Genomic DNA, 113,597 nt, shown 5'->3' with positions numbered 1-113,597 from the left:
CTGCGCCTGCCGGATGCCCGGCAGCGGATCCGCGCCTACCGCGCGGAGACCGGGCGACGCATCGCGGTGCTCGACGACGACCCGACGGGCTCGCAGTCCGTTCACGGCGTCTCCGTCGTCACCGCCCTCGACGCAGGCGAGTACGAGGCGGCCCTGGCAGAGCCCGAATCCACCTGCTTCATCCTCACCAACACCCGCAGCCTGGACGAGGCGGACGCCGTCGCCCTCAACCAGACGGCCGGCCGTGCGCTGTTCGAACTCGAGCAGCGCCTGGGCGCCCCGCTGGATCTGGTCAGCCGCAGCGACTCGACCCTGCGTGGCCACGTGCTCGCCGAGATCCGGGCGTTGGACGCCGTCCGCCGCGAGGTGACCGGCCGCGGGTACGACGGCGTCCTGCTGACGCCCGCCTTCTTCGAGGCCGGGCGCTTCACCGCCGGGGACGTGCACTGGGCGATGGTGGGCGGCGAGGCCGTGCCTGCAGGCGAGACCGAGTTCGCCAAGGACGCGACCTTCGGATACTCCTCCTCCGACCTGAAGGACTTCGTCGCGGAGAAAAGCGGCGGAACCATCCCCGCCGCGGACGTGCTCAGCATCGGGCTGGGGGACATCCGCACCGGGGGAGAGGAGCGGGTCGCCGAGATCCTGCGCTCAGCCCGGGACCTGCAGGTCATCGTCGTGAATGCGACGGAGTTCGCGGACCTGGAGGTGGTGGTGCTGGGCCTGCAGCAGGCGCAGCGCGAAGGCAAGCTGTTCCTGCACCGTACCGGACCGTCGTTCGTCCGTGCGCTGGCGGGGATCGAGCCGCGGCCGGTGCTGGCGGCGTCGGACATCTGGCCGGGCGGCCGGCCTGCCGGCCACGGACTGGCTGTCGTCGGCTCCCACGTGGGGCAGACCGGCCGCCAGGTCGCGGCGGCGCAGGCACGCGGCGGCGTCACCGAGGTGGAGCTCTCGGTCGCGGAGCTGATCAATGGCGCGACGCGGGAGCGGCACATCGCCGAGACCACCGCGAAGGTCATTGACGCCCTCGCCGGCGCCGACGTCCTGCTGTACACCTCCCGCGCACTGGTGAAGGGCGAGGACGCGGCCCGCAGCCTGGAAATCGCGCGGGCGGTCTCTGCCGCGGTGATCGACGTGGTCCGCGGCGCGTTGGCGGGCCGCCCGGCCTGGGTGATCGCCAAGGGCGGGATCACGTCGCACGACGTCGCCGTCCGCGGCCTCGGCATCCGCCGGGCGACAGTCCTGGGCCAGCTTTTCCCGGGCATGGTTTCCGTGCTCCGGCCGGATGAGGCTGCCGAGGGCGTGGTGGGCATCCCCTACGTGGTCTTCGCCGGCAACGTCGGGGATGAGAATGCCCTCGCTGACACCATTGAACTGTTCCGCGGCCGCAAGGACTCCGCGGCCCCAGCTGGAAAGGAAACTGCCTCATGACCAAGGTTGGATGGATCGGACTCGGGGCGATGGGCGGCCCGATGGCCGTCGTACTCGCCGGCGCCGGGCACCAGATCAGCGCGTTCGACGTCGCCGAGGGCAGGGCGGAATCGCTTGCCCGGGACGGGCTCAGGCCCGCGGCGACGGCCAAGGAAGCCGTGGCGGAGGCCGACGTCGTCGCCCTCATGGTCGCGACGCCCGCGCAGGCCGATGCCGTGCTCTTCGGCCCGGACGAACTGGCCGCGTCCCTGCGGCCGGGGACCGTCGTGCTGCTGATGGCGACAGTAGGACCCGCCGCGGTGGTGTCCCTGGCCCAGCGGCTGGAGGCATTCGACGTCGAGGTGGTGGACGCGCCGGTCTCCGGCGGCACAGCCCGGGCCGCCACCGGCGACCTGCTCATGATGGTCAGCGGGTCCGAGCGCGCACTGGGCGTCGCCCGTCCGCTGCTGGACGCGATGGCCGGCTCGGCGCCGGTCGTCGGCCCGAACGTGGGCGACGGGCAGAAGGTGAAGCTGGTCAACCAGCTGCTCTGCGGCGTGCACATCGCGGTGGCGGGGGAGGCCCTGGCTTTCGCCGAGGCGCTGGGCCTGGAGGCCAAGGCCACTTGGGAGGTGCTGCGCTCAGGGGCGGCGGCGTCGTTCATGCTCGACGATCGCGGAGCCCGCATGGTGGACGAAACCAACACCGAGGTCCGCAGCGCCCTGGACATCTTCGTCAAGGACATGGGCCTGGTGGTGGAAGCCGCACGGGAGAACACCTACCCGGCGCCGCTGGCCGCCGCCGCCGAGCAGCTCTACCTGAACGGTCGCCGCGCCGGGTTCGGCCGCCGCGACGATTCCTCCGTGATCGAGGTGCTGCGCGGGCACCTCTCCTGACGGTTGCCGCCGGCTGAAAGGCCAGTTGTGGCGGGCTCGCTTCGCGTTAGCCCGCCACAACTGGCCTTTCGCGCGTCCGGGGAAGCCCGGGACGCAAAAGATTCACCCAAACCCTTCTCAGCAATTCGTAGATCCTATAGGGTCTTCGATTATCGGGTGGTCAACGGTGACCATCCAGTCGAAGACACAGAGGGGTGTGTTGTGGCAACAGAAACGGTACAAGCGGGACCGAGGGAATCCACCGGCCGGCGGATCATCAAGAACCTGCGCTGGTGGATCCTCGGCTGGGCGCTGCTTGCGGGCATCGTCAACTACATGGACCGCAGTGCGATCGCGATCGCGGCTCCGGAGATGATCAAGCAACTGGCGCTGACCAAGACGGACATCGGCCTGCTGGGGACAGTGTTCTCCTGGGTCTACGCGTTCAGCCAGCTGCCCGCCGGGTGGCTGATCGACAAGCTCGGTGCACGCCGGATGTACTTCCTGGCCATCGGGCTTTGGAGCGTCTCCACCGCGCTGATGGCGATCGGCACCACAATGTGGCAGTTCATCACCTTCCGGGCGCTGCTCGGCATCACCGAAGCGCCCAACAGCCCGGCGTCGGCCAAGGTCACGGCCGAGTGGTTCCCGCGGGCCGAGCGCGCGCAGGCCACGGCGGTCTGGGACAGCGGCTCCAAGTGGGGACCGGCCATCGCGCCGCCGATCCTGACCGCCATCCTGCTCGCCTTCGGCTGGCAGGCCATCTTCGTCTTCCTCGGCGTGCTCGGCGTCCTGCTCGCCATCGGCTTCTTTGTCTTCTACCGCTCGCCGGAGGAGCACCGCCGGCTGGGACAGCAGGAGTTCGAAATGATCCAGCGAGACCGGGCCGGGACCTCGGTCTCGGGCGTGAACACGTCCTGGGGCGGTCTCTTCAAGCACCGTCAGGTCTGGGGGCTGATGGCCGGGTTCTTCTGCGTCATCTGGATCTGGAACCTCTTCATCGTCTTCCTGCCGCTGTATCTGCAGCAGGCACGCGGCGTCAGCATTGCCAACACCGGGTTCCTGGCGGCCGTGCCGTATCTCGTCGCCGCGGTGATGGGCATCACCGGCGGCTACATCATCACCCGGTACTCGCGCCGGCCCGGCACCAGCCCGCTGGCCGCGAAGCGCCACGTGATGGTGATCGCCTCGATCGCCTCCGGCGTCCTGGTCTGCCTGGTGCCTTTCATTGCCGACCTGACCCTCTCGATGGTGGTCCTGAGCGTGGCAATGGGCTGCATTGCCACGATGACCTCGGCAGCCTGGGCGATGCCGGGCGACATCGTTGACACCAAGCAGGTCGCCAGCGTCGGCGCCATCATGAACTTCGGCGGCTACTTCGGCGGGGCCTTCTCGCCGCTGATCGCGGGCATGATTGCTGACGCGACGGGCTCCTACACGCCTTCCTTCGTCCTCGGCGGCGTGATCGCGGCTCTGGCCGCCGTCGCCTACGTGGCCCTCGTGCGCCGCCCGATCGGTGCAGGCCGCACGGAGGAGGTCATCGGAGCATGAGCACGCCGGCACCGTTCCGCGTCGCCATCACCGCCGACGCCGTCCGCGCGGACGGCAGCTCGATCCACGGGGACCTCGGCCTGGGACGGCTGAGCGAGGCAGGCATCGACTGGCATGTCCTGCCAAGCTACGAGGACCCGATTCCCGCGGAGCACCTCGAAGGGGTGGATGCCGTGCTCTCGCTCGGCCACATCCACTTCGGCGAGGAGACGCTTGCCGCGGCGCCGGATCTTCGGCTGGTGGCCCGGTTCGGTGCCGGCTACGACACGATCGACCTCGACGCGTGCACCCGCGCCGGCGTCCTCGTCACCAACACGCCGGCGGCGGTGCGCAAACCGCTCGCCGCTGCCGGCCTGACCCTCATGCTGGCGCTCGCCCACCAGCTCTTCGCCAAGGACCGGCTGACCCGGACGTCCCGCTGGGGGGAGCGGGAGCACTTCCGTGGCGCCTCGCTGGACGGCGCCACGCTCGGCATCGTCGGATTCGGCAGCGTGGGGGCCGAGCTGGCCCGGATGGCGGCGCCGCTGGGTTTGCGCGTGCTCGGGAACAACCGCAGCGGCGCGCATCCCCAGGCCCGCGAGCTGGGGGTGGAGCTGACCGGCCTCAACGAGCTGTTGGCAGCATCGGACTACGTGGTGCTGTGCGCGGCGCTGACCCCGGAAACTGAGAAGCTCATTGGCCGCCGGGAACTGGCCCTCATGAAGCCGTCCGCCTTCCTCGTCAACATCGGCCGCGGCCCCCTGGTGGACACCGATGCACTGCGCACCGCCCTGCGGCAGGGGCGGATCGCCGGTGCGGGCCTGGACGTGTTCGACCCGGAGCCGCTCCTGCCCGACGACGAACTGCTCTCCATGGAGAATGTGGTGCTCTCGCCGCACTCGCTCTGCTGGACGGCTGACTTCACGCGGGACGTGTCGGCCAGCGCCATCGAGGCGATCCTCGACGTCGCCGCCGGGCGCCGGCCCCGCAACCTGCTCAACCCGGCGGCGTTCGGCGTCCGCGGGGCGGAGACAGCCGGGGCCGCCGCTGCCGCCGCGCGGCTATAGGATTCCTACATGGCAATCAAGGATCAGGCCTCCCGCGGCATCAGCAGGCAGGTCCTCGCCGACCACGTGTACGAAGAACTCCTCGCGGCCCTGATGGACGGCCGGCTCGAGGCCGGCACGCCCGTCAGCATCGACGGGATGGCCCGCGAGCTGGAAGTGTCCCCGACGCCGGTGCGCGAGGCCCTCGCGCGCCTGGAGTCCACCGGAATGGTCCGCCGGACCGCGCTGCGCGGCTACCGGGTGGCCCCGCTGTTCACCCCGGACGAGCTCGCGGACCTGATGGACGCCCGGCTGGTGATCGAACCGGCCAACGCCTTCATGGCCTGCAGCCACGCCGATCCCAAGCTCACCGCCGAGCTCGCCAAGGCCATCGAGGACCTCAGATCCGCCCCGCGCGGTCCCTCCTTCTCCGAGTTCCGTGCCTACTGGGAGGCCGACGAACGGTTCCACCGGCTGATTGCCGAAAATGCGGACAACCAGTTCCTGCTCTCGGCCTACAACGCCCTGGGCGGACAGGTCCAGCGGTTCCGCTTCTTCGGCGGCCTCGGCGTGACGGACGCGGACTTCGCGATCGCGGAGCACACCGAGATTCTCAAGGCCTTCGAAGCCGGCGACGCGGAACTGGCGAGGGAGAAGATGATCGAGCACATCGAGGGCGTGAAGCAGCGCTCGCAGCACGACAGCGAGGTCCGCAGCTAGGTCCGCTGGCGGGTCGCAGGGGCTGAGCGGCGTTCGCCCCGCGCGAGCGGCCAGCTGCGGTGGCCCCGCCGGGCGCGGGGCCGCCACAAGTGGCCGTTCGGCAGCCACCCTCTTGACAACCAGCCCTTCAAGCGTAGATCCTATAGGAAATGTGATTGAAGATTTGGAGTGACAATGTCGTACACCGCCGATAACTGGCCCATCACCGCCGCGCTGCTGCAGTTCCCCGGCACGCGTCCGGACGGGACCTCGGTCCAGGACGCCGACGCCGGCGAATGGCAGCAGGTCTTCCAGGAAGTGGCTGACGCCGGCTTCGCGAATGCCGACCTGACGGACAGCTGGGTCCGCCCCGGCGATCTGTCCCCCGCCCGCCTCGACGAGCTGAAGGCCGCCGCCGCAGCCGCCGGCATCGGCCTGCCGGCGATTTCAGCGATCCGCCGCAGCGTGATCGAGGAAGGGAACTGGCAGGAGAACCTTGCCTACACGCACCGCACCCTCGAGGCCGCAGCGCAGCTCGGCTGCGAGGTCGTCTCCATCGGTCTGCACCAGGCCCTGACCCCCGAGCAGCAGCAGCAGGTCTGGTTCTGGACCGTCGAGGGCCACAAGGACCCGGTCGGCGACAAGGAAACCTGGAACAACGCCGTCACCCGCATCCGCGAGGTCGGCCGGCACGCAGCCGAGCTCGGCCTGCTCGTGTCCCTCGAGATGTACGAGGACACCTACATCGGGACCGCCGACTCCTCGGTCCGGATGGTCCAGGACATCGACCTGCCCAACGTCGGCCTGAACCCGGACCTGGGCAACCTGATCCGCCTGCACCGGCCGATCGAGGACTGGCGCGAGATGGTCCACAAGACCCTGCCGTACTCCAACTACTGGCACGTGAAGAACTACATCCGCGACGAGGACCGGGCCCGCGGCCAGTACGTCGCCATGCCGGCCCCGATGGAATCCGGCCTGATCAACTACCGCGAGGCGTTCCAGTTCGCCCTCTCCGTCGGGTTCCAGGGCATCCTGTGCACCGAACACTACGGCGGCGACGGACTCAGCGTGACAGCGTCCAACCAGGAATACCTGCGCCGGCACGTGCTGCCCAAGCGCGAGGGCTATGCCCTGGGCACCAGCCAGGTCGCCCAGGGGCGGCAGAAGCCGGCGGTCCCCGCAGCGGCCAACTAATCCTGCCGCACCCCCGATCCCTACGGTTCAACGAGGAATCATGACCAAGATATTTGATGACCCTGCAGCGTTCGCCGACGAAGCACTCGACGGTTTCGTCGCCGCCAACCGCCAGTATGTGGCCCGTGTCGACGGCGGAGTGGTCCGCTCCACCGAGACGCCCGCCGGCCAGGTCGCCCTGGTGATTGGCGGCGGCTCGGGCCACTACCCGGCCTTCGCCGGGCTGGTGGGGTCCGGGCTTGCAGCGGGCAGTGCCTGCGGCAACATGTTCGCCTCGCCGTCCGCGGGCCAGGTCTACCGCGTCGCCAAAGCCTCCTCGGCCGGCGGCGGCGTGCTGCTCAGCTACGGCAACTATGCCGGGGACGTGCTGCACTTCGGCCAGGCGCAGGAGAAGCTCAACGCCGAAGGCATCCCGACCCGGACCGTCCTGGTCACCGACGACATCGCCAGCGCCCCGCTCGAGGAAATCGAGAAGCGCCGCGGCATCGCCGGGGACCTGACGGTGTTCAAGGTCGCCGGAGCGGCAGCCGACGCCGGGCTGGACCTGGACGAGGTGGAGCGCTTGGCGATCAAGGCCAACCACCACACCCGCTCGCTGGGCGTCGCCTTCGCCGGCTGCACCCTCCCGGGCGCCGGGGAACCGCTCTTCACCGTCCCCGAAGGCATGATGTCGGTCGGGCTCGGAATCCACGGCGAACCGGGAATCTCCGAGCAGCCGCTCCCCACCGCCAGCGAACTCGCGCAACTGCTCGTCGGCGGCCTGCTCAAGGACAAGCCCGACGCCGCCGGCACCCGCGTCGTGCCGATCCTCAACGGCCTCGGCACCGTCAAGTACGACGAACTGTTCCTGCTCTTCGGCAAGATCGAGAAGCTCCTCGCCGATGCCGGCCTTGAGATCATCGAGCCCGAGTGCGGCGAGCTGGTCACGAGCCTGGACATGTCCGGACTGTCCCTGACGTTGTTCTGGCTGGACGAGGAACTCGAGCGCTTCTGGGCAGCCCCGGCCGACACGCCGGCCTTCCGCAAGGGCAACCTCGCCACCCGCCCGGCCCGCAACCTCTCGGAGCTGACCGAGCAGGAGAGCGCGCCGGTCCTGGCGGCCAGCGCCGCTTCCACCGGCCTCGCGGGCACGGCGGTCGGGGCGCTGAAGGTGGCGCAGGCCGTCGTCGTCGAACACGAAGAAGCGCTCGGCAAGCTCGACGCCATCGCGGGCGACGGCGACCACGGCATCGGCATGCGCCGCGGAGTGGACGCCGCCGTCGCCGCTGCCGAGAAGAGCCACGCAGCCGGAGCAGGACTCGAGGAAGTGCTCGCCGCGGCAGGCGAACAGTGGGCCGAGCGGGCCGGCGGAACCTCCGGGGCCCTCTGGGGCGCCGCCGTCACCGCCGTCGGGCGCACCCTCGGCAACAAGGAGAGCTACACCGGGGCGGACGCCGCCGCAGCGGTGGAAGCGCTCCGCGACGCCATCATCGGACTGGGCAAGGCCGAAGCCGGAGACAAGACGATGGTCGACGCCCTGCTGCCCTTCACCGCGGAATTCACCGGCGCCCTCGACAGCGGGGCGAGCGTGGCCGAGAGCCTGCGCGCTGCGGCGGCGGCGGCTGCGACGGCCGCTGAGGCGACGGCGGAGCTGAGCCCGAAGAAGGGCCGGGCCCGGCCGCTGGCCGAGAAGAGCCTTGGCCACCCGGATCCCGGCGCTGTGTCCTTCGGCCTGATCGCCGACGGCGTGGCGGCCTACGTTGAGACTTTTGCCAACACATCAGGAGAACGATCATGAGCAACACCCCCCAGCAGGGCTGGCGCATCGTCGTCGGCAACGACGAAGCCGGCGTGGAGTACAAGAACGCGCTGCGCGAGCTGCTCGAGGCGGACCCGCGCGTCGCCTCGGTCGAGGACGTCGGCGTCGGCCCGGATGACACCACTGCCTACCCGCACCTGGCCGTCGCCGCTGCCCGCAAGGTCGCAGCCGGCGAGGCGGACCGCGCCCTGCTGATCTGCGGCACCGGCCTGGGCGTAGCCATCTCGGCCAACAAGGTGCCCGGCATCCGCGCCGTGACGGCGCATGACAGCTACTCGGTGGAGCGCTCCGTGCTCTCCAACAACGCGCAGGTGCTCACGATGGGCCAGCGCGTCATCGGCCTGGAACTGGCCAAGAAGCTCGTCAAGGAGTGGCTCGACTACCGCTTCGACGAGACCAGCGCCTCCGCCGCCAAGGTGGACGCCATCTGCTCCTACGAGGGAGCCCTGGAAGGAACTGAAAGCAAATGACCCACCGCAACATCGCCGTCGTCGGCTCCGGCTACATGGGCGGCGGCATCGCCCAGGTCCTCGCCCTCGCGGGCGCCCGTGTGGCCCTGGCCGATGTCTCCGCAGAGATCGCCCAGAGCAACTACGACCGGCTGCTGAAGGAATCCGACGACTTCGTCGCCGCCGGCCTGTTCCCGGCCGACGCCACCGACCGGCTGAAGGAAAACCTGTGGCCGGCCAAGGACATTGAGGAAGCCGTCGTCGACGCGGAATACATCGAAGAGGCCGTTCCCGAGGTCCTGGAGATCAAGCACGCCACGCTGTCCCGGATCAGCGCCGCCGCCCGCCCGGACGCCATCATCGGTTCGAACACCTCCACGATCTCCATCGCGAAGCTGGCCGAAGCCGTCAGCAACCCGGAGCGGTTCCTCGGCGTGCACTTCTCCAACCCTGCGCCCTTCATTCCGGGCGTGGAAGTCATCCCCCACGAGGGCACGTCGGAACAGACCATCGAGGCGGCGCGCGCCGTCGTCGGCGAGACCGGCAAGGAAACCGCCACCGTCAAGGACGTGACCGGATTCGTGCTGAACCGCCTGCAGTACGCGCTCTTCCACGAAGCCGCCCAGGTGGTCGAGGAAGGGATCGCCACCGCCGAGGACGTGGACACCCTGGTGCGCACCACGTTCGGCTTCCGGCTGCCGTTCTTCGGCCCGTTCGCGATCGCCGACATGGCCGGGCTGGATGTGTACGCGTTCTGCTACAAGTCCCTGCAGACCGGCTTCCCGGAGCGCTTCGCCACCCCGGCGATCCTGCAGGAGAAGGTCGACGCCGGCCAGCTCGGCACCAAGACCGGCTCCGGCTTCCTCAACGTCCCGGCGGACCGCACCCCCGAGCTCGTCGCGTACCGGAACAAGGCGTACGTGGCCATGCAGAAGCTGCTCGAGGACCTCGGGCCCGCCCCGATCCAGTAGCACCGGACAGCAACCTCCCGAAGGAATCACCATGACTGCATTTCCCTCCGAGCGCACCGCCATCGTCACCGGCGCCGTCTCCGAGCGCGGCATCGGCCGCGCCACCGCCGACTTCCTTGCCGAGCGCGGCTGGAACATCGGCGTCATCGACCTCGACGACGCGGCCAGCAAGGCTGTCGCCAAGGAAATCGCCGGCAGGCACGGGGTCAAGGCCCACGGCGTGGGCGCCAACGTCGCCAGCGAAGAGTCCGTGCGCGCCGCGATCGACGAACTCGAAGCCGAACTGCCCCAGATCGTCGCGCTGGCGAACGTGGCAGGCGTCAGCTCCCCGGTGCCCTACCTGGAGCTCGAGCCGGCCGAGTGGGACCGCGTGCTGAACATCAACCTGAACGGGGTGCACTACGCCACCCGCCGCGTCGCCGAGACGATGGTCAAGCACCGCATCGGGCGGATCGTGAACATCTCCTCGGTCTCCGCGCAGCGTGGCGGCGGCACGTTCAGCAAGACACCGTACTCGGTGGCGAAGGCCGGCGTGATCGGCCTGACCCGTGCCACGGCCCGTGAGCTGGGCGAGTACGACATCACTGTCAACGCGATCTCGCCCGGGCCCATCGACACGGACATCATGGGCGGCACGCTCAGCGAGGAGCGCAAGGACGAGCTGGTCAAGGACCTGGTCGTGAACCGAGTGGGCAGCACCCGCGACATCGCCGCCGCGATCCACTTCCTGATCAGCGAGGACGCCGGCTACATCTCCGGCCAGACGCTCAACGTCGACGGCGGCCTGTACATGCACTGACGGCGGCCGCGACGGCGCCATCCCTGCTCCGCGGGCCCCACGGTCCGCGGAGCACCGCACCCATCGAAGGAGCCCGCTGTGGCCGGATTGACCCCCAGGTCCGGGAAATGGACCAGGGAAAGGATCATCTACCTCACCGTAGGCGTAATCATCTGTCTCGTCGGCGCAGGCCTGATGCTGTTCGGCTGAGCCGGCGGGACATCCGAAGGTTCCCGGCACCGTTGGCGGGCACCGGCTTTGCCCGTGCGCCGTCGGCGGCGTGCGGACCACTCTGATGCCATTGGGCATCCCTTCATGAAACTCCCAAGGAGGCGAGTTCGTGTCTGTTGTAACCCCTCAGGAACTGCTGGCAACACCGGTTCTGAAGTCAGCCATCTCCAAGGCCTCGCGCAGGCTCTTGCCGATGCTGGTCATCCTCTACGTCGTGGCATTCCTCGACCGCACGAACGTGGGCTTTGCCGAAAGCGCGCTGCACACGGACCGCGGTATCTCCGCAGGTGCGTTCGCCCTCGGCGCGGGCATCTTCTTCATCGGGTACGCCCTGTTCGAGATCCCCAGCAACCTGGCGCTCAAGAAGGTCGGAGCCAAGGTGTGGCTCGCGCGCATCGCCATCACCTGGGGCATTGTCGAGGCCTGCTTCGCCTTCATCGGCGGCGACACGTCCTTCGTGTTCATGCGCTTCCTGCTCGGGGTGACCGAAGCGGGGCTCTTTCCCGGCGTGATCATGTTCCTCGCCGAATGGTTCCCCAACAAGGTCCGCGTGCAGATGTTCGCGATCTTCTACCTCGCCCAGCCGTTCTCCCAGCTGATCGGGGCCCCGATCTCGGGCTGGCTCATCAACGTCGGTGACGCCGGCTCCGCCTTCCGCGGATGGCAGGTCATGTTCTTCGTTGAGGGCATGATGGCGGTCGTCGCCGGCATCGTCGCACTGTTCGTCCTGATCAACAGCCCGCAACAGGCCAAGTTCCTCTCCGTCGAGGAGAAGGCTGCCCTGACCCAGGTCATGGAAATCGAAGACGTCGCGCGCGTTGAGTCCGGCCCCACCGGCGTGTTCTCCGCGATGCGCAACGGCAAGGTCTGGTACTTCACGGTGATCTACTTCTGCCTGCAGATCGCGGTCTACGGTGTCACGTTCTACCTGCCGCAGCAGGTGGCACAGCTGACCGGCCAGAAGGTCGGGCTCGTCGTGGGCCTGTTGGCGGCCATCCCGTGGCTCGTGGGCCTGTTCGTCTGCTACTACGTCGGCAAGGCGGCCTCCACCGTCGTCCGCCGCCGGATCTGGGGCACCTGGCTGTTCGTCTCCACGGGCCTGTGCATCTTCGGCTCCGCGTGGGCCGGCACGAACCACCTGCCGGCGCTGGGAATCATCTTCATCACCCTCGCGGTATCCAGCTTCCTGGCGATTGGCCCGATCTCCTGGTCCTACCCGACGGCGTTCCTCACCGGCAGCGCCGCCGCAGCCGGCATCGGCCTGATCAACTCGCTGGGCAACCTGGGTGGTTTCGTGGCACCGCTGCTGCGGACCTGGGTGAATGACCTCAGCGGGTCGGCGACCAGCACCGCGGGCATCTATGCGCTCGGCGTGCTGCCGTTCCTTGCCGCGGTCATGATGGCCGGGACCAAGGCGTTCACGAACAAGGCGGACGCCCTGCTGGACGACTAGTCTGGATCCGACCCGCTGCTGCCGGTCCCGCGCTCCGCGGGGGACCGGCGCAGCCCAGGCACGGGTGCCGCTGCAGTGAAGACTGCGGCGGCACCCCCGCTTGTGCAATTGACCCGCAAACCGAGAATCAGCAGGACCACGAATGAACGCGCCCACCCCCGCCCCGACGGCACCCGGCACCGTCTTCATCGGTGTCAGCACCAAGATGTACCTGGGCTACCAGGCGAGCCTGCGCTGGCTCTCGCAGGTGCGCGCCGTCGTCGACGCCCGCCCCGCACTGGGGGAGGAGAGCCCCGTGCAGGTCTTCGTGATCCCGTCCTTCCCGGTGCTCGAGGCGGCCGGGAGGATCCTGGAAGGTTCACCGGTGACCCTCGGCGCCCAGAACTGTTCGTGGGCGGACGGCCCGTTCACCGGGGAAGTGAGCCCGGGGATGCTCGCCGAACTGGGGGTGTCGCTGGTCGAGATCGGGCATGCGGAGCGCCGCCGGTTCTTCGGGGAGGACGACCTTGTCGTCGCGCGCAAGGTCCGGGCCGCCGTCAACGCCGGTCTCACCCCGCTGCTGTGCATCGGGGAGACGAGCACGCTGGGCCATGAAGCCGCGGCGGCCTTCTGCCTGGAGCAGGTGCGCACGGCCACGGGCGGTGACGATTCCCTGCTGCCGCGGCTCGTGCTCGCCTACGAGCCGGTCTGGGCGATCGGCGCGGCGGAACCGGCCGCCCCGGACTATGTCAACGCCGTGACCGCGCTGCTGCGGGAGGAACTCGGGTCCGCCTGCCCGATCATCTATGGCGGCAGCGCGGGGCCCGGACTGCTCCCGCGGCTGCCGGAAGCGGACGGACTGTTCCTGGGCCGGTTCGCGCACGACGCCGGGAACCTGGGTGTCGTGCTGGACGAGGCCGTCGCCCGGGCCAAGGTCCTGCGGCCGTAGCCCGGGGGCGCTTCGCGTCGCCACACCCCCCGCCGCCCCCGTTACCTTTTTCGTAGCCCGTTTCTGTTGCAGGATGTGGGTGTGCTGGCCTGCCGGCCCCGGCATGATTGCCGCCCCCAGTCGTCAATGATCCGGGGGGTGTTGTCACCGGGGTCCGGTAGGTGCCGGAGAGACCGCTAATAGAGGCAGGACAGTTTGGGATCGTCGTGCGTAACGTGGATGCCGGGCTCTGACACCGCGGACAGTCCAGCACTGGTATCAACTGCTGCGACTGGGAGGTACAGGTGATCGGAAACCACGAAAGCACTGATGTCTTCGTCGGCTTGGATGTCGGCAAGGGCGAACACCACGCCGTTGCAGTGGACCGGGCCGGGAAGAAGCTCTTCGACAAGGCCTTGCCTAACGACGAGGCCAGGCTGCGCGAGATCCTCGACTCTTTGAACAAGCATGGCACCATCCTGCTCGTCGTTGACCAGCCGGCCACGATCGGTGCACTCCCCGTCGCCGTTGCCCAAGCCGCCGGCGTCACGGTCGGATACCTGCCCGGACTGGCGATGCGCCGGATCGCCGACCTGCACCCGGGCGAGGCGAAAACCGATGCCCGGGACGCGTTCATCATCGCCGAAGCGGCCCGGACCATGCCCCACACGCTGCGCTCCATCCAGATCGCCGACGAACAACTCGCCGAGCTGACCATGCTCTGCGGCTTCGACGACGACTTGGCCAAACAGGCCACCGCAACCTCGAACCGGATCCGCGGCCTGCTCACCCAGATCCACCCGGCACTGGAGCGTGTCCTTGGCCCGCGACTGGACCACCCGGCAGTGTTGGATCTGCTGCGGACCTGGCCGACCCCCGAAGCCTTGCGCCACGCGGGCCGGCGCCGCATCGAAACCCGGCTGACAAAACTTGCACCCCGGATGGGTAAGCGCCTTGCCGGGGAGATCATCGAAGCCCTGGACCAGCAAACAGTCACCGTCGTAGGGACCAACGCGGCCACGATCGTGCTGCCCCAACTGGCCCGGATGCTCGCCGACATCCGCGAGTCCCGGGACACCGTCTTCACCCAGGTCGAAGCCCTCGTGGAGGCCCACCCTCTTCACCCGGTCCTGACGTCTCTGCCGGCGGTCGGCGTCAGGACCGCAGCACGGATCCTCACCGAGATCGTCGGCAAAGACTTCGCCTCTGCAGGGCACCTGGCCTCCTACGCAGGCCTGGCACCGGTGACCTGGCGATCAGGGTCCTCCATCCGCGGTGACCACCCATCCCGGAAAGGAAACAAGATTCTCAAGCGAGCCCTGTTCCTCTCCGCGTTCGCCGCCTTGAAGGATCCTCTGTCGAGGGCCTACTACGACAGGAAACGAACCGAGGGCAAACGCCACAACCAGGCTCTCATCGCACTCGCCCGTCGCCGATGCGACACCCTCTACGCCATGCTCAGAGACGGCACCTTATACGAACCACGACAACCTTCAGCCGCTTGACGAAAACCATAGAGGCACCCCCCCCGCCGAGAGGCCAGTAGCGGCGGGCTTTCCTCACGGAAGCCCGCCGCTGCTGGCCTCTCGTGCGTCCGCATGCTCCGCCGCCCGCACCGGAGCGGCCGCAGCTGCCGCCCGCGGCACCGGGACGCCAGAAGGGGCTTGTCCACGCATGTCCGATTTGATAGTATGTCAGGACAAACCACCGAAGGATGAACTCATGCCCCTGGTTCGAATTGATGTCAACGCCGGACGCACCCCTGCACAGCTGGAGTGCATCAGCGAGGGCATCCACAGCGCCATTCTGGAGGTCTACGGCATTCCGCAGCGCGACCTGTTCCATATCATCACCGAGCATGCGCCCGGGCAGCTGCTGGCCCAGGATGCCGGGCTCGGATTCGAGCGGTCCTCCGGCGTGGTCATGATCCAGATCTTCACGCAGGCCGGCCGGTCGCAGGAGGCCAAAACCGAACTGTTCGAGCGGATCGCCGGCCGGCTTGCCGAGGCGGGCGTCGAGGGCTCGGATGTGTTTATCGGCTACGTCGAAAACGGGGCAGGGGACTGGTCCTTTGGCTTTGGCCGGGCCCAGTATGTCACAGGCGAGCTGGCTGTTCCCGCGGCGTGATCCCGCCCGCCGGCGGCAACGCCGGCACCGACCGTCCGGTCAATGTCAGCATGTGCTTACAAAACTTTGACAGGACATGGTTCTTGAGGCAAAGTAATGCATGTGGGCGGGCTCACACCGGCACATGACGACCAGATTTCCCGCTCCGGACGGCCCAGCGCCGGCACGGGCGGGCAATGAAAAAGGAAGGTCAAGGATGACCGCTTCACACGATCTGCTGACCATCGGGCGCATCAGTGTCGACATCTACCCGAACGACATCGGGGTCGACCTGGAGGACGTCACCACCTTCGGCAAGTACCTCGGAGGCTCACCGTCCAACGTTGCCGTGGCTGCTGCACGGCACGGCCGGCGCACGGCCGTGATCACCCGCACCGGAGATGACCCGTTCGGCAACTACCTGCACCGCGAGCTGCGCAAGTTCGGCGTGGATGACCAGTTCGTCTCACCCGTCAAGGAATGGCCGACGCCGGTGACCTTCTGTGCGATCAAGCCGCCGCATGACTTCCCTCTCTACTTCTACCGCACGCCCACGGCGCCGGACCTGCAGATCCAGCCGGAGGAGCTGGACCGGGCCGCGATCAAGGACGCGACCATCTTCTGGTTCACCGTGACCGGCCTCTGCCAGGAACCCAGCCGCTCGGCGCACCACGCGGCACTCGAGGCCCGTCCCCGCACCGAGCTCGGCGCGGGCCAGCACACCATCGTGGATCTGGACTACCGCCCGATGTTCTGGGAGACCGAGGAAGGCGCGCGGGCCGAGGTGCAGAGCATCCTCCCGCACGTGACGGTCGCGATCGGCAACGACAAGGAGTGCGCCGTCGCCGTGGGCGAGGGCACGCCGGACGAGCAGGCGGACCGGCTGCTCGCCGCGGGAGTGAAGATCGCCGTCGTCAAGCTTGGCCACGAGGGGGTCATGGCCAAGACCGCCACCGAACGTGTGGTGTCCGCGCCGGTGACGGTGGAGACCGTCAACGGCCTGGGTGCCGGCGACTCGTTCGGCGGAGCCTTCGTGCACGGCCTGCTCTCGGGCTGGCCGCTGCAGCAGGTGCTGGACTACGCCAACGCCGCGGGGGCCATCGTCGCCTCCCGCCTCTCCTGCGCCGATGCGATGCCGACGCCCGACGAGGTCAAGAGCCTGCTCGCCGAACGCGGAAGGACCGTTCCCCATGACTGAACTGCAGACCGAGGCCCCCCTGGACGTCGATCCGGCGGACCCGCGCCGCTACGAGCCTCTGAGTACCATGCGACTGGAGGACCCGGCCGCCGTGGCCCGCGCGGCGCAGAACCGCCGCCGCCATCCCGGCGTGAAGGCCGCCCGGCAGAACTTCATTGTCGCCGCCGACCACCCGGCCCGCGGCGCGCTCGCTGCCGGCGGGGACCCGACGGCGATGGCGGACCGGCGGGACCTGCTCGACCGGCTGCGGACCGCCCTTGCGAACCCCGCCGTCGACGGCATCCTCGCCTCCCCGGACGTGCTCGATGACCTGCTGCTGCTCGGCGCACTCGACGGCAAGCTGATCTTCGGTTCGATGAACCGCGGAGGCCTGGCCGGCTCCGTACACGAGTTCGATGACCGCTTCACCGGCCACACCGCCGCGGCGCTGCAGGCGCTCGGCGCCGACGGCGGGAAGATGCTCACCCGCATCTGCCTCGGCGACCCGGCGACGGCGGCCACACTGGAAGCGACTGCGCACGCCATCGACAGCCTCGCCAAGCGCGGCCTGGTGGCCATGGTCGAGCCGTTCCTCTCCGTCTGGGAGAACGGCAAGGTCCGCAACGACTTGAGCACGGACGCGGTGATCAAGTCCGTGGCCATCGCCTCCGGCCTGGGCTCCACCAGCGCCTACACCTGGATGAAGCTGCCGGTGGTCAAGGACATGGAACGCGTGCTGGCGGCAACCACCATGCCCACCGTGTTGCTGGGCGGAGACCCGGACAGCTCGCAGGATGAGATGTTCGCCAGCTGGCAGTCGGCCCTGGCCCTGCCCGGCGTCCGCGGCCTCACCGTCGGACGCACCCTGTTGTACCCCAAGGACGGCGACGTGGCTGCGGCCGTAGCCACCGCCGCCACCCTGTTGAAGAGCAACGTCGCTCAGGAAGCATCGGAGTAAGCCCCATGGCACCAGCAATCCGCCGGATGACCGTCGCACAGGCCGTCGTCGAGTTCCTCGCCAACCAGTACACCGTCGACGGCGACTACCGGGAACGGCTGATCCCGGCCATGTTCGGCATCTTCGGCCACGGCAACGTCGCCGGCGTCGGGCAGGCCCTGAAGCAGTACCAGAGCACCGACCCGTCGCTGATGCCCTACTACCAGGGCCGCAACGAGCAGGCCCAGGCACACCAGGCGGTCGGCTACGCCCGGCACACCCGCCGCCGGGCCACCTACGCCGTCACGACGTCGATCGGCCCGGGCTCGACGAACCTGCTCACCGGCGCCGCGCTGGCCACCACCAACCGGCTGCCTGCGCTGCTCTTCCCCAGCGACACCTTCGCCACCCGCGCGGCGGACCCCGTCCTGCAGCAGCTGGAACGCCCGGACGCCTACGACGTGACCGTCAACGACGCCTTCCGGCCGCTCTCGCGGTTCTTCGACAGGGTTTCCCGGCCCGAGCAGCTCTACTCGGCGCTGCTGAACGGCCTCCGCGTGCTCACCGACCCGGCGGAGACCGGCGCCGTCACCATCTCGCTGCCGCAGGACGTGCAGGCCGAAGCCATGGACGTTCCGGCGGAGTTCCTGACCCCGCGCGAGTGGCGGATCCGCCGGCCGGAGCCCGAAGACGAGGACATCCGCCGGGCCGCGCAGGCGATCCGGGCCGCCAGGCGCCCGCTGATCATCGCCGGAGGCGGTGTGCTCTACGCGTTCGCCGAGGCAGAGCTCGCAGCGTTCGCCGAGGCCACCGGCATCCCGGTCGGCAACACCCAGGCGGGCGTCGGAGTGCTGCCGTGGGACCACCCGTTCTCCCTCGGCGCCATCGGTTCCACCGGCACGACGGCGGCCAACGCGCTCGCCGCGGAGGCGGACCTGATCATCGGCATCGGCACGCGCTACGAGGACTTCACGACGGCGTCCCGCACGGCCTTCCAGAACCCGGACGTGAAGTTCGTGAACATCAACGTCGCGGCCCTGGACGCCTACAAGCACGGATCGTCGCTGCCGATCGTCGCCGACGCCCGCAAGGCCTTGGTCAAACTGGCCCAGGCGCTCGGCGGCTACCGTGCCGGCGCGGACCTTGAGCAGGCCGTCGAGGCCGAGAAGCGGCGCTGGAACGCGATCGTCGACGATGCTTTCGACACCCGCCACACCCCGCTGCCCTCGCAGAACGAAATCATCGGCGCAACCAACCGGTCCATGGATGCGAAGGACGTCGTGGTCTGCGCCGCCGGTTCGCTGCCCGGGGACCTGCACAAAATGTGGCGGGTCCGGGACCCGTTCGGCTACCACGTCGAATATGCCTACTCCTGCATGGGCTACGAGATCCCCGGCGGGCTGGGCGTCAAGCGCGCCGTGCTGCACGCCGGGGAGGAGCGCGACGTCGTCGTCATGGTCGGTGACGGCTCCTACCTGATGATGCACACTGAGCTGGTGACTGCCGTCGCCGAACGCATCAAGCTGGTCGTCGTCCTGATCCAGAACCACGGCTATGCCTCCATTGGCGCCCTCTCCGAGTCCCTCGGCTCGCAGCGCTTCGGCACCAAGTACCGGCAGTTGGACGAGGACCGGCACAGCTTCGACGACGGCGAGACGCTGCCGATCGACCTGGCCACCAACGCCGAGAGCCTCGGCGTGAAGGTGATCCGGATCGAGCCCGGCACCGGAGCCATCGCCGGCCTCGAGGCGGCCCTGAAGGAAGCGAAGGCGGCCCCTGAAGGCAGCGGCCCGATCCTGATCCACATCGAATCCGATCCGCTGCTGGACGCGCCCGGCTCCGAATCCTGGTGGGACGTGCCCGTCTCCCAGGTTTCCGAACTGGACTCCACCAGGACGGCGTTTGCCACCTACACCGACCACAAGAGCCGGCAACGGCCCCTGCTGGGCTAGGTCTTCCGCCGGTCCCGCACGGCCGGCAACACCACGATCAACCACCGCGATCAAAAGGAAATTCGGCAATGACCACCACCGCAACCGCGACCACCACCATCAACCACTTCCTCAACGGCGAGGAGACCGCGGGCAAGGGCGACCGCACCCAGCAGGTCTTCAACCCGGCGACCGGCGCCGTCAGCGGCGAGCTGCGGCTGGCGAACCGCGAGGACCTCGAAACCGCCGTCGCCGCCGCCCGCAAGGCCGCCAATGTCTGGAACGACATCTCGCTCGCCAAGCGCACCGCCGTCCTCTTCAAGTTCCGTGAGCTCGTTGCGGCGCACGTGGATGAGCTGGCCGCCCTGATCACCGCCGAGCACGGCAAGGTCCTCTCGGACGCGAAGGGTGAAATCGGCCGCGGCCTCGAGGTCGTCGAGTTTGCGTGCGGCATCCCGCAGCTGCTCAAGGGCGACTATTCGGACCAGGCCTCCACCGGCATTGACGTCTTCTCCTTCCGCCAGCCGCTCGGCGTGGTCGCCGGCATCACGCCGTTCAACTTCCCGGTGATGGTGCCGCTGTGGATGGCGCCCATGGCCATCGCCACCGGCAACGCCTTCATCCTCAAGCCCTCGGAGCGGGACCCGTCCGCCTCGATCCTGCTGGCCAAGCTGTGGAAGCAGGCAGGCCTTCCGGACGGCGTCTTCCAGGTGCTGCACGGGGACAAGGAGACCGTGGACGGGCTGCTGACCCACCCGGACATCGACGGCATTTCCTTCGTCGGCTCAACCCCGATCGCCAAATACGTCCACGAGACGGCCACCGCCCACGGCAAGCGGGTCCAGGCCCTCGGCGGCGCCAAGAACCACGCGATCATCCTGCCGGACGCGGACCTGGACAACGCCGCGGACCACCTCGCCGCCGCCGCCTTCGGATCCGCCGGCGAACGCTGCATGGCCATCTCGGTCGCGGTCGCCGTCGGCGAGGCCGCGGATGAACTGGTGAAGAAGGTGCAGCAGCGCGCCGAAGCGGTCAAGGTCGCCAACGGCACCGAGGCGGACGCCGAAATGGGCCCGGTGATCACCCCGGCGTCGAAGTCCCGGATCGTGAAGATCGTCAGCGAGGCGGCCGACGCCGGTGCCGCGCTCGTCGTCGACGGCCGCGACCTGGTCGTGGAGGGCCACGAGGACGGCTTCTGGGTCGGGCCGACCGTGATCGACCACGTCAGGACCGAGATGAGCGCCTACTCCGAGGAGATCTTCGGACCCGTGCTCGCCGTCGTCCGCGTCGCGGACCTGGACGAGGGGATCAAGCTGATCAACGCCAACCCGTACGGCAACGGCACCGCCATCTTCACCTCCTCGGGTGCGGCGGCCCGGAAGTTCCAGCGCTCCGTGACGGTGGGGATGATCGGCGTCAACGTGCCGATCCCGGTTCCCGTGGCCTACCACTCGTTCGGCGGGTGGAAGTCCTCGCTGTTCGGCGACAAGCACATCTACGGTGAGGAAGGCGTCTCCTTCTACACCCGCGGCAAGGTCGTCACCTCCCGCTGGCCCGAACCGACCCACGCGTCCGGCGCCTCGTACAACTTCCCGTCCAACTAGCCCCGGTCCCTTCCCCGCGAACGGCCGCCAACGGCGACCTGGAGCGCCGCGACGCCGCCACAACTGGCCGTTCGCGGGGAAAGGACGACGACGAATGAGAGCCAACGCTGTCATGACCGACGTAGAAAACAAGCTGATCATCGGCACAGCTCCCGACTCGTGGGGCGTCTGGTTCGCGGATGATCCCAAGCAGACCCCGTGGGAACGCTTCCTCGACGAGGTCGCCGAGTCCGGCTACAAGTGGATCGAACTCGGCCCCTACGGCTACCTGCCGACCGACCCGTCCCGGCTGGCCGAGGAACTCAAGCAGCGCGACCTCAAGGTCACCGCCGGCACCGTCTTTACGGCTTTCCACCGGGGGATCGACGAGTGGGAGACCGCCTGGGAGCCGGCCCGCAAGGTCGCCGAACTCACCGCGGCGATGGGCGGCGAGCACATCGTCGTCATCCCGGCGATGTGGCGCGACGACGTCACCGGCGAAGCCGTGGAGAGCGGCGAGCTCACCGGCGCCCAGTGGGGTGACCTGTTCGCCGGGCACAACCGGCTGGGCAAGGTGCTGCTGGAGGAGTACGGGCTGCACCAGCAGTTCCATTCGCATGCAGACTCACACGTCGGGGCCCAGCGCGACATCGAACACCTGCTGGCCGAGACGGACCCGGCGTTCCTCAACCTGTGCCTGGACACCGGCCACGCCGAGTACTGCGGTGCTTCCAGCCTGGACCTGATCCGCAAGTTCCCCGAGCGCATCGGCTACCTGCACCTGAAGCAGATCAACCCCGAGGTGCTCAGGAAAGTCAACGAGGAGAACATGACCTGGGCGGCGGCGAACCTGGCCGGCGTCATGACGGAGCCGCCGAACGGGCTGCCGGACCTGCGTGCGGTGATCAAAGCCGTCGAGGCGCTGAACCGGCCGGTCTTCGGCATCGTGGAGCAGGACATGTACCCGGTGGCGTTCGACGTTCCGATGCCGATCGCCAAACGGACCGTGAACTACCTGCTCTCCTGCGGCTCGCGGACGCGCGTTTCCTAGATGCCGGAGGGAAGGGGCGGTTCCTGCCCATAGATGCCCGCCGACCCCGGGAACCGTCCCTTCCCTCCGGCGTCCCTTCCCTCCGGCGCCCCTTCCCTCCGGCGCCACAGCCGCCGACCCACCAACCCGGAATTCCTGACCCAGAAAGAGGACCCCATGTCTGACTCCCTTCGCGTCGCAGTCATCGGCGCCGGACGGATGGGCGCGGACCACGTCCAGCGCCTCCACACCCGCATCCATGGAGCCGAGGTGGGCGCCGTCGTCGACGTCGACCTTGCCCGCGCGCAGGCCGCCATCGCCGGAATCGAGGACGCCGTCGCCCTCACCAGCGCTGACGAGGCGCTCGCCCGCGACGACATCAACGCGGTCCTGATCGCAACGCCGGGGTTCCTGCACGAGGACATCCTCTACAAGGCGCTCGAGAAGGACCTGCCAATCCTGTGCGAAAAGCCGCTCACCCCGGACGCCGCCTCGGCCTGGAAGGTCGTCGAAGCCGAGCAGAAGCTGGGCCACAAGCGCATTCAGGTGGGCTTCATGCGCCGGTACGACGCCGACTACGCCAGGCTCGGCGCGCTGATCTCCGGCGGCGACATGGGGGAGCTGCTGATGCTGCACTGCGCCCACCGCAACCCGGACACGCCTCCCGGCTTCACCAACGAGATGCTGATCACCGACTCGGTGGTGCACGAGTTCGACGTAATCCGCTTCCTCACCGGTGAGGAGATCACCACGGTGCAGGTCCGCCTCGGCAAGGCCACCAGGAACGCCCCCGAAGGCCAGCACGACCCGCAGCACGTGCTGATCGAGACGGCCTCAGGGATCCTGGCCGACGTGGAGATCTACGTGAACGCGCAGTTCGGCTACGAAGTGGCCACGCAGGCGTCCTTCGAAGAGGGCATCGTGAACATCGGCGGTGACTCGGGCCCGTACATCCGGCGCGCCGGCCGCTGGGGAGGGGAGGTTACCCCCGGCTTCATCGAGCGCTTCGGCACCGCCTACGACGTCGAGGTCCAGGCCTGGGCCGACGCCGCCCGCAAGGGCGAAATCGGCGGCCCCACCGCCTGGGACGGCTACGCGACCGCCGCCTGCTGCGAAGCCGGCGTCGAAGCGCAGAAATCCGGCGAGAAGGTCAAAGTCCAGCTGAACGCCAAGCCGGCCCTCTACACCTGACCTTTCCCCGACCGGTTGTCGCCCGCCAGGGAGGATACCGTTATGGTCTCGAGCGTCTTCGCCGAAAACGAGACCGCGGAGGACACCTCCCGCTACCAGCTCGAGACATCAACCGGCATATCGAGAAGGCAGGCGCATGACGGAACCGACAGCGAAACCGGCGAAACAGGGGAAGCACGCCCGCGCACTGCGCACCGTCACCCTCGTGTCCACCTTCGGCGGCCTGCTGTTCGGTTACGACACCGGCGTCATCAACGGCGCGCTGCCGTACATGCAGCACGACCTGGGCCTCACCCCGCTGACGGAGGCTCTGGTCACGTCGTCCCTGCTGTTCGGCGCCGCGATCGGCGCCTTCAGCGGGGGCCGGCTGGCGGACCGCAACGGCCGGCGGAAGATGCTCCTCGCGCTGGCTGTGATCTTCCTCGCCGGCACCCTTGGCTGCACCCTGGCGCCGGGGACGGCGGTGATGGTCGCGGCGCGCTTCGTTCTCGGCCTGGCGGTCGGCGGAGCGTCAGTGATCGTTCCGGTGTACCTGGCCGAGATGTCACCGACCGCGCGCCGCGGCCGTATCGTCACCCAGAACGAGCTGATGATCGTCTCCGGCCAGCTGATGGCTTTCGTGTTCAACGCGATCATCGGCAACACCTGGGGAGAGAGCGCCGGAGTGTGGCGGTGGATGCTGGTGATCGCCACACTTCCCGCCATCGCGCTCTGGTTCGGCATGCTGGCGATGCCTGAGTCCCCGCGCTGGCTCGCCTCGATGGGCAGTTTCGGCGAGACGCTGGCGGTGCTGCAGAAAGTCCGCTCCCAGGAGGACGCCCGCAAGGAATTCGACGAGGTCAAGGCGCTCGCCGTCGAGGATTACAAGGCCCGGATGGGTTCCTGGCGGGACCTGCGGACCCCGTGGCTGCGACGCGTCTTCGTCGTCGGCCTCGGCCTCGCCGTCGTGCAGCAGATCACCGGCGTGAATTCGATCATGTATTACGGCACGCAGATCCTCACCCAGGCCGGATTCGGCACCGGGACCGCGCTGGTGGCCAACATCGCCAACGGCGTCATCTCCGTGCTGGCAACCTTCGTGGGCATCTGGCTGCTCGGCAGGGTCGGCCGCCGGCCGATGCTGATCACCGGCCAGATCGGCACGACGTCGGCGCTGCTGCTGATAGGTCTCTTCTCGCTCATCCTGCCCGAAGGCACAGCGCGCGGCTTTGTGATCCTGTCGCTCACGGTGACCTTCCTGGCGTTCCAGCAGGGAGTGATTTCGCCGGTCACGTGGCTGATGCTCTCGGAGATCTTCCCGCTGAAGCTGCGCGGGCTGGGCATGGGCATCTCCGCTTTTGTGCTGTGGATCGTGAACTTCCTCGTCGGCTTCAGCTTCCCGCAGCTGCTCGCCGCGACAGGCATCTCCAACACCTTCTTCGTGTTCGTGGTCCTCGGCGTGCTGGCCATCCTGTTCGTGCGCAGGTACGTGCCCGAGACGCGCGGTCTGAGCCTGGAGGAGCTGGAGGGGCATTTCAAGCAGGTACCCGTCGGGACGCGCCAGCCGGAGCCTGCGGACGCGCGCTGAACCACGCGGCGCGGCTGCGCGAAAGGCCAGTGGTGGCGGGCTCCCCGGTCGCGAGCCCGCCACCACTGGCCTTTCGCCTGCCCTGAGCGTGCTTAGTGCATGTGGCTTCCGCCGTTGATGTCGATCGTCGTGCCGGTGAGGTACGAGGCGGCGTCGGAGGACAGGAAGGTGATGACCGAGGCGATTTCCTCCGTTGTGGCGGTGCGTCCGAGCGGGATGCCGGCCGCGATCGCCGCTTCCTGCTCGTCGGTGCTGCCCACCCGGATGTTCGTGTCGACGGCGCCGGGGGTGACGGCGTTGATGGTCACGCCGCTGTCACCCAGTTCCCGGGCCAGTGCCTTGGTGAAGCCGAGGATGGCTGCCTTGGCGGCCGAATAGGGCACTTTGCCAAAGACGCCGCCGCCGCGCTGGGCCGAGACGGAGGACATGGTCACGATCCGGCCCCAGCCGCTCTCGATCATTGCCGGCAGGAACGCCTTTGTCACCAGGTAGGTGCCGGTCGCGTTCACGGCCATCACCTTGTTCCAGAGTTCGAGGCTGGTCTCGAGGAACGGGACGGGGGAGGTGATTCCGGCAATGTTGGCCAAGGCGCCGACAGCGGGCAGGTTCCCCGCCGTGACCTCGGCGCCGACGGCTTCTGCTGCGCGCGCCACCGATTGCTCGTCGGTGACGTCGACCTCGAAGCCGAACGCGGGGACGGTGAATTCGTTCCCGATCTCGGCAGCCACCTTGGCCGACTTCTCGCCGTCGAGGTCGAGGATGACGACGGCCCACCCCTCGGTGGCGTAGCGGCGGGCAGTGGCGACGCCGATGCCTCGCTCGGAGGTGGCTCCGGTGATGACGGCGGTGCGCTGGGGGACTGGCATGGGGTTCTCCTTGCGGGATTGGGGGACGGGTTAGATGAAGTCGGTAACGAAACTGGCCGCTTTGGCCGCCGCCGCGGGGCGTTCCTCGTGGCTGAGGTCGCGGGTCTCGAGTTCCATGGAAAAGTGACCCGCGTAGCCGGCGTCAGCCAGCGCGCGCAGGCCTGCCGGGAAGTCCACAGCGCCGTTGCCGATGCTGAGGTTGATGTTCCCGGGCACGGCGTCGCGCAGATGGACGTGGCGGATGTTGCTGCCAATCAGGCGAACGAAGTCCCGCGGGTCGGCCCCGGAGGCCACAATGTGGCTGAAGTCCATCACGTGGCCAACACCGGTGCCGGCCAGACGGTCCGCCAGCATGGCGGCACGTTCAAGGTTCCAGCAGAGCCGGTGGAAGTGCAGGGACTCGGTCCAAAGCTGCACCCCGAAGGCCTCGCCCCGCTGGGCGGCTGCAGCGAGCTGGCCGGCCACCGCATCGAGGTCGGCGCCGAGCGGGCCGGCCGGATCGCGGGCCAGCGCTCCGCAGGGCAGGACCAGGGCGCGGGCTCCGACAGCGGCCGCCAGTTCAAGCAAGCGGTCCAGGTGGGCGCTCCGGGCAGCGGAGCCGGCCGGATCCAGTGGGAGATTCAGGTCGCCAACGTCGCCGTTGACGGACCGCACGGTCAGGCCCGAGGCGCGGACGACGGCGGCCACCTCCCGCACCGCGGCTGCATCCAGCACGAAAGGCACGTGGTCGCAGACACCGGGGAGTGCCCCGAGGTCGATCTCGGCGAAGGTTAGGTCCTCGATGGTCCTCAGTGCGGTCGGCAGGTCTTGGTGGCGGAAGCTGATGGAAGAGCATCCAAGCCGGGGGTGGAACATCGTCGTCGGTCCTCGTCCGGTGGAAAATATGTGAGGGGCACCACGTTACAAACGTCGACTGTCAACAGTCAACCAGTTTTACCGTTTTTGTTGACTGTTGACATTGCTGAGTGGTTTCCATCACACTGTTTGGCACAGCCTGTTGACTGTCAACAGTGAGACGGCCCGTCCGCCGTCCGACACCTGCTTGAAAGGGATTCATCATGAGCAATGAGGCTCTTCAGCTCCGCGGCCCTGTGCACGGAACTCCGGATGCTCGCCGAGTGGCCATCGGTTCCAGCGTCGGCGCTGTCATCGAAACTTACGACTTCATTGGATTCGGTACCGCCGCGGCTCTCTACTTCGGGCACGCCTTCTTTCCCGGCAGCGATCCGGTCACCGGCACCCTCGCTTCCTTCGCGACGCTGGGCGTGGGATTCGCGGCCAGGCCTTTGGGCGGCATCATCGGCGGCCACCTCGGCGACAAAGTGGGGCGCAAGCCGGTGCTGGTCGCATCGCTGATCCTGATGGGGCTGGCAACCTTCGCCATCGGCCTGCTGCCCACCTACGCGGCCGTCGGCCTGCTGGCTCCCGCGCTTCTGGTCACCGTGCGCATCGTGCAGGGCCTGGCCTTCGGCGCAGAGTGGGGCGGCGCCATTCTGATGAGCTACGAACACGCTCCTTGGAAGGCCAAGGGCAAGTTCACCGGCATTGTCCAGGCCGGCTTCCCGGTCGGGCTGCTGCTGGCCAACCTCGTCTTCCTTTTCAGCGTGCAGCTCGGCAACGAGTGGGCCTGGCGCATTCCGTTCCTCGCCAGCATCCTGCTCGTGATTGTCGGCCTGATCATCCGCTCCAAGGTCCCCGAGTCCCCCGTCTTCGAAGAGGTCAAGGAACGAGGGACCATTTCCGAGGCCCCGATCGCCGCCGTCATCCGCAGCGACTGGCGCAACATCGTGCGCGGCATCGGCCTGCGCATCGCTGAAACCGCCGGTTACGCCGTGTCCATCACCTACATGATTTCCTACCTGAACAGCACCCACCTCGCTGACAAGACGCAGACCCTGGTGGCACTGTGCATCGCCTCGGCCATCGGCATCGTCGCCACCACGTCGTGGGGTGCACTGACCGACCGGATCGGCCGACGGCCCGTCTACATCTGGTCCTGCGCCTTTGCGGCGCTGTTCGCCGTGCCGATGTTCCTGCTGGTCAACACGGGCCTGTTCTTCTTCATCATTGCCACCATCGTGATCTCGTACGCCGTGTGCCAGAACTCGCTGGCCGGCGCCCAGGGAGCATGGTTCCCTGAGCTCTTCCGCGCCAACACCCGGGCGTCCGGCGCCTCGCTGGCCTACCAGATCTCCGCAATGGTCTCCGGGTTCACCCCGTTCATCACCACCTTGCTGTTCATCGCGCTGGGATGGATGGGGCCGGCGCTGCTCTTTGCGGCCTACGCGCTCATCGGCCTCTGGGCCGCCCTCGCGACGAAGGAAACCTGGGGACCGGCCGAACGCCGGCTGGCGCACGAAGCCACCGCTTCCGCCCCGGTCGATATCCCGGCCTGAGCCCCCGCCAACAGCACGCAAACGCACACCAATTGGAGAAAACGTTGACGACGACGACTACAGAACAGACCCCGGTCCGGGGCGGCAGCTTCGAGGAGCGGCGCCGCAGGGTGGAGGCAGCCGCCTACCGCATCCGCCACTCCGCACTGAACATGGGAGAGGTACAGGGCCAGGGCTATGTCGGCCAGGCCCTGGGCGCCGCGGACATGTTTGCCGCCGTGTACGCCGACCAGTTGACCTACCGGCCGGAGGATCCTCACTGGGAGGGCCGGGACAGGTTCCTGCTGTCGACCGGGCACTACGCCATCGGGCACTACGCCGCCCTCGCCGAGGCGGGCATCATTCCCGAAGCGGAGCTGGAAACCTACGGGTCGGACGATTCACGGCTGCCGATGTCGGGGATGTCGACCTACACCCCGGGGATGGAAATCTCCGGCGGCTCGCTGGGCCACGGGCTGACCATCGCCGTAGGCATGGCACTGGGCCTGCGGCACCGCAACTCTGCGTCGCGCGTCATCAACTTTCTCTCCGACGGCGAGCTCGACGAAGGTTCCACCTGGGAAGCGGCGATGGGCGCGCACCACCACCAGCTGGGCAACCTGACCGCACTCGTGGACATCAACGCGCTGCAGGCCGACGGGCGCACCGACAGCGTGCTGCGGACCGAGCCGGTGGCGGACAAGTGGGCCGCCTGCGGCTGGCACGTTCAACGGGTGGAGGGGAACGACGTGGGCGCGCTCCTGAGCGCCTTCGACGCCGTCGCCGCCGAGGCGGGCTTGGAAGGACGGCCCGCCGTCATCCTGTGCGATACCCGGATCGGCCGCGGTGTCCCGCTGCTCGAAACGCGGGAGAAGGCCCACTTCATGCGGATTGAAGAGCACGAATGGCAGATCTGCCGGGAGCAGCTGACCAACGGATACGAAGGAGAAGGCAAATGACCGCCGCACCGACCACGCCCCGGCTGAAGACCTCGGCCATGATCGCGTCGTTCGCTGACCCGGGCCAGAAAACGACGCCGGCACCCTTTGGACACGCCCTGGTCAAGGCCGCCCGGGAGAACGAGAACATCGTCGGGCTCACGGCGGACCTGGGCAAGTACACCGACATGCATGTCTTCGCCCAGGCCTTCCCCGAGCGGTTCTTCCAGATGGGAATGGCCGAGCAGCTGCTGTTCGGTGCTGCGGCCGGAATGGCGGAGACCGGGCTCGTGCCGTTTGCTTCCACCTACTCGGTCTTCGCGGCGCGGCGCGCCTACGACTTCCTCTGCCTCGACATCGCGGAACCGAACCTGAACGTCAACATCGTCGGCGGCCTGCCTGGCCTCACCACAGGGTACGGACCCAGCCACCAGGCCACCGAGGACATGGCCATCTTCCGCGGCATGCCCAACCTGACCATCGTGGACCCCTGCGATTCGGTCGACATCGAGCAGGCTGTTCCCCAGCTGGCCGCCAGCGACGGGCCGACCTACCTGCGCCTCCTGCGGGGGAACGTGCCGACGGTTCTCGACGAGTACGACTACAGCTTCGAGCTGGGCAAGGCCAAGGTCCTGCGCGGGGGTGCCGACGTCGTCTTCGTCTCCAGCGGCCTGATGACCATGCGGGCCCTCGACGCGGCCAAGGAACTCGCCAGGCACTCAGTGGACGTTGCCGTTGTGCACACCCCCACGATCAAGCCGTTCGACGCCGCGACAGTGCTGGGCGAGGTGGACACCGACCGGCTCGTCATCACCCTGGAGAACCACACGGAGGTGGGCGGTCTTTTCGAGACCGTCGCCTCGGCCGTGGTCCGCGCGGGCCTCGGGAAGCGGATCGTGCCGATCGCCTTGCCCGATGCCTTCCTCGATGCCGGAGCGCTGCCGACCCTACACGAGCGGTACGGGCTTTCGACGGCCCGCATCGTGGCGCGGACGCTCGCCGAACTCGGTTGATTCCGCGGGGGAGAGGGTAGCATCAGTGTCGACAGACCAACTGTTGACAGTCGCGCAGATTCCAAGGACAGCACCCATGGCCGCTGAAACTCTCTCCCTCGCCGGACTCGAGAAGACGAGCCTGCGCCAGCAGGCCCTGGCCGCCCTGCGGCGCGCCATCACCACGGGCGAGCTGGCGCCGGGAACCCACCTGGTCGAAACCGAGCTGTCCGAAAGCCTGCAGATCAGCCGCGGAACCCTGCGCGAAGCGATGCGGCAGCTCCAGCAGGAGGGGCTGATCGCTGCGGGCCCGCGCGGGCGGCTGTCGGTGCGGCATCTGGATGCCAAGGAGATCAGGGACATTTTCGCTGTCCGTGCCGCGCTGGAGTCATTGGCCGCCGCGCAGCTCTGCGAGCTCGCGGACCGGGCCGGCGTTATCGCGGCCCTGCACGGCGCGATCGCCGCGATGGACGACGCCGAACGGGACGGCCTCGAGCCCCGGATCGAAGCGGACCTGAATTTCCACCGCACCTTGTGCCGCCTGACCGGCAACGAGACTTTGCTGCACTCGTGGCAGTCGCTGGAGGGGAACATCAGGATGTCCATTATGTTCGCCGGACTGGAACGGGCAGTGCGCAACATGGACGTGAAGCGGCACGCGGACATCGTGGATGCGATTGAGACCGGGGACAAGGCCAAGGCAGCCGAGACGATCAGGGCCCACATGAGCGGCGCCGCGCAGAACCTCGTGGGCTGAGCCATTCTGCCGACGGTGCTTAGCCGGCGGCCCGCTTCCAGAGCGCCTTGAGCGATGCGGCGACCCGGTCCGGCTCAACCCGGTGCGGCGGGTCGAAATGGTGCCGCTCTTCGAACACCTCCAGCTGGAAGTCGGGGAAGACTTCGATCAGGACCTCCGCGATCGCGGCGTAGTCATGCGGATTGCTCAGGCCGCCGAGGGCGAAATACACCGGGCGGTCGTAGGCGGCGAGGGCACTGCGGTTCAGGTCGTAGGTCTTGAACGTGTTCAGCAAGGCGAGGATGCCGGCGGGCCGTTTATCCATCCAGGCCGGCGGCTCCGTGGATTCGGCCGCCGTCCCGACCGGGGCCACCTTCACACCTTCCTTGACGCCGAGCCTGATGAAGTTCTTCATGAACTCATCCCGGGGTGCCGACTGAAGCTGGTCGTATTCGCGCCACAGGTGCCGGTGCTCCGGGGTCCAGTCCCAGCTTCCAGCCCACGCGGGCTCCAGCAGGGCCAGGCTCAGGACCCGGTCGGGGTGCTTGGCGGTGAAGGCCAAGGCCGACGCTCCGCCGCCGGAGTACCCGACCAGGTGGAAGGAGTCCCACCCTCTTTCGTCCGCGAACCGTCGCAGTCCCTCAACCTCGGTGTCCAGGGTGTAGTCCTCCGGAGGTTCCGGGCCGGCGTAGACCTCAAGGTCCTTGAGGGCCGCATCAATGTGCGGCCCGAGGGACTTCACCAGCTCCGAGTACGCGAGGTCCGCCGGAAGCACGCTTCCGGGCAGCAGGACCGCCCTTGTCCGCTCCATTGCTTAATCGTAGGGGCGAACAGGACAAAAAGCGCCGCCGCTTCAACCCGCTTCTGGTCCGACTCAGGAGGCTGCAAGGACATGCGCGAACGGCCGCCAACGGCGGGCTCAGGGCGCGCGAAGCGGCCGCTGCTGGCCGTTCGGCGGGGAGGGCGCGGATACTGCCGGACCGGGGGAGAGCCGGGAACAGGTCCGGCCCCGAGCCGCGTGAGCAGCCGGGGCCGGAAAGGCGGGAGGGGTCCTAGGCGCCGAACGGGAGGCGCGGGTCCACGTCCTGGCCCTCCCAGGTCCGCCGGATCCAGCCATGGTGCGGGTCGTCGCTGATCAGCCAGTCCCGGACCGGTCCCGGGCCCGCCATCACGTTCAGGTAGTAGAGGTCGTAGCCCGGGGCGGCCATGGCGGGGCCGTGCCAGCCGTACGGTACGAGCACGACGTCGCCGGTGCGGACCTCCGCGGCGACGTCGATCGGCCGCTCATCTGAGGCGTACACGCGCTGATAGCCGACGGCGTCGGCATCGTCGGGCGCCGGGGAGCCCTCGGCGACACGCGTCTCGAAGTAGTAAATCTCCTCGAGCGCGGTTTCGCCCTCCTGCTCCACGTCGTGCTTGTGCGGCGGGTAGGAGGACCAGTTTCCGGCGGGGGTCAGTACCTCGCAGACGATGAACCGGTCCGCCTCCAGGGCGGCGGGCGTGCCGAAGTTGTGCACCTGCCGAGAGCAGTTGCCGGCCCCGCGCAGCTCGACCGGCGTTTCCGCGGCCGGGATGAGCCGGGTCGGGTAGGAGGCGGAGGCCGGCGCCGTCGCAATGGCAACCCGGCCGCCGTCATCGGAGGAAACCGTCAGTTCGGTGCGGACGCCGGTGTACAGCACGTCGGCGGGGCCGGCGAAGACGGATGCGCGCCCGTGCAGCGCGTAATCAGCGCCGCCCACGGTCGCGTCGAAGGACCCGTTGAGCGGCACCACGATCCGTTCCTCCTCGGCGGCCGGCAGCGTGACACTCTGCCCCGGCCCGAGCGTGGCCACTTTGATGCCGGTATGCTTCCAGCCCTCAACGGCGGTCGCGGAATCCGCGGTGCCGAGCGAGACGTCCCACGGTCCGTCGCTTGCCGTGCCGAGGGGGTAGACCCAGTTGGCCATGGAGGTGCCTTTCCGTTGCAGAGGCTCCAGCGCGAGGCGTCAGCGCTGGACCAAGGTCATTTCGAAGGAGTAGGAGTCCGCCCGGTAGACGTGGTGGCCCGTCTCCACCATCCGGCCGGTGTCGTCGACGGCGGTGCGTTCCATGGTCACCAGCGCCGCCCCTACCGGGGTCTCCAGCAGCGGGGCTTGGTATTCGTTGGCGACCACGGCGCCGATGCGCTGGTTCGCGAGCCGGAAGTTCACTCCGCCGGAGCGGAGGATGTCGTACATGCCGCGGGTGCGCAGGGCCGATTCGGTGATCTCAGTGATGTCGTCGCGGACCCAGTTCTCCATCAGGGCCAGCGGCTTGCCGTCCACCTTGCGCAGCCGCACGAAGTGGTAGACGCTCGCCCCTGCGGGCAGGTTCAACGCCTCACGGGTCGATGCGTCCGCTTCCCGGTGAGCGAAGCTGAGCACCTCCGTGGTGGGCTTGCTGCCCCGGCTGGCGAGGTCGTCGAACAGGGACGAGAGCTCGAGTGAGCGGCGCACCTGGCTGGCGACCACCTGGGTTCCCACCCCGCGCTTGCGGACCAGCAGCCCGGCGCGCACGAGCTCGTCCATGGCTTTGCGCATAGTCGGCCGGGAGAGGTTCAGCTTGGCGGCCAGATCAATCTCGTTGTCCAGCCGGCTGCCCGGCGCAAGGGTTCCATTATGGATGGCCGCTTCGATGCCCTGGACAACCTGGTGGTACAGCGGCACCGGTGATGATCGGTCGATGCTCAAATTCAACTGGGATGCCACTGAGCTCTCCCTTGTGCTCGGCCGCCGCAGCGGCGGGACCCTGATATGTCCGCTTGTTAGGACATATCAGGATGATAGCAGGACCGGACGGTGTCCCCAAGGGACGCCAGGCTCCGCACGGCACGCGCCCGGCGGTCCTCCGCGGAGCGTGGCGCCGGCGTCGCCCCTAACCGAGCGTTGCGCCGAACAGCAGCCCGAGCAGGTAGGTTGCCGCGGCGGCTCCGAAGCCGATCCCCAGCTGCCGCAGCGCGCGCCTGAGCGGGCCGGCCCCGGAGAGCAGGCCGACGACGGCGCCGGTGCCCAGCAGCGCCAGGCCCACCAGCGCGGCGCTGACCAGGAGCGCCGTCACGCCGGCCAACCCGAACAGGTAGGGCAGCACCGGCACCAGGGCGCCGGAGGCGAAGAAACAGAAGCTCGAGAGCGCAGCGTTCCAGCCCGTGCCGACTGCCTCATGCTGGTCCACCTGGTGCTCGGCTTCGGGCTGCAGGGACAGGCTCGGGTCGCAGTCGCACGAGTGGATGCCGAGCCGTTCCGCGGCGCGGTGTTCGGCGTCGGCCAGGGACATGCCGCGGGCCCGGTAGACCAGGACGAGTTCGTTGGCGTCGATGTTCAGCACCGGCGCCGCTTCGAGTGTGACCTGGGTCGGACGGGAGGCATTGAGCAGTTCCCGCTGGGAACGGACCGAGACGTACTCACCGGCGCCCATCGAGAGGGCGCCGGCGAGCAGTCCGGCGATGCCGCTGAGCAGCACCACATGGGTTCCGACGCCGCTGGCCGCCATGCCCATGACAAGGGACAGGTTGCTGACCAGGCCGTCGTTGGCGCCGAAGACCGCTGCGCGGAAGGTTCCCGAGAGCCGGTTGCGGCCGCGCGTGGCCAGCCCGCGGACGACCTCCTCGTGGATCAGTTCGTCTGCCGCCATCGTTGGCGTGGCATCGGCGTCATCGGAATAGGGGGAGCGGCCCTCGGCGCGCTGGGCAAGTGCGAGCACGAAGACGGAGCCGAACCGGCGGGCCAGCAGGCCCAGGAAGCGGTTGCGGAACGACGCCCGCACGGGCTTGCCGGCCTGGTCCCCAAGAAGCGTCCGCCAGTGCTGCTCGTGGCGGCCTTCGGCCTCGGCGAGAGCGAGAAGGATCTCGCGTTCTTCGCCGCTGCGGCGCCTGGCCAGATCGCGGTACACGGCGGCCTCGGCCTGTTCATCGGCAAGATACTGGCGCCAGCGGCGCAGATCGCTCTTGCTGGGGCCCGAGGCAGCCGGGTTCTGGCGGGGGGTGCTCACAGGATCTCCTGGGTAGTGCGGATGAGTCGGACACCTTTGGCCGCCCCCACCCTACGCGGAATCGCCGCCGAATTTGCGACGGTCCTCCTGCCCTGAAAGTTTCGGCCTACCTAAGAATCCGCCCCGCGGTAACGCTGCCGGCAACGCCGGCACGCGTCGGCAGCCGGTTAGGAGTCGCGGTCCTGCTCGGCCCGGAGCCGCACCGCTCCCACGATCCTGCGCAGGCTCATTGCCACCGACGCCGTCGCGTTCACCGAGGATTCCAGCGACGCCGTCTTGTGGAGTGCCTCGCTCAACTCGTTCACTGCTTCCTGGGCCTTTTCAATCAGTCCCTCCAGCGCCTCCGGGTTGTCCCAGTTGCGGAGCAGCTCCGCATTCGAACTGAGCGCCGCGGAGAGCTCATCCGTCAGTTCCGGCGGCACGGTTGCGCCGGTGTTCTTGCCCCAGATGGCACTGGAGAGGACATCGGTGATGTCCCGCACATGGAATGTCACGCGCTCGATGGCCCGCAGGTCACGGACGTCGGCCTGGAGATCGCGCGGATGCCGGCGGCGGCGCGGGTTGGCCTTCGCGCTTAGTTCGGCCTGGTGCACCGCCTGGCGCACCTCGGAGGCGGTCTGGGAGAGCAGATCGCTCCGGCTGGCCCAGTCCTCGTGGTCCGGAGGCCAGGATTCGGTCATGGCGGCTGCGATGTCGTCGAGCTGGTTCGACAGCGCCTCGCGCTGGCGGCCGGTCGCGTCGCTCACGGCCTGGAAGTGCAGCGGCGGCAGGATCAGCCAGTTCACGGCGAAGCCGATGCCGACGCCTACCGCCATCTGCAGCACATAGGCTGCCGAAAAGCTGTCCGCGCGGTTCCCTCCGATCACCAGCACGAACAGGGCCGCCATCGGCACCCAGTCACTGGCGGCGCCCATCCGTGGGAGGCCGCCGATCAGGACGCCGATGCCGACGACGGCGGCGACCGCCAGGGCGCTCGCTCCGGTGAAGCTCGCTACCGTGAAGGCGACACCGATGCCAAGGATGAGCCCCAGGAGGCTTTGCATCCCGCGCTTGGCCGAGTCCGCGACGGTCGGATACATGCTGACCAGGGCGCCCAGCGGCGCGTAATAGGGATAGTGTGCTGCCGGCCCGGGCATCAGCGGCGCTATGAGCCAGGCGAGACCGGCCGCGAGCGCCGTCTTGGCGGCGAGCTCGAGCCGGATCTTGGCGAACACGGCGCGGACGCTGTTCCGGGCTGCCGAAGCTGCCCGGCCGGTGGAGAGGGTGGAAAGGGTGGAACGGGAAGAGCGGGCAGCCCTACTGCTGGTGGCCATGCAGACAAGTGTCCCATTCCATCCTGTGCGGGACCTATCCGAGGCCCGGCGCTCCCGCGAAGCCCTAGGATGTAGCACAGACGCCGGGCGCCGCCCGGCTGGCCGGTTGATCGGGAGGAACGTGGGATGAAGGCACTGCCGGTCGAGCCGAGCAACGCGCCGGTCGCCATCGGGTCGCGGATCCGCGCCGCCCGGCAGTCGCAACGGCTGACCATTGAGCAGGTGGCCGATGCCACCGGACTGACCAAGGGTTTCCTCAGCCGCGTTGAGCGGGACCTGACGTCGCCCAGCGTGGCGTCGCTGGTCACGCTCTGCCAGGTGCTGTCGATCTCGGTCGGCGACCTGTTCGCGGCCGCGGAGATTCACCTCACGAAGGCGGGGGAGGGCCCGCGCATCTCCCTCGGCGGCGAAGGCATTGTTGAGCGCCTCGTTACGGCACGGTCCGAACGGCGGCTGCAGATCCTTGAGGCGACCATCGCTCCGCATGGCAAGGGTGAGTCGGAGATGTACGCGGTGGACTGCGACGTCGACGTGCTGCACATTGTCCGCGGCAGGCTGCGGCTGATCCTTACGAACGCCGAGTACGAGCTTGCCGCCGGGGACACGCTCTCCTTTCCCGGGCGCGAACCGCACACCTGGGTGAACCCCACCGACGAGGAAGTCACTGTGCTCTGGGTCCTCGTGCCGGCGGCCTCCGGCTAGTCCTGCTCAGGGGCCGAGACCGCCTCCAGCGGCTGCCAGGTGGTCCGCCGACCGCTATTGCCGTGACTGGGTGAGCTTGAAGACGGCGCCGGTGGGATCCGCCAAGGTGGCCATCCGGCCGAACGGCGTGTCTTCGGCTGCCTGCAGCACCCGGGCGCCGAGGGAGGTTGCGGTGCCAATGGTGGCGTCGGCGTTCTCCACCGCGAAGTAGACCTGCCAGTTGGCAGGGACGCCCTCGGGCAGGAAGCCCGACGCGTCCATGATTCCGGCCGTCGCTGCCTCCCCGGACCCGAGTGTGGTGTAGCGGAACTCCGGGGTGTCGCTCATGACGCTCGTCTGCCAGCCGAACACGTCCTGGTAGAAGCGCACGCTCGGCTCGTAGTCGCGGGTGAGGAGTTCGAACCAGGCGGGGGAGCCGGGCTCCGCCGCGATCTGGAAGCCCGTGTGGGCGCCGAACTGCCACGCTCCGACCGCCGCCCCGCCGGCGTCGCCGAACATTGCCATGTGCCCCTGCTCGGGGACTTCCAACGGGCCCATGAACACCTGGCCCCCATGCGTGACGGCCGCGTTCGCGGTGGAGGCGATGTCCTCGACCCGCAGGTAGGTGGTCCACACATCCGGATAGCCGGACTGCGGTTCGTTCTTCATGATGCCGGCCACGGGGGCGCCGTTCTTGAAGGCCATGATGTAGCCCCCGTATTTCTCCTCGTCGCCCGTTTCGTAGGTCCAACCGAAGAGGCTGGCGTAGAACTCCTTGGCCCGGTCCGGGTCCGCGGTCATGAGATCGATCCAGCAAGGTGCGCCGGGCGTGATGTCAGGCTTGGGCATGGGATGCTCCTGTCACTCTGAAGGGAAAGGAAAGGGGTGGTGCCTGCGTCTCAGACTCTAGGCGCGCGGCACCCACTCAACAACCCTTTATTGGACGCGCCACCCCAGGGCGCCGAGGAAGCGGCGGGCGCCAACGACCGCCCGCGGGCGTACACTGCCGCCATGGTTGACGGCGCGCGCGGCCGCGGCCGAATGGTCTGGCGGTTTCTGCTCCTGCTGGTCCCTGCCATGCTTGCCGCGGCCTGCACCCCGGCCCCGCCCACAGCGCCGACGACGACGGCCCCCGGCCCTGCGCCGGCCCTGACCGCCGCCGTCGAGCAATTCCGGGACACCTACACCAAGCGGATTATCGAACTACAGCTCACCAACACCGCCGCCTCACCGCTGGCCGTGCTCGCCGCGTCGCTGGAGGCGGACAGCAACGACGGCACCATGACGTGGCCGCCGGATCCCGGAGGCGCCGAGATCCCGCCGGGCCAGACCCTGAGCCTTCCGCTGGCACTGTCCGCCAGCCGCTGCGCTTCCACGACGACGGCCGCGACCGCGCAAGTGCGGATTCGCGACGGGGCGCGCCAGCAGACACTGCTGTTGCCGGCCGCGGACCCGCACAATGTGCTGGACCGCAACCGGAGCGAAGACTGCGTCGCCCGTGCGGTCGCGGCGGTGGCCGCCGTGGCCTTCACCGATGAGCTCACCGTCTCAGCGGACGGCGGCTCCGCCAGGCTTCACCTTGGCATCCGACCCGCCGGGGGAGACGGGTCGTTCACCGTCACGCACATTGCGTCCACGCCGCTGCTCTCACCTGCCGGTATGTGGCCGGTGGGGTGGAGCGTCGCCGGCAGCAGCCCGCCGCGCACCCTTGACCTGGGGATTGTGCCTGCCCGCTGCGACGCGCACGCCCTGGCGGAGGACAAGGTCGGGACCGTCTTCCGGTTCACCGTGCGGGCCGGCAGCACTCAGGGCGTGATGCTGGTTCCGGCGTCACCGCTGCTGAAGACGCGCCTTTATGGCTTCGTGGCCGCCGCCTGCCGCCGCGGCTGAGCCGGAGAGGGCTGCCCAGGGCCCGAAGGTCCCAAGGCCCCAAGGTTCGGGGCGGGGGCGGGGGCGGTCAGCCGACGTGCACCCACGGCCTTTGGGTGACGTCCGGCTCGGCTTCGCGCAGCACTTCGCGGGTAACCGGGGCGACCTCGCCCTCCCCGAAGAAGAGGAACTTCAGCAGGTTGGTGATCGGGTTGCCCTCCGTCCAGCGGAAGTAGATGTGCGGCATGAGCCCGGTGACGTCGCGGATGTGCAGCAGCACCGAGGCGATCGTGTTCGGCACCACGGGCCCGTGGACCTCGAGGATCCGGTGCCCGTACCGGGTGAGGCCATGGATCTCCAGGTCGCTCTCGAAGTCAGACGAGTCGTCCACCACCACTTCGAGGAACATCACCTGCTCGTCCACGGGCAGGTGGCTCACCTCGATGGCGGAGGCTAGCTTGTCGCTGTAGGCCTGCGCCGTCATCCGCAGCGGCTCGTGGGCAATGATCTGGATCGGCCCGCTCTCGTTGGCGGCGACGAACTCCAGGGCCGTCTCGTCCATCCGGATCCGGGTGGCGCGCAGTTCAAAGGACCGGCGGACCCGGGAGAGGAAGGAGATCAGGATGATGCCGACGATGAAGATGGCCGCAATCCGGATGCCCTCGGGCCGTTCGATGATGTTTGCGATGGTCGTGTACACGAACACGAGCGCAATGGCCCCGAAGCCCAGCGTCCTGCCGGATTGCCGCCGTCGCCGGGCGGAAAGGGTGACGGCGACCGCCGCGGAGGTCATGAGTACCAGCACGCCGGTGGCGTAGGCGCCGCCCTGCGCGTCCACCGAGGCGTTGAAGATGACGGTGATCAGGAGGCCGATGACGGTGAAGACAAGCACCAGCGGGCGGATGGCCTTGGTCCATTGCGGGGCCATGCCGTACCGCGGCAGGTAGCGGGGTACCAGGTTCAGCAGTCCGGCCATCGCGGAGGCGCCGGCGAACCACAGGATGGCGATGGTGCTCAGGTCGTACACGGTGCCGAAGCCCAGGCCAAGATACTGGTGCGCAAGATAGGCCAGCGCACGGCCGTTGGCTTGCCCGCCGGGCTCGAATTCCTGCTGCGGAATCAGCACCACGGTGGTGAAGCTCGAGGTGATCAGGAAGCTGCTCATGATCACCGCCGCCGTCGTCAGCAGCCGGCGCGTGCCGTGGATGCGGCCCAGCGGCCGTTCCTCGGTATCGTCCGCACGGCCTCGGATCTGCGGCATCACTGCGACGCCGGTCTCGAAGCCGGACAGGCCCAGGGCCAGCTTCGGGAACACGAGCAGCGCGATGCCCACCACCATGAGCGGGTTGCCGTGGGAGGTGGTCAGCGCCTGCCACCAGTTGCCGACGGCGACGGGGTGGCTGAATGCCTCGACGATGGTTGCGGACACGACGATCACGTTCAGACCCAGATACAGCACCACCAGGACGACGGCGACGCCGATCGCCTCCTTGAACCCGCGCAGGAACACGGCGGCCAGCAGAGCGAGCAGCACCAGCGTGACGGTCACGTTCTGGCCCTGCAGCCAGCCCGGCGCCAGCGGGTTCTCGATCAGGTGCGCGGTGGCGTCCGCTGCCGAGAGCGTCATGGTGATCATGAAGTCGGTCGCGGCGAAGCCCAGCAGCGCCAGCACGAAAAGCTTGCCGCCCCACCGGGGCATCAGGCGTTCGAGCATGGCAATGGAGCCTTCTCCGCGGTGGCTCTCGCCGGCCACCCGGCGGTACACCGGCAGCGCCCCGATCAGGGTGACGGCGACCAGGACGAGCGTGGCCAGCGGTGACACGACGCCGGCTGCCAGGGCGGCGATCGCCGGCTGGTAGCCGAGGGTGGAGAAGTAGTCCACACCGGTCAGGCACATGACCTGCCCCCATGCGTGCTTCTTCTCATGGCTGGCGCGCTCGCCGTGCGGGCCCTGGTGCGAGCCGACGTTCTCCTGCAGGCCCTCCAAAAGCCAGCTGCGGAAGGACGCCATGCCCGGTTTCTTGCCCGACGTCGGTTCGGCCGGGGGTCTGCTGAGGGTTGTCACGATCGCCTTTCCGAGCGGCCCGGAACGGCCGCTTTGAGTGCGACGCTAGCACCGCGCGGCGCGGCACCCACGGCCCGTTTATGCAACCTTTACGCCGCTGTGGCACACCTCTCAGACACCCTGCGCGAAGACCGGAAAGAAACACTTGATGCATACCAGGCAACTTGGCGGTAGGATGACGAAAGCATTGAACCACGTATGGAGAGGGCGCTCATGGAAGAGCTTCGGCTGTCAGCCAACGGAAATCTCGGCCCGATCGACTCGGCGCGGATCCCCCGGTACGCGGGTGCGGCGACGTTCGCTCGGCTGCCGCGGCTGGACCAAGTGGACCGGGCCGACGTCGCCGTCGTCGGTGTCCCTTTCGATTCGGGCGTCTCCTACCGTCCGGGGGCGCGCTTCGGCGCCAACCACGTCCGCGAAGCCTCCCGCCTGCTGCGCCCCTACAATCCGGCGCTCGACCTCTCGCCCTTCGAGCTCGTCCAGGTGGCCGACGCGGGGGACATGGCTGTGAACCCCTTCAACATCAACGAAGCCCTCGAAACAATCCAGCAGAACGCGCTGGACCTCACCGCTGGCGGTGCCCGGCTGGTCACGCTCGGCGGGGACCACACCATCGCCCTGCCGCTGCTGCGCGCCGCCGCCCAACGCGCCGGAGGGCCCGTGGCAATGCTGCACTTCGACGCGCACCTGGACACCTGGGACACCTACTTCGGGGCCGAATACACCCACGGCACCCCCTTCCGGCGAGCAGTGGAGGAGGGCATCCTCGACACCGAGGCAATCTCACATGTCGGCACCCGCGGCCCCCTGTACGGCCACAAGGACCTTGAGGACGACCGGCGGTTCGGTTTCGGCATCGTCACCTCCGCGGACGTCTTCCGCCAGGGTGTCGACGAGGTGGTGGCCAAGCTGCGCGACCGGATCGGCAACAGACCGCTGTACGTGTCGGTGGACATCGACGTGCTCGACCCGGCCCATGCCCCGGGAACCGGCACCCCCGAAGCCGGCGGTGTCACCAGCCGCGAACTGCTGGAGATCCTGCGCGGCTTGCGCGGGCTGAACCTCATCGGGGCCGACGTCGTCGAGGTCGCCCCCGCCTACGACCATGCTGAGCTCACCGGCGTGGCCGCCTCGCACGTCGCCTACGACCTGGTCACACTGCTCGCCGACGGCGCCCGCCCGGAGGTCGCTGCGCGATGACCGAGCGTCTGCCTGACGGGGTCCGCAACGGCGGGGATCTCGTCGTCGAGACCCTGGAGGCGCTGGGGGCCAAGACCGTTTTCGGCATCCCCGGCCAGCACGCCCTCGGCCTCTTCGACGCGATGGGCCGGGGAAACCTCAAGTTCGTGTCCTCCCGGGTGGAAAACAACTCCGCCTTTGAAGCCGACGGCTACTCCCGGGCGACCGGCGAGGTCGGCGTGCTGTTCCTCTCGACCGGCCCCGGGGCCCTCACCTCGCTCGCCGGGCTGCAGGAAGCCTACGCGACCGGGGTGCCGATGATCGTCGTCGCCAGCCAGATTCCGCTCGAGGGTCTGGGGGCGCGGCGCAAGGGCATGCTGCACCAGCTCGATGACCAGAAGGCGTCGGCGGCGAACGTAACCAAGAGCCAGCGTCTGATCCAGCATGCCTCCGGCATCCCGTCGGCGATCCAGGACGCCTGGACCGAGGCCATCTCCTCGCCGCAGGGACCTGTCTGGATCGAGATCCCGCAGAACGTGCTGCTGGCCCCGATTATGGTGCCGCCCGTCGAGGATGCGCTGGCCCAGGCCTTCGACAACCCGCCGCGGACGGAGCTGGTCAAGGAAGCAGCCCGCTGGCTGAGCGCCGCCGAACGCCCGGCCATCATTGCCGGCGGAGGCACCCGGCGCGGGAAGGCGGAGGCTTCGCTGCTCTCGATCGCCGAGAAGCTGCGCGCTCCGGTGGTCTGCACCCCCGGCGGCAACGGCGCCTTCCCCTGGACGCACGAGCTCTCGCTGCAGTCCTGGATGGAGGACCGCTATGTGACCGACCTGCTTGAGAACGCCGACGTGCTCGTCGTGGTCGGCTCCTCCCTGGGCGAGGTCACGAGCAATTACTTCACCATGGAGCCGCGCGGACGCATCATCCAGATCGACGCCGAACCCCGCGTCCTCGAGTCGAACCGGCCTGGGCTGGGCATCCGGGCCGACGCCGGGCAGGCGCTCAGGGCGATCGATGACGCGCTCAGCCCCCGCGTGCCGGACGGGAAGGCGGAGCTGCTGGTGAAGGAAACCCTCGCCAAGGTGCAGCAGCGCCTGGACGGGCAGGGCCTGGAGCTGGAGCGCCGGTTCCTGGCGGACATCCGCGACGCGGTGCCGGACGAGATGCAGACGTTCTGGGACATGACGATCTCCGCGTACTGGGCCTGGAGCTGCTGGGACTCCCGGCAGGGCGCGTTCCACTCCGCGCAGGGCGCCGGTGGCCTGGGCTTTGGCTTTCCGGGGGCGATCGGCGGCGCCGTCGGCCTGGCAACTGCCGGACGCCCGGCCCGGGTGCTTGCCGTGTCCGGGGACGGTTCGGCGATGTACTCCATTGCCGAGCTGGCGACGGCCAAGCAGCACAACGTGCCGGTCACCTGGCTGATCGTCGATGACGGCGGCTACGGGATTCTCCGCGAATACATGGTCGGGGCTTTTGGCAAGGCCACGGCCACCGAGCTGGCGCGTCCGGACTTCGTCCGGCTGGCCGAGTCCTTCGGGGTCCCGGCGCGGCGCGCGAAACCTGAGGAAGTCGGCGAGGCGCTTCGCGAGAGCTTCGCAGTGGACGGACCCAACGTCGTCGTCGTCGAAACCCTGCTGCGGATGTTCGCCCCGACGCACCTCTGACGCCCTCCCTCGGCCGAACGGCCAGTTGCGGCGGCTTCTCGACGCTCGAAGCCGCCGCAACTGGCCGCTCGCGCGTCCGCGCCCTCAGGGGGTCAGGAGCCCAGCGCCGCGGGGTCCATGTAGATGACTTCCCACAGGTGCCCGTCCGGGTCCTGGAAGCTGCCGCCGTACATGCCGGGCTGCTCGCTGGCCGGGTTCGATTCTGCCCCGCCGGCTGCCAGAGCCTTCGCCACCATTTCGTCGACCTCTTCGCGACTGTCCGCGGACAGGGCGAGGATCACCTCGGTCCCGTTCGCTGCTTCCGCCACCGGTTTCCGGGTGAACGTCTGGAAGAAGTCCCGCACCAGCAGCATGACGAAGATGCCGTCGCCGACGATCATGCAGGTGGCCTTCTCGTTGGTGAAGGCCGGGTTGAACTCGAAGCCCAACTGGGTGAAGAAGGTAATGGACGCGTCCAGGTCCTTCACGGGCAGGTTCACAAAGATTTCGCGTGACATGGGGACAAGCTAACAGTCCCCGCAGGGCCTGTCACCGAAGCGCGGGGCCGGCAGTGAACTCCGTCACTTAGTTTCCCAAAGCAAGTAAATAGTGATATCGTTGCCTGAGGCAAACAAGCAATGTGGAAAGAAGCACCATGTCAGTCCGCAAACAGACCGCCGCGGTCCTCGTGGATCGGATTTTCGCTTTGCAGCGCGTCCTGCGCTGCGTGACAACAGCCAACCTCAGAGCATCGGACCCAGGGGTCGCCCTGCAGGGCGTCCTGCGGATCATCGGAGACGCGGGGGAGTGCCGGGCCACCGAGCTCGCCTCCCGGCTCGGGGTCGGCGCTTCGGTACTGAGCCGGCATATCGCCGAACTCGAGGAACTTGACCTCGTGGTCCGCAGGCCCGATCCCGCAGACCGGAGGGCGCACCTGATCAGCCTCTCGGACCAGGGTGCGCAGCAGGTGCTCGCCACCGAACAGCGCAGGTCCGAACTGCTCCAGCAGGCGCTTGAAGGCTGGAGCGAGGAAGAGGCCGACGCCGCGGCGCTGGTCATCGAGCGGCTGTCCCGCACGATGAACAGCGCTTTCCGGGCGAAGGCGGCCGGAGCGCCCCACGAACACACGCACGACACCCTAGTAGGAGCAAACTAATGGCCAGCCACGCAGCAACCGGCACTGCGCCGCGGCCGCACGAACCGAGTGCGGAACCGCAGCAGATGACTCACCGGCAAATCATGGAGGCGCTGACGGGTCTCCTTGCCGCCTTCTTCACCGCAATCCTCAGCAGCACCATCGTCGCGAACGCCCTGCCGACCATCATGTCGGACCTGAAGGGCACCCAGACGGACTACGCCTGGGTCATCACCGCGGCGCTGCTGGCGAACGCCGCAACCACCCCGATCTGGGGCAAGCTCGCGGACCTGTTCAACAAGAAGCTGCTCGTCCAGCTGAGCATCATCGTCTTCGTCGCCGGCTCCGTGATGGCAGGCCTGTCCGAGAGCATCCCGTTCCTGCTCACGGCTCGCGTCATCCAGGGCATCGCGATGGGCGGCCTCACTGCGCTGGCCCAGGCGATCATCGGCACCATGATCCCGCCGCGCGAGCGCGGCCGCTACTCGGGTTACATGGGCGCCGTGATGGCGGTCGGTACCGCCGGCGGCCCGCTGCTGGGCGGCTTCATCGTGGACAGTGCACTGGGCTGGCGCTGGACCTTCTACGTCTGCGTGCCGCTCGCCGTCGTCGCCCTGATCCTGCTGCAGAAGACGCTCAAGATCCAGCATGTCCGCCGGCCCGCCAGCATCGACTGGCTCGGCTCCCTGCTGCTCACTTCCGGCGTCAGCCTGCTGCTGATCTGGGTTTCCTTCGCCGGCCAGGCCAACTACTACGACTGGTGGTCCTGGCAGAGCGCCGTGATGGTCGGCGGCGGCGTCGTCCTGCTCGCCGCGATGGTCTTCGTGGAGTCCAAGGTCAAGGCCCCCATCATCCCGCTGAAGATCATCTCGCAGCGCACCACCGCGCTCGCCATCCTGGCCTCCGTCGCCGTCGGTGTCGCGATGTTCGGCTCCTCGACCTTCCTGGGCCAGTACTACCAGGTGGCCCGCGGTGCCACGCCGACCGAGGCCGGCCTGCTGACCCTGCCGATGATCGTTGGCAACCTGCTTGGCTCGGTCGTTTCCGGCCAGCTCATCAGCCGGTACGGAAAGTGGAAGCGGTTCCTGATCTTCGGTTCGGTGCTGCTGATCGGCGGCCTCGGCCTCGCCGGCACGATGGACCACCAGACGGACCTGACCCTGGTCGGCGTGTACTTCTTCATCCTCGGCCTCGGCCTGGGCATGATGCTGCAGAACCTGGTTCTCGCCGTGCAGAACACGGTGAAGGCCTCCGACATCGGTTCCGCCAGCGCCTCTGTAGCGTTCTTCCGCTCCTTCGGTGGCGCGATCGGCGTCGCGGTTCTGGGTGCCGTGCTGGGCAACCGGGTCACCGACCTGGCGACTGCCGGCTTTGCGAAAGCCCACATCCGGGTTCCGGCCGGTTCGAGTGCCGGTGCGTCGCTGGACCTCACGGACCTGCCGCAGCCGATCCGCGACATCATGCGCGCCGCCTACGGTGACGCCACCGCCCTGATCTTCACGATTTCCGCCATCATCGGCGTGGTCGCGCTGCTCTCCGTCCTGGCCATCAAGGAAGTGGCCCTGCGCCGCACCGTGGAAATGAAGGAAGCTCCGAAGGAAATTTCCCCGGAGGATGACATCGACCGCGAGTTCGCCGAGGTGCTCAGCCGCGAATCGCACGTCGAGCCGGCTCCTGTGGTGGGCGCTCCGCATGCCGTGGAGCCCGCACCGTCCTTCGGTGGCGTGCAGAAGCGCTCTTCGGTGCTCGCCGCGGCAGAGGCGGCCGCCGACGCCGAGCGGCCCCACGTTGAGCGGGACGCGGAGCGGTTGACTCGGCCGCAGCCGCTGTCCGACCGACGCAGGGACGTGGTCGAACTGATCCAGGCTACCCAGCACACCCTCGCCCAGCAGCAGCTGCAGCTCAGCCGGGCGCTGGCGGCGGTCCAGGAACAAGCCGAGCGCCAGAACGACATCGCCGCCCGGCAGGCAGAGACTGCCGCGGAACTGAAGGCGCTGAAGGAGAAGCTGGCGAAGGAACGCGAGATGCAGGAGGCCGCGGCGCACTACCTCGCCACGCACAGCCTGCGCAGCCACCGCCAGGACGACGTGTCCGGCAGTGATGCTTTCGGCCCCGACGCCGCGCTCTAGACAAAACAAGGAACCGGCAGCAGGATACCGTCCGCAAGGGCAGGGTCCTGCTGTCGGATCGTTTAACGGCTGGAAGCCGAAGGCGGGGCCGGCGGCCGGGAGTCAGTCCGCGGCGAGGGCCAGGACGACGCTGGCGATGCGTTCGGCGTCCGCTACCGAGAGCTTGTCAGGAAGAGCGAGCTCGGCCGTGACGGTCTCCGAGAGCCGGATGGTGTGGACCAGCACAGGTCCCGAGCTGGGCTGGGGGACGGGGACCGCCGGGCGCTCGCGCCGGCGCCGGCGTTCCACGGCCGGAGCCGCGGGCGAGGGCGTGCCGGGCGCATCAGGCGCTCCGGCGGAACGGCGGGGCTCCCGCTGGCGGACCTGCTTCCGGGTGGGGCCATGATCTGAGACATCGGGGCTCTGGGGAAGGTCCATGGGAAGCAATCTTAGAGCAGTCAGCTCAAGGGCTTTAATCCGCGTGAAACGGAAAAGCGCTCCGCGGGACGTTCCGCGGAGCGCTTTCGTGCGGCTTCTGCCACTGGGTGGAAGCGGCCTCAGGCGAAGGACTCCGAAGCGGAGTCCAGGGCGGCGGTTTCCTCCGCGGTGAGGTCCAGTTCGACGGCGGCGAAGAGGTCCGCCAGCTGCTCCACCCGGCTCACGCTGGCCAGCGGCGCAGCAACGGTGGGCTTGCTCCGGAGCCACGCGAGCGCCGTCGTCGTCAACGATGCCCCGCGGGCTTCGGCGACCGAGGAAAGCACGTCGATGACGCGGAGTCCGGCGTCGTTGAGGTAGTTGCCGGCGGCGCCGCTGCGGGCGGCCCCTTCAAGGTCGGCGGCGGTGCGGTACTTGCCGGTCAGGAAGCCGCTGGCGAGGGAGAAGTACGGGAAAACACTGAGCTTGTGGTCCTCCGCCACCGGAGCGAGCGTCTGCTCAAAGTTCCGGCGTTCCACAAGGTTGTAGTGCGGCTGCAGGGCCACCGGTGCTGCGAAACCGTTGCGCTCGACAATCGACATCCACTCATTGATCCGCTCCGCGGTGTAGTTCGAGATGCCGATGTAACGGACCTTGCCTTGCTGGACGAGGGAGTCCAGGGCGGCAATCGTTTCGATCAGGGGAGTCTCCGCGTCGTCGAAGTGCGCGTAGTAGAGGTCGATGTGGTCCGTGCGGAGGCGTTCGAGCGAGGCATCGGCGGCCTGGGCGATGTTCCGGGCGGAGAGGCCCCGGTAGTCCGGGTGCGTGCTGACCTTGGTGGCGATGACGACGTCGTCGCGGTTGCCGCGGGAGGTGGTCCACTCGCCGATGATCGTTTCCGACTCGCCGCCCTTGTGGCCGGGAGCCCATGCCGAGTAGCCGTCGGCGGTGTCGATGAAGTTGCCGCCGCGGGCGGTGAAGGCATCCAGCACACTCTCGCTGGTGGCCTGGTCCGAGGTCCAGCCGAAGGTGTTGCCGCCGAGGGCGAGCGGGAAAATGGTGAGGTCGGAGGTTCCAATAACGGTCATGCCGTTCCCTTCAAAGGATGGTCTGCTTTCACAGGGGCTAACTCGGCGCGGGCGGCTATTGTTCCGGAGCAGGAGGCACGACGTCGGCCGCGGAGTGCGCGCGGGCGTCGCCGAGGAACGTCCGGACTTCCGCCATGAGCGCCTCCTCGTTCCGCAGTTCGCATTCCCAAAGCGTGAGGACGCTCCACCCGCCGTCCTCCAGTTTCCGGCGCTGGTCGGCGTCCCGGGCGGCGGTGCGTTCGCGCTTTTGGAGCCAGAAGTCGGCGTTTGTCTGCGGGTGGTGCTGGCCGGCCTTGCAGTCGTGAAGGTGCCAGAAGCAGCCGTTGACGAAGATCACCTTGTGGCGGCCGGCGAACACCAGGTCAGGCCGGCCGGGGAGCTTCTTGTCGTGCAGCCGGTACCGGTAGCCGGCGGCGTGGATCAGCCGGCGGACGAGCAGTTCGGGTTTGGTGTTCTTGCCGCGGATCCTGGACATGTTGCGGCTGCGCGCCTCGGGGGTGAGGGAGTCAGCCATGGTTTAAGCGTAGCTTTGCCGAGGCGTGGCCTGCGGGGGCAGGGCGGTTTGCGGGTGTTGATAACCCTGTTGCTGGGAGTTTGCTTGGGTTACGCTGACAGCCATCTATCGTTCGGGGGATGAGCGAAACAGGGGGAAATCGTGGCATCTTCACGATGGTTTTTCTTCGGATGGCCCGCGCTGTTGCGCGCGGGCGCCGTCTCGGCGGGGGTCCTGTTGCTGGCGGGATGCTCCGGGGCGCCAGCCGCGGAGCCAAGTCCGCCCGGTCCATCCGCAAGTTCCCCCGCGTCATCGAGCCCGTCGCCGACGCCGACGGCGGCTGCGTCGCCGAAGTACCGTCCCGCAGACGCCAAGGGGCCCGCACAGAACGTGCCCCTGCCGGTGAAGCCGCCGCTCGCTGATGAGAAGAGCAAACAAGGGCTGGAAGCGTTCGCCCGGTACTGGTACAGCGTGTTCGGATATGCCTACGAATCGGGGGACTTCGTACCTTTGGCCGATATAACTGGCGCAAACTGCGCGCCCTGTAACCGTGCAAAGTCGGTTGTCGAAAGTTGGTATAGCAAGGGAGGGTGGACGGCCGGAGGCAGGTTCGACGTGGCCGGTGCGCAGAGCCGATTCGCTGAGACTTCTGCCGGGGGCTATCAGGTGATTGTTCAAACCAGACAGCATGCGCTTTTGTATTACCGGCACAACGGAACTCTGGACGAGAGCAATCCTCAGAGCGAATACATCACGGACATCATGGTCGCCCAATATTCAACTGGGCGATGGCACGCCGAGCTCGTGGAACACGTCCGCGGTGGATGATGAACAGATCCTCTCAAGGTTTGCGCGGTTTCTTCTGTCTGGTGTTACTCATTTTCTCAATGGTTTTGGGCACGCCCATCGCCGCAGCGGACGGGAGCAAGGGAAGTTGGAGCTCGCATGGTGCGGAGGTGGAAACCTGGGTACAAGATCCAACCAGTGGGTTGTGGGGAAGTTCGCCAGCAGCCGGCGCTGAAGATCCGGACAACTACAAGTTTGAATTGTTGTGTCTGGTAAAGCTCAATGATTTCGACAAGGCATGCCTAGCTAAATACGACTGCCCGGCAGCGGAGAATGGCCGACCTGTGCAATGGTTCCGGTCTCCCAAGGCTTTCGATCCTCCGAGTTGGCTGCCTCTCGGCGGAACCTCTTGCGTATATTCAGCAAAACCTCGAGACGTCATGGCAGAAATCGCTGCGGTCATCGAACACGCCTTTCGAGAGCTGCCTCTTCGACCCGGGCGCCTCAGCGCCCAGCCCAGCCCTCACACCCTCAGGGGAGCACAAACGAACTTTTTCATCGACGCAGTCACCCAAGACTTTGACATCCAACTGCTGGGGCAGAAGGTTCATGTTCATGCGGTTCCGGTGGAGTACAAATGGAACTACGGAGACGGCTCTTCTCTTGGCCCAGTTGCCTCTTCCGGAGGGTCACTCCCGCAGAACCGCTGGGGTGAGAAAACAAACACTAGTCACGCATACGGCGCCACGGGCGATTTCTCGGTTACTGCCACGACCTATTTCCAAGGCACATACTCTGTCAACGGTGGCCCTGAGCTGCCTATCCCGGGGACGGGGGAATTTTCCACCCCTCCCGTATCAATCAGCGTGTGGCGGTCGGTCACCCGTAACTATGCGGACAACTGTCTCCAGAACCCGCACGGCGCGGGCTGTTAGGCGGCCGTCCTTCGTGCCTGCGGCAACCCGCTAGCTGCCCCCGCCCATGTACACCACGACGAGCGCGGTGGAGACGGCAGCGGCAACCGCTTCAACCGCAGCTCTGGCCGAAGGGGACTGCCACGGACCTGCGACGATCTGGTTCACCCGTCCCTTCGGGGCGTCCGGAATGATTTTGCGCAGAAGGTCGCCGGCCTCCGCAAGTGCTATGAGGGCGGTCGTCCTGTCGTCGGGCCCCGGCGCGGCGCCCCCGGTCTCAGTTCCCGCCAATGCCCGCTGCAGGCGGCTGCGGATCTCGGCGTCGGCGTCGTGCTCCGATTCGGGGAACCGGTGGACGTGAATGAAACCGAGCACGGTTGAATCGGTCTCCTTGAGGATCCCCTTGTGCACGAGCCTGCGGCAGAGGTCCTCAGCCTGGCTCCGGTTCTGGAAGTGCTCCACCCACCACTGCGCGCGGCGGGGCTTGTGCTCGTCGGAAATGCGCAGCAAGTGGGTGGGATACGCGGTGTCCGAGGCGGTACCACTGGCCTGCACGTGGTCGTCGTGGATCTCGATGGCACCTTCCAGTGCGAGCTCCACCAGTACGGCGCCGGCCAGGATCAGGTGCAGAGTCTGAGCATCAATGCGCTTCTTCCCTGTCTCCCGGTGCAGGGAAAGGAGCATCAGTTCCTCGGGCAGGGTGAGCTGACCAGTTGCCATGATTCAGCTTAGAACCTGCAAAAGCCGGCAGGAATAGGCCGAAAGCCCGCCGTCGTGAAAGCCCGCCCTCGCGGGAGCCGCCCTTAGAAGTACCTGGGCTTCGGCTGCTTGTTCGGCGGCGGATCAAGCTGGTCCTGGATGATCGTCAGGCCTGTCTGGTACTCCGGCGAGTGGTACTCGGGACTGGCATGCCCCACGCCTTGGAGATCGTATTCGTAGAACGGGTTCTTCGGCAGCAGGCGGTGCCAGCCGCGCTTGGCCGAAGCCGCATCAACAATCGGGTCCTGCTCGTCGTACAGCAGGCCGATGCCCGTCGCCGGGGAAATGTTGCCGTGGTACTGCCGGGGGAACGCCTCCAGGAACTTCCCCTGCGAGGTGCGCAGCAGCACGCTGTTGTTGCTGCCATCGAGGGAACGTTCGATGCCTTGGGTCACGGCCTCGTACATGCCCCGTCCGTTCGGGTTCTGAACCCCGTCCATCGCGCCCACGGCCATCCGCCCCAGCACTCCGACGTACGGGCCCAGGTAGCCTGCCACGTCAATGAGCTGTTTATTCGCGTCCAACACGTCAAAGGAGCTGCTCGGGCTGGAGCCCATCACGATCATCCGCACCCGGTACCCGGCGTCCTCGAGCATCGGTGCGAGCACCGTCGCGACCATGCCGCCGAAGCTGTCCCCGTAGAGGTAGATGTCGCCGATCCGCCTCTTGTTCGCGTCGTTGTAGATGGCGACGAAGAGCTTGTCGATATCGATGCCCTCGTTGGAATACCCCACGTAGGACGCGGGGGCCCGCTCGTTCATGGCCGGTTGCAGGCCCTTGAGCTTGGCACGTACCGCCCGGTTGGGAACCTGGTAGCCGCCCAGGAGGTACCAGGCGGAGCTGGGGAAGCGCAGTGCCGCGAAGCGGTTCTCGTCGTTATCCGGGGTGATCACCTCGAACGAGGTGTTCTCCGTGATGATGTACTCGAGCGAAAGGTTGGTGCCGAAGAACGCCATCGCCAGCGTTGCCGCACTGCCCGCGATGAAGCGCCGTCGGCTGATATCCGGGACCGGTCCTGCTGTTTTCCGCGCCTTCCGGTAGGACCGCCCGCGCTGCTGGAACATTGTTCTTTGAGCATCCCGCTGTCGGGGCTGCTGGTCAATGGCGGCCGGCACGCAGGTGTTCCCTTTCGGCCCGGTGCCGCCGCTCGAACTCCGGGTCCGTGAGCACGGGCGAGCTGCGCGGCGCGGTTTCGGAGCTTCCGGACGCGCACAGGCCGATGAACGCCCCGAGCTCTTCGAGCCCCTCGGGGCGGGTGGGCAGGTACGCCGTCAGCTCGGGGGAGCGCACGACGACGGCGCACCACTGGGCGCGGGAGACGGCCACGTTGACTCTGTTGCGGGAAATCAGGAACTCCATTCCGCGCGGCACCTCCCCGGGAGCCGACGCGGCAAGGGACACGATCACCACGGGTGCCTCCTGGCCTTGGAACTTGTCCACCGTCCCCACCGGCACCTTGTCCCAGCCGGCGTCGGCCAGCGCACGCCGGATCAGCTGCACCTGCGCGTTGTACGCCGCGACCACGAGGATGTCCCCCTGTTCCAGCGGCCGAGGTCCAGCGTCGGGGCCCGGCGTCCAGGGCAGCTCAATCAGCTTCTGCACTTCACGGACGACGGCGCGCGCTTCCTCCGGCGAGGACGTCGCGTTGCCGCGGTGCTCCACCCACAGGCAGTGCACGCCGGGGGCCACGCCGGACAGACGGCGCTCCGCGGTGCAGGGGTCGGCGCTCAGCCGGTCATCGTAGGACAGGTGCGAGACCGCGGCGGCGAGCACCGGGTGCATGCGCCAGGTGGTGGCCAGGAAGTAGCCGAGGTCGGCAGGCAGGGTGTTGTGCCCCTGCGAGAGCCAGCCCAAAGCGGAGGTGTCCACGGGTTCCGGGTGCGTGCCCTGCGTGACCTGGGGGAGTTGCTGCGGGTCCCCCAGCAGCAGCAGCCGCTTAGCTGCCCGGGAGACCGCGACGGTGTTGGCGAGCGAGTACTGGCCGGCTTCGTCGATCACCAGCAGGTCGAGTTCCGCGTCGCCGAAGCGCTTCGCGTTGGCAAAGTCCCAGGCTGTGCCCCCCACCACACCCGCCCCCTCGTCGAGGAAGGCGCGGAGGGCGGCGTCGTTCTTCAGCCAGGTCCACGGGACGTCGGCCGGGGTGGAGCCGTTGGAAGGCTTCTTCCCCACCCGGTGCGCGGGAACCCCCGCCTTGCCGGTGAGGGCCGAAAACATGTTCTCGATCACGGCGTGCGACTGGGCGACCACGCCGACCTTCCAGCCGCGCCCGACGAGGTCGGCGATGACGTGCGAGCCCACATGCGTCTTCCCCGATCCGGGAGGCCCCTGCACGGCCAGGTAGGAGCTGTCGAGGTCCGCCACCGCCGCGGTGATGGAGGGGATGTAGGCGCCGTCCTCCGCCACCGGGAGGGCATCCAGCGAACGCAGCCGGGGCGCGCGCCGCCGGAGGATGTCCAGCGCCGGGTTGTCAGGAAGAGCGGGGAGCCCGTCGCCCACGCTCCGGGCAAGGGCGGCAATCGACTCCCGCTGAGCGTTCGTGGGGATCGGGCTGTTGGGCGTCAACGCCATTGGCGTCGCCGCGAACGGCTCGCATCCCTTGGGCAAGCGCTCCCGAAGGACGACGACGTCTTTGCCGTCCTCGACGCCCACCTCGAGGATGTCCGCGCCGAAGAAGCCGTCCCGCCGGGTGCGTCCGTCATTGGGCCGCGGCGGCTCGGCGGGGAGCTGCGCGTCGTACATCGAGAAGACCTGCAGCCCAGGCTTGACCTCGGACCCGTCCGCCCAGGAACCGGCCAGCCTCACGGTTCGTGCGAGGCTTTTCTTCCCGGTCGGGACGGACCAGTTCTCCACCACTCGCGCACTGTCCGCCACGAAAACGTCCCGGGTGTCCTGCCATTCGCCGACGTCGGCGCTGAGCCGGTCGAAGTGCGCCCACCAAAACTGCTTCTCCTCGCGCCGGTGGTGCCCGGTCGCGGCGGCCAGCAGGGCGAGCGCTTCGTCGTCGGCTCCCAGCGGCCGGTGCGCCGCGGCCGCCTCCTCCCGGGCATGGCTGACGCGCTCCAGCAGAACGGCCTCGGCAGGCCCGGGCTCATCCGGCGCGGTTTCCGGCACGGGTGTTCCGGTTTCAGCGGCCGCAGGCGTCACTTCGTGCGGGAGGATGTCGCGCTCGCGGGCGTGCCGCACCAGCCAGTCCCGCAGCTTGAGCGTGGAGAGGCAGTCGTAGGTGTTGTAGTCCTCGATGCTGGCGAGCACCTCCGCCGCCTCCTCGGTGCGCTCGGCGTCCCGCGCTTCGCAGTAGAGGGCGTAGGCGACCACCGAGGCGCCGGCATCCTTGACGTCCCCGGTGCGCAGGTGCGGGCCCATGTACAGCGGTTCAAGCGACTTGATGCTGTAGGAGTGCGCCGAGATGCGCACGCTGTGCCGGACCACGTTGTAAAGGTCCACCAGCACGCCGTCGCGCAGCAGGCCGTCCACCGCATCCTCGCCCGTGCCGTGGCGCAAGGACAGCCGCCGGAGGGCGGCCTTTTCGTAGTTGGCGTAGTGGTAGATGTGCATGTCCGGGTAGCGGGAGCGGCGCTCCGCCACGTACGCGAGGAAGTCGAGCAGCGCCTGGCGTTCCTCGGCACGGTTGTGCGCCCAGAATGCCCTGAATTCGGGGGCGTGCCCCGGCGACGCAGGCGCTTCCATCACTCCGAACAGATACTCCAGCCCCCAGTCGGCGGAGCCGGATTCGGTCCACAGGGGGTCCCCTTCGAAGTCGAAGAAGATGTCGCCCGGGCTCGACGGCGGCAGGGTGGCAAGCGTGTTCTCCGCCAGGAAGCTGAAGGCGACGCCCCCGGCCGACCCGTCCGCGGGGCCCGTTCCGGTCTGCATCCGCGCCTGCTCCCTCAGCCGTACCAGGGATCCCGCACTCGGCTGCGGCAGTTCCAGCGATGCGAGCGCCTCGATCGTCGGAACGCCCTGGGTGATGAGTTTCTTGCGCCGCGACAGGCTCATTCCTGCCACCATCAGCAGGTCGCGGGTCTTCTGCACCTGTTCCTTGCAGACGTCACAGCGGCCGCATGCCGTGTACCGGGGATCGCCCCATTCGACCGCGAGCGGCTGCCGGCGGTGGGCATCGAGGATGGTCAGCAGCCGCTGCCTCCGCTCCCGGTAAACGGGCAGGATGTCCGCGAGCCGGTGGGTGGTGCTGCTGCCGTCCCCAAGGATCAGGTGCACCGTGGGCGCCGTCGGGATGCCCGCCTGCTGCAACTGGTCTCCGTACGCGGCGAGCTGCAGCAGCGCTGTGACCTTGGCATGCCGGGCGAGCTTGGTGTCGTACACCGCGTACCGTGCCCCGCCGTCGTCGGCGGTCTTGACGAGGAAGTCCGACCGCCCGTGAAAGCTGCCGTCAAAGAAGGAGCCCTGGAAGACGACGTCGGCGCCCGCACGCAGGGCAGTCAGGGTCTGCCCGTGCTTGGCGGAAAGCGCAGCCCGGGTCATGGCAGCTGCTGGCTCGATTTCGTACACGCCCCGGCCGGCCGCGGGATCCCACCGCCCGTACTCGGCGACGAAACCTTCCAGCACACGGAGTTCGTGCGCGTCGCCGAGCCGGGCGGTCCGCTCGAGCATCTTGTCCTCGACGGCGGGAAGCTTCTCTCCACGGCCGAGCTTGTCATCCAGGGTGCGCAGCACGGCGTATTCGCAGACGGCCGCGGCGACCAGGTCGCTGGCGGAGAAGACCAGATCGGGGTGAGCCCCCGGGGTCTCCGAGGTGAGCAGAAACATCGTGCCTCCTGCCGCTTGGCTCAGCTGTCGGCTGCGGGACGGCTGTACAGCGAATCTATCAGCAGGGCCCGACAGGTTCACAGGAGGCGGGAGTGAGCGCAAAGCCCCGCGTATTGCGCACCAGTAAGCATGCTGACTATTCTGGGGTGATCTAAGTCCGCAATGAGGCAACACGCAACAGGAGGAACCATGGCAGGCAATTTGTTGGCACGGTCAATGCACGACTTGAGCGCGGCCGCGTGGTTCGGCGGCTCCCTGATGGGAGCGGTTGGGCTCAACGGCGCCGCAGCGGCCGCTAAGGACCCGAAGGAGCGCACGAGGCTCTCGACCCTGGGCTGGGCCAAGTGGGCTCCCGTTCAGACGGCGGCTTTCGCAGTCCACGCGGTGGGCGGCATCGGTCTGATTCTCGGCAACAAGGGCAGGCTCGCCTCCCAGGGCGGCGCGCAGGCGAACACGATCATCAAGAGCGCAGTGACGCTCGCTGGTATGGCCCTGACGCTCTACTCCGGCATGCTGGGCAAGAAGGTTGGCAAGCTGGCCGACGAGGGCGCCGAGGGCGCGACCGAGCCGAAGTCGGGCGCATCGGCCGAGCTGCAGGCAGCGCAGAAGCAGCTCAAGATGCTCCAGTGGGCGCTTCCGGCGGTCAGCGGGCTCGTTATCGTGCTCGGTGCCCAGCAAGGGGAGCAGCAGCGCCCGACGAACATTCTCGACAGTATCCGCAAGCGATAGGAGCACCGATGGGCAGGCATAGCGCAGACACCGAACCGGACGCCAGGTCCGGCGCCGCCGGCAGCGAGGTTGTAAGCGGTGCCGCCAACGACGCCGCCGACGGGGATCCGATCATCGCGCAGGCGGTCGACCAGGACACCGCCGCAGCACAGGTCCCCGATCTCCAGGGGGCTGAAAGCAGCGCCCCGGCGGCCGCGCCGGGTGGGGCGGCCGGGCCCGCCGAGGAGCTGGACAAGAAGACGCCGGACGACCGCGGATTGACCACCAACACGGACTCCAGCGAGTAGCGCTTTCGGCAACGAAAGAGCGGCCGGGCGTCTGCCCGGCCGCTCTTTCGCCTGCCGATCTTTTCCTGTGCCGTGTCAGCGGGCCACGCGGGCGAGCAACGGCGGGAGCACCGCCGCCGCCACGCAAAACACGGGGACTGCGAGCAGCCAGGCCGATCTGATCCGGCGGGCGCGGCGCACTGCCGCGTGCAGGGCCCGGAACTGCGGTGCGACGGCTGTCCCCGCGGCTTTCGCCGGGGCGGAGATGCGCCAGGTTTCCGGCCGTTCCGCCACCGAGGCAATCCTCCGCACCTGCTCGGGGGAGAGCAGCGGATCGCGCCGTTTGAGCCAGCGCAGCAGCCCGTCGGCGGTCACCACCGCCACCTCCTGCGTGCACTCGCGCACGCTTAGCTTCCCGGAGCCAAGGACAAGCACCAGTACCCCCTTGACCGGCACGGACTGTCCGGCCGCGTCCGAGAGCAGGCGGGACGCCCGCTTCGCTTCGTACGCGGCGTTGCGCAGATGCGGCTGCTTCTTGCCGGCGACCATGAGCGTGCGGTTGACGACCCACACGTACTGCCCGGAATGGTTCTTGGTGTTGAGGGTGTACACCCCGGACGGCCCGATCAGCACGTGATCGATGTCGGCCGTTCCCGCACCCACGGGCACCGCATGCAGCACCGTCCATTCCGGGCCCAGCCCGGCCAGGAGCGCCCCGACGGCTATTTCGCCCAGGGCGCCCTTGTACCAGGAGACGGCCTCTGGCGGGAGCGGACTCGCGCCGAAGAGGCGTGCCGGCCAGGGCCGGGGACGTGCGAGCCGCTGTGCCCTGAGGACCTCGGTCATCACCGCCTGCCCCGGGATCCTGGCGCGGAGGCCGGGCGGGGCGGCGTCGCCGTCGTCGGCCCTGCCCCCTGCGTGTCCGTCTGCTCGGTGTTGGTCTGCTCTGTGTTGTCCTGCTCCGTGTTGGTCTGCTCTGCCCGGAGGCAGCATCGGTCCCGTCATTCTTCCCCCCCAAAAAAGATGCTCACCCCGTGCGAATGCTTCGCGCAGGGGAAGAGGCCCTGAAGCCCTAGCAACATTTAGCACAGGACCTCCGACAACCAGCCGGCGTGCGTTGTCCGAAACGCGGCGGAAACACTGCCGACTCGCAGATTTTACCGTGGTGTGACGCACGTAACACAGCTGTTGCATTGCGGTCCGTCAGCGGAAACGTGTGCTGATTAGCCTCGATGGACGGGGGACGCCTATTTCCGGTCTCGCAGGGTCGCCGCAAGGCACCCGACCTCGAGGGAGGTTCAGGATGCACTACTTTCTGATGACTGTCCGGATGGACACCGCCGCGCAGACGCTGGACCCGGGCGCCACCGCCTGGATGCTCGCAGCGTCCGCCCTGGTGCTCCTGATGACGCCCGGCCTGGCATTCTTCTACGGCGGCCTGGTCCGGATGAAATCCGTACTGAACATGATGATGATGAGCTTCGGCGCGATGGGCGTCGTCGCCGTGGTCTGGGCGCTCTGGGGCTACGGGATGGCCTTCGGCCCCGACTCCCTGGGCGGCTGGGTGGGCGACCCGTTCGCCAACTTCGGCCTGCATGGGCTCACCGCCAGCATCGGGGACAACGCGCCGGGCCTCCCGGACATGGTCTTCATCGGTTTCCAGGCCACTTTCGCCATCATTACCGTGGCCTTGATCAGCGGCGCGGTGGCCGAGCGGGTGCGGTTCGGGCCCTGGCTGCTGTTCTGTGCCCTGTGGGTGACGCTGGTTTATTCGCCGATCGCGCACTGGGTCTGGGGCGGCGGCATTTTCGGCGCGACCGGCATCATCGGCAGCAAGATCGCGGCGCTGGACTTTGCCGGCGGCACGGTGGTCCACATGAACGCCGGAATGGCCGGTCTGATGCTGGCCGTCATCCTCGGCAAACGGCTGGGCTTCATGAAGGACCCGAACATCCGCCCGCACAACCTGCCGTTCGTCATGCTCGGCGCCGGCCTGCTCTGGTTCGGCTGGTTCGGCTTCAACGCCGGCTCCGAACTGGCGGCGGACGCCACGGCGAGCCTCGCCTGGGTGAACACCCTCGTCGCCACCAGCGCCGCGCTGCTGGGCTGGCTGCTGGTCGAGCGGATCCGCGACGGCCACGCCACCTCGCTCGGCGCAGCATCGGGAGCCGTGGCAGGCCTGGTAGCGGTCACCCCTGCCTGCGGCTTCGTGGACCCGGTCGGGGCGATCCTGATCGGGGCTATCGCCGGTGCGGTCTGCGCGCTGGCGGTGTCGCTGAAGTTCAGGCTGGGCCTGGACGACTCGCTCGATGTTGTCGCCGTCCACTTCGTCGGAGGCCTGTGGGGGACCCTCTCGCTCGGGTTCTTCGCGGTGCCTTCCAGCAAGACGGCCGGCGGCCTGTTCTACGGCGGGGGGCTGGCCCAGTTCTGGCCGCAGATCCTCACCGCGTTGATTGTCACGGTGTGGACGGCGCTGATGACGACCCTTATCGGCTTCGCGATCCACAAGACGGTGGGCATGCGCGTCTCCGAGAACAACGAGGCCTCCGGCATCGATGTCACGGAGCACGCCGAGACGGCCTACGAGCTGATCACCACCGGGGGCACGTTCCGTCCCGACGGGCAGCCCCGCCCCGAGCCGGTGGAGGACTCCGTAACCGTCAGCGGTGCCCACGCCGCGCCGCGGAAGGTGCCGTCGACATGAAGCTGATCACCGCCATCGTCCGCCCGGAAAAGCTCGACGACGTGCGCCAGGCGCTGGAGGACGCCGACGTGCAGGGCCTGACGGTCAGTGAAGCGAACGGCTACGGGCGGCAGCGCGGGCACACCGAGTTCTACCGCGGGGCGGAGTACACCTCGGACATGCTGCCGAAGGTTCGGGTGGAAATCCTGGCCGACGACGACGAAGTGGACCGCCTGGTCGACGCCGTCCTGGCCAGCGCGAGAACGGGAAAGGTCGGAGACGGCAAGGTCTGGACCATCCCGGTTGAGGAAGCCGTCCGGGTGCGCACCGGGGAGCGCGGCGAGGCAGCCATCTTCTAACCCCTGCAACTCTGCCCGCCGATGATGCGCAAACCCGCGAATCGGGGGTCCGGTGGCGCCCAGTTGGACCATCGGCGGGCAGAGTCGGCGGCAGATGAGGCAAAATGGCAGGCGTGACTGAACCTGCTTTGCCCTCTTCCGCCGCCGCTCCCCGCACTCCGGCCGCCGGCCCGGATGCCCGCATTTTCGCCCAGATCGCCGAGGAACTCGGGGTCAAAGCCTGGCAGGTGAAGGCCGCCGTGGACCTGCTCGACGGCGGGTCCACCGTCCCCTTCATCGCGCGCTACCGCAAGGAAGTGACCGGCACGCTGGATGACACCCAGCTGCGCGAGCTTGAAGAACGGCTGCGCTACCTCCGCGAGCTCGAGGACAGGCGCGCGTCGGTGCTGGAAGCGATCGCAGCGCAGGGCAAACTCACTGCCGAGCTCGAGGCGTCCATCCTCGCCGCGGATACCAAGGCCCGGTTGGAGGACATTTACCTGCCCTTCAAGTCCAAGCGGCGCACCAAGGCGCAGATCGCCCGCGAAGCCGGGTTGGAGCCGCTCGCCGATGCCCTGCTGGCCCATCCCGGTCTCGACCCGGAGACCGAAGCCTCCGGCTACCTCAACCCCGAGCACGCCGTCACCGACGCTGCGGCCGCGCTGGCCGGAGCCCGCTCCATCCTGGTCGAACGCGTGACCCAGGATGCCGACCTTGCCACCGATCTGCGCGAAAGGCTCTGGAAGCAGGGCCGGATGCGTTCGACCGTTCTTCCCGGCAAGGAAGCCGAGGGCCAGAAGTTCGCGGACTACTTCGACTTCTCGCAGGACCCTGCCGGCATGCCCTCGCACCGGGTGCTCGCCCTGCTGCGCGGCGAGAAGGAGGGTGTCCTGGCGCTGGACCTGCTCGAAGCGGACCCTTCTGACAGTGAGGAATACGCCGCGGCGCGCACCCGGTTCGAGAGCGCCGTTGCCGCCCGCCTGGGCATCGCCGGGGAGGGACTGCCCGCGCACGTCTGGCTCCGCGGCACCGTGCAGGCGGCGTGGCGCCGGCTGCTGGTGCGCCTCTCGCTGGACCTTCGCTCGCGGCTGTTCGCCGACGCGGAGGACGAGGCGGTGCGCGTGTTCGCAGCCAACCTGCGCGATGTGCTGCTTGCCGCCCCGGCAGGCAACAAGGCCACCCTCGGCCTGGACCCGGGCCTGCGCACCGGGGTGAAGGTCGCCGTCGTCGACGGCACCGGCAAGGTGGTCGCCACCGACACGATCTACCCGCACGCGCCGGCGAAGAAGTGGGACGACTCCCTCGTGACGCTGGCGAACCTGGCCAAGAAGCACCAGGTGGACCTCATCGCGATCGGGAACGGCACAGCGTCGCGCGAAACGGACAAGCTGGCCACCGAGCTGATCAAGCTCCTGCCCGCCAAGCCTGACGGGCACAAAATCCAGAAGCTCGTCGTCTCGGAGGCGGGAGCCTCTGTCTACTCGGCGTCGGCCCTCGCCGCGGCGGAACTGCCGGGCATGGACGTCTCGCTGCGCGGCGCCGTGTCGATCGCCCGCCGGCTGCAGGACCCGCTGGCCGAGCTGGTAAAAATCGACCCCAAGTCGATCGGCGTCGGCCAGTACCAGCACGACGTCACCGCCACGAAGCTCGAACGCTCGCTGGACGCGGTGGTCGAGGACTGTGTGAACGCCGTGGGGGTCGACGTCAACACGGCGTCCCCGGCACTGCTGGCGCGGGTGGCCGGCGTCGGGACCCTGCTCAGCGAGAACATTGTGGCGCACCGCAACGAACACGGCCCGTTCAGCAAGCGCTCCGACCTGATGAAGGTGCCCCGGTTGGGTGCGAAGGCGTTCGAGCAGTGCGCGGGCTTCCTGCGGATCACCGGGGGAGCGGAGCCGCTGGACGCCTCCAGCGTGCACCCGGAGTCCTACGGCGTGGCGCGGAAGATCCTCAAGGCTGCCGGCGCGGACATGGCCACCGTCGCCCGCGGCGGCCGGTCCCTGTCGGCGCTGGACGCCAAGGAGTTCGTCGACGACACGGTGGGTCTGCCGACTGTGCGGGACATCATGGCCGAGCTGGAAAAGCCGGGCCGGGACCCGCGCCCCAGCTTCACGACGGCGTCCTTCTCGGAGGGAATTGAGAAGATCTCGGACCTGCAGCCGGGCATGGTGCTCGAAGGCACTGTCACGAACGTGGCGGCGTTCGGCGCGTTCGTCGACGTCGGGGTGCACCAGGACGGGCTCGTGCACATCTCGGCAATGTCGAACAAGTTCATCTCCGACCCGCACGAAGTGGTCAAGTCCGGGCAGGTCGTCAAGGTGAAGGTGCTCGAGGCGGACCCGGACCGCAAGCGCATCTCACTCACGCTCCGGCTCGACGACGACGCCGCCCCGGCCGGGCGCGGCCGGAACCAGGGGGCCGCTGAAGCCCGCGGCCCCCGCCAAACGGGTGGCCGTCCGAACGGGGCCGGCGGGAACCAGGGCAGCCGGAGTCAAGGCGCTCGGAACCAGGGCAGCCGGGGCCAAGGCGGCCGGAACCAGGGCAGCCAGCCCGCACCTGCCGAGGGGGCCATGGCGGAGGCGCTGCGCCGGGCGGGTCTGGCGAAGTAGCAGGCCCGGGAACCGGGGGCCGGCGTCAGGCGGTGACGAGTTCGCGGCTGGCGGCGCCGGCGGCGACCATGGCGCCGGCCGCCATCACGGCGTCGACGACCGGCAACCCGAGCCGGCGCCGCAGTTCGGCGGCCATCCCGATGCTCGTCAGGCCCGTGCTGGCCTGCACAATGACCTCGGCGCCGGCGGCAGCAAGGCGTTCGGCAGCGTAGATGGTCTCGAAGACCCCGGTGGGGGTGAGCAGCTGCGTGGTGCGCTCCACCCCTTGGGCGCCGTCGACGTGGACCAGCCGGTCCCCGAGCAGCTGCGGGATCGGGCTCGCCGTCGAGGAGCTCAGGCCCAGCACCCCCACGGCGCCCCCGAATGTGAGGGCCGCCGCGGCGGCGGACGCCCCGGCACCGATCACCGGCACGGGGACCCTCCCGCGGGACTCGGACAGGCCCGGATCCGCCGTGCAGCTGATGATGATCGCGTCCACGTCCGGGGCGAGCTCCTCGGCCAGGTCGGCGACCTTGGGCGCCGCCGCTGCGCGGGAGCCGGCGTCGTACACGCCATGGGGCTGGCCCTCGATGCACTTCGAGATGACGTGGAAGCCGAAGGCACGTTCCAGCGCGCCGCCGTGGGCGTGCAGCAGCCGCGGGTCGGCCGTGGTCAGTGCCCGGATCAGTCCGATACGCATGTAAGTACCCCTGTTCGTGCGCGCTTGCTGTTCTTGGCTTCGACGCTACGGGCTGAATGTTTCGGCGGAATGTCAGGGAAGCAACGAAAAAGCGCCCCCGCTCCGGTGGGAACGGGGGCGCTTCCGCGCTGGCGCTGCTGCGGTTGTTAGGCAGGCAGCTGAAGCGTCTGACCGGTGAAGATCAGGTTCGGGTTGCTGATGGTGTCCGTGTTGGCGTCGGCCAGCTTCTGCCAGCCGCCGGGGACGTTCAGCTTCTCAGCGATCTTGCTGAGGGTATCGCCGGCCTTGACGGTGTAGGTCTTGCCGCTCAGCGCGACCTTGGCCACGTGGCGGGCCTGCAGCTGGGCCTGGGGCGCAGCCTGGACCGGAGCCTGCACGGCCGGTGCGGCCGGAGCCTGGACGGCGGGGGCCTGGGCCGGGATCTGGGTGACGGGAGCGCTGCTCTGGACCTGCACGCCGCCGGTGGCGCCGCCGCTCAGTCCGATCTTCGCCGAGCAGGCCGGCCAGGCGCCCCAGCCCTGTGCGGCCTGGACCTTCTCTGCCACGGCAATCTGCTGGGCCTTGCTGGCGTTGGCCGCCGAGCCGGTCCCGCCGAATGAGCTCCACGTGCTCTGGCTGAACTGCAGGCCACCGTAGTAGCCGTTTCCGGTGTTGATGCTCCAGTTGCCGCCGCTCTCGCACTGGGCAATCTGGTCCCAGGTGGAGGTCGGGGTGGCTGCATTCGCCGAGGTGGCGGTCAGGCCGACGCCCGCAGCGGAAAGAGCAGCAAGAGCAATGCCGCCGCCGGCGCGGCGCAGTGTTGACTTCTTCATGGTGGTTGGATGCTCCAAGGGGTCACCAGCGCTCGGCCCGTCCCCGGACGTCGTCGCGCCGCTGCCCACCCCTGACGAATAGAGGTCGTGTCGGTGTCTGCATGTTCGGGCAGCGGGGGTGAAAGCAGCACCGGGCATTTCTCACTGCACGCGGTCTGGGCCGGGCAGAGTTGTAACCGCCCGTCAACCGGGCATTCACCTACCCTAGGGCAGTCGGCGATCGTTGCCAAATCGAGACAATCGGCCGGCGTGTCGGGCCCGCGAGCCGCGCGAATGCGTGCTGCACAGCCCCCGGAAATAGTCCGTGTGGCAACCGCGTTGCACCCAGAGTGGCTGTGCACGACGGCGCGGCCCGCTTGGCTGGCCGGTTACCGGCGCAAGCCCTCCAGTGTAGACGAACCCGAAAGGCTGGCTTTTCGATGGCTGTTCCCTTGTCCATCCTCGACCTCGCATCAGTTGGAGAAGGCGAAACCATCCGCGAATCCTTCGACGCCAGCGTGGAACTCGCCCGCCACGCCGAGCAGTGGGGCTACCGGCGGATCTGGTACGCCGAGCACCACAACATGCCCTCCATCGCGTCCTCGGCCACGAGCGTGCTGATCGCCCACGTGGCGGCCCACACCTCGACAATCCGCCTCGGAGCCGGTGGCGTCATGCTGCCCAACCACTCGCCCCTCACAATCGCCGAGCAGTTCGGCACTCTCGAAACCCTGCACCCGGGCCGGATCGACCTGGGGCTGGGGCGCGCGCCGGGCAGCGACCAGACGACGATGCGCGCCCTGCGCCGGGACCCGTCGTCGTCGGACAGCTTCCCGCAGGACGTGCTCGAACTGCAGGGCTACCTGACCGGGAACACCCGGATCCCGGGAGTCGACGCCACCCCGGGCAAGGGCACCAACGTGCCGCTGTACATCCTCGGTTCCTCGCTGTTCGGGGCCAGGCTGGCGGCCGCGCTGGGCCTGCCGTTCTCGTTCGCCTCGCACTTCGCTCCGGCGGCACTGGAGGATGCGGTGGCGATTTACCGCCGCGAGTTCCAGCCCTCCGAGCAGCTGGACAAGCCGTACTTCATCGCCGGGATCAACGCCATCGCGGCGGACACCGAGGAGGAAGCGCTGGTCCAGTCCGAGACTGCCGCCCACCGGATGATCTCGCTGTTCTTTGGCCGCGGCAAGACGCTCTCCCGCGACGAGTCGAGCATGATCCTCGAGTCCCCGGCAGGGCAGCAGATGCTGCAGATGCGCCGCTACTCGGCGGTCGGCACGCCGGACCAGGTCCTGCAGACCCTGGACCGCTTCGCCGAGCACGCCCAGGCGGACGAGCTCATCGTTGCTACCCAGTCGCCGACCGTCCAGGAACGCCTGCGCTCGTACGAGCTGCTCGCCGACGCCGCCGCGCTGGCGCCCGCCCGCAGCTAGGGCGACAGGGCAACCCGGGGTAACCGGGGCTGCGATAGGAACTTGGACCGGCGTTAGCGGAATTTCCCTAACGCCGGTCCAGGTTGCTCACGCGGCGGTCCAGGTTGCTATCGCAGCTGTCCGGACTGCTATCGGGCCCGTCCGGATTCCTATCGCTGCGGGCCAGCGGGCCGGAGGCGCCTACTCGCCGTCGGGGAACTTGAATGTGCTGGGGAGGGGTGACGGGGCGGTGCCGTAGGCGAGCACGATCTCCTGGTGCGCCTTGAGCTGCACGTCGCGGATGCTGCCGGACTGCTTGGCGCCGTTGACGTAGACCGTCCAGCCGTCCGTGCCGCCGTGCGGGGAGCCCGGGGTCTGGTTGGAGCCGTCCAGGACGCCCCATTCGGTCAGGACCTGTCCGAGCGTGTAGCGCTGGCCGGTCTGCGCGGCCTCGATGTGGACGACGCCGTCGGGCTCGTGCGTGTGCAGGGCGGAAATCCCGTCCGCCTTGCCGTCGGCGCCGACGCTGAAGCCGATGCCCGGCGGGACCGCGACCGGCTTGCCGTCGACGAACACGTCAAGATGGGCGTGGTAGTGCTCGGCGCTGCCCTCCATGTTGAGCACGCTCAGCCCGGCCGCCTTGATCCGGCCGGTAGCGCCGGCGGTGTCGAGTGCCCAGCCGCTGTCGGAGGCAGAGGCGCTCGAGGAGCCGGCCGCCGCGGAGGACGACGGGGCTGAGGCGGACGACGACGGCGTCGCCGCGGGCGATGCCGAGCAGCCTGACGCTGCGGCAGCAAAAATGGAGAAGGCGGCGGCCAGCAGGACTCGCTTGTTCATTCGGAGTGCATCAACTTTCAGTCGGCGGGAGCCTGCGGCGCGTGCGCCAACCGCAGAGCCCGGGAATGCGGCGCGCAGGACACAAAACGGACATGATCGCGCAAACCGGTCCGGTCTGATTCTATTGGCTTGTCTGTTTCGGTCTCACCCTTAGGAAATCATGACGCCCCAGCCTGTCACGCGCGCGCGCAAAATCCGTACTGCCGCCGCGGCCGCCGCCATCCTCGCCGCCATGGGCATCGTGCCCGCCGCCATCGTCAACTCCCAGCTCCCCGACCATCAAGGGGACGCACCGGCCTTCGCGGCAGCCCCGCAGTCGGCGGACTTGGAACTGGCGAAGGCCACGACCAAATCGAAGCCGAAACCCAAGCCGAAGCCGAAAGCCGCCCCCAAGCCCGCGCCCAGGCCGGTCGCGGCCCCGGCGGAACGCATCGTCCGGACCGCCTACACCACTGCCTACACCTGGTTCGACAACACCCCGGCCGGCTCGGCCGTCATCTCCAACCCGGTCCTGCACAGGACAGCGGGCGGCACCGGGACATACGCGGATCCGGTGACGATCGCCGTCGGGCACTCCATCATCAACGGCAGGGACATCCTCGACTACCCGGCCGGCACCCGTCTGTACCTGCCGGACGTGCGGCGCTACTTCATCGTGGAGGACACCTGCGGCGACGGGCTGCACCCGCAGTACGGGCCCTGCCACGCGGGAGTGAACGCGGACGGCTCGGGGTCCACCATCTGGCTGGACCTGTGGATCGGCGGCCAGAGCGGCACCGCTGGCAGTGCCGATGACTGCGCGAGCACGGTGACCGACGGCGACGGCCAGTTGCACACCGTGGTCTTCAACCCGGCCGCGAACTATGCTGTCGCCGCCGGGTCCGGTGTGTTCCACAACGGCCGGTGCGACGCCGGTTACGGCAACACCCTGGTCCGCAGATAGCTCCCGTTGCCCGGCCCTTTGCCGGTGCCGTAGCGTCGTCAGCAGGCGCGGGACCGAGCGTGAGGAGCAGGGCATGTCGCTGATCAAGGGAATCGTCAACGGGGCGGTGGCCGGAGCCGCGGGAACAACGGCACTGAACGCCGTGAGCTACCTCGACATGGTCTGGCGGGCCCGCCCGGCCAGCAGCACGCCCGAGGAATCCGTGAAGCGGCTGGCGGCGAAAACCGGAGTCGGGATCCCCGGCGACGACGATGAGCGCACCAACCGCATCGCCGGCCTCGGCCCGCTGCTGGGCATCGCCACGGGGCTGGGGGTCGGGGCGGTGCTGGGTGCGGCGGCGAGCCTGGGCGTGCGCACCGGTCCGCTGCGGACCGTGCTGCTGTCCTCGGCCGCGGCGATGACGGCGTCGAACGTCCCGATGACGGTGCTTGGGGTGACGGACCCGCGCAGCTGGAGTGCCCAGGACTGGGCGAGCGACGTCCTCCCGCACTTGGCGTACGGAGCCGTCACCGCCCACGTCCTGGAGCACCTGCCGAAGTAGGCCCTACTCGGTGTCCGCAGCCAGGTCCTTGCCCTTGGTTTCCGGGATGGTGAACACCACGGCAGAGCTGACCAGCAGCAGCACCACGGTGTAGATGTTGAACGCGTTCGCACCCACGGTGGAGCCGAGCCAGGTCTGCAGGTACGGTGCGGTGCCGCCGAAGAGCGCCACGCAGATGGAGTACGGCACGCCCACGCCGACGGTCCGGATGCTCGTGGGGAACATTTCCGCATAGACCGCCGGGACGATCGCGGTGGCGCCGCCGATGAAGAGCAACATCACGGACTGGGCGATGAACAGGTTCACCGGGGAGCTGTTGAGCATCCAGTTCATCGGGAAGAACAGCACCGCGCAGCCACCGCCGCTGGCCCACATCACGGGCTTGCGGCCGATCCTGTCCGAGAGCTTGCCCCAGAACGGCAGGGCCGCCAGGAACACCAGGTTCGCTCCGACGCTGGCCCAGAGTGCGGCCCCGCGGTCCACGCCGAGCTGGGTGGACGCGTAGGTCGGGGCGACGATGGCCCAGACGTAGTACGTCACGGTCAGGCCGACGGTCAGGCCGATCACCTGGAAGGCCTGCTTGCGGTGGCGGACGATCTGCGGCCAGATCTTCTCGTGCTTGACGGTCGGAGCTTCCTCCTCGAAGATCGCGGTTTCCTTCATCCGGATCCGCATGACCAGCGCGTACAGGCCGCCGGCCGCGCCGATCAGGAAGGGCACGCGCCAACCCCAGGCGTTCATGTCCGCCTTGCTCAGCGACAGCGCCAGCACGGCGCCAAGAAGTGTTCCAAAGAGGTTTCCGAGGGTGCCGGAGAAGTAGATCAAGGTGGCCCAGTAGCCGCGGTGTTCCCGCGGAGCGATCTCCGAGAGGTAGGTCTGCGACGACGGCAGCTCGCCGCCGTGGGCCAGGCCCTGCAGCAGGCGCGCGGCGAGCAGGATGAACGAGGCGAAGACGCCGATCATGCCGAACGTCGGGGTGATGGCGATCATCAGGCTGCCGACGGCGGCGACGCCAACCGTGGCGGTCATCGCCGTCTTGCGGCCCACCTTGTCCCCAAGCCAGCCGAAGAGCAGACCGCCGAGCGGCCGGGCGAGGAAGCCGACGGCGAAGACCGCCAGGGTGGCCAGGATGGCCGACGTCGGGTTCGCGTTGTTGAACAGCTGTCCCGCGAAGAACGGTGCGAACGTGGCGTAGATCGCCCAGTCGAACCATTCACCCGCGTTGCCGATGCCGGTGGCGATCAGGGTGCGGCGGCTGCTCCGCGGGGCGGCGACCGACGTCGTGCCGGCAGCGGTGGTGTTGGTCATCGGGTCTCCTCGGGAGCGGCCGGGTCGGCGGCGGGGGTGGTGGAGGCTGAGCCGGCGGCGAGCCGGTCGAGGCGGCGGGCGGCCAGTTCGGCGTACAGCGTTGCGCCGTCGGCGAGCACGCCGTCGTCGAAGCTGGCATAAGGGGAATGGTTGAAGGCGGCGTTGGCGTAGTCGCTGCCGGGAGCCGACGCGCCCAGGCCGATGAAGCTGCCGGGGACGGCCTCGAGCACCCGGGAGAAGTCCTCGGAGCCGCTGATCGGGATGGCCCAGCGGCTGTGCCGCTGCTCGCCGAAGAGCTCGTCGACGACGGTCTCCACGTAGGCGGTTTCATCCTCGTCGGTAACCGTGACCGGGTACTCCCTCCGGTAGTCGACGTCGACGTCCACGCCGTGCGCCGCGGCGATGCCCTTGAGCAGGCGCGGGACGGCAGCCATCATCTTCTCCTGCGAGGCCTCGGAGAAGGTGCGGATGGTGGCTTCGAAGCGGGCCGTGTCCGGGATGATGTTGCGCTTGGTGCCCGCGTTGATCACGCCCACGGTGAGGACCACCGGGTCGAACATGTTGAACTGCCGGGTGACCATCACCTGCAGGGCGGTGACCATTTCGGTGAGCACGGGGACAGGGTCCTTGGCGTTGTGCGGGGCGGAGCCGTGGCCGCCGGCGCCGAGCACGGTGACGTTGAGCCCGTCCGAGGCGGACATCATGGTTCCGCGCTTGGTGGCGAAGACGCCGTGCGGCTCCAGGCCGGCGAAGACGTGCATGCCGTAGGCCGCATCGACGCGGCGGCCGGCGGCGTCGAGCACCCCTTCGCGGATCATTACGCCCGCACCGTCAAAGCCTTCCTCGCCGGGCTGGAACATGAAGACGACGTCGCCGGCGAGCTTCTCCCGGTTCGCGGCGAGCATGTGCGCGGCGCCGATCAGCATGCTGGTGTGCAGGTCGTGGCCGCAGGCGTGCATGGCGCCGTCGATGGTGGAGGTGAATTCCGCGCCGGTTCGCTCCTGTACGGGCAGGGCATCCATGTCCGCCCGCAGCAGGACGGCGGGGGCCGAGTCACCCGAACCGTTGCCCGAACCTGCCGCGGCGCCGCCGCGCAGCACCGCCGTGACGGAGGTGCAGTCGCTTCCAAGCGTGATGTCCAGCGGGAGGCCGGTCAGGGCGGTCAGGACCTTTTCCTGGGTGCGCGGCAGCACCAGGCCGATCTCGGGTTCCCGGTGCAGCTGGTGGCGCAGGACGGCGAGGTCGCCGGCGAGTTCTGCGGCGTCTGCGGTCACGGTCATGGGTGTGTCCTCCAAAAGGGTGCTCAATGCAGTGTGCTCTGGCACACAGTGACACTTATTGTTGTTCCGCGCGCACAACCGGCCGCGAAATCCCTTGGAATCTGCATTCTGATCGCCCATGATGGGGAAAACGCTCAACCGGAGGTGTCGTGGAGGTTTCCGAGGAAGACTTCGAGCTGGTCAATGCCCTGCAGATGGCGCCGCGGGCCACCTGGACCCAGCTCGGCGCGGTGCTGGACCGGCATCCTTCCACCCTGGCCGCGCGGTGGGAACGGTTGCGCGCCGCGGGGGTTGCCTGGGTGACCGCCCACCCGATGGGCGATCCGCTGCAGATGTCACTGTCCTTTTTGGATGTGCAGTGCGAACCCGGCCGCCGCGCGGATGTGGCCGCGTCCCTGTGCCGGATCCCCGACGTCGTCAGCGTGGAGGAATGCTCCCGCAGCCAGGACCTGATGCTGACGGCCATCACGCCGTCCCTGACGGCGCTGGGCGAAATGATCTACCCGCAGCTGGACGCGGTCGAGGGGCTGGTCCGCTACGAGACGTTCTTCTGTACCGACCTGCACGCCGGGGGCTACGCCTGGCGGCTGAACGCGCTCAGCCCCGGCCAGCGGCAGCAGCTCAAGCAGTTCCGGCCCGCGCCGGCGGGGCCGCCCGGCACGCTGCCGCCGAGCTTCCGCGCGATCATCCAGGTGCTTAGCCGCAACGGCAGGGCGACGGCGGCGGAGGTTGCGGCGTCGGCCGGGCTGCACCCCGCCACGGCGCGACGCCAGCTGCAGCGGATCCTGGCCAGCGGCACTCTGTCCTTCCGCTGCGAGATCGCCCAAAGCGTGACCGGGCACCCGGTGACCTGCCAGTGGCGCGGCCGGCTGCCGGCAGTGGACCACCAGGAGGCTGCGCGGATCCTTTCCGGCTTCGGGTCCATGCGGCTGTGCGCGTCGACCACCGGCAGCAGCAACTTTCTGTTCAGCATGTGGCTGCGCAACGCGGCGGACATCATGCGCGTCGAGCGCGCGGTGGGGGAGCAGGTCCCGCGGTTCGAGCTGAGGGAAAGCGTCGTGGTGACGAACGCCCCCAAGCGCGTCGGCTGGGTGCTTGGCCGCGACGGGACGGCAACCGGCGAGGTGGTCCCGCCGGGGGAGGTGTGGTGAGGGGGTTCGGCTGGACGCACCGCGGGCCGCATCACCGCGGCTGCATAAAGGAAGCGTTAAGACGCGCGTGTAGATTGGCGCCCGCCGGTCCGCAGCACGTAGTGTTCTTTGAGGCGGCGGTCCCATCCCCCAATAGGGGTCGCCGCCTTTTTCATGCCTTTTTCGAGGTCCGTTTCAAGGCCGGGGTGCTCCGGCTGCAGGCCCCTTTGGTCCGGACCCTGGCTCGGCCCTGGTTCGGACGCGGATGCCCCCGGCGGTATCCTTGGATGGTGAAACGAGTCCTGATCCACGCGAAAGACCTCGCCCGGATCGGACCCTCGCAGGGCGACCATCTTCCGGCCCTGCGCGTGGCGCTGGGGGTCAGCGTGCCGCTGGTGCTGCTGCTGCTCCTGGGCCGGCCAGACTTGTCCATTTACGCCGTTTTCGGGGCCTTCACCGGCATGTACGGGCGGGCGGACCGGCACCGCCGCCGGCTGCGGCACCAGACCAAGGCAGCATTGCTGCTCACTGCCGGGCTCACCGTCGGCGTATGGCTCTCCGTGCTGCAGGTCCAGGGCTGGATACTGGTCGCGGTCGAGGCGCTCTTCGCCGTCGTCGGGTCCTTCGCGGCGGACCGTGCCCGGCTCAAACCGTCGGGCCCGTTCTATTCGATCTTCGCGCTCGGGGCCTGCGCCTCCGTGCCCACGACCATCCCGGCGTGGCTGGCGACGGCCATCTGCGCCGGGTCGGCACTCTTCTCGATCCTGGTCGGCTCCGCCGGCGCGCTCCGGGAGCGCGCGGCGCGGCTCCGGAGCCACGCGAACGGCCAGGTGCGGCGGCCTCCCGCGCCGGTAGCCCGCCGCAACTGGCCGCTCGCCGCACGCTCAGCCGCCGCCGTCCGGGTGCACGCCTTCCGGTACCTGCTCGCCGTCGGCACCGCGGGAACGCTCGGCGTGCTCGGCGGGGCGGGTCACGCCAACTGGACGATGGCCTCCGCCGCCGTGCCCCTCGCCGCCGCCAACCGCAGGGGCCGCATCCATCGGGGTATCCACCGCGTGGTCGGTACCCTGCTCGGAGTGGCCCTGACAGCGCTCTTGCTGCTGCCGGGCTTCGACAGCACCGGGCTGACGGTCCTGCTGATGCTGCTGCTGTTCCCGACCGAGCTCTTCATGGCCCGGCACTACGGCATGGCGATGATGTTTTTCACCCCGGCGATCCTGCTGATGAGCCAGCTGGCGCACCCGATCAGCCGCTGGGTCCTGGTGGCGGACCGCGGCATGGAGACGGTGCTGGGCGCCGCGGTGGGCATGCTGGTCGCCGTCGCCGTCCGCGAGCCCCGGGCCGCTTAGCCGGGCCGAGCCCCGAAGCCCCGGAACGCCTACCCGGGCCGGATCCCCTGACCGCCTACCCGAGCAGCTCGTCGACGTAGCACCAGCGCCAGGACTCGCCCGGCTCGGCGCTGCGCATCGCAGGGTGCCCGGTCCGGCGGAAGTGGGCGGTGGCGTGCCGGCCGGGGGAGGAGTCGCAGCAGCCGACATTTCCGCACTCCAGGCACAGGCGCAGGTGCACCGGTTCGGTGCCCTCGGCGCGGCAGTCCATGCAGTACGGGTCCTCGGGCGCCGGCAGGTCCTGTGCCGCTTGCAGGTGCTCGCAGCCGCCCGCCACCTCCGGGGGCGCCGTCAGCAGGTAATCGGCGCTGCGCTCGTCGCCGGCCCGGGGCGAGTCCAGCATGGACTCCTCCACATCCAGGCGCTGGAGCACTTCGTCGACGACGTCGTGCGGGTACGCGCCGGCGCGGCGCAGCTCCAGCACCTTGGCCCGTTCGGCGGCGAGCATCTCCATCCGCAGCTGGGCGTAGCGCTGGCTGGGAGTAGGGGCCTCGGACTCCGGGCGGCCGAGGCGCTCCCAGGCGGCGAGGCTGCGCTCCTGCGTCCGCCGCTTGAGCATGGCCAGCACCTCCGGCGGGTCCTCGGAGATGGTCCGCTCCCGCAGCTTCTCGATGCCTGCCGAGGTCGCCTGCTGCAGTAGCGATGCACTGCTCAGCGCGTCCTCGTCCCGGTCCGGCCCGCGCAGTGCCAGCCGGCGGACGAGCCAGGGCAGGCTGAAGCCCTGCAGCACCAGCGTGCCGCCGACCACGCACAGGGCGCCCAGGACCAGCACCGGCCGGTGCGGGATCCCGTCGGGCAGGACGAAGACAGCGGCCAGGGTCACCACACCGCGCATCCCGGCCCAGGACACGACAGCCGCCATCTGCCACGGCGGTGCGGGATCCTTGCGCTGGACGGCAGGGATCAGGCGCGGCAGATAGGTTGCCGGGAACACCCAGACCGGCCGGAGCAGGAGCACGGCCAGCAGGACCAGCATGCACACCAGCCAGGCATCCGCCGTCCCGAGCGCGTCCGCCGCGGCGGCGTCGATGATGTCCCGGACCTGCAGCCCGATCAGCAGGAACACTGCGTTTTCGAGCAGGAACTGGACGGTGGCCCAGTTGCTGCGCTCGCTCAGCCGGGACGAACCGTCAGGCATCAGAGGGGTCTTGGTGCCGATCATCAGGCCGGCGACGACGACGGCGAGCACCCCGGAGGCGCGGATCTCCTCCGCCGGGACGTAGGCGAGGAACGGGGCCGCGAGCGACATCGAGGTGTTGATGGCGACGTTGCGCACCTTGCGGCGGATCAGCAGCAGCACGGACGCGGCGGCCACCCCGACGGCGATCCCGCCGAAGACGGCGATGGCGAACTGCAGAGACACCTGGGCGAAGCTGACGCTGCCGGCGACGGCGGCGATCGAGGCGCGCAGCAGCACCAGCGCCGTGGCGTCGTTGACCAGGGACTCGCCCTCGAGGATGCTCACGACCCGGCGCGGCATGCCGACCCGCCTGGCGATGGCGGTGGCTGCGACGGCGTCCGGGGGAGCCACCACTGCGCCGAAGGCGAACGCGGCCGCGAGCGGGACCTCCGGCAGCAGCCATTTGGTGACCAGGCCAATGGCGAAGGTCCCGAAGATCACATAGCCCACGGAGAGCAGCCCGATGGAGCGCATGTTGGCGCGGAAGTCCACCACCGACGTGCGCAGCGCCGCGGCGTAGAGCAGCGGGGGGAGGATGCCGGTCAGCACCAGGTCCGGGATCAGCACCACCCGGGGGATGAACGGGAGGTACGAACCGGCGACGCCGGCGAGCACGAGCAGCAGCGGCACCGGGAGCCCGGCCTTCCGGCCCACCGCGCTCGCGGCGCAGACGACGGCGACGAGGCCGAGCAGGCCGAGGGCGATCTCCATCTGCCAATTCTGGCACCCGGCGCAGCCTGTGGGCGCGCCGTCATCCCGGCCCGCACGGGTTTCCAGGCGGAGCGCCCGGAGCGCCCCCGGAGCCCACTCGGGCGGAATACCGCTCCGCCGGTACCCGTTGCGCCAAGCATGAAGGCAATTACTTACAGCACGTACGGCAACCCCGATGTCCTCGAACTCACCGACCAGCCGATGCCCAAGGTGGGCCCGGGCATGGTGCTCATCAAGGTCAAAGCCGCGTCGGTGAACCCGGTGGACTGGAAGATCATGGCCGGCTACCTCGACGCCATCATGGACGTGCAGTTCCCGGTGATCCCGGGCTGGGACGTGGCCGGCGTCGTCGAGTCCGTGGGCATCGACACTCCGCAGTTCGAGCCCGGCGAGGAAGTGATCGCCTACGGCCGGCGCGACTACGTGCACGGAGGCAGCTTCGCGGAGTACATGGCGCTGCCCGCACACATGGTGGCCCGCAAGCCCGCCGCGCTGGACTGGCAGCAGTCCGCCGGCCTCCCGCTGGCAGGCCTCACCGCGTACCAGGTGCTCACCCGGCTGGGGCTCTCCTCCGGTGAGACCGTCCTGATCCACGGCGGCGCGGGCGGGGTCGGTTCGCTGGGCATCCAGATCGCCGCCGCGCTGGGTGCCACCGTCATCGCCACCGCCTCGGAGAAGAACCATGACTTCCTCCGTTCGCTCGGCGCCACGCCGGTCAGCTACGGCGACGGCCTCGCGGAGCGCGTCAGGCAGATCGCTCCCGGCGGTGCGGACATCGTCGCCGACTTTGCCGGCGGCAACCTGGAGGCCACCCTGGCCGTGCTCAAGGACGGCGGACGGCACGCCTCGATCGCAGATGCCGAGGTGGAGCAGCACGGCGGCACGTGGATGTGGGTCAGCCCGGTGGGGTCGGACCTGCAGGCGCTCGCGGATCTCGCGGACCAGGGCAAGCTGACGGTCGAGGTCGCCAAGGCCTTCCCGCTGGAGCAGGCCGCGGAGGCCTACCGGCTGAACATGGAAGGCCACACCCGGGGCAAGATCATCGTCGAGGTCAGCTAGGCATCAGGCTGCCGGCCGGCGAGCCCCCGGGCCAGATAGGGTGCCGTCCGGCTGTCGGGGGACGCGGCGACGGCGGCGGGCGCCCCGGCGGCAACGATCCGGCCTCCGGCGTCGCCGCCGGAGGGACCAAGGTCGATCACCCAGTCCGCCGCGGCCACCACGTCCATCTCATGCTCGACGACGACGACCGTGTTGCCCGCATCGACCAGCCGGTTCAGTTGTGCCATCAGCAGCCTGACATCGGCCGGGTGCAGGCCGGTCGTCGGCTCGTCCAGCAGGTACAGCGTGTGTCCGCGGCGGGCGCGCTGGAGTTCAGTGGCGAGCTTGATCCGCTGCGCCTCGCCGCCGGAAAGCTCGGTGGCGGGCTGCCCGAGCCGCAGGTAGCCCAGACCCACCTCACGCAGCGCCGCCAGGCTGCGCGCGGCGGCCGGGACGTCGGCGAGGAACTCGGCGGCGGCGTCCACGGTCAGCCCGAGCACCTCCGCCACGTTCTTTCCGCGGTAGCGCACCTCGAGGGTTTCCGGGTTGTAGCGGGCGCCTCCGCAGTCCGGGCACGGACCGTAGCTGCCGGGCAGGAAGAGCAGCTCGACGGAGACGAAGCCCTCGCCTTGGCAGGTTTCGCAGCGGCCGCCGGCAACATTGAAGGAGAACCGGCCGGCGCCGAATCCGCGCGCCCGGGCCTCCTCCGTGGCCGCGAATTCCTTCCGGACCGCGTCGAACAGGCCCGTGTAGGTGGCCAGGTTCGAGCGCGGAGTGCGGCCGATGGGCTTCTGGTCCACCCGCACCAGCCGGTCGACGGCGTCCATCCCGGCCACCTCCCGGACCTGGGTCCGGTCTCCCTGCGTTTCACCGGTCTCCGCGTCCGGCTCTTCCGCGCCGGGGGACTCGGTGCCCACGTGCATGCCGGCGACGTCGGCAAGGACCTGGCTGACCAGCGTGGACTTGCCGGACCCGGACACACCTGTGACGGCGGTCAGCACGCCGAGCGGGAAACGGGCATCGAGGCCGCGCAGGTTGTGCCGGCGGATGCCGGTCAGCGTCAGCCAGGCTTCCGGGTTCCGGGCAGCCGACCCGCCGCCGTCGATCCCGTTGCTGTCCCCGTTGCTGTCCCGCCCGCCGCCGTCGAACAGGAAGGGCCGGGTGACGGACTTCTCCACCTCCGCCAGCCCGGGCACCGGGCCGCTGTAGAGCACCTCGCCGCCGCCTTCCCCGGCGCGCGGGCCGACGTCGACCAGCCAGTCCGCCCGGCGCACCACGTCCATGTTGTGCTCCACCACGAACACCGAGTTGCCCGAGGACTTCAGCAGTTCCAGCACCGCCAGGAGGGGCTCCGCGTCCGCCGGATGCAGGCCCGCGGACGGCTCGTCCAGCACGTAGATGACGCCGAACAGTCCCGAGCGCAGCTGGGTGGCGATCCGCAAGCGCTGCATCTCGCCGGGCGAGAGGGTCGGCGTCGCCCGGCCCAGCGCCAGGTAGCCCAGCCCCAGCTCCAGCAGCACGCCGATGCGCTGGCGCAGGTCCCGCGCGATCGCGACCGCCACCTCGGTTGCCTCGCCGGACGACGCCGAGCGCCGCGCAGCGCCGGCACCGGTCAGTTCGGCGGCAGGGCGCAGGATCTCCGTCAGGTCCGTCATCGGCACCCCGTTCAGTTCGGCGATGCTGCGCCCGGCGAACGTGACGGCGAGCGCCTCCGGCCGCAACCCGCTGCCCCCGCACTCCGGGCACGGGCCGGTCTCCATGTACCGCAGCACCCGCTCCCGCATGGTCTGGCTCTTCGAGTCGGCCAGCGTGTGCAGCACGTAGCTTCTGGCGCTCCAGAAGCGGCCCTTGTAGGGCTTTGCGACCCGGTCCCGCTGCGGGTTCACCTCGACCACGGGCTGTTCCTCGGTGAAGAGGATCCAATCCCGGGATCTCTTTGGCAGCTTCCGCCAGGGGACGTCGACGTCGTGGCCGAGGACGGTGAGGATGTCTCGCAGGTTCTTGCCCTGCCAGGCGCCGGGCCACGCCGCGACAGCGCCGTCGCGGATGCTCAGGTCCGGGTCGGGCACCAGCGAGGCTTCGGTCACCGTATGCGCGGTGCCCAGCCCGTGGCAGACCGGGCAGGCGCCGGCGGCGGTGTTGGGGGAGAACGAGTCCGATTCGAGCCGTCCGGCGGCGGACGCCGGGTAGGTTCCGGCGCGGGAGAAGAGCATCCGCAGCGAGTTCGAGAGGGTGGTCACGGTGCCGACAGTGGACCGGGAGCTGGGCGCACCCCGGCGCTGCTGGAGGGCGACGGCGGGCGGCAGGCCGGTGATCTCCTCCACCTTGGGGTTGTGGCCCTGCTGGATCAGCCGGCGCGCGTAGGGCGCCACGGACTCGAAGTAGCGGCGCTGGGCTTCGGCATAGATGGTCCCGAACGCGAGGGAGGACTTCCCGGACCCGGAGACGCCGGTGAAGGCCACGATCGCGTCGCGCGGAACCTGGACGCTCACATTGCGCAGGTTGTTCTCCCGGGCGCCGCGGACCCGGACGAAGCCGTCCGCGTGGTCCTGCGGAGCGAGCTCGGCTTGGGTCTGCTGGTCCGGGTCCAGCTGTCGCGGGGCCGGTTGTCTCGGGGGCAGTCCGGGCAGGGCGGCGGATTCAGGATGCACCCGTTCGACTCTAGACCGCCCGGCATGCTGTGCGAAAAGCCGCGGAAGTGCCAGCATGGGAGCGGGACACCACCGCGACCGATTGGATGCCATGAGCGAGAACCCAGCGCACGCCCCCGGCAGGACAGTCCTGATCACCGGCACCTCCTCGGGCATCGGCCTGGCGACTGCGCTCGCGGCGGCACGGCAGGGCTGGGCCGTCGTCGCCACGATGCGGGATCCCGGCAAGGCCGGCCCGCTGAAGGAGTCGGCTGCTGCAGCAGGCGTCGAGCTGGACCTTCGGCCGCTGGACGTGACCGAGGGCCCGGCCGTGCACGCCGTCGTCGAAAGCGTGATGGAGGACTACGGCCGCCTCGACGCGGTGGTCAACAACGCCGGGGCGGCGATTCTCGACCGGCGCGCAGTCGCCGGAGGAGGTAGGCGGGATCATTGCCGACCTGCTCGGCGCCGGCAACCCGCCCTTCCGGGTGCAGACATCGGACTGGGCCCGGGACTTCGTCGGTACCAAGCTCAAGGACCTGGACGGATCCCGCGTCACCGGCATGACGGCGGGCTGGGTGGGGCTGTGAGCGGGGCCGGCCGTGCCTCCGGGCCCGGGCCGTCGGACGTCGGCGCGGGGCCGCAGGAGCTGCAGCATCCCAGGTTCGCGCGGGCCTTCGCTGGCGCCGTCGCGGAGATGGACGAGCGCGGAGCCCGCGAACACCGGCGCCGCCTGGTGCAGGGCCTTTCCGGCCGGGTGGTCGAACTGGGGGCGGGCACCGGCGCAACGTTCCCGCTCTACCCGCGGACGGTCAGCGAGGTGGTGGCGCTGGAACCGGACGACTACCTGCGCTCCCTGGCGGTCCGGGCTGCAGCGCATGCGCCCGTCCCGGTCCGGGTGCTGGCCGGTCGGGCGGAGGAGCTGCCGCTCGAGGACGCCAGTGCGGACGCCGTCGTCGCCAGCCTGGTGCTGTGCAGCGTGGCGGACCAGGCAGCCGTGCTCAGGGAGGTCCGGCGGGTGCTGCGCCCCGGCGGCGTCTTCGCCTTCTATGAGCACGTGCGCTCGGAGCAGCCGGTGCTCGCGCTGCTGGAGGACCTGGTGGCCCCGCTGTGGAGCCGGGCAGCCGGCGGCTGCCATCCGAACCGGGACACCGCCGCCTCCGTGCGGGCCGCCGGCCTGGACCTTGCCGACGTCGAGCGGTTCCGCTTTTCGCCGCAACGGTTCACGCCGCCGGTCGCGCACGTGCTCGGCCGCGCGCGGAAGGTGTAGCCCGGCGTCAGGCCGTCCGCGAAGCCAGGCGCTCGGCGCGCAGCTGGGACAGCGACCAGAGGACGACGACGGCGACGAGGGTGACCGCCGCCAGGCCGAGCCCGGAATACCCGACTGCCGCGAGCACCGGGCCGGCCAGGGCGCCGCCGAGCGCACCGGCGGCATTCATGCCCAGATCCGAGGTGCCCTGGATCGCCGGGCGCTCGGGCACAGCGACCGAGTCCGCGACAACGGCCGAGCCCGCCACGACCGAGGCGGACCAGCCCAGGCCGAGCAGGATCAGGCTGACCGTGACTGCGGGCCGGGAGTCCGCGGCGCCCCAGGCGAGCAGCAGCGACGCCAGCAGCATGGCCTGGCCCAGCAGGATGGTGCTGCGCCGGCCGATCCGGTCCGCGAGCCATCCGAAGACGGGGGAGAGCGCGTACATGCCGGCCACGTGCAGGCTGATCGTCAGGCCCACAATGGTCAGGCTCGCGCCGTGCTCGCGCAGGTGCACCGGCGTCATCGACATCAGGGCCACCATCGTCGCGTGGCTGAGGGCCACCGTGGCGACGGCGTACCGTGCCACCGGATTGGTGCGCAGGATGGCCATGCCGCCCTGCGGCCGGGGTGCGTCGGCCGGGACCTTGCGCAGGGCCAGCGCGGTCAGCAGCGGGTCCGGGCGCAGGCCGATTGTGTAGACGAGGGCGGCGAGCAGTTGTGCCGTGACCGAGAAAGCGAACGCACCCGTCAGCGGCGGCAGACCCAGGAACGCGCCCACCGCCTCCCCGGGGTCGAAGAGGTTCGGTCCCAGCACGGCTCCGAGCGTGGTGGACCAGACGACGACCGAGAGGTCGCGGGCCCGCGAGCCGGTACCGGCCAGATCCGTCGCGGCGAAGCGGGCCTGCAGGTTGGTCGCCGAGCCGACGCCCAGCATCATCAGGGCCAGCAGCAGCAGCGGGAACGCGCCGACCGCCGCAGAGGTGATGGCGAGTACGGCGCCGGTTCCCGCGATCAGGGCTCCGGTGGAGAGGGAAACGCGGCGGCCGCGGGCCTGCGCCAGGCGGGCCAGAGGCACCGCGATCAGCGCCGCGCCGAGGGTGCTGCCCGTGGCTGCCATCCCGGACCAGGCGCTGGAACCGGAGAGCTGGGCTGCGAGCAGGGCGCCGAGCGAGAGCGTCGCACCCATGCCCACGCCGCCGAGGATTTGGCCGCCGACGAGGACACCGACGACCTTCTTCTGGCTCGCGGTGCGTGCCGGCTCCGTCGCGTTGGTCATCGGTATCGTCCCCCTCATGGTGCCGGTGTTTCTTCGAGATTAGCGCGTGGGCAGACCCGCCGACTGCCATGCCATCATGCCGCCAGCCATGGTGTCCGCCTGGTAGCCGGCCTGGTTGAGGGCGTCGGCGACGCGGGCGCTGCGGTTGCCGCTGCGGCACACGGCGATGACGGGGCGGGACTTGTCCAGCTCGGCCAGACGCGCGCCGAGTTCGCCCATCGGGATGTGCACGGCCTCGGGGATCATGCCCTCGGCCACCTCGAAGTCCTCGCGGACGTCGACGATCTGGTCCTTGGTGCGGCGGTCGTTGGTCTCGTTGATGGTGATTTCAGCCATGGTGGTTCCCTTTCATCGGAGGGTGTGAAGCGAATGATTCCAGTATGGGTGATACCCCCGGGGGTATGCAAGCGTGCATGTGGAGCGGTAGTCGCGGGGCGCGACGCCGTCTTCGCGGGGCGTCAGTGCGGCTGGGCGGCGAGCTTGATGCCGAAGCCGATCAGCACAGTGCCGGTGATCCGGTCGATGATCTTCGCCGAGCGGGCGTTCTTCAGCCAGCGGGCGGCGAAGCCGGTACCGAGGATGATCAGCGTGAACCAGGCCAGGCCCAGCACGTTGTGCACGCCGGCGAGCAGGGCGCCCATCAGCATCGGGGAGACGCCGGTGGGGATGAACTGCGGGATCATCGCCAGGTAGAAGACGCCGACCTTCGGGTTGAGCAGGTTGGTCCCCGCGCCGGTCAGCCACGCCCGCAGCAGGTCCCCGCGGGTGGTGGGCGGCACTGTCGCGGCGGTGGCCGACGACGTCGGCGCCCCCGGCGCCCGGCGGAAGGTCTTCCACAGCATGGACGCACCGAGCCACACCATGTAGGCGGCCCCGGCGAGGGTGAGGATCCGGTAGGCCGTTTCGGAGGCCGCGAGCAGTGCGGAGGCACCGACCGCGGCAGCGATCCCCCAGATCAGGGCGCCGGTGTTGATACCCAGAGCCGTCGCGAAGGCATAGCCGCGGCTGCGGGAGATGGCCGAGCGCAGCACCAGGGCGGTGTCCAGGCCCGGGACAATCGTCAGCAGCCCGGCGATGACGGCAAAGGAGAGCAGTGCTGAGGAAACGGTCACCCGCCAAGGATAGGCCGAAAACGGGTGCCTTCAGCTGACCAGGATCTGGGTGGCGCTCTCCTTGAGCTTGGCGTTGGCCCAGCGCATCTGCCGCAGCGTCTCCGGGTGGCAGCGTTCCGCCAGCTCCAGCAGATCCGTGTGCTTGATGCCCTGGGCCGCCTGCGCCAGCAGCTCCCAGTCCACGGAGACACCGGCCGCCTGGGTGTAGACCTCGCGGAGGTCGCGCAGCAGCAGGAGTGCGGCCGGCCCGCGCCGCCCGGTCAGTTCGCTGCTCTTCTCCAGCATGGCCTTCACGGCTCCTGGCTCGGAGCCTGCGGCGGGATCGAGCTCCTGGTCGTACCGTCGGCCGATCTCCGCGATGGCCCTGACGTGCTGCTGCGACCAGCGCGCCAGATCCTTCGCCAGGTGGAAGATTTCATGGTCCACCTTGTGCCGGTCCGAGATCCGCAGCAGCTCGTGGGCCAGCTCTTCCTCGGACCGGTGCAGTTCCTTCAATGCGAGCCCGATCTTCATCGCGTTGCCTCCGTGGCCCGTTCCTGCGGTTCCTCCCCGGCGCCGGCATCAGCCCCGCCGTGCGTTGTGAAACCGACGGCCGACGCCGGGGCGGACGCCGTGTTGGTAGGCGCCGGAGCCGGCCCGTCAGCTGCACGAACGCGCTCGATCCGGGCGGCGGCGGTCTTGAAAATGGGCTGCTTGGAGCACGCGTCCCAGTCGGTGATGGTGAGCTCGTTCGCCGCCCGCCCGGCGTCGTCCGGTCCGTGGCTGCCGTCCGTGTCCCAGTACCCGTAATGGAAGGGCACGAAGACCACGCCCGTGCGGATGCCAGTGATGCGCGCTTTGGCCTGGATCGATCCGCGGGGACTCGAGACCCGCAGAAGGTCCCCTTCCGCGATGCCGGCGGCGTCGGCGTCGTCCTCGGCGACTTCCACCCACACCTCGGGGGCGGCCGCCTGCAGCTGCGGCGCGCGGGCCGTCTTGGTGCGGGTGTGGAAGTGGTAGAGCGTCCGGCCGGTGATCAGCATGAAGGGATAGTCCTCGCTGACCATCTCGTGCGGGGGCAGGTAGCCGGCAGCCCGGAGGATGGCCTTCCCCGTCGGGTTCAGGGCCTTGTACTCAGTGGGTTCCACAGGTGCCCCTGTGACGAGGTCGCGGCCGTAGCTCTCGCAGTATTCGGGCGAGCTCCAGAAGTTGCCGCCCTCGTAGAGCCGCTCCGTGCCCTCGGGATTCTCCTCGTTGCAGGGCCACTGGATTCCCGAGCCCCCGCGCAGCTTGTCGTAGGTGATGCCGGTGTAGTCGCACGGCCGTCCCCGGCTGCATTCCTTCCAGGCCTCGAAGGCGGATTCGGCGTCGTGCCACTTGATCAGCGGACCGCCGTCCTTGTCCTTCAGGCCAAGCCGCTGCGCGTAGTCAATGAAGATGTCCAGGTCCGCGCGGGCCTGCCCGGGCGGCTCGACAGCCTTCTCGGACAGGTGCACCGTCCTGTCCACGTTGGTGAATGTTCCCGTCTTTTCGCCCCATGTCGCTGCCGGCAGGACGACGTCGGCCAGCGCTGCGGTCTCCGAAAGGAAGATGTCCTGGACAACGAGGAAGAGCCGCTCCTGTTCGAGGATGGAGCGGACCCGCCGCAGTTCGGGCAGGGACACGGCCGGGTTGGTGCCGCTGACCCAGAGCATCCTGATCGAGCCGTCTTCGGCGTAGCGCATCATCTGCATGACGTGCGTGGGCGGCGAGTAGTGCGGGATCTGCATCGGGTCCACGTTCCACACCCGCGCCAGGTCCTTCACGTGTTCGTCGTTGGACCAGTTGCGGAAGGCGGGCAGGTCCCCGTCTCCGCCGCACTCCCGCGTGTTTTGCGCTGTCGGCTGGCCGTTCATCTGCAGGATCCCGCAGCCGGGCTTGCCGAGCATCCCTCGAATAATGTTGACGTTGTTGACCTGGACGGCTGCTGCTGTTGCCTGGTTGGACTGGTAGAAGCCCTGCAGGACCGTCGAGAGCAGCCGCTCGGCGTGGCCGAGGATCGAAGCAGCTTCGCGGATTTGTGCTGCCGGTACGTCGCAGATGGTGGCGACGACGTCGGGGGAGTACTCCTTCACCCGTTCGGCCAGCTCTTCGTAGCCCACCGCATGGGCTTCGATGTAGGAGTGGTCCACCCAGCCGTTGGCGATGATCTCGTGCAGCAGCCCGTTCATCAGGGCCACGTTGGTGCCGGGCAGGGGCGCCAGGTGGACCGTGGCGTGGCGGGCGACCTCGGTGGGCCGCGGGTCGACGCAGATGATCTTCGGCGGGTTCGGGCCGGCGAGGCGGTCCAGCATCCGCATCCACAACACGCTTTGGGTCTCGGCCACATTGTGACCGTAGAGAGCTATGACGTCGGCGTGGTCGATGTCGGTGTAGGAGCCGGGCTGGCCGTCGCAGGCGAAGGACTCCTTGAGGGCCGCGGCCGCGGTCGCCGTGCAGAGCCGCGTGTTCCCGTCCACATGGTTGGTGCCCAGTCCGCCGTGGGCGAGGGTGCCCAGAGTGTAATACTCCTCGGCGAACAGCTGGCCGGTCGTGTAGAAGCCGACGGCGCTGGGGCCCTGTTCCGCCAGCAGCGTCTTGGTTCGTTCGACGATCCGGCCCATGGCGGTGTCCCAGTCCGTTTCGACGAGGCGGCCGCCTTCCCTGATGAGCGGGACCGTCAGGCGGTCCGGGGAAGCGTTCGCTTGCCAGCCGTAGAGGTCCTTCACCCCGAGCCGGCCATGGTTCACCCTGTCCGTTGCGCGCCCGCGCACCCCCACGATGCGCTCGTCCTTGACCGCGATGTCCAGGGCATCGCCGTTGGAATGCAGGATGGACGCCGTCTGCACCCAGCGGTCGACCTCGTCCTGGCTGATGCCGTCCGCGAGGTAGCTGTCCACCCGGGTGGGCCACTCGTCGCCGGGTCCGTAAGGGCTTCGGGCGCCCCATGGTTCCGCTATTCGGTCCTTGCTCACCATGGGTTTCTCCGCTCTTGCCTCGGCCGGTCGGACCTTCCCCACACTAGGGACCCGCGCGGTAGAGGACAAGGGCCCTGCACAATGCCCGATCATTGCGCAATGCCCGATCACTGCCCAGTGCCCGGTCACTGCATGGTGAACCGGCGGGTGGCCCAGGCAGCTACCGGGGGCGCCCCGAAGAGCGAGCGCAGCAGGGCGTCGCGGGCCTTCACCACGTCCGGCGGGAGGGGGCGCCCGAGCAGCATGTTCACGTGGGCACGCCGGGCCGCAGTGAGCGCCGCGCGGCGCCGGTCCGCTTCGTAGCGGAGGAAGTCCGCGGCGCCCGGCCCGGCCGAACCGCGGGCCGAGGCGGCGGTGAGCAGGGGTGCCAGGGCTGCCGCGTCGAGCCATCCGAGGTTCATTCCCTGCCCGCCGATGGGGCTCACCTCGTGGGCCGCGTCGCCGATGAGAACTGTCCGGCCCTGCACCGAGTTGCGGGCAATTGTGGTGCGCGGGGTGAACGAGCTCAGCATGGTGCTGGTGCGCGGATCCGGGCTGATGCCGGTCCGGGCATGGACGATCGCCGAGAGGTCCTCCGGTGCGGCGCCGATCACAGCGGACGGCATGCGCACCACCCAGCGGCGCATGCCCTCCGGCAGCGGGAAGGATTCGACGACGCCGGCCGCCTCGAGGTGGAGGACTGCCGTGGTCCGGTTGGTGCCGGGGTCGGCGAAGTCGCCCATCAGATAGGCGTCCGGGTGGACCCGCTCGGGCGCCCGGATGCCCAGGCCGGCCCGGACCGCCGAGCGCGCGCCGTCGGCACCAATGACAAAGCGTGCCTCGAACTTCTCCAAGGAGCCCGCGCGGTCCGCGCTGACGACGGCGTGGGTTGAGCGGTGCTCGACGCGGCCCACCCGGGCTCCTCGGACCAGAGCGCCGGGGTCCAGGGCGCGGAGGCGGCGCTCGAGTACTGCTTCGGTCCGCCATTGCGGGACGGAGAGGATGAACGGCGGCTGCATTCCCGGCCGGTCGAAGCTCAGCCGAGCGATTTCCCTGCCGTTGCTCAAGGCCACGCCGCGGTCGATTTTCACCCCGGCGGCCACCAGGTCGCGTGCCACCTCGGCCCGGTCGAGTGCCTCCAGGGCAGGCGGATGGATCCCGATGGCCTTGGAGTGGGCGGGCGCTGTGGCCCGCTGCTCCAGCACCGCGATGCTCAGTCCCCGTTGCAGCAGCAGAATCCCCAGGTACAGGCCGACCGGGCCGCCGCCGACGATCACGACGTCGTGCACCTCATGCCCCCGCGGGCTGGTGCACGAGCAGGGTACGGAACGGAGCCAGGCGGCGCGCGGACCACCCCTCGGGGGCCGCGCGCTCCAGCTCCTGCACCGTGTAGCTGCGGCGGATCGAGGTCAGCCCGTCGCGCCGGATGAAGGATCCCCGGAACGGCAGGGCGCCGAGGAAGAAGAGCAGGTAGGCGGCGGGGGAGCGTTCAATGTCGTTGTGCAGCGCCAGCCGCCGGCAGAGCTGCTTTGAATCGGCGAGGAGGCCGGTCAGTTCCGCGTCCCCCAGATGGTGGAGCACGTGATTGGAGACCACGAAGTCGAACGTGGCGGCTTCCTTCACCAGGTCCGCGCTGGTGGCCCTGCGAAACGTCACCGCCCCGGCTTGCGGGTGTGCGGTGGAGAAGGCGAGTGCGCGCTCATCCGGGTCAATGGCGGTAACGGCAAGCTCGATTCCGTCGCGCGCCGCCCAGCGGACAAGATCGAAGGCGACGTCGCCGCCGCCGCACCCGACGTCGAGCAGCGAGCAGGGCCGGCCGGGAACCATGGCGGGGCGGAGCCATTTCCTGTAGATCGTCCGCCACCGGGCGATGGGCCGGTTCACCAGCCGGAACTGCGCGTAGGTTCTCGCCAGCAGCCGGGGATCGCAATCGGGCTTGTCCATCTCCTCAACGGCGTCGAGAGCTCTGTTGCGGAGCAGGATCATCTGCCCGGGGCGATCTTGGTGAACAGGCCGGTCTCCACGGTCAGGCCGGGGCCGAACGCCATCGCGCAAATGGGTTCGTCCTCGCGGCCGGGGTCCTGTTCGAGGATGTGCTTGAGGACAAACAGCACGGTGGCGCTGCTCATGTTCCCGTACCGGCGGAGGGTGTCGCGGGCCGGGAGGAGCTGCTCCGCCGTCAGGCCGAGGACGGTTTCTATCCGGTCCAGGATGCTGCGGCCGCCCGGATGGATGGCCCAGTGCGGGATGTCGCTGTGCCTGCCGGAAGCGAAGGCCGGGCTGCCCGCCAGCAGCGGTTCCAGGGCGCCGGTGATGTGCTCCTCGATGATGTGCGGCACGTAGGTGCCCAGCACCATCTCGAAGCCTTCGTCGCCGATGTTCCACGCCATGGAATCCTCGCCGACGGGCGTGAGGGTGGTGGCGAAGGCGTCCAGCCGGATGGCCGGAGCGCCGGGCGGGAGCTGCCGCGCCGTGACCACGGCGGCTCCGGCGCCGTCGCCGAACAACGAGGAGCCCATGATGGTGTCAGGGTTGTTGGAGCTGCGCACGTGCAGGGAGCACAGCTCCGCTGCCACCACTAGGACGACGGCGTTCGGATCCGCATCGCAGAAGGCTTTCGCCGCCCGGAGGGCGGGGAAAGCGGCGTAACAGCCCATGAAGCCGAGGTGGTACCGCTCCACGGCCGGGTCCAGGTTCAGTTCCCGCACGATCCGGTAGTCCGGCCCAGGGTTGAAGAACCCTGTGCAGGAAACGGTGACGACGTGCGTCACGTCCGCAGCCTCCACCCCCTCGCAGGCGGCCAGCGCCCGCGCCGCGGCGTCGACGAAGAGCTTTGTCGCCTCCGTGGCAAAGAGCTCGTTCCGGACCTTGGTGCTCGGGCTCAGCAGCAGTCCCGACCCGGCATCGAAGAAGACAGGGTTGTCGCTGTGCCGGGCCAGGCTCATTTCCTCCACAGCCGTGTAGCGGGTGTCGATCCCGGACCCGTCGAAGCACGTCTTCACGAGGCGTGCCCCCAGCCGGGACAGCCCGGGCTGCGCGGCGAAGACGTCCCGCACCTCGTTCTGGGTGAGAGTGGTGGCGGGAACCGCCGTTTCCAGTGACCGCAGCATGGCCGGCATGGTCAACTCCTAGAGCATCTGGTGGTGAAAAACAAGGGCAAACAAGGGCAGTCGTCGCCCGGGCGGGCTGTCCGGCGGGCCGCCCACATGGCCGGGGCGGTGGGGTATCCACGGCAGGGAAGCAGGACGTAGGCTTCCGGCATCGGTATCGGGAATGATTGCCGCAAAGGAGTGCCCAGCATGAATGATCCCCAGGAACCGGCACCGGACGAGCGGGTCCACAGCGAGGCGCCCGCGGAGGGCGACGAATCGCAGGACCCCACGGACACGAGGAGCAGAGCCGAGGAGCCCGCGGAAGGACCGGACCGCGGGGACGAGGAAAAACCCGCCCCGGACACCGGCAGCTGAGGCCCCGGCGGCTGAGGCCCCTGCAGAAAAAGCAGAGTCCGGGCGTTCGGTGCGTGCGGGCACGGGCTACGAAGCTTCGAGGCCGTGCCCGTGCGCCAGGTGCGCTTCGTGCAGAATCCGCTCCTCGTCGCTGATGTGGTGGTGCACGCGGAGCGGCAGCCCGTGCCGCCACGCCTGCGCGATGACGGTGTCGAGGTAACAGCGCTGGAAATAGTCGATCAGATGCCCGTTCCCGACCGTCCCGGCGCAGTACACGTGGTTGGCCTCCGGATAGTCGAGGAAGATCGCGATGTAGCTGTATTCATCGTCGAGATAGACGCTGTAGGAGGGGTCTTTGAGGATGGCGAGGCCAAGACGCACGTCCGCGTCCGTCCCGTAGGTCGTGAAGCTGTAAGGCAAGTGCACCGGCTCTCCTTCGAACGGATCGGCGTCCTATGCCGAAAAACTATCAGCAAGCTTATGATTTTGCGAGAGCGAGTTGGGCCAGCAGGAGCGTCTCGGCGAGGATGGACCGGCGAAACTCGCCCAGATGAAGGGACTCATTGGCTCCGTGCGCCCGGGTGTCCGGATCTTCAGCGCCGGTGATCAGGATCTGGGCCTGCGGGTAGCGCTCGGCGAGGGCTGCCACAATGGGGATGGAACCACCCACCCCCATCAGGACCGGAGCGGCGTGCCAGGCCTCCCGCATCGCCCACAGGGCGCCACGGACGGCCGGCGAGGTGGTGTCCGCGGCAAAGGGTGAACTCGCACGCCCCGGAGTGAAAGTGACTTCGGCGCCCATCGGGGTGTGTGCCTCGATGTGCGTGCGCATCGCCTCGAACGCGTTCCCGGGGCTGTCGCCCGGCGCCAGCCGCAGGCTCACTTTGGCGCGGGCCGAGGGGATGAGTGTATTCGAGGCCACCGCGACGGCCGGAGCGTCGATGCCGGTAATGGCCAGTGCCGGCTTGTTCCACAGCCGCGCCGTGATCGGCCCGGTGCCGGCCAGACGGACGCTGTCCGGGATGCGGGCGTCCAGCCGGAAGGATTCCTCCGTCATGTCCGCGTCCACCGTGTCGCTTGATGCCAGCCCGTCGACGGCGACCGCGCCGGTGGCGTCGTGGAAGCTGGCGATCAGCTGGGCCAGCAGCGTTACCGCGTCGAGGGCGGGGCCGCCGTAGGTGCCCGAATGGAGTCCGTGGCCCAGGGCCCGCAGTTCGATCGTGCCATCGATGAGCCCGCGCAGGCTGGTGGTGAGCGCCGGAACGCCTACCTGCCAGACCCCGGAATCGGCCACGACCGCGACGTCGGCGCGAAGGGCTGCCTCGTGGTCGTCCAGGAAGGCGGCCAGCGATGGTGAGCCGGCTTCTTCCTCGCCCTCGACGAAGAGGGTGACGCCGAGCCCGACGTCGTCGCCCAGGACCTGGGTGAGGGCCCGGAAAGCGGCAAGGTGTGTGATGATTCCCGATTTGTCGTCCGCGACCCCTCGTCCCCACAGCCGGCCGTCGCGCTCGACAGCGGCGAAGGGCTCGCTCTCCCATTCGGCGCGTTCCCCGGGCGGTTGGACGTCGTGATGGGCGTACAGCAGCACCGTCGGCCACCCGGGCTGTGCGGGCTTGCGGGCGAGGACGGCCGGGCTCCCGGGCGTGCCGTCCGCCGTGGCAGCAGCGAGGATCCGCACGTCGGACAGCCCGGCCGCCGCGGCGAGGCCGGCCACCAGGTCGGCGCTCAGGCGCAGCTCGGACGGGTCGAAGGCCGGCCATGCGATTCCCGGCACGGCCACCAGCGTCTTCAGCTCCTGCAGGGCCAGGGGAAACCCTTCGTCCACGCTGCGCGTGAGCGCCTCGACCGGGACGGAAGGTTGTGACGGTGAAGGCTCCATGCAGGAGAGCCTAGCTTCCGCCGGAGCGGTGAAGGTTGCGCCGGGGACGCGCCACCACAAGAATGAGAAGCAAGCTTACTATGTGGAACCCAACCTGAGGAGTCGCCGGCATGGACCAAAGGGAGGCCCCGATCCTTGACGGACTCGTCGAGTATCACAAGCTCGACCGGTACGGCTTCACGCCGCCGGGCCACCGCCGGGGCAGGGGAGCGGACCCGCGGACCGTCCAGACGCTCGGCATCGACACCTTCCGTTCCGACGTGCTGGCCACGGCGGGTCTTGATGACCGGTCATCCTCCGGAGCGCCGGGTGTTCCGGCTGTGGTTCCCGGCGAACGGCTGAACGACGGCGTCCTGGAGTACCTGCGGACCGGCTCCGAAGCCGGCATGGTGCTCCCGGACCCGGCGGACCCCGACTTCAATACAATCCGCGTCGTGCAGGAATAGATGTCGTGCAGGAATAGACCCGGTCCCGGCAGGGCCCGACCAACAGGAGGAACAATGTTTGAACATCTGGAAACACCCGAACAGCTCTTCATTTTCAAGCTGGGATCGGCGATGACGATGGAGAAGGACTCGCTGCACATGCTGGAGGATCTGGAGTCAGAGGCGCAGCGGGCGGACCTGAAGACGCTTTTCCGCGAGCACGCGGGGGAGACGCGGCAGCAGATCGCGAACCTCGAGCAGTGCTTCTCCCTGCTGGGCCAGCCGGTGCACGAGTCGCCGTCGCCGACCACGAAGGGCCTGGCCAAAGAGGGAAAGGCCACGCTGCGCAAGACCGACGCCGGGCTGGCCGACGTCGTCGTCCTCTCCGGTGCGCTTGAGACGGAACACTACGAAACGGCGGTGTACGAGGGGCTCATCACGAGCGCCGATGCCCTTGGACAGCCGGCCGTCGCGCAGCTGCTGAGGCAGAACCTCGACCAGGAGATGGCCGCGATCGTCAAGATCCAGGAAGCGGCGAAGCTCGTGGCCGGCCAGCCCAAGGGAGACTGACCGCCGCCTACCCCGTGGAGGCGACGGCGAACAGGCCGGCGACGCCGAGGATGTACAGGATGAGGACAATCAGCGAATCGGTCCCCATCCCCAGGACCTTCTTCCGGGGCCGGAACACCAGCCCGAGGATGTAGGTCAGGGTCAGCAGGATGGCCAGGGCCGTGAGGTAGATGTCCGTGGCCTGCGCCTGCGGCAGGACGGGCTTTCCGGAGATCAGGACGGCGACGAGGAAGAGCACCGGCAGGAAAGCGTTGCCGCCGAAAATGTCGCTGAAGGCGAGCTTGTAGTCCCCCTGCTTCACCGACGCCAGGCCGGTGGAGATCTCCGGGAGCGAGGTCGCCAGCGCCAGGAACGTCGCCCCGAACAGGACGCCGGAAAGACCGATGTGGCCCGCGATCGCGTCCCCGCTGCGTTCCAGGAGCACGCCGGCAGCCAAGGTCACCGCCGCAGCGATGAGGAAGATGGTCAGGGCCTTGCCGGTGCTGGGCGCCTTCTTGTTCTTCGAGGAGGCGTCCTTGCTGTGGCCGCGGGGCTTGGCCTGGCTGCCCGGCGCCTCTCCTGCTTCGTGCCACGGCAGCGCTTTCTGGGAGCGCTTGACCAGGATCAGTCCGAGCACCCAGATCAGCGTAATCAGCACCGCGGCCGGCGTGAGGCGGAAGGCGACCAGCGAACCGGGCATCTGGCTGCCGGCGATGACGACGCCGAGCACTCCGATGACGGTGATGGCCTCGATCACCAGGGACAGCGACGCCGCCCGGTAGCTCAAGGGCTCACTGCCCTTGGTGCCGAAAAGGTCGAGGATGACGAGTACGACTGTCTGGACGGCGATACCACCCAGAATGTTGCCCACCGCCACCCCGACGTTGCCGGAGGAGGCGGCGGTGACGGTGATGGCTATCTCCGGCAGGTTCGTCGCCACCGCCAGGAGGATGAGGCCGCCCAAGGCGGAGCCAAGATGCAGCCGCACATCGAGGATGTCGGTCTGTTTGGACAGCTGGATGCCGGCGACCCAGATGGCAGCAGCCGCGGCAACAAAGATCAAGAGCAACAACGCCAGTGGCAAGGATTCCACCTGCGCCCCCTTCACGGTCAAATGGTGGGCAGATACGGCGGCAGTGCCACCGGTTGTTCCTCTAGAATAACTTGCTTTAGCGCAAACAACAGCCTGCTTATGGTTTTCTCTACTCGATGCCGGAAACCGTGCCCGTTTAGTATGCTTCCAAAAAAGAGTCAGCGGATGCGGTTAAGAAGGGGCCGCACCCGACATAAGTACGTGCACGAAAGCAGCATCATGACGACCGACGCCACCACGAACTCCTTCAACGGCAAGAGCAAGGGGGAACCGCGCGTAGACACCTTCTCAACCGTATTGGGCCGCAATGACCACCTGCGCGCTGGCGTTTTTACCTACTTTCCCGAGTCCGACGCGTGGGAGTGGTCGGACGAGATGTTCGAGATCCACGGCTACGTCCGCGGCGAGGTGGTCCCCAGCACGGAGCTCATCCTGGCCCATGTCCATCCCGAGGACCGTGAATTTGTCTCCGAGTTGGTGTTGAGATCGCTGCGGAGCGGCGAACCGTTCAGCGACTACCGGCGGCTGGTGGACTCCAACGGCGTTGTCCGGCAGGTGATCGCCACCGGGTGCGGCCTGCACGACGCGCACGGGCGCGTGGCGCGCATGCAGGGGATTCTTACCGAGCTCACCTCCACCGTGCATCTGGAGTCGGACAACCTGGCGCGGGAAGCCGTCCAGCGGTCCGTGCAGCACCGCGCCGCCATCGAGCAGGTCAAAGGCGCCGTCATGGGCAGGCTGCGGGTCGGGCCGGACGCCGCGTTTGCGCTGCTGTCCAAGGCGAGCCAGCGGCTGAACCTGAAGGTGAACGAATTGGCGGAAGGGCTGGTCCTGTCGCTGCAGGACCCGAAGGATCAGACCTTCGAGGACCTCATCCGCGAGATGCGGCCGCCGCTCGAAATGCTTCCCGCGGAGGACTAGCGCCCGCTCTAGCTGCCGGCGCTCTCTCCAGGCTCTAGCCGCCGGCGCTGTTGCCGAGGGTGACCGAGACGGTCTTGGTGCCCGAGCCGCGCCGGACGGTCACATCCACCCGCTGCCCCGGGTCGTGCTGGCGGAGGGCGGCGAGCAGGTCGGTGACGCTGCTGACCTTTGTGCCGCCGAAGGAGATGATGATGTCGCCGGCCGAAATGCCGGCTTTCGCGGCCGGTCCGCCCGAGCTGACGTCGATCACCAGTGCACCCTCCGTCGCGGAGAGATTGAACTGCTGGGCGATCTGCGGCGTCAGGTCGGTCGGCACGACACCGAGCAGGGCGTGCTTGACGGTCCCGTTCTTGAGCAGCTGCTCGGCCACGTTCGTGACAGTGGTCGACGGCGTCACGAAGCCGATTGCCACGGCCCCGGAACTCGGCGGGATGTAGGCCTCGGACAGGCCGATCACCTTCCCGTCAGGGCCGACGACGGCGCCACCCGAGTTGCCGGGGGAGATCGCCGCATCGGTTTGCAGCAGGTCAAGGGATCCGCTGGGTGACTCCTGGGATGGCGGCATGTTCCGGTGCAGGCCGGACACGATGCCGCTCGTCACCGTCTCGGTCAGCCCGAGCGGCGTCCCGATCACCACGGTGAGCGAACCGACTTCCGGCTCCGCGGTGGCGAAGGTTGCGGCCGGCAGACCGGTCCGCTTCGCCTTGATCACGGCGACGTCGGTCGGGTTGTCGACGCCGACCACCGTTGCGTCCGCCTGGCTGCCGTCCGCGAACTGCACCTGCACGGTCCTGAACGGCTGCTTCTGCTGGTCCTCCACCACGTGGGCGTCTGACAGGATGGTCCCGTCCGCCCGGTAGACCACGCCGCTGCCCAGGCCCTCATCCGTGCGGATCGTCACCACGGACGGTTCGACATCCTTGACGATCTGCGGGATGGAGACGGTCCCGGAGGATGAGCCTGTGCTGCCCTTGGCTGCGCCGGACGGTTTCGTGGCCGGCGCCGAGGCCGTGCCGGTGGCTGCAGGTGCGCCCGTGGCCGTCCCAGCCGAAGCTGAAGAGGTGTCCTGCGGCCCGGCAGGCTGGGGCGCGGTGCAGGCCGTCGCTGAGAGCAGCAACCCCGCGGCGAAAGCGGCTGCTGCGGCAGCGGGCCGGCGGCGGAACGTGATGGGGGAGGGACGGCAGGTGTCCATGTCTCAGTGCTACCACTCACTCCGCCCGGCCGGTAGAGGTAGGCCTGCTACACCTCCAGCAGCCCGCGGATATCCTCGGCGGTGAGCGCTGAACTGAACGCGGCGTCGTCGTCCATCACGGAGCTGAAGAGCTTGGCCTTTTGTTCCTTCAGGGCCATGACCTTTTCCTCGATGGTTCCCTTGGCGACCATCCGGTAGACCATGACGTTGCGCGTCTGGCCGATCCGGTGGGTGCGGTCCACCGCCTGGGCCTCGGTGGCAGGGTTCCACCACGGGTCCAGCAGGAAGCAGTAGTCCGCCTCGGTCAGGTTCAGGCCGAACCCGCCGGCCTTGAGGCTGATCAGGAACACCCCGGCGTGGCCGGACTTGAACTTCTCGATGACCTCCGCCCGGCGCCGCGTGGAGCCGTCGAGGTAGGTGTATTCGACCCCTTCGGCGTCCAGCCGGGCGGCGGCCTTCTTCAGGAAGGAGGTGAACTGGCTGAACACGAGCGCGCGGTGGCCCTCGGCGAGCACGTCCTCGAGCTGCTCGAACAACGCATCCAGCTTGGCGGACGGCACCCCGTCGTACGCCTCATCCACCAGCGACGCGTCCAGGCTCATCAGCCGCAGCAGGGTGAGGGAGCGGAAGACGATGAACCGCTGCCGGTCCAGGTCCTCGAGCAGGCCCATGATCTTCTGCCGCTCGCGCTGCAGGTGCGTCTGATAAATCTTCCGGTGCTTGGGGCCGAGCTCCACTTCGAGCACCTGCTCCTGCTTCGCCGGCAGCTCCTTGGCGACCGCCTCCTTGGTGCGGCGCATCATCAGGGGCCGGATCCGCCGCCGCAAGGTCGCCAGCTTGCGCTCATCCCCGTTGCGCTCGATCGGCCTCTGGTAGTCCTCGGCGAACAGCCGGGCGGACGGGAACAGGCCCGGGGCGACGATCGCGAAGAGGGACCACAGCTCCATCAGGTTGTTTTCCATCGGCGTGCCGGTGATCGCGAGCTTGAACGGCGCGTCCAGGTCCCGGGCGCATTGGTGCACACGCGTGCCCTTGTTCTTCACGAACTGGGCCTCGTCCAGGATCAGCCCGTCCCAGCCCAGCGCCCGGTACCGGTCAAAGTCCAGCCGGAACAGCGTGTAGGAGGTGACGACGACGTCGGCCCCTGCCACCGCGTCGGCCAGCGGCACCTTGCCCTTGGTGGAGCTGTCCGAGACGGTGACGACCTTCAGATCCGGCGTGAAGCGCTGCGCCTCGGAGGCCCAGTTCGGTACCACCGACGTCGGAGCGACCACGAGGAACGGGCGCGGGGCGGCTTCCCGCTCAACCTCCCGCGCATGCGAGAGCAGGGCCAGGGTCTGCAGCGTCTTGCCGAGGCCCATGTCGTCCGCGAGCACGCCGCCGAGCGAGTGCTCCCAGAGGAACGCCAGCCACTGGTAGCCCTCCAGCTGGTAGGGGCGCAGCTCCGCCTTGAGCCCGCGCGGCAGGGCAGCGGCGCCGAGGTGCACCCGGTCCGAGGAGGCGAAGTCCAGCAGCCCCTTCACGGACTGGCGCCAGGCCTGGGCCTGCACGGTTTCGCCCGCGAGTTCCTCCAGTTCCTCCCAGAGCCCGGCCTGGTAGCGGCTGATCCGGGGTCCGGTTTCCCACTCCTGCAGCTCGCGCGAGTCCTCGATCAGCCGGTTCAGCTGCTGGAACTCCGGCCGGTTGATGGAGAAGTACCGGCCGTCCGTGAGCAGCACCTTGGATTTGCCCTTGGCGAGGGCCTTGAAGATGTGGTCGAAGGGGATCGATTTGCCGCCGACCTTGACCATCACACCCAGGTCGAACCAGTCCCGGCGGTCGGATTCGACGGTGCTGATCACCAGCTGGGGTTCGTCGGTCAGCTCGCGGTAGTCCGGCCGCTTGCCCTTGATGTCCACCCGCACGCCGTCGAGCTTCTCCAGCAAGGGGATGGAATGCTCGGCAAATTCTGCGGCGTCCAGGTCCTCCAGGGTGCGCTGGCGGACGTCGGCGCCGCGCAGTGCCCGGGACACCGAGGCGAGCACCGCCGTTTCCGCTGCCGTATCCCGGTAGCCGGTGTCGCCGGCTGCGGCGAACAGCGGCTTCGTGTCGACGGCCGCGCCGTGCCGGTACTCCCAGGACCAGTCCAGCGTGAGGGTATGGCCGGCCTTGAACTTCGCGGTGAGCACGAGCAGCGGAGGAGCGAGCTCCGGGAAGCTGACCGAGCCGTCGCTGCTGGTCACGGCCAGCCGCTGCTGCAGCACCGGGTAGTAGCGCTCCAGGAAGGTCCCGGCGTCCTCGGCGGGAACAGTGACGGGCCGGGGCTGCTCAATGAGCTGCTCGTCCTGTTCTGTCAGCGGGCGCACTGTCGGGGCGAGCGTGACCACCGGGTCAGGTTGCGGCCGGTAAGTGTAGACGCCGTGGTTCCCGGTCAGTCCGGCGGACTCCAGCGGGTGCTGTGCGCCGTCGATGGTGAGGACGGGCGTCAGCTCCAGCCCGGCGTCGTCCTGACGCGCATCCATGCCCAGCACTGCGCGCTCGCCGACGACGACGCTCAGGCTCTTCTTCGCCCCGACGAACGCGATGCCCAGCCGTTGCGCGTCGGCCAGCAGTTGCCAGAGCAGCGGGTTGGCGAAGTCGTCGAGGTAGAGCCAGGAGTCGTTTTGGCCGAAATAGGTGATGCCGGTGCCCCGGTGCAGCGAGGGGAACTGGGAGAACCAGCGGTGCTGCTCCGGGTCCAGCTTCAGCCCGTAGGTCTGGTACCCGATGCTGCCCCAGGACAGGTTGTTGCGGACCCAGTTGCCCTTGGCGCCCGGCACCACTGGCCGCACGCCGAGCTGGTAGTGGTGGCGCTTGGCGGCCCGCTTCAACGGGGAGGCCCCCCAGCGGCCCGACCGGGCCGTGCCCAGATCCCGCAGGTCGAACTGCAGACCCAGCGGAGTGACGGACCTGCCGGACGGCTCCGGGGCGGTGGCGGGAGAACCGATCAGGCCGTCCAAGGTGCGCTGCCAGTCGGTCCCGGAGGGTGCGGTGGCGGCGGAGAGCAGCCCCTGGCGCTGGCGGACATGCTCCAGATTCGAGGCCGTGACCGCCGCAGCGACGTGCTTGCAGCCGTAGCCCACCGGGCAGGTGCAGGTGTCCCCGGCCATCCGGTAGCCCTCGCCCCGGTGGACCAGCTGGACCCGCACGTGGTACGGCGTGGGAGCCGTTCCGGAGACCCGGGCGTCGAGGAACCCGGTGGTCTCATCCCAGTCAAGGCTGGCGACGGCACCCTCCCGCGTGTAGGCCCTGCCCCGGTGGTACGCGGTGGCGCCGACCATCCTGATGAGGTCGTTGACATCAACGAGAGGATAGGCGGGCCCGGACATGGTTTCATGCTCTCACGGAGCCCCGACACGGCGGGTTTCGGGGGCGGCTATGTGGATGCCGCCAACTCTGCCCGCCGCCAACTCTGCCCGCGAATCGCCCGGACAGGGCCCGGAATCCGCCTTCCGCAGGGGGCAGCGTCAATCGGCGGGCAAAGTTGCAGGGCTAGGCTGGTCACGGACCCCAATGTGAGGAGCTCGACATGGCCAGACCGTCCGTCATCGTCTTCGACGTCAACGAAACCCTGTCCGATATGTCCCCGCTCAGCCACCGCTTCGCAGAAACCGGAGCCCCCGCGGAGCTGGCCAAGCTGTGGTTCGCCACGCTCCTGCGGGACGGCTTCGCCCTTGCCGCAGCAGGGGACGCGCGGGGATTCGCCGATATCGGCCGCAACGTGCTCATGGACCTGCTGCCCGAGGAGGGCCTGACCATGGGCAAGGAGGAGGCAGCGGACCACGTCCTCGCAGGCTTCCAGCAACTGGCACTGCAGCCGGACGTCGCCGGCGGCGTCTCGGCGCTGCAGAACGCGGGCTACCGGCTCGTGACCCTCTCGAACGGGTCGGCGCAGGTCGCCGAGCAACTCTTCTCCTCCGGCGGGATCCGCGACCGGTTTGAGCGCCTGCTCTCGGTTGAGGACGCCCCGGCCTGGAAGCCCGCGCCGTCGTCGTACCGCTACGCCGCGGAGGCCTGCAGTACTGCGCCGGGGCAGATGCTCCTCGTTGCGGTGCACCCCTGGGACCTCCATGGTGCTGCGCGGGCCGGTCTGGGCACGGCGTGGCTGAACCGGACCGGAGCGGCGTACCCGGGGCATTTTGCGGCCTCGGATATTGAGATCACAGCGCTCACGGAGCTGCCCGCCGCGCTGGAAGGGCACACCCGATGAACCGGCAAGAGGTGACAGTCAACGGGACGGAACTTTCCTATCTGGTCTCCGGCGACGAGGGCGCGGCACCGCTGTTGCTGCTGCACGGAACGTTCTGGAGCCGGGTCTGGCAGCCGGTGATGCCCGCCCTCGGCACGGTGAGGCGGTCGATCGCGCTGGACCTTCCCGGCTTCGGGCGCAGCGGCGGCGAACTCGACGTCGAGCATGCCACAGTCCCCGCACTCGCCGCAGCAGTTCTTGACGCAGCCGACGAACTCGGGATCGGAGAGTTCGACCTCGCCGCGCACGACATTGGCGGCGGGATCGCCCAGCACCTCGCGGCCACGAGCGGGCGCGTGAAAAGCCTCGTCCTGATGAACTCCGTGATGTTCGATTCCTGGCCGGTGCCCGCTGTCGAGAAATTCCGGAACCCGGAGGTAAGGGCGGCCACCAGCGGCGAGGAGCTGCTCAGGGCGAGGGAAACGTCGACCCGCGGCGCCGTCGCCCGGCCGCTCAGCCAGGAAGAGGTCGAGGACTATCTCTCGCCGTGGCAGGACCCGGCGCGGCAGCGGTCGTGGATGGCGATGGCAGCAGCGGCGGACCCGCACTTCACGCTGGACCTGGTTCCTGCGCTGCAGAAGGCGGCGATACCGACCCGTCTGGTCTGGGGCCGGGACGATGAGTACCAGAAGCTCTCCTTCGCGGGCCGGTACGTCGAAGAGATCCCCAACGCCGACCTGACGGAAGTCCCCGGCAAGCACATCCCGACCGAGGATTCGCCCGAGCAGGTAGCAGAAGCGATCATCACCCACCTGGAGGCACACCAATGAGCGACCCCGACATCAGGTTCTACTTCGATCCGGTCTGTCCGTTCGCCTGGATGACCAGCAAATGGGTGCGCATGGTCGCCCGGCAGCGCGATTACGCGGTGGAGTGGCGGTTCATCTCGCTGCGGCTCATCAACTCCAACGTTGACTATGACGCGCAGTTCCCGGAAGGCTATGAAGCCGGGCACACCGCGGGCCTGCGCCTGCTTCGTGTCGCCGCCGCGGTGCGCGCGGACCACGGTCCGGAAGCGGTGGGCGCCCTCTACGCAGCACTTGGCGCGCGGATTTTCGATTCGGAGCCCGACACCAGCCGGGACACCCCCGAACTGGACCACCGCGGCACCCTCGAGTTCGTCCAGCCGGCACTGGCCGCCGCCGGCCTTGATCCGGTGCATGCTTCTGCGCTCGAGGACAAGTCGTGGGACGCGCTGATCCGGGCCGAAGGGGAGGAAGCGCTCGCGCTCACCGGGAAGGACGTCGGCACGCCGATTCTGCACTTCGAGCCGCCCGCCGGGGTCGCGTTCTTCGGGCCCGTGATCAGCCGGCTGCCCCGAGAGGAAGACGCCGCGGAACTTTGGGACCACGTCGTGGGCTTGGCGCGCTTTCCCGGGTTCGCCGAGCTGAAGCGCAGCCTGCGGGAGCGCCCCCAACTGCGCAGCTTCGGCGTCACGGAGGATGAGGCCGGGCTGCAGGAGGACTGGCATGGCGGCAGTCGCCGCACCCACAAGTAGCGGCTCCCGCTCCGCGTCACTTCACGGTGAGGGTGCCGTGCATGTTCGAGTGGTACTTGCAGAAGAACGTGTAGGTCCCGGGCTTTGACGGCGCCGTGAACGTCACGCTTTGATCTCCCGGCGCAGTCACGTCGAAGGACTTGTCGTCCGCTGTCACGGTGTGCGTCTCCGGGTCCATGTTCATGACGGTCACGGTCGCGCCGGCCGGCACCTCCAGCTTGGAGTACCCGTAGTTCTTGATGTGGATCGTCAGGTCGGTCGTGGCCGATGACGATGACGATGACGGCGCCCCCGACGTGCTCATCGACATCGAACCCATCGAGGGGTCCATTGACGACGAGGCTGCGGCTGACGCAGCGGAAGAAGCAGGCGCCGAGGCTGTCGCCTGGACCGCCATCGTTGCGGATGTCCCGGAGCAGGCGCTGAGACCAAGGGCAGCAGCGCCGGCCAGGAGCGTGACCGCTGCAGCACGGGAGGCGTTTCGGGACAGGTTCATGACGCGTTCCAATCGGTAGGGGTGGATCCGCAGGGGACCGGCGCGGGAGGCGGCGGGCAAGCGGTCAGGCGGCGTGGTGCGAGACGAGGTGGGCGTACACCACGGTGTTGTCCAGGTACTCGCCGCTGGCGGGGTCGTAGCCGCCGCAGGTGATCAGCCGCAGTTCCGGCCGGTCCGCGTTGCGGTAGACCTTGACCGTCGGGAAGCTCGACTTGTGATAGACGTCCACGCGGTCCACGGTGAAGACGGCGATGGTGTGGTCCGCCCGGGTGACCGTGATCTGCTGGCCGGGCCGCATGTCGTGCAGCCGGTAGAAGACGCCGATCGGGCTCTGGGTGTTGTTGACGTGGCCGAGGATCACCGACGAACCGGTTTCACCCGGCGTCGGCGAGTACTTGTACCAGCCGGCGGGGGAGCCCGGTTCGCCCGGCGGGACCTGGACCTCGCCGTCGGCCTGCTGTCCCAGTTGCAGCAGCGGGGTGGAGAGGCCGATGGCCGGGGCCTGGACCGAGAGCGGCGTCGAGGCCTTCATGGCGATGCTGGGCTTCAGAGCCGGCGGGGTGGCGGCCTTGCTGCTTGGCGAGGCCGTGCCCGGCGCGGGGGAGGCCGACGTCGTCGCCGGCGCGGAAACTGCCACCGCCGCCGAAGCCGGACCGTCCCCGCGGGACTGGCCCGCATTCAGGCCCAGCCCGATGGTGGTGATGCCCCCGGCCAGGAGCAGGGCGGCCGCCGCGGACGCGAACACACGTCCGCGGCGGCCGTTGATCTCAGGTTTGGTAGTCACCTGGGTTCAAATCCCCTTGGCTCAGGCCTTGGTGGAGGCCATCTTGCGGCGAACCGCGAACGCAGCACCGGCTGCGGCGACGAGGCCACCACCGGCAGCGATCAGGCCCATGTCAGGACCCTGGTCCTGCGCCGGGGTGGTGATGCCGGTGCCCGGAGCACCCGCCGGCATGGCCATCAGGGTTCCGCAGGCGGCCGGGGAGGTCGCTGCCAGCGGCAGGGACGGCACCAGATCGCTCTTCTCCTTCTGCGCGCCGGCCGGCAGGGTTGCCGGGTCGAGGCCGTGGATCACGACGACGGCCTTGCCGCTCTTCAGCGACGCGACGGTCTTGGCATCCAGGGTGAAGGTGCGGTTGTAGTTGATGGTCGGGCCGGACGGCGCGGCGGTCAGGGTAAGGCCCGCGGCCGGGCTGGTGTCGCCGCTGGTGGAGAGCGTGGTGCCGATGCCGCCGTAAGCCGGGCCGCCTTCAGTGGTGCTGATGACGCCGTCCTTGTTCGTGTCAGCTGCGGGGGTGGGGCACATGCCCTGGCCTCCGATGTGGATGTGCTGCACGTGCGGGTAGGGCTTGCCGCCGAACGTGGCCGCCAGACCGGAGACCTGCTCGGAGACCGTGGCCTGGTCGCCATTGAGGGTGATCATCAGCGAGCCGGACGCGCTGCTGCCGTTGATGGACGCCAGGTTGGCCTGGTAGGTGGTGGTGTCCGCCGCCATGGCCGGGCTGCCCGAAAGGGCGAGGGCTCCGAGGGCGAGGGCGGGGGCAACGAGGAATGCTGACTTCTTCATGGGGTGGTTCCTCCAGGTGAGGGGCGGTCCGCAAGGGGCCCGCGTCGTGCCGATGAATCGTTCTGACACCCTTAGTTCGCTGTGTCCGGCATCACGGATGGGTGCCTGGGCAAACTTTTTTTATTCGCTCCAGCAGGCGATCACGTCGGTGGCCAGCTGGTAGGCGACGGCGCCCCGAGATACCCCGTGCGGCCCGACCGTGGCCGGCATCCAGGAAGTGTCGACGGTCAGCGTCATGTCGTCCTTGACGAAGACGACGATGCCGCCGGGGGTCTGCGCGGCGGGAAGCCCCAGGTTGCCCATCCCCTCGATCGGCTTCGCGCCCGGGAGGGTGGGCGTGTAGCCGGCGAAGTACGCTTTGGCGGCTGCAGCGCTCGCGGACTTCTTCACCGAGAGCACCATGACGCCGTCGGCGGTCTTGTAAGTGCAGCTGTAGATTCCGTTGTCTTCGGAGGGCGTGGTTGCCGGGAGCCCGGGTAGGCCGAGGATCTGCTGGGCCTTCTGCTTGATTTCGTCGCCGCACACCATCTTCACCGGGTCCCCGTCGGGGTGGGATTCCGCGGCTTTGGCGGTGGCAGACGTTGCGGACCCTGCCTGCGACGCGGAAGCTGTTGTCGAGGCGGAAGCCGTCGGCGTGGCGGCCGGGGCGGAGGCGTTCACCGCACATCCGGCCATGCCTGCCAGGAGGAAGGGCAGCAGCGCGAGCCCGGCCCATCGTTGTCTGCTGTTGCTCCCCATCAGGTGTCCCTTTCCGTCCACATCAAACCTATAGCTGTGGTTCGGCGCCGGAGCGGTGGCCGGATGGGCGTGGCCCCGCCAACTCTGCCCGCGGATCGCTCCGGGCGACCCCGGACGGCGCCGAAACGCAGGCCGGCGGCCCGTCCGCGGGCAGAGTTGGCTCGCCAGCACCTACCGCGGCGTGAAACCCGGTGGGACGATGGAGAAATGCAGCCCGTCCTCGACTTCGTTGGCCATTTCTGGTGGCTTGTCTTCCCGCTGAGCGGGGTAGCGGGCGGCTGGGCGCGGTCCTGGTCGCGGGCCAGCGAGCGGCGGCACCAGCGGAGGGTCGAGCTCTACAACCTGAAGAACCAGGCCCAGCAGTCCGAGCAGGTCCGCGTGGACGAGGTCCGCCGTCTGATGAACGCCCACGATGCGGTGAACAAGCGCTGGCTCGAGTACGAGCTGGACGTGGCCAAGCTGATCGACTTCCCAATGATGTCCGATGTGCGCGAACCGCTCACGGTGGGGTTCCTGCGGGCCAAGCGCGAGGCTGACGCCCTGCATCCGGATCAACCCGAAGAGCTTAGGGACAAGGCGGCGCTGGAACAGTACCGCTCCGCGGTCACGGCGTTCGAGGTTGCCTTCGACGTCGCCGAGCGCGAAGCCCGGCGGGTGAAGGACAGCAACTTCAGCGGGCCCGAGCGGCAGCGCCTGGCCACCGCGCGGCAGCTCTTGACGATCGCCGTCGATGAGGCCGCCACTCCGGCCGAGCGGCAGACGGCCTACAAACGCGCCCGGCGGGAACTGGACGGACTCATTGCCCTGCCGGACGCCGCGCTCGCTGCCCTGGAAGCAAAGGTCGCCCGGGCGCTCGGCAGCGCCCCGGCCTGAACGGCAGCCCGGCGCCGCGGAGAGGCTACTCCGGCTCCGGACCCACCGCGATCCGGCGGCCGGTGACGTTCGTCGGCTCGATTTCCACGAACACTCCCTTGTGCGTGGGAGTCCACGGCCGCAGCGGGAGCTGCCGCGCGGCGTCGATCTCGGCCTGCGTGTCCAGTTCCCGGGCCACGCCTTTGACGAGCACGCTCCACACCGAGTTGGCGGAACGGCCGTCGGTCTCGAAGGCCACGGTGTTGTTGATGGTGAGCTGCACGAGCTTGTCGCCCTGTGAGGTGCGCAGCAGGATCTTGCCGTCGTGGGCCAGGAAGTTCACGGGGTAAATCTCCGGCTGGTTCCGTACGCTCACGGCGAGCCGGCCCAGCGTCGACCCGAGGAGCAGGTCCCAGCATTCGGGCTCGTCGAGGATTACCACGGGGTGTTCCGCGTCAGGCAGCATGTCAATCCCTTTCGTGGCCGGCGCCGGTGCAACTGCAGTCAGCGCAGTTGGGATGACGCTAATGCAGCCAGGCCCCGAAGGATAGAGCCGATGGGCCCGCCCGCCTCCCGGAGCGGCAGGATTGCTTCCTGAATCCCGGCTGGGAAACTACCCGAGACGGCACCCTGCTTGGTGGGCTATAATGCCAGCAATCCACCCGCCGGCATCCGCCCGCAACTTGGACAGTGCTGTCCGCTTTTGCGCCGGATGCGCCTCGCTAGAAACTCGGAGGTCTCCGCCGTGGCCACGACACCCTCGACGCCGGAAACGCCCAACAATCCCGCCTCGCTCCACCAGCCCCTGCCCGAACTGCCCCAGTCCAAACTGGACCGTCCCGCCGCGCCCCGGTACGGACAGTTCGCCAATGCCGACGCGCACGGCATGATCCTGCTGCAGGAGATCCTGCTCGACGCCGGCGCTGCCCGCCAGGAAGCCCACGGCTTCAGGGCGGCCATGGAGAACGCGGCGCTGACCGTCCGCCGGCTGCTCGCCCTGCGCCTGTTCATCGCGATCGTGGCAATCGCGAACCTGCCGCTGTTCCTGATGTCCGACGGCTGGTTCGCCTACGCCGTCGCGCTCTCCGTCGTCGTCGCCGTGCACGCCGCCGTGTCCTGGCTGAACCGGCACGAAGCCCGGCTCAAGCTGCGCGGCAGCCAGGACGTGGTGAAGCTGCGCGAACGCAGCGACAACTACCGCAAGGTCCGCGACGCCGTGAAGCACGTCATCGACGTCCCCGCCCGCATGAACGAAGCGCTCTACCTGGACCTGCTCGCCGGCAAGCGCATCGCCGTCAACGTCGCCGCCGGAATCGTGGCGCTGCTGGATACCAGCGACGACGCCAGCTGGAAGGTGCGCATCGTCCGGGAGATGGCGGTCTAAGCCCCCGGCGGCCGCCCTCCTGGCCGTCTAAGCCCCCGGCCACCGCGCCGGACCAGCCCTACAGCACCTTCGAGAGGAACGCCTTCGTTCGTTCGTGCTGCGGGTTGGTGAGCACCTCGCGCGGGTTGCCGGATTCGACGACGACGCCTCCGTCCATGAAGACGAGCGAGTTCGCGACCTCGCGGGCGAAGCCCATTTCGTGGGTGACCACGATCATGGTCATGCCGCTGCGGGCGAGCTCCTTCATCACGTCGAGGACCTCGCCCACCAGCTCTGGGTCCAGGGCGCTGGTCGGCTCGTCGAACAGCATCAGCTTCGGCTCCATCGCCAGCGCCCGCGCAATTGCCACGCGCTGCTGCTGGCCGCCGGAGAGGTGCGCCGGGTACTCGTTCGCCTTGTCGGCCAGCCCGACCCGGTCCATGAGCTCCAGCGCCTTCGCCGACGCGTCAGCCTTGGAGGTTCCCTTCACCTTCATGGGCGCCAGGATGATGTTCTCCAGCGCGGTCAGGTGCGGGAACAGGTTGAAGCGCTGGAACACCATGCCGATGTCGCGGCGCTGGTAGGCGGCCTCCTTGGGCTTGAGCTCGTAGAGCTTGCCGGCCTTCTCGCGGTAGCCCACCAGTTGGCCCTCCACCGAGAGGCGCCCGGCGTCGACCCGGTCCAGGTGGTTGATGCAGCGCAGGAACGTGGACTTGCCGGAGCCGCTGGGCCCGACGATGCACAGCACCTCGCCGGGATCCACCTTGAGGCTGATGCTGCGCAGCACCCGGTTGGTGCCGAAGCTCTTGGACACGCGGTCCGCGAGCACCATGGGTTGGTCGCTCATCCCTTGCCTCCTGGTTCGTTGCCGGTCGGTGCCTCGGTGACCGCCGCCGTCGTGCCCACGCCCGCAAAGGACGACGGTTTGGCCGCCCGGCGCTGGCCGGAGCCGCGGGAAAACCGCTTCTCAATGAAGTACTGGCCCACCATCAGGATCGAGGTGAACAGCAGGTACCAGAGGGAAGCGACGATGAGCAGCGGCACCGGGGTGAACGTGACGGCGGAGATGCCTCGGGACACCCCGTACAGGTCGATGCTCAGCGGGATGGCTGCCACCAGCGAGGTGGTCTTCAGCATGGAGATGATCTCGTTGCCGGTCGGCGGGATGATGACGCGCATAGCCTGCGGAACGACGACGTAGCGCATGGTCTGCCCCCACGACATGGCCAAGGCGCGGGAGGCTTCCTCCTGGCCCCGGTCCACGGCCAGCAGACCCGCCCTGACGATCTCGGACATGTAGGACGCCTCGTTCAGGCCCAGCCCGATGACGGCGGTGATGAACAGGTTGGTGAAGACCCCGTTGGGGATCGATATCCAGGGCGTCGTGAACGGGATGCCGATGGTGATCACCGGGTAGATCAGCGCCATGATGCCCCAGAAGACCAGCTGCACATACACGGGCGTGCCGCGGAAGATCCAGATGTACAGCCACGCGATGCTCTTCAGCACCGGGTTGGGGGAGAGACGCATGATCGCCAGGACCAGGCCCAGCACGATGGCGATGACCATCGCGTACACCGTCAGCTGCAGGGTGACGAGGGCGGCGGCGCTGATGCGCTTGTCGAAGATGTACTTGCCGACGTCGGCCCAGCCGTAGTCCTCGCGCTGGGCGGCGTCGATGATGAACACCGCCAGCATCAGAACGAGGATGACCGCGGCGAGGTTGCGCCACGGGTGGCGAAGCGGAATGGCCTTGATCGCTTCGCCTTCCTGCCCGGCCGCGAGCGGCTCAGCCTCTGCTGCGCCCGTGCGGCCGGGGTCCCGGGGAGTCATCAGTGCTTAGCCTTTCGACGCGATGTTGATGGTGGCCGTCTTGACCCCGCCGCTCTCGACGCCCCACTTGGAAAGGATCTTCTGGTAGGAACCGTCGTCGATCAGGGCCTGCAGAGCCTTCTGCAGCACCGGCTCGAACGGGCTGTTCTTGGCGACCGGCATGCCGTACGGTGCCACCTCGAATGCGTCGCCGGCGGTCTGCAGCTTACCCTTCGTCTGCGAGATCGCGTAGAGGGTCACGGGCGAATCCGCGCTCATCGCGTCGACCTGGCCGACGGCGAGGGCATTCGTGGCCTGGTCCTGGGTGTCGAACTTGAAGATCGAGATGGCGGGCTTGCCGGCGTCGGTGCAGGCCTTGGACTTGGCGGGCACCTCGTGGGTGTCCTCGTAGGTGGTCGCCTGGACCGCCACCTTGAGCCCGCAGGCGTTCTTCGGGTCCACGGTCTTGCCGGCGGGGGAGGCCCACTGGATGCCGGCGGAGAAGTAGTTGACGAAGTCGACCTGCTTCTCCCGCTCGACCGTGTCGCTGAAGGAGGACATGCCCATGTCGTCCTTGCCGGCCTTCACCGCGGGCAGGATGTTGTCGAAGGTGCCGATGTCGAAATTGACCTTGAGGCCCAGCTTCTGGCCCAGCGCGTTGGTCAGGTCCACGGACCAGCCGGCGGGCGCCCCGTTCGGGTCCTTGAATTCGTTCGGCGGGTAGTTGTTGGCCATGCCGACGTTGAGCGTTCCGGAGCTCTTGATCTTGTCCGGCAGCTGGGCGGCGAGCGAGTCGTCCTTCTTCACGGTCACCGTGTCCGCGGAACCGGACGCTCCGGCCGAGCCGGTCGGGTTGCCAGAGGAGGATCCGCTGTTGTCCACGCACCCGGTCAGGAGCAGGGCGGCCGCCGCGGTGAGGGCTGGAACTGTGTAGCTGAGGCGCATTGGGTGTCCTTTGTCTTGAAACTGTTGCTGCGAAATTCCTACTGCCTGATTCCTACTGCGTGGCCGTGGATACCAGTGTGGCGTGTTGAGTGCCGGCCGGGTGCTCATTGGTCGACGGCGTGGCGTGCCGAAGGTCGCGCACGACTTCCGTGCCCCTCGCCTGCAGTTCGGCCACCGTCGAGACGCCGACCAGCGTCATCGTCCGGCGCAGTTCCTCGGCGAAGATCTCGATGACCCGGCTCACGCCGGCCGAGCCGGCGGCCACCAGGCCGTACAGGTAGGGCCGGCCGATCGAGCACGCGTCGGCGCCGAGGGCCAGGGCCTTGACGACGTCGGTGCCGCGGCGGATGCCGGAATCGACATAGATCTCGATTCCGTCGCCCACCTGCTGGCGGGCTTCCTGCAGTACGTCCATCGGGCTGAGCATGTGGTCCAGCTGCCGGCCGCCGTGGTTGCTTAGCTGCACGGCGTCCAGGCCGACGTCGGCCGCGCGGGCGACGTCCTTCGGGTTCACGCAGCCCTTGAGGACGATCCTGCCGTCCCACGCCTCGCGGAGCGACTCGAGCTCGGCCCAGCCGCTGCTCGAGTCCGAGTGGCCCAGGATCTGCTGCCACATGGTCGGGGTGACCGTCGGGTTTGAGCCCTGCGGGGACAGGTTCGGGAAGCTGAGCCCGTCGGCGCGCAGGAAGTTGGCCCACCAGCCCGGGCGGCTGGCAATGTCGATCAGGGTGGACAGGGTCAGGCTGGGCGGGGCGGTGAAGCCGTTGCGCAGGTCCCGCTCCCGGGAGCCGAGCGCCCGGGTGTCCACGCCCACGATGAGCGTGGTGAAGCCGGCCGCCTTGCAGCGCGCGAGTTTCTCGTCCCGGGCCGCGGGGGTGCCGGACAGGCCGAAGTTGAACCAGCGGTCCAGCTGCGGGAAGTGCCCGGCGATGGATTCCATCGCCACCGTGCTCATGCCGGCCAGTCCGTACGGGATACCGGCGGCTGCTGCGGCCCCGGCGACCGCCAGTTCGCCCTCCGGGTGGAAGAGCCGGGTGGCGCCGGTCGGGGTGAGCGTGATCGGCAGCGCGCTGTGCTTGCCGAGGATGGTCGTGGTCGTGTCCGGCCCGTCGACGGGTCCCCACGTCGGCATCAGGCCCCAGGCCTCGAACGCCTCGCGGTTGCGGCGCAGGGTGACCTCGTCCTCGGAACCGCCGTCGAGGTAGTCGAAGATCCCGGCGGGGAGCACGCGGCGGGCAGCGGCGCGGAACTCGGCCACGTTGTAGGCGTTGGCCAGCACCCTGCGCTGCCTGGAGAGCACAGGTGCCTTGACCTGCACCAGCTGCCTGATATCGCTGACCTTCACGTGGCGCCTTTCGGGTTATGCCGATTTTGTTCAGGCCAAGCCTAGAATCGGATCACCCGGGCGGCTATGGACCCGGGGACGAACAAGGGACCTTCTGATTGTGATCTCCTACCAAGAGCCGGACGGCAGCCGGCCGACGGCGGCGCGGGACGCGGCCGACGGCGGTGAACGGCTCCCCACCGTGGATTCGATGAGCAGGCTCATCGGGTCCGAGCTGGTCAGCCTGGTCGAGGCCGCCGACGTCGGGCACCGCTGCGTCTCCGGGTCCGTGCTCTACGACCCGAACGCGCAGCCCACCCCCTTCCCGGGTGCCGTGGCGCTTGGCATCGGGCTCTCCCTCTCCGGCAAGCGGCTCAAACCGCGGCTGGAGGAACTGGAGAAGGCCGGCTACGTGGGGCTGGTGTACAAGGCCAACGGGGACTCCGACGAACTGCTGCGGAACACCGCCCGGGCCGCTGGACTTGCGCTGTTCCGCGCGTCGGACTCCGCCCCCTGGAACCAGGTAGCGGAAATCATTGACGCCGCGATTGCCCCGCACCGGGCCTCCGGCCGGACGCTCGTGGACATCAGGCCGGGGGATTTGTTCGACCTGGCCAACACCGTGGCCGCGCTCGCCGGCGGTGCGATCGCCATCGCCGATCCAGAGCAGACCATCCTCGCCTACTCCACTCTGCCGGACCAGCCCATCGACGACACCCGGCGCAACTCCATCCTGCGGCTGCACGTCCCGCAGACCGAGCAGAATGACGTCGACTACCGGCGGGTGCACGCCGCCTCTGACGTGATCGACGTCGTCACCGAGGAACCCGGGCTCAGGCGCTGCGCCGTCGCCATCCGCGCCGGGGATACGGTGCTCGGTTCGCTCTGGCTGCTCACCGCGGCGGAGAGCATCGGCGCGGACACCGCCCGCGTGATGCGGGAAGCCGCCAACGTCGCCGCCCTGCACCTGCTGCACCGGCGGACGGCGTATGTCTCCAACCTGACCCGGCAGGTGGACCTGGTGAAACCGCTGCTCTTCGAGCCCGAGCAGGCGGAGGTCGCCGCGCTCAAACTCGGCATCTCCGCAGCGTCGGTCCGCATCGCGGCTGTCAGCTCCTGGCCCCCGCAGCCCGGCGCGCTCGAGACCCTGCAGTCCCGGCTGCGCCTGTTCGACGTCGTCCGCACCGCGTGCGCCGTCCGGCTCCCGGCCGCCGTCTGCGGGCTGGCCGACAACATCGTCTACATCGTCCTGCCGCAGACCGCCGACTTCTCGCCGCGCTTCCACCACGACGCCATCCTCCGGGTCGTGCAGAACGCCGCCCGGCTGCTCTCCCGGCCCGTCGTCGCCGGTATCGGCCGTTCGGCGCCGCTGGGCAGGCTGGAACAGTCCCGCACCGGGGCCGAGGTGGTGCTCGGGGAGCTGTTCCGGGACCTGGACGAAGGGCGCATCACCCCCGACTCCAGCGGAGTCGTCGCGGACCAGGAGTCCCTCGGATCCCGGCTGCACCTGCGGCAGATCGTCATGGAACTCCAGAAAGCCGGGCACCTCCCCGGGGACCACGCCATGGCTATCGCCGAGTACGACGCGGCCCACAAGACCTCCTTCGAGGAATCCCTGCGCACCTACCTCGACGCCGGCGGCAACGCCATCGAGGTCGCGAAACAGCTCGGCCTGCACGTGAACACCGTCCGCTACCGGCTCTCCCGGATCAAACCCCTCTTCGGCATCGACCTCGACGACGCCGAGACCCGGCTGCTGGTGTGGCTGCAGCTCTGGGGCAGACACAACTAGTGCCCGGTGGCGGGCGGTCGGTAAGCTTCCCAGAGATCAGGCGGAGCTGGAAGGACGGCCATGGGCACGGAACTGGCAGAAAATACAGACCTTCGGCTGAAAGCGGTGCTTGAGATCCTCGCCGCGGCGGTTTGGGCGGGGGAGAGCCCCAACGCCGGCATGGTCCTGGCGGAGGCCCTGACCCGAGTCCCGCCGAACGAGAAGGAACGCGAGCTCCTCAGCGGCGGCATTCCGCGCGGGCACAAGAACCTCACCGCCGCCACCGCCAGGCTCGTGAAAGCCGGCTGGCTCAGCAAAGGCAAAGGCGGCTGGGCCATCACCGACGACGGACTGCGCGCCATCGTCACCTTCCGGGATCCGGCGGCGTTCGCCGCTGCGCTTGCCGAGGGAAGGCCGGTGCCGGAGGACGTTGCCGTGCCGACCAAGGCACCTCGCGGATTCCTGCCCAAGGCCCCGGCGAAGCGGACGGATCGGGTGAAGGAAGCTGCTCCGGTTGCGGGGACTGAGGAGGCCGAAGCCGCAGAGGCTTCGCCGGTTGGTGTCGCCGCGGAGGTCCCGGAGAAACCGGCCGCGCGGCGCCGGAGCCGAAAGGCTACCGCCGCCACAGGCGCACCCACCGAGACCGTCGCAGAGGTGGAAGCGCCCGCTGCTGCGGCAGCCGAGACCTTCCGGCAGCCTGACGCCGTCGCCATAGCTGGAGACTTCGGAAAGCTCCTTGGCGCCCCGGAAGACTGGGCGCCCCAGTACGACGAAGTCCAAATGGCCTTCGACCCCGCCGACCAGCTTTGGAAGCTCACAGCCGACCTCCCCGCCGGTTTCTACCAATACAAAGTTGCCCTGAACCGATCCTGGGACGAGAACTACGGCGCCTTTGGCATCAGGGAGGGCGCGAACCACGAACTGCACCACGGGGGCGGGGAACTCACGATCCGATACGACCAGCGGATAAGGGACGTCACCTCGGGCTGACTGGTGGCTGTGGCGATTGAGAACGGTACGCAACCCGTCAGTCCCTCCTCGAAGTTGATCCCGTAGAGTGATCCTGGCCTGCGATGGTTTGCGGGCAAGGTCTCAACCTGGGGGAAAAGAATGACGGCGGGGGACGGTGCCGCGGAGCAGGCGCGCTTGGCAGCAGAGCGCGTGGAGCGCTTACGGCGGGAACTCGAAAGGGCGGAGCGCCAGCAGCGCGCATGGGCTGCAGGAGCGGCGGGCGAAGCAATCGTCGCTCGAAAACTCGCTGAACTGGAGCCGCTCGGATGGCTGGCGCTGCATGACGTCCACTGGCCCGGAAGGCCCCAGGCCAATCTCGATCACGTGCTCGTCGGACCGGGTGGAGTCGTCGTCATCGACGCGAAGAACTGGTCCGGGGAGGTTCATCTGCGCAACGGGGTTCTCTACCAAGGTATCTACACCAGGGAACGGGACACATCCGGTGCCCTGCGACAGGCAGCGTCCTTGGCGGTTCTTTTGGAACCACCTCATCGCCATCTCGTTCAAGCCTGGCTGTGTATGGTGAGGCAGCCCGACATGCGTGCGGTGACCAGTACCGGTGTAAAAATCTACGGCGTCGACTCGCTGCCTGATGCGGTAGCAGCGCTTCCTGCGATCCTTGACGCAGCTGCCGTGAAAGTCTTGTACGACTACCTCTCACGCCTGCTTGCTGGACCGACCAGCCCCGGCATTCTCACCACAGCGTCCTTTGAGAGAGTGGGGAAACAATCAGCCTTACCCGGTCGGGGAAAGCATGCGGTGAGGCGACCAGATCGCGCAACGCGCGTCCTGGTCGGCTGCCTCGGCGTGGTTGTGTCTCTGTTCTTGCTTCTGCTAGCGGTGTCCTTAGCTGTAGGCGTTTTCGCTGGTCTTACGCACCCGTCGCCGGCAATACCGTCACGGCCTAATCCTGCGATGACCCACGCGGTCCCTTCCATACGGCCAAGCTCGAAGTAGCCAGTTCAATTGCGGCCTTCTTCGCCTGTGCGCGGGCCAAGCGTTCTCGGGTCGCGCGTAGATTGGTTACCTGGGGTAGGAACTGCTAGAACTAATGCAGCACTCACCAGTGCTCTGGCTCACATCTTTTTCTCTGGGGGAACAAATGAATAAGAAGGCTTATTCTTCGCTGTTTGCCGCCATCGTTGCGGTCCTGTTATCGGCATGCGGAGGGGGTGCTGCAGCGTCGTCCGCGGGCTCGGGCCTGCCGACAGCTACAGTTAGCTCCTCGCCTTCCGAGACAGCTGATTGGGCCCCCGTTAGCAGTCCAGCGTCTATGCGATAGCTAATTGGTTTTCTTGCGTCCAGGTTTCCCAGTAGCGTTTCGGCGTCATGCCGTTCAGGGATCCGTGCGGCCGTTCATGATTGTAGA

The 113,597-nt window shown here is 68.6% G+C and carries 102 protein-coding genes and 1 pseudogene (1 of these 103 running past the window's edge); 57 read left to right on the top strand and 46 right to left on the bottom strand.

What is annotated here, in order from left to right; genetic code table 11:
- The 21 genes and pseudogenes from KIH31_RS16270 to KIH31_RS16170 form a co-directional block, all read left to right on the top strand.
- Positions 1–1,428 carry the 3' portion of a four-carbon acid sugar kinase family protein gene (locus tag KIH31_RS16270; protein ID WP_214428186.1) on the top strand. 72 nt of this gene lie to the left of the window's left edge, so the window shows 1,428 of its 1,500 coding nt (coding positions 73–1,500); the start codon falls outside the window, past its left edge; its stop codon occupies positions 1,426–1,428.
- Positions 1,425–2,303 carry an NAD(P)-dependent oxidoreductase gene (locus KIH31_RS16265; RefSeq protein ID WP_214428185.1) on the top strand — a complete coding sequence of 293 codons (879 nt, stop codon included), beginning with the start codon at positions 1,425–1,427 and terminating at the stop codon, positions 2,301–2,303. Before KIH31_RS16270 ends, KIH31_RS16265 begins: the two co-directional genes overlap by 4 nt.
- 201 nt (positions 2,304–2,504) lie before the next feature.
- Positions 2,505–3,833, top strand: a complete 1,329-nt coding sequence (locus KIH31_RS16260; RefSeq protein WP_214428184.1) for an MFS transporter — start codon at positions 2,505–2,507, stop codon at positions 3,831–3,833.
- A complete protein-coding gene (locus tag KIH31_RS16255) occupies positions 3,830–4,879 on the top strand; it encodes a 2-hydroxyacid dehydrogenase (RefSeq protein ID WP_214428183.1) in 1,050 nt (349 codons plus the stop codon). Before KIH31_RS16260 ends, KIH31_RS16255 begins: the two co-directional genes overlap by 4 nt.
- A gap of 9 nt (positions 4,880–4,888) precedes the next feature.
- On the top strand, positions 4,889–5,578 hold the full coding sequence (locus KIH31_RS16250; protein WP_214428182.1) for a GntR family transcriptional regulator: 690 nt from the start codon (positions 4,889–4,891) through the stop codon (positions 5,576–5,578).
- A gap of 174 nt (positions 5,579–5,752) precedes the next feature.
- Entirely contained in the window at positions 5,753–6,754 is a 1,002-nt protein-coding gene (locus tag KIH31_RS16245) for a sugar phosphate isomerase/epimerase (RefSeq protein WP_214428181.1), read from the top strand.
- 40 nt (positions 6,755–6,794) lie between these two features.
- On the top strand, positions 6,795–8,531 hold the full coding sequence (locus tag KIH31_RS16240; RefSeq protein WP_214428180.1) for a dihydroxyacetone kinase family protein: 1,737 nt from the start codon (positions 6,795–6,797) through the stop codon (positions 8,529–8,531).
- On the top strand, positions 8,528–9,022 hold the full coding sequence (locus KIH31_RS16235; protein WP_214428179.1) for a ribose-5-phosphate isomerase: 495 nt from the start codon (positions 8,528–8,530) through the stop codon (positions 9,020–9,022). The genes KIH31_RS16240 and KIH31_RS16235 overlap by 4 nt, the downstream gene beginning before the upstream one ends.
- Positions 9,019–9,972 (top strand): 3-hydroxyacyl-CoA dehydrogenase family protein, encoded by a 954-nt coding sequence (locus KIH31_RS16230; RefSeq protein ID WP_214428178.1) that lies wholly within the window; start codon positions 9,019–9,021, stop codon positions 9,970–9,972. Before KIH31_RS16235 ends, KIH31_RS16230 begins: the two co-directional genes overlap by 4 nt.
- A 31-nt stretch (positions 9,973–10,003) precedes the next feature.
- Entirely contained in the window at positions 10,004–10,771 is a 768-nt protein-coding gene (locus KIH31_RS16225) for an SDR family NAD(P)-dependent oxidoreductase (protein WP_214428177.1), read from the top strand.
- A 319-nt stretch (positions 10,772–11,090) separates the two neighbouring features.
- Entirely contained in the window at positions 11,091–12,434 is a 1,344-nt protein-coding gene (locus KIH31_RS16220; RefSeq protein ID WP_307857683.1) for an MFS transporter, read from the top strand.
- 142 nt (positions 12,435–12,576) lie between these two features.
- Positions 12,577–13,362, top strand: coding sequence for a triose-phosphate isomerase family protein (locus KIH31_RS16215; protein ID WP_214428176.1), 786 nt, complete (start codon positions 12,577–12,579; stop codon positions 13,360–13,362).
- Between the two features lie 219 nt (positions 13,363–13,581).
- Positions 13,582–14,846, top strand: a pseudogene (locus KIH31_RS16210) (IS110 family transposase).
- 217 nt (positions 14,847–15,063) lie between these two features.
- Complete coding sequence (locus KIH31_RS16205) at positions 15,064–15,468, top strand: tautomerase family protein (RefSeq protein WP_214428175.1); 405 nt, start codon at positions 15,064–15,066, stop codon at positions 15,466–15,468.
- 196 nt (positions 15,469–15,664) lie between these two features.
- Entirely contained in the window at positions 15,665–16,645 is a 981-nt protein-coding gene (gene iolC, locus KIH31_RS16200; RefSeq protein ID WP_214428174.1) for a 5-dehydro-2-deoxygluconokinase, read from the top strand.
- Positions 16,638–17,582 (top strand): deoxyribose-phosphate aldolase, encoded by a 945-nt coding sequence (locus KIH31_RS16195; protein ID WP_214428173.1) that lies wholly within the window; start codon positions 16,638–16,640, stop codon positions 17,580–17,582. The genes iolC and KIH31_RS16195 overlap by 8 nt, the downstream gene beginning before the upstream one ends.
- A gap of 5 nt (positions 17,583–17,587) precedes the next feature.
- Positions 17,588–19,513: a 3D-(3,5/4)-trihydroxycyclohexane-1,2-dione acylhydrolase (decyclizing) gene (gene iolD, locus KIH31_RS16190; RefSeq protein ID WP_250546112.1), complete on the top strand. Its 1,926-nt coding sequence runs from the start codon at positions 17,588–17,590 to the stop codon at positions 19,511–19,513.
- A 68-nt stretch (positions 19,514–19,581) separates the two neighbouring features.
- Positions 19,582–21,096 carry a CoA-acylating methylmalonate-semialdehyde dehydrogenase gene (locus KIH31_RS16185; protein WP_214428172.1) on the top strand — a complete coding sequence of 505 codons (1,515 nt, stop codon included), beginning with the start codon at positions 19,582–19,584 and terminating at the stop codon, positions 21,094–21,096.
- 112 nt (positions 21,097–21,208) lie between these two features.
- Positions 21,209–22,126: a sugar phosphate isomerase/epimerase gene (locus KIH31_RS16180; protein WP_214428225.1), complete on the top strand. Its 918-nt coding sequence runs from the start codon at positions 21,209–21,211 to the stop codon at positions 22,124–22,126.
- 156 nt (positions 22,127–22,282) lie between these two features.
- Positions 22,283–23,296 (top strand): Gfo/Idh/MocA family protein, encoded by a 1,014-nt coding sequence (locus KIH31_RS16175; RefSeq protein ID WP_214428171.1) that lies wholly within the window; start codon positions 22,283–22,285, stop codon positions 23,294–23,296.
- Between the two features lie 136 nt (positions 23,297–23,432).
- Positions 23,433–24,863, top strand: coding sequence for a sugar porter family MFS transporter (locus tag KIH31_RS16170; RefSeq protein WP_214428170.1), 1,431 nt, complete (start codon positions 23,433–23,435; stop codon positions 24,861–24,863).
- 92 nt (positions 24,864–24,955) lie between these two features.
- Here KIH31_RS16170 and KIH31_RS16165 read toward each other — a convergent pair whose 3' ends face one another.
- Together KIH31_RS16165 and KIH31_RS16160 are read right to left on the bottom strand one after the other, a co-directional pair.
- The gene (locus KIH31_RS16165; RefSeq protein ID WP_214428169.1) at positions 24,956–25,729 is read right to left on the bottom strand and encodes an SDR family NAD(P)-dependent oxidoreductase; all 774 of its coding nucleotides are present in this window, start codon (positions 25,727–25,729) and stop codon (positions 24,956–24,958) included.
- A gap of 30 nt (positions 25,730–25,759) precedes the next feature.
- Complete coding sequence (locus KIH31_RS16160) at positions 25,760–26,584, bottom strand: sugar phosphate isomerase/epimerase (RefSeq protein WP_214428168.1); 825 nt, start codon at positions 26,582–26,584, stop codon at positions 25,760–25,762.
- 203 nt (positions 26,585–26,787) lie between these two features.
- Between KIH31_RS16160 and KIH31_RS16155 the strand changes: the two genes are divergently transcribed.
- The 4 genes from KIH31_RS16155 (at position 26,788) to KIH31_RS16140 (ending at position 30,791) form a co-directional block, all read left to right on the top strand.
- Positions 26,788–28,125 carry an MFS transporter gene (locus KIH31_RS16155; RefSeq protein WP_214428167.1) on the top strand — a complete coding sequence of 446 codons (1,338 nt, stop codon included), beginning with the start codon at positions 26,788–26,790 and terminating at the stop codon, positions 28,123–28,125.
- Between the two features lie 44 nt (positions 28,126–28,169).
- A complete protein-coding gene (locus KIH31_RS16150; RefSeq protein ID WP_214428166.1) occupies positions 28,170–29,063 on the top strand; it encodes a transketolase in 894 nt (297 codons plus the stop codon).
- Positions 29,060–30,055, top strand: coding sequence for a transketolase family protein (locus KIH31_RS16145; protein ID WP_214428165.1), 996 nt, complete (start codon positions 29,060–29,062; stop codon positions 30,053–30,055). The genes KIH31_RS16150 and KIH31_RS16145 overlap by 4 nt, the downstream gene beginning before the upstream one ends.
- A gap of 76 nt (positions 30,056–30,131) precedes the next feature.
- Entirely contained in the window at positions 30,132–30,791 is a 660-nt protein-coding gene (locus tag KIH31_RS16140) for a GntR family transcriptional regulator (protein ID WP_214428164.1), read from the top strand.
- A 19-nt stretch (positions 30,792–30,810) separates the two neighbouring features.
- Here KIH31_RS16140 and KIH31_RS16135 read toward each other — a convergent pair whose 3' ends face one another.
- From KIH31_RS16135 to KIH31_RS16115, 5 genes are all read right to left on the bottom strand, one after another.
- Positions 30,811–31,581, bottom strand: a complete 771-nt coding sequence (locus tag KIH31_RS16135; RefSeq protein WP_214428163.1) for an alpha/beta fold hydrolase — start codon at positions 31,579–31,581, stop codon at positions 30,811–30,813.
- Positions 31,582–31,822: 241 nt separating this feature from the next.
- Positions 31,823–32,716 (bottom strand): 5-deoxy-glucuronate isomerase, encoded by an 894-nt coding sequence (gene iolB, locus KIH31_RS16130; protein WP_214428162.1) that lies wholly within the window; start codon positions 32,714–32,716, stop codon positions 31,823–31,825.
- Between the two features lie 39 nt (positions 32,717–32,755).
- The gene (locus KIH31_RS16125) at positions 32,756–33,496 is read right to left on the bottom strand and encodes a GntR family transcriptional regulator (RefSeq protein WP_214428161.1); all 741 of its coding nucleotides are present in this window, start codon (positions 33,494–33,496) and stop codon (positions 32,756–32,758) included.
- A 166-nt stretch (positions 33,497–33,662) separates the two neighbouring features.
- On the bottom strand, positions 33,663–34,775 hold the full coding sequence (locus tag KIH31_RS16120; protein WP_214428160.1) for a VIT1/CCC1 transporter family protein: 1,113 nt from the start codon (positions 34,773–34,775) through the stop codon (positions 33,663–33,665).
- A 167-nt stretch (positions 34,776–34,942) separates the two neighbouring features.
- Positions 34,943–36,088: an aromatic acid exporter family protein gene (locus KIH31_RS16115; protein WP_214428159.1), complete on the bottom strand. Its 1,146-nt coding sequence runs from the start codon at positions 36,086–36,088 to the stop codon at positions 34,943–34,945.
- A gap of 126 nt (positions 36,089–36,214) precedes the next feature.
- Here KIH31_RS16115 and KIH31_RS16110 point away from each other — a divergent pair, with 126 nt between their 5' ends.
- Complete coding sequence (locus KIH31_RS16110; RefSeq protein ID WP_214428158.1) at positions 36,215–36,790, top strand: helix-turn-helix domain-containing protein; 576 nt, start codon at positions 36,215–36,217, stop codon at positions 36,788–36,790.
- Positions 36,791–36,844: 54 nt separating this feature from the next.
- On the opposite strand, the gene KIH31_RS16105 is transcribed toward KIH31_RS16110, so the two are convergent.
- Positions 36,845–37,618: a VOC family protein gene (locus KIH31_RS16105; RefSeq protein ID WP_214428157.1), complete on the bottom strand. Its 774-nt coding sequence runs from the start codon at positions 37,616–37,618 to the stop codon at positions 36,845–36,847.
- Positions 37,619–37,780: 162 nt separating this feature from the next.
- Between KIH31_RS16105 and KIH31_RS16100 the strand changes: the two genes are divergently transcribed.
- Positions 37,781–38,659 (top strand): hypothetical protein, encoded by an 879-nt coding sequence (locus tag KIH31_RS16100; protein WP_214428156.1) that lies wholly within the window; start codon positions 37,781–37,783, stop codon positions 38,657–38,659.
- Between the two features lie 67 nt (positions 38,660–38,726).
- Here the strand turns inward: KIH31_RS16100 and KIH31_RS16095 are convergent, their stop codons facing one another.
- The gene (locus KIH31_RS16095) at positions 38,727–40,703 is read right to left on the bottom strand and encodes an amino acid transporter (RefSeq protein ID WP_214428155.1); all 1,977 of its coding nucleotides are present in this window, start codon (positions 40,701–40,703) and stop codon (positions 38,727–38,729) included.
- Between the two features lie 213 nt (positions 40,704–40,916).
- Here KIH31_RS16095 and speB point away from each other — a divergent pair, with 213 nt between their 5' ends.
- Together speB and KIH31_RS16085 are read left to right on the top strand one after the other, a co-directional pair.
- Positions 40,917–41,903, top strand: a complete 987-nt coding sequence (gene speB, locus KIH31_RS16090) for an agmatinase (RefSeq protein WP_214428154.1) — start codon at positions 40,917–40,919, stop codon at positions 41,901–41,903.
- The gene (locus KIH31_RS16085) at positions 41,900–43,546 is read left to right on the top strand and encodes a thiamine pyrophosphate-binding protein (RefSeq protein ID WP_214428153.1); all 1,647 of its coding nucleotides are present in this window, start codon (positions 41,900–41,902) and stop codon (positions 43,544–43,546) included. The genes speB and KIH31_RS16085 overlap by 4 nt, the downstream gene beginning before the upstream one ends.
- Positions 43,547–43,638: 92 nt before the next feature.
- Here the strand turns inward: KIH31_RS16085 and KIH31_RS16080 are convergent, their stop codons facing one another.
- The gene (locus KIH31_RS16080; RefSeq protein ID WP_214428152.1) at positions 43,639–44,043 is read right to left on the bottom strand and encodes a VOC family protein; all 405 of its coding nucleotides are present in this window, start codon (positions 44,041–44,043) and stop codon (positions 43,639–43,641) included.
- A 137-nt stretch (positions 44,044–44,180) separates the two neighbouring features.
- On the opposite strand from KIH31_RS16080, the gene KIH31_RS16075 reads away from it, so the two are divergent.
- Both KIH31_RS16075 and KIH31_RS16070 read left to right on the top strand, forming a co-directional pair.
- On the top strand, positions 44,181–44,681 hold the full coding sequence (locus KIH31_RS16075; protein ID WP_214428151.1) for a MarR family winged helix-turn-helix transcriptional regulator: 501 nt from the start codon (positions 44,181–44,183) through the stop codon (positions 44,679–44,681).
- The gene (locus KIH31_RS16070; protein ID WP_214428150.1) at positions 44,681–46,789 is read left to right on the top strand and encodes an MFS transporter; all 2,109 of its coding nucleotides are present in this window, start codon (positions 44,681–44,683) and stop codon (positions 46,787–46,789) included. Before KIH31_RS16075 ends, KIH31_RS16070 begins: the two co-directional genes overlap by 1 nt.
- Before the next feature lie 102 nt (positions 46,790–46,891).
- On the opposite strand, the gene KIH31_RS16065 is transcribed toward KIH31_RS16070, so the two are convergent.
- From KIH31_RS16065 to KIH31_RS16055, 3 genes are all read right to left on the bottom strand, one after another.
- Complete coding sequence (locus KIH31_RS16065; protein ID WP_214428149.1) at positions 46,892–47,206, bottom strand: hypothetical protein; 315 nt, start codon at positions 47,204–47,206, stop codon at positions 46,892–46,894.
- A 119-nt stretch (positions 47,207–47,325) separates the two neighbouring features.
- Positions 47,326–48,270 carry an aldo/keto reductase gene (locus KIH31_RS16060; protein WP_214428148.1) on the bottom strand — a complete coding sequence of 315 codons (945 nt, stop codon included), beginning with the start codon at positions 48,268–48,270 and terminating at the stop codon, positions 47,326–47,328.
- 55 nt (positions 48,271–48,325) lie between these two features.
- Entirely contained in the window at positions 48,326–48,784 is a 459-nt protein-coding gene (locus KIH31_RS16055) for a very short patch repair endonuclease (protein WP_214428147.1), read from the bottom strand.
- A 141-nt stretch (positions 48,785–48,925) separates the two neighbouring features.
- Here KIH31_RS16055 and KIH31_RS16050 point away from each other — a divergent pair, with 141 nt between their 5' ends.
- Positions 48,926–49,591, top strand: a complete 666-nt coding sequence (locus KIH31_RS16050; RefSeq protein ID WP_307857682.1) for a DUF6318 family protein — start codon at positions 48,926–48,928, stop codon at positions 49,589–49,591.
- The gene (locus KIH31_RS18220) at positions 49,588–50,484 is read left to right on the top strand and encodes a hypothetical protein (protein WP_250546111.1); all 897 of its coding nucleotides are present in this window, start codon (positions 49,588–49,590) and stop codon (positions 50,482–50,484) included. Before KIH31_RS16050 ends, KIH31_RS18220 begins: the two co-directional genes overlap by 4 nt.
- Before the next feature lie 30 nt (positions 50,485–50,514).
- Here KIH31_RS18220 and KIH31_RS16040 read toward each other — a convergent pair whose 3' ends face one another.
- The 3 genes from KIH31_RS16040 to KIH31_RS16030 all read right to left on the bottom strand — a co-directional run bounded on the left by KIH31_RS16040 (position 50,515) and on the right by KIH31_RS16030 (position 55,989).
- Positions 50,515–51,183 carry a GPP34 family phosphoprotein gene (locus tag KIH31_RS16040; protein WP_214428145.1) on the bottom strand — a complete coding sequence of 223 codons (669 nt, stop codon included), beginning with the start codon at positions 51,181–51,183 and terminating at the stop codon, positions 50,515–50,517.
- A gap of 83 nt (positions 51,184–51,266) precedes the next feature.
- Positions 51,267–52,286: a hypothetical protein gene (locus KIH31_RS16035; protein ID WP_214428144.1), complete on the bottom strand. Its 1,020-nt coding sequence runs from the start codon at positions 52,284–52,286 to the stop codon at positions 51,267–51,269.
- 34 nt (positions 52,287–52,320) lie between these two features.
- Positions 52,321–55,989, bottom strand: a complete 3,669-nt coding sequence (locus KIH31_RS16030; RefSeq protein ID WP_214428143.1) for a bifunctional RecB family nuclease/DEAD/DEAH box helicase — start codon at positions 55,987–55,989, stop codon at positions 52,321–52,323.
- A gap of 189 nt (positions 55,990–56,178) precedes the next feature.
- On the opposite strand from KIH31_RS16030, the gene KIH31_RS16025 reads away from it, so the two are divergent.
- Together KIH31_RS16025 and KIH31_RS16020 are read left to right on the top strand one after the other, a co-directional pair.
- On the top strand, positions 56,179–56,718 hold the full coding sequence (locus KIH31_RS16025) for a hypothetical protein (RefSeq protein WP_214428142.1): 540 nt from the start codon (positions 56,179–56,181) through the stop codon (positions 56,716–56,718).
- Between the two features lie 8 nt (positions 56,719–56,726).
- Positions 56,727–57,005 carry a hypothetical protein gene (locus KIH31_RS16020; protein ID WP_214428141.1) on the top strand — a complete coding sequence of 93 codons (279 nt, stop codon included), beginning with the start codon at positions 56,727–56,729 and terminating at the stop codon, positions 57,003–57,005.
- 75 nt (positions 57,006–57,080) lie between these two features.
- Here KIH31_RS16020 and KIH31_RS16015 read toward each other — a convergent pair whose 3' ends face one another.
- Positions 57,081–57,830: a nuclease-related domain-containing protein gene (locus tag KIH31_RS16015; protein WP_214428140.1), complete on the bottom strand. Its 750-nt coding sequence runs from the start codon at positions 57,828–57,830 to the stop codon at positions 57,081–57,083.
- 457 nt (positions 57,831–58,287) lie between these two features.
- On the opposite strand from KIH31_RS16015, the gene KIH31_RS16010 reads away from it, so the two are divergent.
- From KIH31_RS16010 to KIH31_RS16000, 3 genes are all read left to right on the top strand, one after another.
- Positions 58,288–59,688, top strand: coding sequence for an ammonium transporter (locus KIH31_RS16010; protein WP_374224894.1), 1,401 nt, complete (start codon positions 58,288–58,290; stop codon positions 59,686–59,688).
- Complete coding sequence (locus KIH31_RS16005) at positions 59,685–60,026, top strand: P-II family nitrogen regulator (protein WP_214428139.1); 342 nt, start codon at positions 59,685–59,687, stop codon at positions 60,024–60,026. Before KIH31_RS16010 ends, KIH31_RS16005 begins: the two co-directional genes overlap by 4 nt.
- A 113-nt stretch (positions 60,027–60,139) precedes the next feature.
- The gene (locus KIH31_RS16000; protein WP_374224893.1) at positions 60,140–62,614 is read left to right on the top strand and encodes a Tex family protein; all 2,475 of its coding nucleotides are present in this window, start codon (positions 60,140–60,142) and stop codon (positions 62,612–62,614) included.
- A gap of 25 nt (positions 62,615–62,639) precedes the next feature.
- On the opposite strand, the gene KIH31_RS15995 is transcribed toward KIH31_RS16000, so the two are convergent.
- Both KIH31_RS15995 and KIH31_RS15990 read right to left on the bottom strand, forming a co-directional pair.
- Positions 62,640–63,293, bottom strand: a complete 654-nt coding sequence (locus tag KIH31_RS15995) for an aspartate/glutamate racemase family protein (protein ID WP_214428137.1) — start codon at positions 63,291–63,293, stop codon at positions 62,640–62,642.
- Positions 63,294–63,439: 146 nt separating this feature from the next.
- Positions 63,440–64,105 carry a transglycosylase family protein gene (locus tag KIH31_RS15990; protein WP_214428136.1) on the bottom strand — a complete coding sequence of 222 codons (666 nt, stop codon included), beginning with the start codon at positions 64,103–64,105 and terminating at the stop codon, positions 63,440–63,442.
- Positions 64,106–64,524: 419 nt separating this feature from the next.
- On the opposite strand from KIH31_RS15990, the gene KIH31_RS15985 reads away from it, so the two are divergent.
- Positions 64,525–65,520, top strand: a complete 996-nt coding sequence (locus tag KIH31_RS15985) for an LLM class flavin-dependent oxidoreductase (RefSeq protein ID WP_214428135.1) — start codon at positions 64,525–64,527, stop codon at positions 65,518–65,520.
- Between the two features lie 180 nt (positions 65,521–65,700).
- Here the strand turns inward: KIH31_RS15985 and KIH31_RS15980 are convergent, their stop codons facing one another.
- Entirely contained in the window at positions 65,701–66,336 is a 636-nt protein-coding gene (locus tag KIH31_RS15980) for a hypothetical protein (RefSeq protein WP_214428134.1), read from the bottom strand.
- Between the two features lie 160 nt (positions 66,337–66,496).
- Here KIH31_RS15980 and KIH31_RS15975 point away from each other — a divergent pair, with 160 nt between their 5' ends.
- On the top strand, positions 66,497–67,279 hold the full coding sequence (locus KIH31_RS15975) for a hypothetical protein (RefSeq protein WP_214428133.1): 783 nt from the start codon (positions 66,497–66,499) through the stop codon (positions 67,277–67,279).
- 73 nt (positions 67,280–67,352) lie between these two features.
- The gene (locus KIH31_RS15970) at positions 67,353–67,820 is read left to right on the top strand and encodes a hypothetical protein (protein WP_214428132.1); all 468 of its coding nucleotides are present in this window, start codon (positions 67,353–67,355) and stop codon (positions 67,818–67,820) included.
- A gap of 3 nt (positions 67,821–67,823) precedes the next feature.
- Here the strand turns inward: KIH31_RS15970 and KIH31_RS15965 are convergent, their stop codons facing one another.
- Both KIH31_RS15965 and KIH31_RS15960 read right to left on the bottom strand, forming a co-directional pair.
- A complete protein-coding gene (locus KIH31_RS15965) occupies positions 67,824–69,128 on the bottom strand; it encodes an MFS transporter (protein WP_214428131.1) in 1,305 nt (434 codons plus the stop codon).
- Complete coding sequence (locus KIH31_RS15960; RefSeq protein ID WP_214428130.1) at positions 69,125–70,408, bottom strand: M20 family metallopeptidase; 1,284 nt, start codon at positions 70,406–70,408, stop codon at positions 69,125–69,127. Before KIH31_RS15960 ends, KIH31_RS15965 begins: the two co-directional genes overlap by 4 nt.
- A 149-nt stretch (positions 70,409–70,557) precedes the next feature.
- Between KIH31_RS15960 and KIH31_RS15955 the strand changes: the two genes are divergently transcribed.
- Both KIH31_RS15955 and KIH31_RS15950 read left to right on the top strand, forming a co-directional pair.
- Positions 70,558–71,559, top strand: coding sequence for an Lrp/AsnC family transcriptional regulator (locus KIH31_RS15955; protein ID WP_214428129.1), 1,002 nt, complete (start codon positions 70,558–70,560; stop codon positions 71,557–71,559).
- 266 nt (positions 71,560–71,825) lie between these two features.
- On the top strand, positions 71,826–72,887 hold the full coding sequence (locus KIH31_RS15950) for an FUSC family protein (protein ID WP_250546110.1): 1,062 nt from the start codon (positions 71,826–71,828) through the stop codon (positions 72,885–72,887).
- A 55-nt stretch (positions 72,888–72,942) separates the two neighbouring features.
- Here the strand turns inward: KIH31_RS15950 and KIH31_RS15945 are convergent, their stop codons facing one another.
- Positions 72,943–74,817 carry a cation:proton antiporter gene (locus tag KIH31_RS15945; RefSeq protein ID WP_214428127.1) on the bottom strand — a complete coding sequence of 625 codons (1,875 nt, stop codon included), beginning with the start codon at positions 74,815–74,817 and terminating at the stop codon, positions 72,943–72,945.
- A 138-nt stretch (positions 74,818–74,955) separates the two neighbouring features.
- On the opposite strand from KIH31_RS15945, the gene KIH31_RS15940 reads away from it, so the two are divergent.
- Complete coding sequence (locus KIH31_RS15940) at positions 74,956–75,876, top strand: NADP-dependent oxidoreductase (RefSeq protein ID WP_214428126.1); 921 nt, start codon at positions 74,956–74,958, stop codon at positions 75,874–75,876.
- Here the strand turns inward: KIH31_RS15940 and KIH31_RS15935 are convergent.
- The gene (locus KIH31_RS15935; RefSeq protein WP_250546120.1) at positions 75,873–78,446 is read right to left on the bottom strand and encodes an excinuclease ABC subunit UvrA; all 2,574 of its coding nucleotides are present in this window, start codon (positions 78,444–78,446) and stop codon (positions 75,873–75,875) included. The genes KIH31_RS15940 and KIH31_RS15935 overlap by 4 nt on opposite strands.
- A gap of 151 nt (positions 78,447–78,597) precedes the next feature.
- On the opposite strand from KIH31_RS15935, the gene KIH31_RS18215 reads away from it, so the two are divergent.
- Positions 78,598–79,755 (top strand): SDR family NAD(P)-dependent oxidoreductase, encoded by a 1,158-nt coding sequence (locus KIH31_RS18215; RefSeq protein ID WP_250546109.1) that lies wholly within the window; start codon positions 78,598–78,600, stop codon positions 79,753–79,755.
- 7 nt (positions 79,756–79,762) lie between these two features.
- Here KIH31_RS18215 and KIH31_RS15920 read toward each other — a convergent pair whose 3' ends face one another.
- The 8 genes from KIH31_RS15920 to KIH31_RS15885 all read right to left on the bottom strand — a co-directional run bounded on the left by KIH31_RS15920 (position 79,763) and on the right by KIH31_RS15885 (position 88,198).
- Positions 79,763–81,013: an MFS transporter gene (locus KIH31_RS15920; protein WP_250546108.1), complete on the bottom strand. Its 1,251-nt coding sequence runs from the start codon at positions 81,011–81,013 to the stop codon at positions 79,763–79,765.
- Between the two features lie 39 nt (positions 81,014–81,052).
- Complete coding sequence (locus KIH31_RS15915; protein WP_214428123.1) at positions 81,053–81,349, bottom strand: rhodanese-like domain-containing protein; 297 nt, start codon at positions 81,347–81,349, stop codon at positions 81,053–81,055.
- Positions 81,350–81,471: 122 nt separating this feature from the next.
- Complete coding sequence (locus KIH31_RS15910) at positions 81,472–82,125, bottom strand: LysE family translocator (RefSeq protein ID WP_214428122.1); 654 nt, start codon at positions 82,123–82,125, stop codon at positions 81,472–81,474.
- A gap of 30 nt (positions 82,126–82,155) precedes the next feature.
- Complete coding sequence (locus tag KIH31_RS15905; protein ID WP_214428121.1) at positions 82,156–82,638, bottom strand: hypothetical protein; 483 nt, start codon at positions 82,636–82,638, stop codon at positions 82,156–82,158.
- Positions 82,635–85,100 carry a molybdopterin oxidoreductase family protein gene (locus KIH31_RS15900; RefSeq protein ID WP_214428120.1) on the bottom strand — a complete coding sequence of 822 codons (2,466 nt, stop codon included), beginning with the start codon at positions 85,098–85,100 and terminating at the stop codon, positions 82,635–82,637. The genes KIH31_RS15905 and KIH31_RS15900 overlap by 4 nt, the downstream gene beginning before the upstream one ends.
- Positions 85,101–85,225: 125 nt before the next feature.
- Positions 85,226–86,368 (bottom strand): NAD(P)/FAD-dependent oxidoreductase, encoded by a 1,143-nt coding sequence (locus tag KIH31_RS15895; RefSeq protein WP_214428119.1) that lies wholly within the window; start codon positions 86,366–86,368, stop codon positions 85,226–85,228.
- Position 86,369: 1 nt separating this feature from the next.
- The gene (locus KIH31_RS15890; protein WP_214428118.1) at positions 86,370–87,065 is read right to left on the bottom strand and encodes a class I SAM-dependent methyltransferase; all 696 of its coding nucleotides are present in this window, start codon (positions 87,063–87,065) and stop codon (positions 86,370–86,372) included.
- Complete coding sequence (locus KIH31_RS15885; protein WP_214428117.1) at positions 87,062–88,198, bottom strand: type III polyketide synthase; 1,137 nt, start codon at positions 88,196–88,198, stop codon at positions 87,062–87,064. The genes KIH31_RS15890 and KIH31_RS15885 overlap by 4 nt, the downstream gene beginning before the upstream one ends.
- A 180-nt stretch (positions 88,199–88,378) precedes the next feature.
- Between KIH31_RS15885 and KIH31_RS15880 the strand changes: the two genes are divergently transcribed.
- On the top strand, positions 88,379–88,546 hold the full coding sequence (locus tag KIH31_RS15880) for a hypothetical protein (RefSeq protein ID WP_214428116.1): 168 nt from the start codon (positions 88,379–88,381) through the stop codon (positions 88,544–88,546).
- A gap of 66 nt (positions 88,547–88,612) precedes the next feature.
- On the opposite strand, the gene KIH31_RS15875 is transcribed toward KIH31_RS15880, so the two are convergent.
- Together KIH31_RS15875 and KIH31_RS15870 are read right to left on the bottom strand one after the other, a co-directional pair.
- Positions 88,613–88,951 (bottom strand): hypothetical protein, encoded by a 339-nt coding sequence (locus tag KIH31_RS15875; RefSeq protein WP_214428115.1) that lies wholly within the window; start codon positions 88,949–88,951, stop codon positions 88,613–88,615.
- A gap of 52 nt (positions 88,952–89,003) precedes the next feature.
- Positions 89,004–90,404 (bottom strand): M20/M25/M40 family metallo-hydrolase, encoded by a 1,401-nt coding sequence (locus KIH31_RS15870; RefSeq protein WP_214428114.1) that lies wholly within the window; start codon positions 90,402–90,404, stop codon positions 89,004–89,006.
- Between the two features lie 110 nt (positions 90,405–90,514).
- Between KIH31_RS15870 and KIH31_RS15865 the strand changes: the two genes are divergently transcribed.
- Together KIH31_RS15865 and KIH31_RS15860 are read left to right on the top strand one after the other, a co-directional pair.
- Positions 90,515–90,850: a hypothetical protein gene (locus KIH31_RS15865; RefSeq protein WP_214428113.1), complete on the top strand. Its 336-nt coding sequence runs from the start codon at positions 90,515–90,517 to the stop codon at positions 90,848–90,850.
- A gap of 54 nt (positions 90,851–90,904) precedes the next feature.
- The gene (locus KIH31_RS15860) at positions 90,905–91,399 is read left to right on the top strand and encodes a ferritin-like domain-containing protein (protein ID WP_214428112.1); all 495 of its coding nucleotides are present in this window, start codon (positions 90,905–90,907) and stop codon (positions 91,397–91,399) included.
- A gap of 7 nt (positions 91,400–91,406) precedes the next feature.
- Here KIH31_RS15860 and KIH31_RS15855 read toward each other — a convergent pair whose 3' ends face one another.
- Complete coding sequence (locus KIH31_RS15855) at positions 91,407–92,471, bottom strand: sodium:calcium antiporter (protein ID WP_214428111.1); 1,065 nt, start codon at positions 92,469–92,471, stop codon at positions 91,407–91,409.
- 219 nt (positions 92,472–92,690) lie between these two features.
- On the opposite strand from KIH31_RS15855, the gene KIH31_RS15850 reads away from it, so the two are divergent.
- On the top strand, positions 92,691–93,392 hold the full coding sequence (locus KIH31_RS15850; protein ID WP_214428110.1) for a PAS and ANTAR domain-containing protein: 702 nt from the start codon (positions 92,691–92,693) through the stop codon (positions 93,390–93,392).
- Positions 93,393–93,426: 34 nt separating this feature from the next.
- Here the strand turns inward: KIH31_RS15850 and KIH31_RS15845 are convergent, their stop codons facing one another.
- Both KIH31_RS15845 and KIH31_RS15840 read right to left on the bottom strand, forming a co-directional pair.
- Positions 93,427–94,584 carry a S1C family serine protease gene (locus KIH31_RS15845; protein WP_214428109.1) on the bottom strand — a complete coding sequence of 386 codons (1,158 nt, stop codon included), beginning with the start codon at positions 94,582–94,584 and terminating at the stop codon, positions 93,427–93,429.
- 47 nt (positions 94,585–94,631) lie between these two features.
- Positions 94,632–97,931, bottom strand: a complete 3,300-nt coding sequence (locus KIH31_RS15840; RefSeq protein ID WP_214428108.1) for a DEAD/DEAH box helicase — start codon at positions 97,929–97,931, stop codon at positions 94,632–94,634.
- Positions 97,932–98,131: 200 nt separating this feature from the next.
- Between KIH31_RS15840 and KIH31_RS15835 the strand changes: the two genes are divergently transcribed.
- From KIH31_RS15835 to KIH31_RS15825, 3 genes are read left to right on the top strand one after another with little or no spacing between them, the layout of a single operon-like run.
- A complete protein-coding gene (locus KIH31_RS15835) occupies positions 98,132–98,812 on the top strand; it encodes a haloacid dehalogenase type II (RefSeq protein ID WP_214428107.1) in 681 nt (226 codons plus the stop codon).
- Positions 98,809–99,621, top strand: a complete 813-nt coding sequence (locus KIH31_RS15830; RefSeq protein ID WP_214428106.1) for an alpha/beta fold hydrolase — start codon at positions 98,809–98,811, stop codon at positions 99,619–99,621. Before KIH31_RS15835 ends, KIH31_RS15830 begins: the two co-directional genes overlap by 4 nt.
- Positions 99,618–100,349: a hypothetical protein gene (locus KIH31_RS15825; RefSeq protein WP_214428105.1), complete on the top strand. Its 732-nt coding sequence runs from the start codon at positions 99,618–99,620 to the stop codon at positions 100,347–100,349. The genes KIH31_RS15830 and KIH31_RS15825 overlap by 4 nt, the downstream gene beginning before the upstream one ends.
- Before the next feature lie 16 nt (positions 100,350–100,365).
- On the opposite strand, the gene KIH31_RS15820 is transcribed toward KIH31_RS15825, so the two are convergent.
- From KIH31_RS15820 to KIH31_RS15805, 4 genes are all read right to left on the bottom strand, one after another.
- Positions 100,366–100,845 (bottom strand): cupredoxin domain-containing protein, encoded by a 480-nt coding sequence (locus tag KIH31_RS15820; protein WP_214428104.1) that lies wholly within the window; start codon positions 100,843–100,845, stop codon positions 100,366–100,368.
- 64 nt (positions 100,846–100,909) lie between these two features.
- Entirely contained in the window at positions 100,910–101,629 is a 720-nt protein-coding gene (locus KIH31_RS15815) for a class F sortase (RefSeq protein WP_307857681.1), read from the bottom strand.
- Positions 101,630–101,650: 21 nt separating this feature from the next.
- Positions 101,651–102,412: a hypothetical protein gene (locus KIH31_RS15810; RefSeq protein WP_214428103.1), complete on the bottom strand. Its 762-nt coding sequence runs from the start codon at positions 102,410–102,412 to the stop codon at positions 101,651–101,653.
- 120 nt (positions 102,413–102,532) lie between these two features.
- On the bottom strand, positions 102,533–103,150 hold the full coding sequence (locus KIH31_RS15805) for a hypothetical protein (RefSeq protein WP_214428102.1): 618 nt from the start codon (positions 103,148–103,150) through the stop codon (positions 102,533–102,535).
- A 207-nt stretch (positions 103,151–103,357) separates the two neighbouring features.
- On the opposite strand from KIH31_RS15805, the gene KIH31_RS15800 reads away from it, so the two are divergent.
- Entirely contained in the window at positions 103,358–104,023 is a 666-nt protein-coding gene (locus tag KIH31_RS15800; protein WP_214428101.1) for a hypothetical protein, read from the top strand.
- Positions 104,024–104,048: 25 nt separating this feature from the next.
- Here KIH31_RS15800 and KIH31_RS15795 read toward each other — a convergent pair whose 3' ends face one another.
- Positions 104,049–104,468 carry a pyridoxamine 5'-phosphate oxidase family protein gene (locus tag KIH31_RS15795; RefSeq protein ID WP_214428100.1) on the bottom strand — a complete coding sequence of 140 codons (420 nt, stop codon included), beginning with the start codon at positions 104,466–104,468 and terminating at the stop codon, positions 104,049–104,051.
- 279 nt (positions 104,469–104,747) lie between these two features.
- Here KIH31_RS15795 and KIH31_RS15790 point away from each other — a divergent pair, with 279 nt between their 5' ends.
- Entirely contained in the window at positions 104,748–105,386 is a 639-nt protein-coding gene (locus tag KIH31_RS15790) for a hypothetical protein (RefSeq protein ID WP_307857680.1), read from the top strand.
- Positions 105,387–105,444: 58 nt separating this feature from the next.
- Here the strand turns inward: KIH31_RS15790 and KIH31_RS15785 are convergent, their stop codons facing one another.
- Genes KIH31_RS15785 through KIH31_RS15770 form a run of 4 tightly spaced genes read right to left on the bottom strand, consistent with a single transcriptional unit; the run spans position 105,445 to position 109,467 of the window.
- Positions 105,445–106,212, bottom strand: coding sequence for an amino acid ABC transporter ATP-binding protein (locus KIH31_RS15785; RefSeq protein ID WP_284676038.1), 768 nt, complete (start codon positions 106,210–106,212; stop codon positions 105,445–105,447).
- Positions 106,209–107,198 (bottom strand): amino acid ABC transporter permease, encoded by a 990-nt coding sequence (locus KIH31_RS15780; RefSeq protein WP_214428099.1) that lies wholly within the window; start codon positions 107,196–107,198, stop codon positions 106,209–106,211. The genes KIH31_RS15785 and KIH31_RS15780 overlap by 4 nt, the downstream gene beginning before the upstream one ends.
- A 6-nt stretch (positions 107,199–107,204) precedes the next feature.
- Positions 107,205–108,122, bottom strand: coding sequence for an ABC transporter substrate-binding protein (locus KIH31_RS15775; protein ID WP_214428098.1), 918 nt, complete (start codon positions 108,120–108,122; stop codon positions 107,205–107,207).
- A 52-nt stretch (positions 108,123–108,174) separates the two neighbouring features.
- The gene (locus KIH31_RS15770) at positions 108,175–109,467 is read right to left on the bottom strand and encodes an alpha-hydroxy acid oxidase (protein ID WP_214428097.1); all 1,293 of its coding nucleotides are present in this window, start codon (positions 109,465–109,467) and stop codon (positions 108,175–108,177) included.
- A 100-nt stretch (positions 109,468–109,567) separates the two neighbouring features.
- Here KIH31_RS15770 and KIH31_RS18435 point away from each other — a divergent pair, with 100 nt between their 5' ends.
- The 3 genes from KIH31_RS18435 to KIH31_RS15755 all read left to right on the top strand — a co-directional run bounded on the left by KIH31_RS18435 (position 109,568) and on the right by KIH31_RS15755 (position 113,185).
- On the top strand, positions 109,568–111,238 hold the full coding sequence (locus KIH31_RS18435; RefSeq protein ID WP_214428096.1) for a CdaR family transcriptional regulator: 1,671 nt from the start codon (positions 109,568–109,570) through the stop codon (positions 111,236–111,238).
- 60 nt (positions 111,239–111,298) lie between these two features.
- Positions 111,299–112,207: a glycosidase gene (locus tag KIH31_RS15760; protein ID WP_214428095.1), complete on the top strand. Its 909-nt coding sequence runs from the start codon at positions 111,299–111,301 to the stop codon at positions 112,205–112,207.
- Positions 112,208–112,327: 120 nt separating this feature from the next.
- Positions 112,328–113,185 (top strand): NERD domain-containing protein, encoded by an 858-nt coding sequence (locus KIH31_RS15755; RefSeq protein WP_214428094.1) that lies wholly within the window; start codon positions 112,328–112,330, stop codon positions 113,183–113,185.
- The last annotated feature ends 412 nt before the right edge of the window (positions 113,186–113,597 follow it).

Source organism: Paenarthrobacter sp. DKR-5, assembly GCF_018531425.1.
In the GTDB taxonomy this organism is placed as follows: Bacteria; Actinomycetota; Actinomycetes; order Actinomycetales; family Micrococcaceae; genus DKR-5.
Note: the sequence above shows the minus strand (reverse complement) of the source record. Positions and strands in the feature narration are given on the sequence as shown.

Coding starts and splice junctions, on each gene's coding strand:
- KIH31_RS15825 (WP_214428105.1), top strand. CDS start 99,618: ATGAGCGACCCCGACATCAGGTTCTACTTCGATCCGGTCTGTCCGTTC.
- speB (WP_214428154.1), top strand. CDS start 40,917: ATGGAAGAGCTTCGGCTGTCAGCCAACGGAAATCTCGGCCCGATCGAC.
- KIH31_RS16170 (WP_214428170.1), top strand. CDS start 23,433: ATGACGGAACCGACAGCGAAACCGGCGAAACAGGGGAAGCACGCCCGC.
- KIH31_RS16230 (WP_214428178.1), top strand. CDS start 9,019: ATGACCCACCGCAACATCGCCGTCGTCGGCTCCGGCTACATGGGCGGC.
- KIH31_RS15985 (WP_214428135.1), top strand. CDS start 64,525: ATGGCTGTTCCCTTGTCCATCCTCGACCTCGCATCAGTTGGAGAAGGC.
- iolC (WP_214428174.1), top strand. CDS start 15,665: ATGACCGCTTCACACGATCTGCTGACCATCGGGCGCATCAGTGTCGAC.
- KIH31_RS15810 (WP_214428103.1), bottom strand. CDS start 102,412: ATGAAGAAGTCAGCATTCCTCGTTGCCCCCGCCCTCGCCCTCGGAGCC.
- KIH31_RS16140 (WP_214428164.1), top strand. CDS start 30,132: ATGGCCGCTGAAACTCTCTCCCTCGCCGGACTCGAGAAGACGAGCCTG.
- KIH31_RS16100 (WP_214428156.1), top strand. CDS start 37,781: ATGGTTGACGGCGCGCGCGGCCGCGGCCGAATGGTCTGGCGGTTTCTG.
- KIH31_RS15885 (WP_214428117.1), bottom strand. CDS start 88,198: ATGCCGGCCATGCTGCGGTCACTGGAAACGGCGGTTCCCGCCACCACT.
- KIH31_RS16255 (WP_214428183.1), top strand. CDS start 3,830: ATGAGCACGCCGGCACCGTTCCGCGTCGCCATCACCGCCGACGCCGTC.
- KIH31_RS15905 (WP_214428121.1), bottom strand. CDS start 82,638: ATGAAGATCGGGCTCGCATTGAAGGAACTGCACCGGTCCGAGGAAGAG.
- KIH31_RS16110 (WP_214428158.1), top strand. CDS start 36,215: ATGAAGGCACTGCCGGTCGAGCCGAGCAACGCGCCGGTCGCCATCGGG.
- KIH31_RS15845 (WP_214428109.1), bottom strand. CDS start 94,584: ATGGACACCTGCCGTCCCTCCCCCATCACGTTCCGCCGCCGGCCCGCT.
- KIH31_RS15755 (WP_214428094.1), top strand. CDS start 112,328: ATGACGGCGGGGGACGGTGCCGCGGAGCAGGCGCGCTTGGCAGCAGAG.
- KIH31_RS16185 (WP_214428172.1), top strand. CDS start 19,582: ATGACCACCACCGCAACCGCGACCACCACCATCAACCACTTCCTCAAC.
- KIH31_RS15840 (WP_214428108.1), bottom strand. CDS start 97,931: ATGTCCGGGCCCGCCTATCCTCTCGTTGATGTCAACGACCTCATCAGG.
- KIH31_RS16020 (WP_214428141.1), top strand. CDS start 56,727: ATGGGCAGGCATAGCGCAGACACCGAACCGGACGCCAGGTCCGGCGCC.
- KIH31_RS16080 (WP_214428152.1), bottom strand. CDS start 44,043: ATGTCACGCGAAATCTTTGTGAACCTGCCCGTGAAGGACCTGGACGCG.
- KIH31_RS15780 (WP_214428099.1), bottom strand. CDS start 107,198: ATGACTCCCCGGGACCCCGGCCGCACGGGCGCAGCAGAGGCTGAGCCG.
- KIH31_RS16245 (WP_214428181.1), top strand. CDS start 5,753: ATGTCGTACACCGCCGATAACTGGCCCATCACCGCCGCGCTGCTGCAG.
- KIH31_RS16035 (WP_214428144.1), bottom strand. CDS start 52,286: ATGTTCCAGCAGCGCGGGCGGTCCTACCGGAAGGCGCGGAAAACAGCA.
- KIH31_RS16165 (WP_214428169.1), bottom strand. CDS start 25,729: ATGCCAGTCCCCCAGCGCACCGCCGTCATCACCGGAGCCACCTCCGAG.
- iolD (WP_250546112.1), top strand. CDS start 17,588: ATGGCACCAGCAATCCGCCGGATGACCGTCGCACAGGCCGTCGTCGAG.
- KIH31_RS16015 (WP_214428140.1), bottom strand. CDS start 57,830: ATGACCGAGGTCCTCAGGGCACAGCGGCTCGCACGTCCCCGGCCCTGG.
- KIH31_RS15970 (WP_214428132.1), top strand. CDS start 67,353: ATGTCGCTGATCAAGGGAATCGTCAACGGGGCGGTGGCCGGAGCCGCG.
- KIH31_RS16160 (WP_214428168.1), bottom strand. CDS start 26,584: ATGTTCCACCCCCGGCTTGGATGCTCTTCCATCAGCTTCCGCCACCAA.
- KIH31_RS15960 (WP_214428130.1), bottom strand. CDS start 70,408: ATGACCGTGACCGCAGACGCCGCAGAACTCGCCGGCGACCTCGCCGTC.
- KIH31_RS16060 (WP_214428148.1), bottom strand. CDS start 48,270: ATGACCGTTATTGGAACCTCCGACCTCACCATTTTCCCGCTCGCCCTC.
- KIH31_RS16235 (WP_214428179.1), top strand. CDS start 8,528: ATGAGCAACACCCCCCAGCAGGGCTGGCGCATCGTCGTCGGCAACGAC.
- KIH31_RS16240 (WP_214428180.1), top strand. CDS start 6,795: ATGACCAAGATATTTGATGACCCTGCAGCGTTCGCCGACGAAGCACTC.
- KIH31_RS16155 (WP_214428167.1), top strand. CDS start 26,788: ATGAGCAATGAGGCTCTTCAGCTCCGCGGCCCTGTGCACGGAACTCCG.
- KIH31_RS15830 (WP_214428106.1), top strand. CDS start 98,809: ATGAACCGGCAAGAGGTGACAGTCAACGGGACGGAACTTTCCTATCTG.
- KIH31_RS16195 (WP_214428173.1), top strand. CDS start 16,638: ATGACTGAACTGCAGACCGAGGCCCCCCTGGACGTCGATCCGGCGGAC.
- KIH31_RS15800 (WP_214428101.1), top strand. CDS start 103,358: ATGCAGCCCGTCCTCGACTTCGTTGGCCATTTCTGGTGGCTTGTCTTC.
- KIH31_RS15850 (WP_214428110.1), top strand. CDS start 92,691: ATGACGACCGACGCCACCACGAACTCCTTCAACGGCAAGAGCAAGGGG.
- KIH31_RS15795 (WP_214428100.1), bottom strand. CDS start 104,468: ATGCTGCCTGACGCGGAACACCCCGTGGTAATCCTCGACGAGCCCGAA.
- KIH31_RS15865 (WP_214428113.1), top strand. CDS start 90,515: ATGGACCAAAGGGAGGCCCCGATCCTTGACGGACTCGTCGAGTATCAC.
- KIH31_RS18220 (WP_250546111.1), top strand. CDS start 49,588: ATGATGAACAGATCCTCTCAAGGTTTGCGCGGTTTCTTCTGTCTGGTG.
- KIH31_RS15860 (WP_214428112.1), top strand. CDS start 90,905: ATGTTTGAACATCTGGAAACACCCGAACAGCTCTTCATTTTCAAGCTG.
- KIH31_RS16055 (WP_214428147.1), bottom strand. CDS start 48,784: ATGGCTGACTCCCTCACCCCCGAGGCGCGCAGCCGCAACATGTCCAGG.
- KIH31_RS15760 (WP_214428095.1), top strand. CDS start 111,299: ATGGGCACGGAACTGGCAGAAAATACAGACCTTCGGCTGAAAGCGGTG.
- KIH31_RS15945 (WP_214428127.1), bottom strand. CDS start 74,817: ATGGAGATCGCCCTCGGCCTGCTCGGCCTCGTCGCCGTCGTCTGCGCC.
- KIH31_RS15980 (WP_214428134.1), bottom strand. CDS start 66,336: ATGAACAAGCGAGTCCTGCTGGCCGCCGCCTTCTCCATTTTTGCTGCC.
- KIH31_RS15940 (WP_214428126.1), top strand. CDS start 74,956: ATGAAGGCAATTACTTACAGCACGTACGGCAACCCCGATGTCCTCGAA.
- KIH31_RS15990 (WP_214428136.1), bottom strand. CDS start 64,105: ATGAAGAAGTCAACACTGCGCCGCGCCGGCGGCGGCATTGCTCTTGCT.
- KIH31_RS15965 (WP_214428131.1), bottom strand. CDS start 69,128: ATGACCAACACCACCGCTGCCGGCACGACGTCGGTCGCCGCCCCGCGG.
- KIH31_RS16265 (WP_214428185.1), top strand. CDS start 1,425: ATGACCAAGGTTGGATGGATCGGACTCGGGGCGATGGGCGGCCCGATG.
- KIH31_RS16040 (WP_214428145.1), bottom strand. CDS start 51,183: ATGGCAACTGGTCAGCTCACCCTGCCCGAGGAACTGATGCTCCTTTCC.
- KIH31_RS16085 (WP_214428153.1), top strand. CDS start 41,900: ATGACCGAGCGTCTGCCTGACGGGGTCCGCAACGGCGGGGATCTCGTC.
- iolB (WP_214428162.1), bottom strand. CDS start 32,716: ATGGCCAACTGGGTCTACCCCCTCGGCACGGCAAGCGACGGACCGTGG.
- KIH31_RS15835 (WP_214428107.1), top strand. CDS start 98,132: ATGGCCAGACCGTCCGTCATCGTCTTCGACGTCAACGAAACCCTGTCC.
- KIH31_RS15995 (WP_214428137.1), bottom strand. CDS start 63,293: ATGCGTATCGGACTGATCCGGGCACTGACCACGGCCGACCCGCGGCTG.
- KIH31_RS15950 (WP_250546110.1), top strand. CDS start 71,826: ATGGTGAAACGAGTCCTGATCCACGCGAAAGACCTCGCCCGGATCGGA.
- KIH31_RS16225 (WP_214428177.1), top strand. CDS start 10,004: ATGACTGCATTTCCCTCCGAGCGCACCGCCATCGTCACCGGCGCCGTC.
- KIH31_RS15915 (WP_214428123.1), bottom strand. CDS start 81,349: ATGGCTGAAATCACCATCAACGAGACCAACGACCGCCGCACCAAGGAC.
- KIH31_RS16010 (WP_374224894.1), top strand. CDS start 58,288: ATGCACTACTTTCTGATGACTGTCCGGATGGACACCGCCGCGCAGACG.
- KIH31_RS15880 (WP_214428116.1), top strand. CDS start 88,379: ATGAATGATCCCCAGGAACCGGCACCGGACGAGCGGGTCCACAGCGAG.
- KIH31_RS18215 (WP_250546109.1), top strand. CDS start 78,598: ATGAGCGAGAACCCAGCGCACGCCCCCGGCAGGACAGTCCTGATCACC.
- KIH31_RS16025 (WP_214428142.1), top strand. CDS start 56,179: ATGGCAGGCAATTTGTTGGCACGGTCAATGCACGACTTGAGCGCGGCC.
- KIH31_RS15785 (WP_284676038.1), bottom strand. CDS start 106,212: ATGAGCGACCAACCCATGGTGCTCGCGGACCGCGTGTCCAAGAGCTTC.
- KIH31_RS16115 (WP_214428159.1), bottom strand. CDS start 36,088: ATGGCCACCAGCAGTAGGGCTGCCCGCTCTTCCCGTTCCACCCTTTCC.
- KIH31_RS15920 (WP_250546108.1), bottom strand. CDS start 81,013: ATGACCAACGCGACGGAGCCGGCACGCACCGCGAGCCAGAAGAAGGTC.
- KIH31_RS15820 (WP_214428104.1), bottom strand. CDS start 100,845: ATGAACCTGTCCCGAAACGCCTCCCGTGCTGCAGCGGTCACGCTCCTG.
- KIH31_RS16075 (WP_214428151.1), top strand. CDS start 44,181: ATGTCAGTCCGCAAACAGACCGCCGCGGTCCTCGTGGATCGGATTTTC.
- KIH31_RS15975 (WP_214428133.1), top strand. CDS start 66,497: ATGACGCCCCAGCCTGTCACGCGCGCGCGCAAAATCCGTACTGCCGCC.
- KIH31_RS16180 (WP_214428225.1), top strand. CDS start 21,209: ATGACCGACGTAGAAAACAAGCTGATCATCGGCACAGCTCCCGACTCG.
- KIH31_RS16175 (WP_214428171.1), top strand. CDS start 22,283: ATGTCTGACTCCCTTCGCGTCGCAGTCATCGGCGCCGGACGGATGGGC.
- KIH31_RS15775 (WP_214428098.1), bottom strand. CDS start 108,122: ATGCGCCTCAGCTACACAGTTCCAGCCCTCACCGCGGCGGCCGCCCTG.
- KIH31_RS16205 (WP_214428175.1), top strand. CDS start 15,064: ATGCCCCTGGTTCGAATTGATGTCAACGCCGGACGCACCCCTGCACAG.
- KIH31_RS16105 (WP_214428157.1), bottom strand. CDS start 37,618: ATGCCCAAGCCTGACATCACGCCCGGCGCACCTTGCTGGATCGATCTC.
- KIH31_RS16215 (WP_214428176.1), top strand. CDS start 12,577: ATGAACGCGCCCACCCCCGCCCCGACGGCACCCGGCACCGTCTTCATC.
- KIH31_RS15805 (WP_214428102.1), bottom strand. CDS start 103,150: ATGGGGAGCAACAGCAGACAACGATGGGCCGGGCTCGCGCTGCTGCCC.
- KIH31_RS16250 (WP_214428182.1), top strand. CDS start 4,889: ATGGCAATCAAGGATCAGGCCTCCCGCGGCATCAGCAGGCAGGTCCTC.
- KIH31_RS16135 (WP_214428163.1), bottom strand. CDS start 31,581: ATGGAGCGGACAAGGGCGGTCCTGCTGCCCGGAAGCGTGCTTCCGGCG.
- KIH31_RS15870 (WP_214428114.1), bottom strand. CDS start 90,404: ATGGAGCCTTCACCGTCACAACCTTCCGTCCCGGTCGAGGCGCTCACG.
- KIH31_RS16030 (WP_214428143.1), bottom strand. CDS start 55,989: ATGTTTCTGCTCACCTCGGAGACCCCGGGGGCTCACCCCGATCTGGTC.
- KIH31_RS15890 (WP_214428118.1), bottom strand. CDS start 87,065: ATGATCCTGCTCCGCAACAGAGCTCTCGACGCCGTTGAGGAGATGGAC.
- KIH31_RS16065 (WP_214428149.1), bottom strand. CDS start 47,206: ATGGACCTTCCCCAGAGCCCCGATGTCTCAGATCATGGCCCCACCCGG.
- KIH31_RS15900 (WP_214428120.1), bottom strand. CDS start 85,100: ATGGTGAGCAAGGACCGAATAGCGGAACCATGGGGCGCCCGAAGCCCT.
- KIH31_RS16070 (WP_214428150.1), top strand. CDS start 44,681: ATGGCCAGCCACGCAGCAACCGGCACTGCGCCGCGGCCGCACGAACCG.
- KIH31_RS16145 (WP_214428165.1), top strand. CDS start 29,060: ATGACCGCCGCACCGACCACGCCCCGGCTGAAGACCTCGGCCATGATC.
- KIH31_RS16005 (WP_214428139.1), top strand. CDS start 59,685: ATGAAGCTGATCACCGCCATCGTCCGCCCGGAAAAGCTCGACGACGTG.